The organism is Caldicellulosiruptor naganoensis (genome assembly GCF_026914285.1).
Lineage (GTDB): Bacteria > Bacillota > Thermoanaerobacteria > Caldicellulosiruptorales > Caldicellulosiruptoraceae > Caldicellulosiruptor > Caldicellulosiruptor naganoensis.
This window is the reverse complement of sequence record NZ_CP113864.1, coordinates 2122822-2230000: the sequence shown is the minus strand read 5'-3', so window position 1 is coordinate 2230000 and position 107179 is coordinate 2122822. Positions and strand designations below refer to the sequence as shown.

The 107179-nt window shown below is 36.0% G+C and carries 91 protein-coding genes, 1 tRNA gene, 2 rRNA genes, 1 other RNA gene and 1 riboswitch (2 of these 96 running past the window's edge); of the genes, 54 read left to right on the top strand and 41 right to left on the bottom strand.

Going from position 1 to position 107179, the window contains the following annotated elements:
• Positions 1-2592, top strand: a 23S ribosomal RNA gene (locus tag OTJ99_RS11090); it begins 377 nt to the left of the window's first position.
• A 62-nt stretch (positions 2593-2654) separates the two neighbouring features.
• A 5S ribosomal RNA gene (gene rrf, locus OTJ99_RS11085) occupies positions 2655-2771 on the top strand.
• Positions 2772-2918: 147 nt separating this feature from the next.
• Here rrf and OTJ99_RS11080 read toward each other — a convergent pair.
• Positions 2919-3866, bottom strand: coding sequence for an AAA family ATPase (locus OTJ99_RS11080; protein ID WP_045166190.1), 948 nt, complete (start codon positions 3864-3866; stop codon positions 2919-2921).
• A 268-nt stretch (positions 3867-4134) separates the two neighbouring features.
• Between OTJ99_RS11080 and OTJ99_RS11075 the strand changes: the two genes are divergently transcribed.
• Positions 4135-4590 carry a VOC family protein gene (locus OTJ99_RS11075; RefSeq protein ID WP_045166191.1) on the top strand — a complete coding sequence of 152 codons (456 nt, stop codon included), beginning with the start codon at positions 4135-4137 and terminating at the stop codon, positions 4588-4590.
• A gap of 35 nt (positions 4591-4625) precedes the next feature.
• A complete protein-coding gene (locus OTJ99_RS11070) occupies positions 4626-5273 on the top strand; it encodes a ThuA domain-containing protein (protein WP_045166192.1) in 648 nt (215 codons plus the stop codon).
• Between the two features lie 146 nt (positions 5274-5419).
• Here the strand turns inward: OTJ99_RS11070 and metE are convergent, their stop codons facing one another.
• The 6 genes from metE to OTJ99_RS11040 form a co-directional block, all read right to left on the bottom strand.
• Positions 5420-7696: a 5-methyltetrahydropteroyltriglutamate--homocysteine S-methyltransferase gene (metE, locus tag OTJ99_RS11065; protein WP_045166193.1), complete on the bottom strand. Its 2277-nt coding sequence runs from the start codon at positions 7694-7696 to the stop codon at positions 5420-5422.
• A 259-nt stretch (positions 7697-7955) separates the two neighbouring features.
• Positions 7956-8179, bottom strand: a riboswitch (cobalamin riboswitch).
• A gap of 325 nt (positions 8180-8504) precedes the next feature.
• Positions 8505-8765 carry a hypothetical protein gene (locus OTJ99_RS11060; protein ID WP_045166194.1) on the bottom strand — a complete coding sequence of 87 codons (261 nt, stop codon included), beginning with the start codon at positions 8763-8765 and terminating at the stop codon, positions 8505-8507.
• Positions 8762-9043: an AbrB/MazE/SpoVT family DNA-binding domain-containing protein gene (locus OTJ99_RS11055; RefSeq protein ID WP_045166195.1), complete on the bottom strand. Its 282-nt coding sequence runs from the start codon at positions 9041-9043 to the stop codon at positions 8762-8764. The genes OTJ99_RS11060 and OTJ99_RS11055 overlap by 4 nt, the downstream gene beginning before the upstream one ends.
• 144 nt (positions 9044-9187) lie before the next feature.
• On the bottom strand, positions 9188-10891 hold the full coding sequence (locus tag OTJ99_RS11050; protein WP_045164485.1) for an IS1634 family transposase: 1704 nt from the start codon (positions 10889-10891) through the stop codon (positions 9188-9190).
• Positions 10892-11230: 339 nt separating this feature from the next.
• Positions 11231-12223: a biotin synthase BioB gene (gene bioB / locus OTJ99_RS11045; RefSeq protein WP_052671528.1), complete on the bottom strand. Its 993-nt coding sequence runs from the start codon at positions 12221-12223 to the stop codon at positions 11231-11233.
• 346 nt (positions 12224-12569) lie between these two features.
• Positions 12570-12662: transfer RNA gene (locus tag OTJ99_RS11040), tRNA-Ser, on the bottom strand.
• 347 nt (positions 12663-13009) lie between these two features.
• On the opposite strand from OTJ99_RS11040, the gene OTJ99_RS11035 reads away from it, so the two are divergent.
• Both OTJ99_RS11035 and OTJ99_RS11030 read left to right on the top strand, forming a co-directional pair.
• Positions 13010-13282 (top strand): Veg family protein, encoded by a 273-nt coding sequence (locus tag OTJ99_RS11035; protein WP_011915933.1) that lies wholly within the window; start codon positions 13010-13012, stop codon positions 13280-13282.
• Between the two features lie 168 nt (positions 13283-13450).
• Positions 13451-15007, top strand: a complete 1557-nt coding sequence (locus OTJ99_RS11030) for a DUF3794 and LysM peptidoglycan-binding domain-containing protein (protein ID WP_269015353.1) — start codon at positions 13451-13453, stop codon at positions 15005-15007.
• Between the two features lie 56 nt (positions 15008-15063).
• Here OTJ99_RS11030 and murC read toward each other — a convergent pair whose 3' ends face one another.
• Positions 15064-16431 (bottom strand): UDP-N-acetylmuramate--L-alanine ligase, encoded by a 1368-nt coding sequence (gene murC, locus OTJ99_RS11025; RefSeq protein ID WP_045166197.1) that lies wholly within the window; start codon positions 16429-16431, stop codon positions 15064-15066.
• 217 nt (positions 16432-16648) lie between these two features.
• On the opposite strand from murC, the gene purR reads away from it, so the two are divergent.
• Positions 16649-17467 (top strand): pur operon repressor, encoded by an 819-nt coding sequence (gene purR, locus OTJ99_RS11020; RefSeq protein WP_045166198.1) that lies wholly within the window; start codon positions 16649-16651, stop codon positions 17465-17467.
• Positions 17468-17587: 120 nt separating this feature from the next.
• Positions 17588-17854 (top strand): septation regulator SpoVG, encoded by a 267-nt coding sequence (spoVG, locus tag OTJ99_RS11015; protein WP_013404331.1) that lies wholly within the window; start codon positions 17588-17590, stop codon positions 17852-17854.
• Positions 17855-17917: 63 nt separating this feature from the next.
• Here the strand turns inward: spoVG and OTJ99_RS11010 are convergent, their stop codons facing one another.
• From OTJ99_RS11010 to OTJ99_RS10995, 4 genes are all read right to left on the bottom strand, one after another.
• The gene (locus OTJ99_RS11010; protein WP_235374954.1) at positions 17918-19711 is read right to left on the bottom strand and encodes a hypothetical protein; all 1794 of its coding nucleotides are present in this window, start codon (positions 19709-19711) and stop codon (positions 17918-17920) included.
• 13 nt (positions 19712-19724) lie between these two features.
• Positions 19725-20144 (bottom strand): hypothetical protein, encoded by a 420-nt coding sequence (locus OTJ99_RS11005; protein WP_235374956.1) that lies wholly within the window; start codon positions 20142-20144, stop codon positions 19725-19727.
• Between the two features lie 88 nt (positions 20145-20232).
• On the bottom strand, positions 20233-21081 hold the full coding sequence (locus OTJ99_RS11000) for a divergent polysaccharide deacetylase family protein (protein WP_045166199.1): 849 nt from the start codon (positions 21079-21081) through the stop codon (positions 20233-20235).
• 73 nt (positions 21082-21154) lie between these two features.
• Positions 21155-22483, bottom strand: coding sequence for a hypothetical protein (locus tag OTJ99_RS10995; protein WP_045166200.1), 1329 nt, complete (start codon positions 22481-22483; stop codon positions 21155-21157).
• A 145-nt stretch (positions 22484-22628) separates the two neighbouring features.
• Between OTJ99_RS10995 and OTJ99_RS10990 the strand changes: the two genes are divergently transcribed.
• The 6 genes from OTJ99_RS10990 (at position 22629) to OTJ99_RS10965 (ending at position 26555) form a co-directional block, all read left to right on the top strand.
• A complete protein-coding gene (locus OTJ99_RS10990; protein WP_045166201.1) occupies positions 22629-23060 on the top strand; it encodes a nucleoside deaminase in 432 nt (143 codons plus the stop codon).
• 160 nt (positions 23061-23220) lie between these two features.
• The gene (locus OTJ99_RS10985) at positions 23221-23673 is read left to right on the top strand and encodes an ATP-binding protein (protein ID WP_045166202.1); all 453 of its coding nucleotides are present in this window, start codon (positions 23221-23223) and stop codon (positions 23671-23673) included.
• A 204-nt stretch (positions 23674-23877) separates the two neighbouring features.
• Entirely contained in the window at positions 23878-24639 is a 762-nt protein-coding gene (locus tag OTJ99_RS10980; RefSeq protein ID WP_045166411.1) for a DeoR/GlpR family DNA-binding transcription regulator, read from the top strand.
• Between the two features lie 38 nt (positions 24640-24677).
• Positions 24678-24875: a hypothetical protein gene (locus tag OTJ99_RS10975; RefSeq protein WP_045166203.1), complete on the top strand. Its 198-nt coding sequence runs from the start codon at positions 24678-24680 to the stop codon at positions 24873-24875.
• Position 24876: 1 nt separating this feature from the next.
• Positions 24877-25524 carry a bifunctional 2-keto-4-hydroxyglutarate aldolase/2-keto-3-deoxy-6-phosphogluconate aldolase gene (locus tag OTJ99_RS10970; RefSeq protein WP_045166204.1) on the top strand — a complete coding sequence of 216 codons (648 nt, stop codon included), beginning with the start codon at positions 24877-24879 and terminating at the stop codon, positions 25522-25524.
• Between the two features lie 2 nt (positions 25525-25526).
• Positions 25527-26555 carry a sugar kinase gene (locus tag OTJ99_RS10965; protein ID WP_045166205.1) on the top strand — a complete coding sequence of 343 codons (1029 nt, stop codon included), beginning with the start codon at positions 25527-25529 and terminating at the stop codon, positions 26553-26555.
• Positions 26556-26846: 291 nt separating this feature from the next.
• Here the strand turns inward: OTJ99_RS10965 and OTJ99_RS10960 are convergent, their stop codons facing one another.
• From OTJ99_RS10960 to OTJ99_RS10920, 9 genes are all read right to left on the bottom strand, one after another.
• Entirely contained in the window at positions 26847-28292 is a 1446-nt protein-coding gene (locus OTJ99_RS10960) for a DUF4340 domain-containing protein (protein WP_045166206.1), read from the bottom strand.
• Positions 28289-29746 (bottom strand): GldG family protein, encoded by a 1458-nt coding sequence (locus tag OTJ99_RS10955; protein ID WP_045166207.1) that lies wholly within the window; start codon positions 29744-29746, stop codon positions 28289-28291. The genes OTJ99_RS10960 and OTJ99_RS10955 overlap by 4 nt, the downstream gene beginning before the upstream one ends.
• A 16-nt stretch (positions 29747-29762) precedes the next feature.
• On the bottom strand, positions 29763-30626 hold the full coding sequence (locus OTJ99_RS10950) for an ABC transporter permease (RefSeq protein ID WP_045166208.1): 864 nt from the start codon (positions 30624-30626) through the stop codon (positions 29763-29765).
• Positions 30623-31576 carry an ABC transporter ATP-binding protein gene (locus OTJ99_RS10945; protein WP_045166209.1) on the bottom strand — a complete coding sequence of 318 codons (954 nt, stop codon included), beginning with the start codon at positions 31574-31576 and terminating at the stop codon, positions 30623-30625. Before OTJ99_RS10945 ends, OTJ99_RS10950 begins: the two co-directional genes overlap by 4 nt.
• A gap of 110 nt (positions 31577-31686) precedes the next feature.
• Positions 31687-31917: a hypothetical protein gene (locus tag OTJ99_RS10940; RefSeq protein ID WP_045166210.1), complete on the bottom strand. Its 231-nt coding sequence runs from the start codon at positions 31915-31917 to the stop codon at positions 31687-31689.
• Positions 31918-31948: 31 nt separating this feature from the next.
• Positions 31949-33184 (bottom strand): DNA polymerase Y family protein, encoded by a 1236-nt coding sequence (locus OTJ99_RS10935; RefSeq protein ID WP_045166211.1) that lies wholly within the window; start codon positions 33182-33184, stop codon positions 31949-31951.
• Between the two features lie 172 nt (positions 33185-33356).
• Positions 33357-33815 (bottom strand): nucleopolyhedrovirus P10 family protein, encoded by a 459-nt coding sequence (locus OTJ99_RS10930; RefSeq protein ID WP_045166212.1) that lies wholly within the window; start codon positions 33813-33815, stop codon positions 33357-33359.
• Between the two features lie 79 nt (positions 33816-33894).
• On the bottom strand, positions 33895-34899 hold the full coding sequence (locus tag OTJ99_RS10925) for a sodium:calcium antiporter (RefSeq protein WP_045166213.1): 1005 nt from the start codon (positions 34897-34899) through the stop codon (positions 33895-33897).
• 119 nt (positions 34900-35018) lie between these two features.
• Entirely contained in the window at positions 35019-37676 is a 2658-nt protein-coding gene (locus OTJ99_RS10920; RefSeq protein WP_045166214.1) for a calcium-translocating P-type ATPase, SERCA-type, read from the bottom strand.
• 470 nt (positions 37677-38146) lie between these two features.
• Here OTJ99_RS10920 and OTJ99_RS10915 point away from each other — a divergent pair, with 470 nt between their 5' ends.
• Positions 38147-40510 (top strand): transglycosylase domain-containing protein, encoded by a 2364-nt coding sequence (locus tag OTJ99_RS10915; protein ID WP_045166215.1) that lies wholly within the window; start codon positions 38147-38149, stop codon positions 40508-40510.
• 91 nt (positions 40511-40601) lie between these two features.
• Here the strand turns inward: OTJ99_RS10915 and OTJ99_RS10910 are convergent, their stop codons facing one another.
• The gene (locus OTJ99_RS10910; RefSeq protein ID WP_045166216.1) at positions 40602-40925 is read right to left on the bottom strand and encodes a cupin domain-containing protein; all 324 of its coding nucleotides are present in this window, start codon (positions 40923-40925) and stop codon (positions 40602-40604) included.
• A 351-nt stretch (positions 40926-41276) separates the two neighbouring features.
• Between OTJ99_RS10910 and OTJ99_RS10905 the strand changes: the two genes are divergently transcribed.
• The 17 genes from OTJ99_RS10905 (at position 41277) to OTJ99_RS10825 (ending at position 60627) form a co-directional block, all read left to right on the top strand.
• Complete coding sequence (locus OTJ99_RS10905) at positions 41277-42371, top strand: class II glutamine amidotransferase (RefSeq protein ID WP_045166217.1); 1095 nt, start codon at positions 41277-41279, stop codon at positions 42369-42371.
• Positions 42368-43876 carry a glutamate synthase-related protein gene (locus tag OTJ99_RS10900; RefSeq protein WP_045166218.1) on the top strand — a complete coding sequence of 503 codons (1509 nt, stop codon included), beginning with the start codon at positions 42368-42370 and terminating at the stop codon, positions 43874-43876. Before OTJ99_RS10905 ends, OTJ99_RS10900 begins: the two co-directional genes overlap by 4 nt.
• Positions 43877-43880: 4 nt before the next feature.
• Positions 43881-44348 carry a 4Fe-4S dicluster domain-containing protein gene (locus OTJ99_RS10895; RefSeq protein WP_083943577.1) on the top strand — a complete coding sequence of 156 codons (468 nt, stop codon included), beginning with the start codon at positions 43881-43883 and terminating at the stop codon, positions 44346-44348.
• A 21-nt stretch (positions 44349-44369) separates the two neighbouring features.
• On the top strand, positions 44370-45638 hold the full coding sequence (locus OTJ99_RS10890; RefSeq protein ID WP_045166220.1) for an NAD(P)/FAD-dependent oxidoreductase: 1269 nt from the start codon (positions 44370-44372) through the stop codon (positions 45636-45638).
• 1 nt (position 45639) lies between these two features.
• Positions 45640-46395: a GltB/FmdC/FwdC-like GXGXG domain-containing protein gene (locus OTJ99_RS10885; protein ID WP_045166221.1), complete on the top strand. Its 756-nt coding sequence runs from the start codon at positions 45640-45642 to the stop codon at positions 46393-46395.
• A gap of 85 nt (positions 46396-46480) precedes the next feature.
• Complete coding sequence (locus tag OTJ99_RS10880) at positions 46481-46969, top strand: HD domain-containing protein (protein WP_045166222.1); 489 nt, start codon at positions 46481-46483, stop codon at positions 46967-46969.
• 104 nt (positions 46970-47073) lie between these two features.
• Positions 47074-47202, top strand: a complete 129-nt coding sequence (locus OTJ99_RS10875) for a hypothetical protein (protein WP_268748539.1) — start codon at positions 47074-47076, stop codon at positions 47200-47202.
• 227 nt (positions 47203-47429) lie between these two features.
• On the top strand, positions 47430-49742 hold the full coding sequence (locus OTJ99_RS10870; protein WP_045166223.1) for a glycoside hydrolase family 3 N-terminal domain-containing protein: 2313 nt from the start codon (positions 47430-47432) through the stop codon (positions 49740-49742).
• 183 nt (positions 49743-49925) lie between these two features.
• Positions 49926-50624, top strand: coding sequence for a TraX family protein (locus OTJ99_RS10865; protein ID WP_045166224.1), 699 nt, complete (start codon positions 49926-49928; stop codon positions 50622-50624).
• A 130-nt stretch (positions 50625-50754) separates the two neighbouring features.
• Positions 50755-51741, top strand: a complete 987-nt coding sequence (gene dusB / locus OTJ99_RS10860) for a tRNA dihydrouridine synthase DusB (RefSeq protein WP_045166225.1) — start codon at positions 50755-50757, stop codon at positions 51739-51741.
• Between the two features lie 46 nt (positions 51742-51787).
• The gene (locus tag OTJ99_RS10855) at positions 51788-54808 is read left to right on the top strand and encodes an S-layer homology domain-containing protein (protein ID WP_235374968.1); all 3021 of its coding nucleotides are present in this window, start codon (positions 51788-51790) and stop codon (positions 54806-54808) included.
• A 48-nt stretch (positions 54809-54856) separates the two neighbouring features.
• Positions 54857-56290 carry an S-layer homology domain-containing protein gene (locus OTJ99_RS10850; protein WP_045166412.1) on the top strand — a complete coding sequence of 478 codons (1434 nt, stop codon included), beginning with the start codon at positions 54857-54859 and terminating at the stop codon, positions 56288-56290.
• A 42-nt stretch (positions 56291-56332) separates the two neighbouring features.
• The gene (locus OTJ99_RS10845; protein ID WP_045166227.1) at positions 56333-57751 is read left to right on the top strand and encodes a S41 family peptidase; all 1419 of its coding nucleotides are present in this window, start codon (positions 56333-56335) and stop codon (positions 57749-57751) included.
• Between the two features lie 91 nt (positions 57752-57842).
• Positions 57843-58235, top strand: coding sequence for a bacteriohemerythrin (locus OTJ99_RS10840; protein ID WP_045166228.1), 393 nt, complete (start codon positions 57843-57845; stop codon positions 58233-58235).
• Positions 58236-58371: 136 nt separating this feature from the next.
• On the top strand, positions 58372-59727 hold the full coding sequence (gene rlmD, locus OTJ99_RS10835) for a 23S rRNA (uracil(1939)-C(5))-methyltransferase RlmD (protein ID WP_045166229.1): 1356 nt from the start codon (positions 58372-58374) through the stop codon (positions 59725-59727).
• A gap of 14 nt (positions 59728-59741) precedes the next feature.
• Positions 59742-60137: a YkvA family protein gene (locus OTJ99_RS10830; protein ID WP_083943579.1), complete on the top strand. Its 396-nt coding sequence runs from the start codon at positions 59742-59744 to the stop codon at positions 60135-60137.
• 7 nt (positions 60138-60144) lie between these two features.
• On the top strand, positions 60145-60627 hold the full coding sequence (locus OTJ99_RS10825; protein WP_045166230.1) for a methylated-DNA--[protein]-cysteine S-methyltransferase: 483 nt from the start codon (positions 60145-60147) through the stop codon (positions 60625-60627).
• 31 nt (positions 60628-60658) lie between these two features.
• Here the strand turns inward: OTJ99_RS10825 and OTJ99_RS10820 are convergent, their stop codons facing one another.
• The 3 genes from OTJ99_RS10820 to OTJ99_RS10810 form a co-directional block, all read right to left on the bottom strand.
• Entirely contained in the window at positions 60659-62020 is a 1362-nt protein-coding gene (locus tag OTJ99_RS10820; protein WP_045166231.1) for a GH1 family beta-glucosidase, read from the bottom strand.
• Between the two features lie 244 nt (positions 62021-62264).
• Positions 62265-64637 carry a GH36-type glycosyl hydrolase domain-containing protein gene (locus tag OTJ99_RS10815; RefSeq protein ID WP_045166232.1) on the bottom strand — a complete coding sequence of 791 codons (2373 nt, stop codon included), beginning with the start codon at positions 64635-64637 and terminating at the stop codon, positions 62265-62267.
• A gap of 26 nt (positions 64638-64663) precedes the next feature.
• Positions 64664-67099: a GH36-type glycosyl hydrolase domain-containing protein gene (locus OTJ99_RS10810; protein WP_045166233.1), complete on the bottom strand. Its 2436-nt coding sequence runs from the start codon at positions 67097-67099 to the stop codon at positions 64664-64666.
• A 239-nt stretch (positions 67100-67338) separates the two neighbouring features.
• Here OTJ99_RS10810 and OTJ99_RS10805 point away from each other — a divergent pair, with 239 nt between their 5' ends.
• Together OTJ99_RS10805 and OTJ99_RS10800 are read left to right on the top strand one after the other, a co-directional pair.
• Entirely contained in the window at positions 67339-68583 is a 1245-nt protein-coding gene (locus OTJ99_RS10805; RefSeq protein ID WP_200889490.1) for a glycosyltransferase family 4 protein, read from the top strand.
• On the top strand, positions 68580-69926 hold the full coding sequence (locus OTJ99_RS10800; RefSeq protein ID WP_045166234.1) for a sugar transferase: 1347 nt from the start codon (positions 68580-68582) through the stop codon (positions 69924-69926). The genes OTJ99_RS10805 and OTJ99_RS10800 overlap by 4 nt, the downstream gene beginning before the upstream one ends.
• Positions 69927-69968: 42 nt before the next feature.
• Here OTJ99_RS10800 and OTJ99_RS10795 read toward each other — a convergent pair whose 3' ends face one another.
• The 7 genes from OTJ99_RS10795 to OTJ99_RS10765 form a co-directional block, all read right to left on the bottom strand.
• Positions 69969-70193 (bottom strand): DUF2281 domain-containing protein, encoded by a 225-nt coding sequence (locus OTJ99_RS10795; RefSeq protein WP_269015338.1) that lies wholly within the window; start codon positions 70191-70193, stop codon positions 69969-69971.
• Positions 70194-70279: 86 nt separating this feature from the next.
• Positions 70280-70645, bottom strand: a transfer-messenger RNA (tmRNA) gene (gene ssrA / locus OTJ99_RS10790).
• Positions 70646-71128, bottom strand: a complete 483-nt coding sequence (gene smpB / locus OTJ99_RS10785) for an SsrA-binding protein SmpB (RefSeq protein WP_045166235.1) — start codon at positions 71126-71128, stop codon at positions 70646-70648. It lies immediately after the preceding tmRNA gene.
• A gap of 168 nt (positions 71129-71296) precedes the next feature.
• A complete protein-coding gene (locus tag OTJ99_RS10780; protein ID WP_235374971.1) occupies positions 71297-71470 on the bottom strand; it encodes an aldo/keto reductase in 174 nt (57 codons plus the stop codon).
• Positions 71471-71473: 3 nt separating this feature from the next.
• Entirely contained in the window at positions 71474-73234 is a 1761-nt protein-coding gene (locus tag OTJ99_RS10775; RefSeq protein ID WP_045166236.1) for an ABC transporter ATP-binding protein, read from the bottom strand.
• A gap of 28 nt (positions 73235-73262) precedes the next feature.
• Complete coding sequence (gene cas6 / locus OTJ99_RS10770) at positions 73263-74015, bottom strand: CRISPR-associated endoribonuclease Cas6 (RefSeq protein WP_045166237.1); 753 nt, start codon at positions 74013-74015, stop codon at positions 73263-73265.
• Positions 74016-74151: 136 nt separating this feature from the next.
• Complete coding sequence (locus OTJ99_RS10765) at positions 74152-75138, bottom strand: LacI family DNA-binding transcriptional regulator (protein WP_045166238.1); 987 nt, start codon at positions 75136-75138, stop codon at positions 74152-74154.
• Between the two features lie 251 nt (positions 75139-75389).
• On the opposite strand from OTJ99_RS10765, the gene OTJ99_RS10760 reads away from it, so the two are divergent.
• From OTJ99_RS10760 to OTJ99_RS10730, 7 genes are all read left to right on the top strand, one after another.
• Positions 75390-76703 carry an ABC transporter substrate-binding protein gene (locus OTJ99_RS10760; protein WP_045166239.1) on the top strand — a complete coding sequence of 438 codons (1314 nt, stop codon included), beginning with the start codon at positions 75390-75392 and terminating at the stop codon, positions 76701-76703.
• Between the two features lie 140 nt (positions 76704-76843).
• Entirely contained in the window at positions 76844-77719 is an 876-nt protein-coding gene (locus OTJ99_RS10755; RefSeq protein ID WP_045166240.1) for a carbohydrate ABC transporter permease, read from the top strand.
• Positions 77720-78559: a carbohydrate ABC transporter permease gene (locus OTJ99_RS10750; RefSeq protein ID WP_045166241.1), complete on the top strand. Its 840-nt coding sequence runs from the start codon at positions 77720-77722 to the stop codon at positions 78557-78559. It begins immediately after the preceding gene.
• A 39-nt stretch (positions 78560-78598) separates the two neighbouring features.
• A complete protein-coding gene (locus OTJ99_RS10745; protein WP_083943580.1) occupies positions 78599-80050 on the top strand; it encodes a glycoside hydrolase family 32 protein in 1452 nt (483 codons plus the stop codon).
• A 122-nt stretch (positions 80051-80172) separates the two neighbouring features.
• Positions 80173-82362 (top strand): alpha-galactosidase, encoded by a 2190-nt coding sequence (locus OTJ99_RS10740; RefSeq protein WP_045166242.1) that lies wholly within the window; start codon positions 80173-80175, stop codon positions 82360-82362.
• Between the two features lie 48 nt (positions 82363-82410).
• Positions 82411-83229, top strand: coding sequence for a GNAT family N-acetyltransferase (locus OTJ99_RS10735; protein ID WP_045166243.1), 819 nt, complete (start codon positions 82411-82413; stop codon positions 83227-83229).
• A gap of 130 nt (positions 83230-83359) precedes the next feature.
• Positions 83360-84094: an SIMPL domain-containing protein gene (locus tag OTJ99_RS10730; protein WP_045166244.1), complete on the top strand. Its 735-nt coding sequence runs from the start codon at positions 83360-83362 to the stop codon at positions 84092-84094.
• Positions 84095-84140: 46 nt separating this feature from the next.
• Here OTJ99_RS10730 and hydF read toward each other — a convergent pair whose 3' ends face one another.
• The gene (gene hydF, locus OTJ99_RS10725; protein ID WP_045166245.1) at positions 84141-85352 is read right to left on the bottom strand and encodes a [FeFe] hydrogenase H-cluster maturation GTPase HydF; all 1212 of its coding nucleotides are present in this window, start codon (positions 85350-85352) and stop codon (positions 84141-84143) included.
• A 27-nt stretch (positions 85353-85379) separates the two neighbouring features.
• Positions 85380-86765 carry an aspartate ammonia-lyase gene (locus OTJ99_RS10720; RefSeq protein WP_045166246.1) on the bottom strand — a complete coding sequence of 462 codons (1386 nt, stop codon included), beginning with the start codon at positions 86763-86765 and terminating at the stop codon, positions 85380-85382.
• 556 nt (positions 86766-87321) lie between these two features.
• On the opposite strand from OTJ99_RS10720, the gene OTJ99_RS10715 reads away from it, so the two are divergent.
• On the top strand, positions 87322-87861 hold the full coding sequence (locus OTJ99_RS10715; protein WP_408612521.1) for a papain-like cysteine protease family protein: 540 nt from the start codon (positions 87322-87324) through the stop codon (positions 87859-87861).
• Positions 87862-87883: 22 nt separating this feature from the next.
• The gene (locus tag OTJ99_RS10710) at positions 87884-88870 is read left to right on the top strand and encodes a hypothetical protein (protein ID WP_045166247.1); all 987 of its coding nucleotides are present in this window, start codon (positions 87884-87886) and stop codon (positions 88868-88870) included.
• Between the two features lie 96 nt (positions 88871-88966).
• Here the strand turns inward: OTJ99_RS10710 and OTJ99_RS10705 are convergent, their stop codons facing one another.
• The 6 genes from OTJ99_RS10705 to OTJ99_RS10680 all read right to left on the bottom strand — a co-directional run bounded on the left by OTJ99_RS10705 (position 88967) and on the right by OTJ99_RS10680 (position 94105).
• Positions 88967-89461 (bottom strand): ferritin-like domain-containing protein, encoded by a 495-nt coding sequence (locus OTJ99_RS10705; RefSeq protein ID WP_045166248.1) that lies wholly within the window; start codon positions 89459-89461, stop codon positions 88967-88969.
• A gap of 305 nt (positions 89462-89766) precedes the next feature.
• Positions 89767-89955 carry a GNAT family N-acetyltransferase gene (locus tag OTJ99_RS10700; RefSeq protein ID WP_268748536.1) on the bottom strand — a complete coding sequence of 63 codons (189 nt, stop codon included), beginning with the start codon at positions 89953-89955 and terminating at the stop codon, positions 89767-89769.
• An 849-nt stretch (positions 89956-90804) separates the two neighbouring features.
• Positions 90805-91596 carry a hypothetical protein gene (locus OTJ99_RS10695; RefSeq protein WP_045166250.1) on the bottom strand — a complete coding sequence of 264 codons (792 nt, stop codon included), beginning with the start codon at positions 91594-91596 and terminating at the stop codon, positions 90805-90807.
• 29 nt (positions 91597-91625) lie between these two features.
• Complete coding sequence (locus tag OTJ99_RS10690; protein ID WP_052671529.1) at positions 91626-92696, bottom strand: amidase domain-containing protein; 1071 nt, start codon at positions 92694-92696, stop codon at positions 91626-91628.
• Positions 92697-92957: 261 nt separating this feature from the next.
• Entirely contained in the window at positions 92958-93374 is a 417-nt protein-coding gene (locus OTJ99_RS10685; protein WP_052671530.1) for a hypothetical protein, read from the bottom strand.
• Positions 93375-93712: 338 nt separating this feature from the next.
• Positions 93713-94105 (bottom strand): hypothetical protein, encoded by a 393-nt coding sequence (locus OTJ99_RS10680; RefSeq protein ID WP_157841375.1) that lies wholly within the window; start codon positions 94103-94105, stop codon positions 93713-93715.
• Between the two features lie 622 nt (positions 94106-94727).
• Between OTJ99_RS10680 and OTJ99_RS10675 the strand changes: the two genes are divergently transcribed.
• The 11 genes from OTJ99_RS10675 to OTJ99_RS10625 all read left to right on the top strand — a co-directional run bounded on the left by OTJ99_RS10675 (position 94728) and on the right by OTJ99_RS10625 (position 106588).
• Positions 94728-95543: an amidohydrolase family protein gene (locus tag OTJ99_RS10675; RefSeq protein ID WP_045166253.1), complete on the top strand. Its 816-nt coding sequence runs from the start codon at positions 94728-94730 to the stop codon at positions 95541-95543.
• Positions 95544-95597: 54 nt separating this feature from the next.
• Complete coding sequence (locus OTJ99_RS10670) at positions 95598-96386, top strand: MBL fold metallo-hydrolase (RefSeq protein ID WP_045166254.1); 789 nt, start codon at positions 95598-95600, stop codon at positions 96384-96386.
• Between the two features lie 26 nt (positions 96387-96412).
• A complete protein-coding gene (locus OTJ99_RS10665; protein WP_045166255.1) occupies positions 96413-97219 on the top strand; it encodes an SDR family NAD(P)-dependent oxidoreductase in 807 nt (268 codons plus the stop codon).
• A gap of 155 nt (positions 97220-97374) precedes the next feature.
• Entirely contained in the window at positions 97375-98988 is a 1614-nt protein-coding gene (gene ilvB / locus OTJ99_RS10660; protein ID WP_045166256.1) for a biosynthetic-type acetolactate synthase large subunit, read from the top strand.
• Between the two features lie 71 nt (positions 98989-99059).
• Positions 99060-99572: an acetolactate synthase small subunit gene (ilvN, locus tag OTJ99_RS10655; protein ID WP_083943581.1), complete on the top strand. Its 513-nt coding sequence runs from the start codon at positions 99060-99062 to the stop codon at positions 99570-99572.
• 2 nt (positions 99573-99574) lie between these two features.
• Complete coding sequence (gene ilvC, locus OTJ99_RS10650) at positions 99575-100576, top strand: ketol-acid reductoisomerase (protein ID WP_045166258.1); 1002 nt, start codon at positions 99575-99577, stop codon at positions 100574-100576.
• Between the two features lie 16 nt (positions 100577-100592).
• The gene (locus tag OTJ99_RS10645) at positions 100593-102116 is read left to right on the top strand and encodes a 2-isopropylmalate synthase (RefSeq protein WP_045166259.1); all 1524 of its coding nucleotides are present in this window, start codon (positions 100593-100595) and stop codon (positions 102114-102116) included.
• Positions 102117-102196: 80 nt separating this feature from the next.
• Positions 102197-102361 carry a hypothetical protein gene (locus OTJ99_RS10640; RefSeq protein ID WP_200889491.1) on the top strand — a complete coding sequence of 55 codons (165 nt, stop codon included), beginning with the start codon at positions 102197-102199 and terminating at the stop codon, positions 102359-102361.
• 96 nt (positions 102362-102457) lie between these two features.
• A complete protein-coding gene (gene cimA, locus OTJ99_RS10635; protein ID WP_045166260.1) occupies positions 102458-104038 on the top strand; it encodes a citramalate synthase in 1581 nt (526 codons plus the stop codon).
• A gap of 379 nt (positions 104039-104417) precedes the next feature.
• The gene (locus tag OTJ99_RS10630) at positions 104418-106019 is read left to right on the top strand and encodes a hypothetical protein (RefSeq protein WP_045166261.1); all 1602 of its coding nucleotides are present in this window, start codon (positions 104418-104420) and stop codon (positions 106017-106019) included.
• Between the two features lie 47 nt (positions 106020-106066).
• Entirely contained in the window at positions 106067-106588 is a 522-nt protein-coding gene (locus OTJ99_RS10625; protein WP_045166262.1) for a hypothetical protein, read from the top strand.
• 144 nt (positions 106589-106732) lie between these two features.
• Here the strand turns inward: OTJ99_RS10625 and safA are convergent, their stop codons facing one another.
• Positions 106733-107179: the 3' portion of a SafA/ExsA family spore coat assembly protein gene (safA, locus tag OTJ99_RS10620; protein ID WP_045166263.1), read on the bottom strand. 138 nt of this gene lie beyond the right edge of the window; the window shows 447 of its 585 coding nt (coding positions 139-585); its start codon lies beyond the right edge, outside the window — the gene reads right to left on this strand; it ends in the stop codon at positions 106733-106735.

Below are 107179 nucleotides of genomic sequence, written 5' to 3'. Positions count from 1 at the left end.
ACAGCCCCGTAGGCGAAAAGCGCGTGTAGAGTGGTGCTTCTGATCCTGAGTAGCACCAGTGCCGTGGAAGCTGGTGTGAAGCAGGGGGGACCACCCTCCAAGGCTAAATACTCCCGGTGACCGATAGTGGACTAGTACCGTGAGGGAAAGGTGAAAAGAACCCCGGAGAGGGGAGTGAAATAGAGCCTGAAACCCTGTGCCTACAAGCAGACGGAGGGGGGCGGAGATGTCCCTGACGTCGTACTTATTGAAGAACGGTCCGGCGAGTTACTTGCGCATGCGAGGTTAAGGCGCGAGAGAGCGCTGGAGCCGCAGGGAAACCGAGTCTGAACAGGGCGTTTAGTATGCGCAAGTAGACCCGAAACCGGGTGATCTACCCTTGGCCAGGGTGAAGTGTGGGTGAGACCACATGGAGGCCCGAACCGGTCGTCGTTGAAAAGGCGTCGGATGAGCTGAGGGTAGCGGAGAAATTCCAATCGAACCCGGAGATAGCTGGTTCTCCCCGAAATAGCTTTAGGGCTAGCCTCAGGATGTAGCCGCTGGAGGTAGAGCACTGATTGGGCTAGGGGCGCAAAAACGTTACCGAACCCTATCAAACTCCGAATGCTGGCGGTGTAATCCTGGGAGTCAGACCACGAGCGATAAGGTCCGTGGTCGAGAGGGGAACAGCCCAGACCGTCTGCTAAGGTCCCAAAGGTGTGGCTAAGTGTGAGAAGGATGTTCAGCCGCGAAGACAACCAGGAGGTTGGCTTAGAAGCAGCCATTCCTTTAAAGAGTGCGTAACAGCTCACTGGTCGAGCGGCTGGGCGCCGAAAATACTCGGGGCTTCAAGCCACACACCGAAGCAGCGGGTTCTGGCAAGGCGTGGAATCTTGTCAGAGCGGTAGGGGAGCGTTCTGCGCTAGGGTGAAGCCCAAGGCGTAAGCCAGGGTGGACGAGGCAGAAGTGAGAATGCCGGAATAAGTAGCGAGAGGCAGGTGAGAAGCCTGCCCGTCGGAAGCCCAAGGTTTTCTGGGGAAGGCAAATCCGCCCAGAGTTAGCCGGGACCTAAGGCGAGGCCGAAAGGCGTAGCTGATGGGCATCAGGTTGATATTCCTGAGCCACCTGCCGGAGGTTATCCTACGGGGCGGGACGCAGGAGGAGCAGGCAACCGGGGGGTTGGTTGACCCCGGCCAAGCGGCGAGCGGGGGTGTGTAGGCAAATCCGCACACCCGACAACCGTGAGCCGTGATGGGGAGCCGAAGGTAAAGTAGGCGAAGTGCCGTGCTTCACACTGCCAAGAAAAGCGTCGCGTAGGCGAAGGCAGGTGCCCGTACTGGAAACCGACACAGGTGGGCGAGGAGAGTATCCACAGACGGACGGGTTAAGCACCGCTAAGGAACTCGGCAAACTGACCCCGTAACTTCGGGAGAAGGGGTGCCCTGAGGTGATGAGCTTCAGGGTCGCAGGGAAGAGGCCCAAGCGACTGTTTATCAAAAACACAGGTCTCTGCTAAGCCGAAAGGCGAGGTATAGGGGCCGACGCCTGCCCGGTGCTGGAAGGTTAAGGGGAGGGGTGATGAGCTCCGAACCGAAGCCCCAGTGAACGGCGGCCGTAACTATAACGGTCCTAAGGTAGCGAAATTCCTTGTCGGGTAAGTTCCGACCCGCACGAAAGGCGTAACGACTTGGGCGCTGTCTTGGCGGTGTGCCCGGCGAAATTGTGGTACCAGTGAAGACGCTGGTTACCCGCGGTTGGACAGAAAGACCCCGTGGAGCTTTACTGCAGCCTGGCACTGTGTTTTGGTGTGCCCTGTACAGGATAGGTGGGAGGCTGAGAAGGGGAGGCGCCAGCTTCCCTGGAGCCGCCGGTGGGATACCACCCTGGGTGCACTGGGGCACTAACCAGACACTCTGAACCGAGTGATGGGACACTGCCAGGTGGGCAGTTTGACTGGGGCGGTCGCCTCCTAAAGGGTAACGGAGGCGCCCAAAGGTCACCTCAGCACGGATGGAAATCGTGCGGTAGGAGTGCAAAGGCGTTAAGGTGGCTTGACTGTGAGACCGACAGGTCGAGCAGGGACGAAAGTCGGGCTTAGTGATCCGGCGGTTTTCAAGTGGGAGAGCCGTCGCTCAACGGATAAAAGTTACCCCGGGGATAACAGGCTGATCTCCCCCGAGAGTCCCCATCGACGGGGAGGTTTGGCACCTCGATGTCGGCTCATCGCATCCTGGGGCTGAAGTAGGTCCCAAGGGTTGGGCTGTTCGCCCATTAAAGCGGTACGTGAGCTGGGTTCAGAACGTCGTGAGACAGTTCGGTCCTTATCCGCCGCGGGCGCAGGGTATTTGAGGGGAGCTGACCCTAGTACGAGAGGACCGGGTTGGACGGACCGCTGGTTTACCAGTTGTTCCGCCAGGGGCACGGCTGGGAAGCCAAGTCCGGATGGGATAAACGCTGAAAGCATCTAAGCGTGAAGCCCACCCCAAGATGAGATACCCCACACCCTAAAAGGGTGGTAAGGGCCCTGGAAGACTACCAGGTAGATAGGCCGCATGTGTAAGCGCTGTGAGGCGTTGAGCAAGGCGGTACTAATGGCCCGAGGAGCTTGACCGGTATAGCGCCTTACCCTATTCACTTGCGAGGCTGCTGAAAAAAGGTAAGAAGAAGCAAACAAATCCGGTGGCGAAAGAGCGAGGGAAACACCCGTTCCCATTCCGAACACGGAAGTTAAGCCTCGCAACGCCGATGATACTGTGCTGGCGACGGCACGGGAAAGTAGGTGGCTGCCGGGTTTGTTTTTTTAATTATGGATCGTTAAAAAATTAACAAGATAGCTCAACATAACATAACTTTTCTTTTTTGTCAGACTACTTGCTTCCCATCGCAAGAAATTCAATAGAAAAAGTTAAATTTCTATTTTAGTCTTTTTTAAAGATTTTTTAAAAAGCAAAATTTTCACTTGGTACATTTACTTTTTCAAGTATCTCATTTATCACATCAACTGATTTAGTATTTTTGATTATATACTGATTTTTAAGAAGAATTCTATGTGAAAGAACATAGGGAGCTAAATATTTAACATAATCAGGAAGCACAAAGTCTGAGCCTTTTATTGCAGCAAAGCTCTGAGATGCACGCATAAGAGCAATAAAGCTTCTATTGCTTGCCGGAAGTTGTACCATTTCATGCATCCGTGTACTATTGCAAATTTCGTATATATATCCTAAGATGTCTTCACTGACATAAACTTCTTTTATCTTTTCTTGAATCTTGGTTATTTCCTCTTTCGATACAACAGCTTCTATCTCATCAAGGGGATTTTTCTCTCTAAATCTGGTAAGCATCTGAATTGTCTCTTCTTTGTTTGTATATCCCAAACTTAGTTTCATCAGAAACCTATCAAGTTGCGCTTCGGGAAGAGGATAAGTTCCTTGGATTTCAATAGGGTTTTGGGTAGCAATTACAAAAAATGGTTCATCAAGTTTGTGCGTTACTCCATCTATAGTAACTTGCCTTTCTTCCATACACTCAAGTAAGCTTGACTGTGTTCGCGGAGTTGCCCTGTTTATCTCATCAGCGAGTAGAATATTTGTAAAAATTGGACCAGGCCTGAACTCAAACTCCTGGGTTTTCATGTTAAAATAATAAATTCCAGTTAGGTCTGATGGTAAAAGGTCAGGCGTGAACTGAATACGCTTGAAGTTGCAACTAATTGACTTTGCCAATGCCTTTGATAGCATGGTCTTTCCTGTACCCGGTACATCTTCTAAAAGAACATGTCCACCTGCAAAAAGAGAGGTCACTACAAGTTCAATTGTTTTTTCTTTGCCAACAATTACTTTTGAAATATTTTCAATAATTTTGCTTGCTATTTCGGATATCTGCATGTGGCTATTACCTCTTTTTTTTTAGAATTTTCTCTGTTTAAAATTCTTACCATCTCATATTTTGATTAAACTATTAAAATTCTGTTGTCAATTTTATTTTAACTCTTTTTCTGAAGCTTTTCAATGATAGCATATCTTTACTGTTTGCAAATTATAAATAAGCTATTTATGGAACTTGCTCAAAAAAACAGAGAATACTTGTGTACCAGTAACTTAATAAGTTGAGGTAAAATATATCTATAAAAATTTTCAAAGGGGAGAAAAAGGTTTGGCAAACGAGATTTTAGGTACAGACGTAGTGGTACAGATAGGCATCATAGTGAAAGATATTGAAAAGACAGCAAAAGAATTTGCTGAGTTTTTTGGAGTGGATGTTCCTCAAATAATTGAAACAGAGGAGTACAATAAAACTCATACTGAATATAAGGGGCAGCCAACTAAAGCCCGTGCAAAACTTGCGTTTTTCAAGAACTTTAAGAACATTGAAGTTGAGCTTATACAGCCAGATGAAAACCCTTCAACTTGGCGTGAATTTTTAGATAAACACGGTGAGGGGATCCATCACATAGGGGTATTTGTGAAAAACATAGACCAGAAGATAGAAAACCTCAAAAAAGTGGGAATTGATGTTGTTCAAAAAGGAGACTACACTGGCGGAAGATATGCTTACATGAACAGTACTGAAAAATTAAAATTCATTTTAGAGCTTCTTGAGAACTATTAAAAGTCTTTTTAAGGATTAAAGGAGGAAACTATATTATGAAGAAGGTTTTAGCACTCGTTGGAGATTATTATCACGGTCATGATAATCTCTTAAATGCTTTAAAAAACGCTTTGGCGGATATTTCAAAAAACTATGAGGTAATTGACAGCAGAGTTGAAGATTTTGAGTCTTTTTTAGACCAAAAACCTGACGCCATTGTCATTGCAAAAGAAAATAGGATTAATCCACAAGATCCAGAAATTAAACATTGGATGACAGGAAGAATCGAAAAGAAGATAAAAGACTATGTTGAAAGCGGTGGAAGGCTTTTTGTATGGCATTCAGGGCTTGCATCATACCCCGAAAACGGTTTATTTTGTACACTTATAAAAGGCTACTTCAAGTATCATCCTGATAAACAAAAACCCGTTCGTTACCACTCAGCAGGCAAGCCAATATTCAATAACAAAGAGGTTGACTTTTCAATTTTAGATGAACATTACTTTGTTTACTGTGATAAACAAAATACTAATGTATACCTTTATTCTGAATCAGAAGATGGAAAGTCAATTGCTGGCTGGTGGCACAAAGCAGGAGATGGCAAGGTAATAACCCTTACACCTGCGCACAGAGAAGACGGACTTTCTGATGAAAATTTTAAGAACCTTTTAAAAACTGTGCTTGAACAGCTTCTGAAAGAATAGTACATAAAACCTTTCTCCAATGTTTACAAGGTTTTGCAGTATACTCCCAAATCAGTACAAAAATATTGAGAATGCAAAAAAGAAAAAAGCGGCTGGGAATTTTTAGAAAGCTTTTATACCCAAGCCGCATTAATTTTGTTCAGTCTTTATCCCAGGTTATTCCTTATCTCCCATGCAGCCAAGACCATGTTTTGCAATGTAGGAATGGCTTCGTTTTCCTTTCTTGTCTTAAGACCGCAGTCAGGATTGACCCAAAGTCTTTCTACTCCAATTTTTTCAATCATCTTTAGAATAAGCTGTTTCATTTCTTCTTTTGACACAATCCTTGGTGAGTGTACATCAAAGACACCAGGCCCTACTTCAGACTTCAAATTACTTTTCTTAATACTATCTAAAAGTGTAAAGTCTGACTTTGCAGCTTCAAATGTGATAACGTCTACATCCATCTTTGCAATTTCGTCAAGCAAGTCATCGAAGTTGCTGTAGCACATATGAGTGTGAACTTGAGTTTCAGGCTTTACTTTTGAGCAGGTAAGCCTAAATGCTTTTATTGCCCAATCTAAATAGTCTTTGTGGTAGGCTTTTCTAAGTGGAAGCTTTTCAATGAGCGCTGCTTCGTCTATTTGGATAATTTTTATGCCTTCTTTTTCAAGGTCTAACACCTCTTCTTTTATTGCAAGAGCAAGCTGAAAAGCTACATCTTTTAATGGAATATCTTCACGAACAAACGACCAGTTGAGGATTGTCACAGGCCCTGTCAAAATTCCCTTAACAGGCTTTTTTGTTAGGCTCTGTGCGTATTTTATATACTCAACTGTAATTGGTCTTTTTCTCTTTATGTCTGAGAATATAATTGGTGGTTTTACACACCTTGTGCCATAAGATTGAACCCAGCCGTTTTTAGTGATGATAAATCCTTCTAAATTTTCGCCAAAAAATTCTACCATGTCGTTCCTTTCATATTCGCCATGTACTAAAACATCCAAGCCAATTTCTTCTTGAAGTTTTATTACATTTTCAATCTTTTGCTTTATAAATTTGTCATACTCTTCAAATGTTATCTTGCCGTTTTTAAATTCACTTCTTGCCTTGCGCACATCCTGAGTTTGCGGAAATGATCCTATCGTTGTTGTAGGAAGATTTGGAAGGCTCAACGCATCTTTTTGCAGTTTAATTCTCTCTTCAAAACTTGGTTTTCTTTCAAAGTCATCACTGGTGAGATTATTCACAATGGTGTTTATATCCGAAAATTTATTTGCCTTTAGTTCTTCAAAAAGCTGTATGTTCTGAATGTACAAAGTATTTTGGGCGTAATTTTCATCATTAAAGAGCATATTTAACTCATTTAACTCTTTTAATTTTTCTTCTGCGAAAGCCAAATATTTCTTTTTGCTATTGTCAAGTTGAGTTTCGAATTTTAAAGAGTATGGGACAAAAAGTAGAGAGCATGATGTTGAAATTATAATGTTCTTTTTCTCAACATAATTCGATAAAGTATTTAAAATTTCAAGACTTTCTTTATAATTATTTTTAAACACATTTCTTCCGTTCACAACTCCAGCTATCAAAAGCTTACCTTCAGGATACCCAAACTTTCTGATAAGCTCCAAGTTGTATATTCCATCTACAAAATCAAGACCAAGTCCGTCAAAGTCAAGTGAGAAAAGCTTCTCATAGATATCTCTTACATCGCCAAAGTAGGTCTGAAGTATGATTTTGAGACTTCCTTTGTGAGTAAGCAGTGCGCTGTAGAAGTTTATAAAAAGTTCTATGTCTGCACCATTTAAGTCTGTGACAAGTATTGGCTCATCAATCTGAATAAATTCTGCACCTAACTCTTTAAACTTCTCAAAAATTTGGATGTATACAGGAAGAAGTTTTTCCCAACAGGTTTTGTCATATATATCCACATCCGTCTTTTTTGAAAGCTTTAAAAAGGTTAGAGCACCAAGTATTACAGGTTTTGTCTTGATTCCAATTGAGAGTGCCTCTTCAAACTCATCAAAGGGCTTTGTGGAAGAAAGTTTAAATTCAGTATTACGAGTTATTTCAGGTACAATATAGTGGTAGTTTGTAAAGAACCACTTTTTCATAGGAAGTGCTTTCAAATCGTGCTTTTCATCCTGATAACCTTTTGCTAAGGCAAAATATGTGTCAAGTTCATCAAGTCCAGTACTTTTGTATTCCTCAGGGATTGCATTAACAAGTACTGCATGGTCCAAAAAAGTGTCATAGAACGAAAAGTCGTTTGATGGAATCAAGTCCACCCCATAGTCTTTTTGAAATTGCCAGTGATTTTTTTTCAAGGCTTTTGAGTTCTGAATAAGATCTTCTTTTGTAAGCTTTTTGTCAAGGTATGCTTCCACCCATTTTTTAAGCTCTCGATTTTCTCCTATTCTTGGGAAACCAACCACCGAAATCATCTTGCTTTTTCAGCCTCCCTTTTTAAATTTTTGTTTAAAAGCAAACTCATACAGAAAACAAAAAAGTCTTTACTGCCATCAAAAAGTTTTGTGCACATCAAGGCAGTAAAGACCTCATTTTTCTTTTTTTGATATATCTTTTTAGCAAAAAACAATAAACTCTTTAAGGAAAAAAGTATATTTCATCTCAGAAGCAAAAAAGACAAAATAACCCCCTTTGGTCTTTACCACCTTGACTGTGCTTCCCACCGAAGACAGTCCAAGGCATCTCAAGCAGGCAGGTCTCCTGGCTCGCACCTCATCCAAAGCCCTCTTTGGCCTTCCCAGAAGGCAAGCTCCACTTTTCAGAAGAGGAACCACACCTTCCAGTGGCAAAAATTTTTGAGGGCTTGTCAGTGCTCACAGTAGCGGGGGCTGCAGCGGATTTTCACCGCTTTCCCTATTAAGCCGCCAAATGGCAGCACCTGCTTGATAGGTAAAAGGCCTGTTGCAAATATTTAGTTTTTTTATTTGTATTGAATATTTGCAATGAAAATTGGCAATTGCATTTATGCAACACATTTTATATCAAACATGTTAATTGAAAAGTTAGGAATTGTCAATATATTAAAAGGTCAGTGATATATATTCTTGCGATTGCAACAACAAATGAAACTTTAAAAACAACAGGGCTATCTTCATTGAGGCTATAAATAATTTTGTTTATATTTTGATTCTTACTAAGAAAGAGAATTTTTATTTTACACAAAATTATTTAAAATCTCATCGATATTGAAGTCGTTATTATCGAGGAGATAAGCAAGTGAGTTTATAGATTTTTTAAAGTTTTATCATGTTCACCAATATTTCTAAGAATTATTGCATCTTCTTTATACTGCCATGTCAGTCTTATTCCCATTGTAATAGTTGTTTCAAATATATCTTTCGTCCCTTGTATTTTTTTAGTTTGCAAAAAAGGATGGTATGGATTTTGTAATAATAGTTCTAACTTTTTCTTTAGTATCTTTTTTACATCTTGTGGCAATTTGTTTACTTTTTCTTTGAAAAGTTGCGAGTAATAAATCTTCATTCGTCATTCAACCCCAAATCCTCAAATAACTCTTGCAACAAATTAGCCACCAAGAGTTTGCCTTCCTGAATCTTCTTCTCTACAGTTGCTTCTTCTCTTTGCCACTTCTCAGAGTAAAACCACGCCTGCTCTTTCGGAATAGTTACTACAGGCGTTAAAATTATCCTACCATTCTTCTCCTCTATTTGTAATAAATCACCTACACGCAAGTTCAATTTCTTCAGAATTTGAGCTGGAATTGTCACCTGGGATTTTTTCTTTATTTCAACTATCACCATTTCTCACCTCTTAAAGTTAGAAAGTTTTACTTTCTAACTTTAGTATATTCTCGCTAAATATTTTCTTGACTTTGTCAGTTTGAAGCTCAAAAAGCTTGGGAGGACTGGGATTGACAAAATATGGACCTCAATTTTGTCACTACATCATTTGCTAATACCAATAAATTCTAAGCCTTCCTCATATGTCATGAAGTTTTTTGGACCCTTTATCTTCATTACATTCAGTATATCTCCAGCTTCTCCCTCAATTTTTTGCTTTATCAAATATTTCTTCCCTTTTATCTCTATTTCAAAAAAGTTCATTGAATATATTGCTTCCATTATCCTTTCACTACTTATTCCTTTACCTTTTCTCCTCAAAATATATTCCAATGTCCTTTGCAGTAAAAATGCCAAAAAACATATCACAAAATGTCCTTTTATTCTGCTTTCTGTAAAGTGATATATCGGTCGCACTTCTAAACAGCTTTTCATTACTCTGAATGACTGTTCTATCTTCCATAAATCGTGATATGCTCCTAAAACCTCTTCTACATCCATATCCTTTTTGCTCGTTTGAATTGCATAATAACCGTCAAATTTCTCATCTCGTTTTATCGCTTCCTCATCCAATACATATTCTTCTGATTTTGATTTCTTCTTCAAATATTTCCTTGCACCTTTCTTTTCTAAGGCTGTTATGCTTCCTTTGTTCTCTAAAAGCTCTTTGGCTTTTCTTACCAATCTCTCTCTGTCTTCTTTGTCTTTCTTGGCTCTCTTGCTTGAATACGTTATTATCAAATTCTCTTCTATTTTGAACTCTTTACCCTCTTCATCCTTGACAATATTTGTTCTTTCCAATACCTTATATTTGAATTCATCACCATAAATTTCTTCAGCATTCAAACATCTTTTGCCATCAAGTCTTTTATATCCTTCTTCATTAAAAACTTCATCTAAAATTTCTTTACTTGCATTCTTTAATCTGCTTGCTACTATATAGTCGTACCCAGCTTCTTTTATCATCTTTAAATTTATTCTGCTGTTAAGCCCTTTGTCTGCTACTATTATTATCTTATCTATACTAAATTTTTCCTTCAGCTTCCTCAGTATCTTTACCATCGTCTTGCTATCTATCGTATTACCAGGAAAAAGTTCATACCCTATCGGTCTGCCTTCTTTGTCCACCAAAAGCCCTAATACAACTTGCACTTCATTTACCTTGTTGTCTTTGCTAAACCCAAAATTTTTAAGTTCATCCGCTCTACAACTCTCAAAGTATATTGTCGTCACATCATAAAACACTACATCAACTACCATCTTAAATAAGTCTTTATTTCTCTGATACAGGTATGTCTCTAAATCTTCTTTTACACTGTCAAGAAAATCTAAACACCTGTACAATTGATTCAAATCTATATCCTCTTCAAATCCAAAATATTTGCTTCTCTGATGATAAGTTCTTAGTTTGCTCATTGGCTCTATCAATCTCTGTATGGTCATTAAAAAACTTACTTTGTCTACATCAAATTTTATCTTTCTCTCTTTTGCTGCTTTCCCTTTTAAAAACTTATCAATTTCAAGCTCCTGCCATAACTTTCTGTATACAATGTATCCCCAGTTTTTTACAACTGCATCCGAAATATCTTCTTCAGATTCAATAGTAACAGCTTTTGCATTCTCAGTAGTTGTTTCAGCGACAATATCAGATAGTTTTTTTACAATGTTTTTAAAAGCGGGGTCATCTTTGAGAATATCAAGTCTACCAAAGTTAAATAGTACTCTTTGCTTTACTTTACCATTTTCACGGTAATTTTCGACTAACCTAACATACTGATAACCGCCAGCATTAGTAATTTTGACAAACATATGGCAACTCCTTGAAGATAGTTTGTTATATTGTACCACAAAATATTTAAAAAGTCAAGCAAATTCAGTATATATTAAGCTAAAATTTGTCCCTACATTTTTTAAAATTTTTTATTTTTCTCTTCTTGAAACCCGCATAAATTAAGACTTTGTTATTTTTTGTTAGCTCAAAAACACCTCTTAACTGACAAAGTCAAGAGTTCAATTTCTTCAGAATTTGAGCTGGAATTGTCACCTGGGATTTTTTCTTTATTTCAACTATCACCATTTCTCACCTCTTAAAGTTAGAAAGTTTTACTTTCTAACTTTAGTATATTCTCGCTAAATATTTTTGTCAATTTAAAATATTAAGTCCAAGAATTTCAGCATATCAATCTTTTCCCTTATTCCCATTCCCTTTGTTGTAAGATAGTTTCCAACCATACAACCATTTATTCCACATTCATATGCCATTATTTCCTTATCTCCAAGTGCATTTTCCTTTCCGCCTGCAAGAAGAATAGTCTTTTTAGGAAGTATAATCCTAAATAGTGCCAGAGTGATAAAAATTTCGTTTTGGTCTATGATCTTCATATCTTCCAGAGCAGTACCTTTTATAGGGTTTAATATGTTGATAGGGACAGAGTCAACATCTAATTCTCTCAGCTCAAATGCAAGCTTGATTCTTTCAATCATGTCCTCACCCATTGAGATTATTCCACCGCTGCAGATTTCGAGACCTGTCTCTTTTGCAATTTTTAAAGTCTCTTTCTTTTGCTGCTGAGTATGGGTGGAGCAGATATTTTTAAAATATGTGCTGGATGTCTCTAAGTTATTGTGATACTTTACAACCCCAGCTTTCAATAACTTTTTTGCCCTTTCTTGAGTAAGAAAGCCGAGTGATGCGCACAAAAGAATGTTATAATTCTTTGAGATATATGAATAGATGTCTAAAATTTTTTCGAATTCTGAGTCATTAAGCTTTTCACCACTTGTGACTAAGGAAAATCTTTTTACTGGAAAAGATATTACATTCTCAAGATACTCTGTTACCTCATCAAGCGTTGCAAGATCTTTTATCTCAATTGAACAACTGTGATGGATAGACTGGGAGCAAAACTTGCAGTCTTGAGAACAAAGTCCCACCTTTGCAGGATAAATGGAGCAAAGCTCAATTGTGTTTTCAAAATAATGTTGTTTTATAGTATTGGCAAGATTTTTTACCAGGTCTGCATCATGTTTTGCGATTTCATAAAGTATAATTGCCTCATTGAAATTAATATCTCTCTCATACTCAACTATCATTTTTTCAACTTCTTTAACAAATTGAACTGATTGAAGAAAATTCAGCAACTAAATCATCTCCAAACGAAAATGTTTAATTTTAATGATAGCATAGAAATTACAAATAGTAAACTATAAATTAAAATACGGTTTACATAGAAGCACAAAAAAAATTGTTCCAAAGAAGAAGATACGAAAGATGTCTAACAATAAAAATAAACTCGTACAAAAATTGTTGTTTACTGGTGCAAGGTTTTTGAAGAGAAAGTTGCCTTTTTGTTTTTGTTGAATTGATGCTGGTAAACACTTGCTTTTTCTAGTCCTGTGAACATTTTGTGCTTTAAAATTTTTCACACGATTTAGATGTTTTTGCCTTTTTAATTCCAATTTAAACCACCTAAAAACCCAATAAAAATGGCGGAGAGAGAGGGATTTGAACCCTCGGTACCCCTTTTGGGGGTACACACGATTTCCAGTCGTGCGCCTTCGACCACTCGGCCATCTCTCCGCCTCTTTGTTTTTTCACTTTATTAATTATAAACCAAACTTTAAGTTTTGACAATGGTAATTGCCAAATTGTACTTCCATGCCTCAACAAATCTTTTTAGAGAGAATTAATAAGAAAAATAATCAAAACCATAGATATAGCAGTGTATTTGCCGATATTTTCAAAGAAATTTCCCAATTTGGCTTCTTGACATATTTCGAAAAACACTCTATAATATTTAGGCCCCCTCTATTTACAAAAAAAAAGAATAATGATATAATAATAATGTTTTAAAATGTAGTAAAATGGTGAAAAATAGCATGTAGCTTCAAAATTAAATAATTTTTAAGAGGGGCAGTGATGTTAAGGTGGTTGATAAGCTACACCTTCAGCAGATCAAAAAGGACATTGAAGCCCTCAAAGGCGAAAAAGTACTTGTGCGCGCAAACAAAGGACGCAAAAAAATGATTGAAGTAGAAGGCATCTTGGAGAACACCTATTCAAATATCTTTGTTGTCAAGTTCCCCATTGACAGAGAGTGCAAACAGTTCAGGTGTGTGACCTACACCTATTCAGACCTTATAACAAATACAGTTGAAATTATTCTTTGTAGGACAAATACAAAGGTAAATGTTATGTAAAAAACGGCTTTTTATCAATTTTACTTGTATGTTTTAATTATAACCAAAAATATCAATTTGTCAACACTTTAAAAAGAGCTTATTCTAAGTGCGTAGGAATAAGCTCTTTTTTTATTTTACATATTATCCGGACGTTCTTGCATATATCTTATTAGGGAGAAGGTGAGTTTGTGGAGGTTAACCTTAGAATTGGATAAAAGGTATGAAAAGATTGAGTACATGAACGTGTATGGGTCAGACTCACAGAAAGTTATTGTAGAGGGTGAGATCTTACTTCCTGAGATAAAGCCCGATGTCCTAAAAGTATTGCAGACAGATGCAGATGTTTTTGTCACAAGCGTAGAGGTTTTGAACGACAGGGTGGTGGTTCAGGGTGAAGTGGATTTTAAAATAATTTATCTTTCAAATGACCCACTCAAAAAAATCTCGTTTGTTTCAAGTTCTGCGCCCTTTTCTAAGGTGTTTGACCTCTTTGGAGTTAGACCTGGCATGACATATGAGGTTAAAGATGACCTAATATACAGCTACTGTTCAGCCCTCAGCACAAGAAAACTTTCGGCAAAGGCAATAGTTGAAATCAGCCTTGTTGTCAAGTCGCCGACCTCAATTGAGTATTTAGATTACATTGAAGATGAGTCAGTAAAGTTTCTAAAAGAAAAAATTACCATCTCTAATCCCCTTATAATTACAGAACAAATTGTAAAGAAAGAAATCTTAGACATTCCCCAGGGGAAACCTTCAATTAGAGAGATTTTGCGCTCATTTGCAAGGCTTTCTGATAAAAATATCAAATTTGATAGAAAAAAACTTTCTATCGATTTGAAGATTGATGCCAAAACCCTTTATTCGCCTGATATAGGGCAAAATCCACTTGAGATGGTAGAACATGAGATGTTTGCCGAGCATTCTATTGAACTTTCTAACATCCCCGATGACTTAGAACCTATTGTAAAGTTCTATATAAAAAGCTTCAAAATATCTCCAAAGACAGATGAGGTAGGAGAGCTAAGAAGAGTCGAATATGATATTGTTGTAGAAGCCAAAGTTGCATTCAACAAGCTTGATATAATTGAGCCTATTGTAGACTTATATTCAACAATGTATGAGCTAAAAGAACTGAAGAAATTTTTAACCATAGAGCAGTTTGTTGGAAAGACCCGACAAGTTCATACTATCAAAGAAGTAGTATCACTTCCGAGTGAACCTGAACAGATTTTCTCAATATCTGGAAGAGTAGAAATTGACATGGTAAAAGCTGAAAAGAATGCTGTACAAATAAAAGGGGTACTTGTTGTATTTTTGATTTACATCTCGAAAGATGAACAAGACCTCATAAAAAGTGCAGCCACCCAAATTTTGTTTTCAATCAAGATTGACTTAGAAGGAGTTGAGGATCAGGATAAAATTTATGCTGATATAGAGATTGAAAACCTCTCATTCTCTATTCTATCAGCAAGCGAGGTTGAAACAAGAGCACATTTAGCTATTGAACTTTGGGCAAAACGTACACAAACCACAGAAATTATAAGTGATGTTGAGGTGCGGGGAGAAATAGAAAGAGATGATAGCAGATTTGCTTCAATTTACATCTACACAGTCCAGAAAGGAGACAGCCTTTGGAAAATTGCAAAGAACTACAGAACAACAGTCGAAAAACTGATTAGTTTTAACCAATTAGAAAATGAGGAGATTTTCCCCGGTCAAAAACTTTTGATAGTAAAATAAAAAGCTGCCTCTTAAAACTTTTACAATGTAGCTTTTTGAGGCAGCATCTTTTTTACTTAAGACTTTACAGGAGATTTTTGGAAAATAAGCTCTATACACTTATTTATATCACCTGCACCAATTGTTGCAACAATGTCTCCTTTTTGAGCTATTTTTAAAACAAACTCCGCTATCTTCTCAAATTCACTTATATACTCACATTCAATCCCTGCTTCTTTTAGTTTTTCATATAAGTCTTTTGAGCTAATACCATATACATTCTTTTCCCGAGCAGCATATACATCTGTTACAATAACCTTATCAGCTGTTGCTAAGCTCTTCACAAAATCTGGCATAAGACTTTTGAGTCTACTGAAGGTATGTGGCTGGAATATTACAATAACCCTTCCATTTGCTAATTTTTTCAAAGTGCTAATTGTTGCTTGAATCTCTGTTGGGTGATGTGCATAGTCATCATAAAGAAGTATGCCGTCTAAATCACCTATTTTTTCAAGTCGTCGCGATGCACCACCAAACTTACAAATGGTTTCTTTTATAATTTTTGTGTCAATTCCTAACAAGTATGCAACTGTAAAAGCAGCAAGGCTGTTGTATACATTATGGAATCCCGGGATGTTGAGTTTAATATGAGAAAGCACTTTTGAATCTTTACTAACAATATCAAATTCATAGTAGCCATTGCAAGAGGTTATATTATCAGCCCAAAAATCTGCAGGTGTTTTAGCAGAAAAATATATCACATTTTGATGCAAATCTTTCAAGGCTGAACATACATTTTCATCGTCAAGATTTGCAACAACAAAACCGTTTTGAGGAATTTTTAATGCAAATTTTCTGAACGACTCTTTGATTGAGTCTATATCTTTAAAATAATCTAAATGGTCGTTCTCAATGTTTAAAATTACGCCAATAGTTGGATTGAACTTTAAAAAGCTGTCAACATATTCGCATGCCTCAGCAACCAGATACTCATTTGAACCAATACAAAAATTTCCACCAAGCTGTTTTACAAACGCCCCAACCAAGATTGTGGGGTTTAAAAGTGCTTTTTTAAGAATATATCCTATCATTGAAGTTGTTGTCGTTTTTCCATGTGTGCCGGCAACTGCAATGACGTTTTTATAGGCTTTCATAAGCATTCCCAGAAATTCTGCTCTTTCATAAACTTTAAGTCCCATACTCTTTGCCTTTACAAGCTCTGGGTTGTCTTTTGAAATAGCTGCTGTGTAAATTACTATTTCATCGCCTTTTATGTGACTTTCATCATGCCCTATATACACGTTGATGCCACTTTCCCTTAGCATCTTTGTAGTTTTGCTTTCTTGCATATCAGAACCTTCTACAATATGTCCCTGATTTTTAAGAATAAGTGCTATTGCACTCATTGATATTCCACCAATGCCAATCAAAAAGAACTTGTTCATCAAAAAAGCTTACCTCCAAAAACAGAAGTTTTACCATGTTGAAGTTCTCCTACATTCTATATTATACATTCTATATTATACTTCTTTTTTGTTCTCATTGTTAAAATATTTTTAAATTTTCGAACGTTCATTTAATTTTTCTTTATATCATTCAATAAGTATGATATAATTATTCTCAACATTTAGGCTTTTTGTGTTGGAGGTGTACCAGTATATTATGGAAAAAGCAGGAAAAGCCGAAAGGCTTATATATATTACAAATATATTAACGCAAAATCCAATGAAAGTTTTCAATCTAAGCTTTTTTTGTGAGAAATTAAACTGTGCAAAATCCACTTTAAGTGAAGATATTGACCTTATCTCAAAGGTGTTTGACGCAACTGGTCAAGGCAGGCTTGAGACAATAAGCGGTGCTGCCGGTGGTGTTTATTACATTCCAATTATGAGAAAAGAGGATGAGATAGAGTTTTTGCACTTTTTGAAAAATGAGCTTCAGAATCCAGAGAGGATTGTATCTGGTGGTTTTGTGTATATCAACGACATTGTGTTTTCTCCAGAGATAATAAAAAAAGCGGCAAAGATTTTTTTGAGGCTTTTTTTAGAAAAGGAAATAGACTATATTGCAACTGTTGAGGCAAAAGGGATTGCGCTTGCGTCTTATGTTGCCCAGTATTTCAACAAACCCTTAGTTGTTGCGCGAAGCGGAAGTAAATTCACAGAAGGCTCCACAGTAAATATTTCGTACATCTCGGGCACAACTGGCAAGATTGAAACAATGACAATGGCAAAAAAGGCTATAAAAAGGGGTTCTAAAGTCCTGTTTATAGATGATTTTATGCGCGGTGGCGGAACTGTTCGTGGTATGAAGGACTTGCTCAGTGAGTTCGACTCTACATTGGTAGGAGTGGGGGTTTTGATTGCCACAAAAGATAAAAAGAGCATTGATATAGATTATAAAAGTCTTTTGATTTTGGAAAAACTTGATGCAGAAAATAAAAAGATTGAGTTTTCTATAAATAGGGATGTGATTTCATGAAATTTATATAAAATGCAACAAATTTAAAGAAAAATTTGTCTAAAATATTAAAGGGAAAGATTGAAGAATGTAGAATATATAAAGTAAATACAGAAAAAATTTAACATGGAGGATGGACTTATGCAGGTGACAGATGTTAGGATTAGAAAGATTACAAATGAAGGCCGGATGAAGGCTATTGTGTCTGTGACGTTTGACAACTGTTTTGTTGTACATGACATTAAAATTATCGAGGGGCAAAATGGCTTGTTTATTGCAATGCCAAGCAGAAAGACGCCAGAAGGTGAGTTTAAAGACATTGCACACCCGATTAACCAAGAGACGCGTGATATGGTGCAAAAAGCCGTGATTGAGAAATATGAAGCTGTAATTTCAGCTGGAGAATAAATAGAGATAAAAAAAGGTTTCTACCTACAGGACTAGAAAGTTGAAGGTAGAAACCTTTTTTGTTTATGATAATGTGATTATATTTACACCGGGCACAAGGGTTGTTATTATCCTTTTTTCTTGCCCGTTTTGCAAAGGAAGAATAAGAGTAAAACCTTTTATCTCAAAGCTATTTTTGTTGTCAACAAGCAAGGTTGATTTGTCGAGTGGAGTGATAATAACATTTTTCAGGGCAAGTTCGTAGTCTATAAACTGCTTTACGGTTGGTACCCACAAGAGTTTTTTAGAAGAGAGATACGACACAAGCCTTAAACTGTGGTCAAATTGAGGACTAAGATATACATTTTTATTCCTTGTTATAAAAAACTTATTTTTCTGCATAGGGTGTGCAAAGTAGTCGTGAATAATACAAACTCCGTTTTCATTTACAAACTTTTCAAGTTTCGGCTTTGTCAGCATCTTCAGCAAATTTCTATACCTTACAGAATTCCATTGGTACAAGGATTCTCCTTCACCAAAGTTGTAGTTTTTGAAAAAAATTTGAGGGTGTTTGTTTGTCTGGTTTGGCTCAAGCATGTTAAGGTCATCTAATTTTACATCCAAGTATGACCAGCAGTACTTATAACCGTACTTTAAAAAGAGATTAAATGTGTAGTTTTTGCTTGTCTTGATCGCACCTTCGCTTTTTAATCCACCGCAACGGGTACCATCAGAGAGACTGTGGTCTATCCAGTTGTCAAGCTTTAAATGGGATGTAGCCTCAAGGGCTTTTTGAATCAGCTGGGGTGTGTTTTCTTCTGCCACAGGCGATGCCGTATGAAGCACAACTTCTATACCCTTTTTAGCAAGAAATTCTATCAAATTTTTGTACTCAGGATTGTCAAATCCAGGTATTCCCTTAACTGATTTGTAAAAGAAACCCCATGTTATTGGAATATTATATCCAACAAATCCTTTTTTCATGAATGCTGGGTCTTTTGAATCTGTTGTACCAAACATCATAGCTTTTATGATAGAAATCATATTTGAATCAGAGTGGTGTGAGAAGACTAAAATTCCTTTTCTTCCGTCAGGTGCACGCGATTTTATAGCATACCTAAAGTCTGCAGGGAAGATGAAGAAAGAAAAGGTCTTTTCAAAGTCTTTCCTGAAAAACTGGGTTGTTGTCCATATATGTTCTTTGTTCTTTCCAATCAAGAAGTACTTGATATCCTCAGAATTTGAGAAAAACAAGTACACATTTGCTTTGTTTTTAAGATTGTAAGTTTCGATAGAATCATAATTGTTAGCGTAACCAATTGAGCAACTTTCGAGTTTAAGATAAAAATCCGAAAGAGAGTCTGTTACATACATAGGGTTTGTGAATTTAGAAAGCGAATAGTCACGCTTTAAGATAAAAAGAGGCTTAGTTTCAAGGACAAGGGGTGAGTATTCCTTGAAGACTTGATGGTTTACTTTTGACTTCAGAATTTCTTCAACCTCTATGACATCTTCGGAGGAAGATATAAAAATCTTTCTAATTATCTTTTGAAAGCCATTTTCAAATTCCTGTTCTATCAAGTTGTTGTATTTCTCAACACGCTTGAGTAGAAATGTATACTTTGATGGTTTTACAAAACTTGCTTTAAAGTTTCTAAACTGCACAGTTTGAATGTTATTACTATTTTGTGAAATCTCAAAAGTTATATACTTTGCATCAGTTGGCAGGGGGAAGGATGTCTTAAATGTTTCCCAACCGGGTGTAAACTTTATTTTTTCTGCCAAAGACAGTATCTTTGTTTTGCTTTCATTAAAAATAGCTATTTCAACATTGATGTTTTCCTCTTCTTTAGGATGATTAAGGGTTTTATAGTCCACTTTGTAGTCAAACTCAAGTACTGCAGATAGATATTCTTCCTTTTAAAAAGATAGGTGGTGATGTTATTTTATAAAATACATTTAAGGTGTGGAAATCAAGTTTTAAAACTTTGTTTTTGCCTACTGTCAAGAATGAAATGTCAGAAGGTTCACTTTTTTCAAACTTCCAGTGTATAGATCCGTTTTCGATAAAAGGAATATTCACTGAAAAGCTTTCTTCTTTTTTTGCTGAGGTAGTATTTAAAAACTCTGGGGGTAAAATCTTAGCAACAACTTGATTTCCTCTTGATATTTCAACTATGTTTTCTCTTGATTCAATTTTGAAATGTGTTTTTTCAGGTAATGTTTGTGTGCCTGTTGCAAGTGTTGGCTCAGGAAAAGCTATTGTTATGATTGCAAAAAGCAAAAGTATTGCAACTTTTTGCTTCAGCATCTTTTCTATCAGTTGCTCCCTTCTTTTTCTTAAGTGATTTCTGGATAATAATTATATGTGGGTTGTTGATAAAATTCAATTAAAAATCTTAGTCATTTTGTTTAATAAATTTAACAATATCAGATACAAACACAAATTTTATATTTTCTCTTTGAGCATCTTTTACTGCTTCTTTAAATGCCTCGATAGTTGTAAGTCCGCCGTCTTGACCTAAATGTCCTATTCCCACTGCAAAGCCCTTTTTCTTTGCAATGTTAAAAAGGAGTCTAAATCGGTCTTGTATAGATTTTAATTCGTTCTTTGTATCTACAATAACATCGTGAGAAATAACATCCACACCTTTTTGCTTTCCAATTCTTGGGAATAGCGATTTTGCTGATGCAGTTGAATCAACGATTATCATGTTATTTTCTTTAGCTAAGTTACAGAGCTTTTCTACTATTCTATCATTTGTACAAACAAGTGTTCCAAAATGAATACTAAAGCCTCTACTTTGTGGAATGTTTGCCATTGCATCTTTGAATATTCTCTCAATCTCATCATCAGGAGTGTTGTTCATAATACTTCTGGAAGCAAGCCAAATGGTATTTTGGTCTTCTGGTTCCATAGAAAGATGTATCAATGCCTCTTTTTTCTTTTGACTGCACATAAGAGCAATTTTATTTGAAAAGGGTAAAAATGGCATAATTGCCACATTGAAAGGAGGGTCAATCTCTAAGAGTTTTTGAACCTCTTGCTCGTCCATTCCTGCATCTTCGAATATTAAAGCTACATGAGCTTGAGATTGTGATGAGGTTTCAACAGCTTGTGGTTTTGGATTGTAAAAAATATAAACAAGAGCAAGAACAATAAAGCAACAGATAGCAAGTAAAGGAAGAAAAAATTGGCTTAGCTGTGCCTTTTTGATGACAATGAGGATATATCTTTTTATTTTCATGATTCTTTTGAAGGGCTTTTTGAGTCTCTTATAATAAATTATTCATTCAACATTTTTAATATACCACACCATTTCATTTTAGATTTTTCAAAAACTCTTCAAACTGCTGGGTAGACTCAATAGCATACTTTTTATGATACCTTACCTTGTTATACTCCTTGACCAGTTCCTCAATGATACTGCCATTTACAAGTTCACCTTTTGTAATCAGCCTTCCCATCTCGAGAGGAGTAAGTGTTGGTTTCAGGTTAAAGTTTTTCTTGTAATAGAAGTATTCCATTGTAATCTTGAAAATGATTCTGAGGCGCAAGTTCAAATCAGCAATCTTTTTGATATTTATCTTTTTAATCTTTATCTTCTGTGCTTTAACTTTTGACATACGTTTTGTAAATATAAAGGTCTTAACGTCAGTATAATTTTGACCTCTTTCTACCATTTGAATGTTTGCTGTAGCTTTTTCTAAAAGAATGAGAAAATTTCTTATAATCTCACTAATTACATTTTTTAAAAGTCCAAAAGTTTTGAAAATTAAGAATCCCAAAATTCCAAGTGCCAAAAGATAACCGATTATGTCAAGTATTTGAGAAAGTAAACTCTTTTTTGCAGACTTCATGTTCTTGAGAAAATCAGAAAGGCCGTCTGCAGAGTTTGTTGCAGATTTGGTTGGGGCCAAAAGTGAATTCAAAAACTCCACTATTTTCTTTATTACCATAAAGATAAATCTTATTATATCAACAATAAGGTCAACAATATATGGAGCAATTCCTTTAAATCTGAATAAAAAAAGTAGAATTACAATAAATACTATGCTAAGAAACATATTTATAAAGCTTATACTTGTTGAAATGCTAGTTTTTCTTCTGTATCTGCGGCTAATTATGTTTTCCAAGTTTACCCTATTGGAAAGATACACACTTGTTATAAGAAAGATTATTGAGTAAGTGGTATATTGGTTTATAATGTTCTTTGGGACATTCATAAAGCTTGAAAGTGCACCAACAATTACAATAGCCCAAAGTCCAGCTAAGATTGCTCCGAGGGAGATGTTGACTTCTTCTTTTTCATAAATGAAGTAAGAGTGAATATAAAGCCCCATGCAAAATATTTGACCTATGAACATTTCCAAAATTCCATAAGGCTTTAGAACAATCAAAGCAAAGCCTTGCGGGATTATTATTATGAACAAGATATTTAAGATCTTTTCCCACAGTCCTGTGCTTCTTTTTTTGATAAGATATGGAATTAGCAAAAATAGAGCATTCATTATCAAAAATGATATAAATAGATTGGATGGGTCCTTAGGCATGACAAACGAAGAAAACATCATAAAAATTGGGAAGACTAAGCTTGTTATTGCAAAAAGGTATATATATTTTGTTATAAACTGATTTGCATTTTCCAACTTGATTCACTCCATAAGCTTTTTACTGCTATAAATAATAGTATCACTAAAGATAAGTAGGATAAACATGTTTTTGCATACTTGGCTTACAAAAAAATTCAAAAAAATTTGTTAAAAATTAATAAAGAAAAAGGGTGAAAAGTTGATGTATATATATAATGTAATGAAAAAACTAATAGATTATGTAAGTTCTATGGAAGACATTCCCATAGCGGCAGCAGTGCTCAAAGATGGTGAGATTATTAGTATACAAAAAAATGATAGCAAAAATGCCATATTTCACGCAGAAATCCTTGCGATACTTGATGCCACATCGAAGTTATCTACAAAGGACTTAAGAGGCTGCGAGATGGTTGTTACAAAAGAGCCTTGTCCTATGTGTATGAGTGCGATAGTTCTAAGTAAGGTTGATAGGCTTTACTTTGGTGCAAGGGACTTTAAAATGGGAGCTGCAGAATCTTGTTTTAAGCTTTCTCAAGATCCAAACCTAAATCATAAAGTTGAAGTAATAGGCGGAATATGCGAAGAAGAATGCAAAGCCCTTTTAAAGAGTTTTTTTGAAAAAAGAAGGATTTAAAGGTGGAAATTCAAAAGATAAGTTGTGTAATGCTGAATTTTTAGGGGTATATATGTAATAGAAGGAATTCTTCAAAAGTTAAAAAGGTAGTTGTAGTGTAAAAAAATAATTTGAAAGAAGTAGTAATAAAATTTAGAAGAAGAAAGGTTGCGAGGAAGAAATGGAGAATAAGTTTTTACAGCTTGTTTTTAATAGCAGTCTTCAACTTGTCAAGACAATTGAAAAGGAGATACTTTCATTTTTGATGAGAGAGGCAGATGTTACTGCGGAAGAGCTTTTAGAATTCAAACTTATTGTAAATGAGCTTTTAATAAATGCCATTATTCATGGGAACAAAGGTGATAGTTCAAAAAGTGTGAAGGTAAAAATAGGGGTTGTTGATAAAAAACTTAGTTATATTGTGGTAGAAGATGAAGGTGAAGGGTTTGATATTGAAGAAGTGTTCAAAGAGTACACACCTTATGTGGAAGGTGAGAAAATTGAGGATTTGTACGAATTTGGACGAGGACTTATGATTGTTTCTTCTCTTTGTGAGAGGGTAAAACAAAATCAAAAGGGAAATAAGATTGTCGCTCTTCGAAGGCTTAAAAGAGAACAAGTCGATCATGTTTGATAACCCTTAATTGTCTTAAACTGTTAAAGGTTATAAAAGGCTGCGAAATAATAAAGCAGTCTTTTTTTATTTACCATTTTAGCAATTCATCTTGACCAATCTTGTGTATTTTTTTGAATTTCATATTGCAATTCCTCAAAAAATTGAGTAGAATAATAGCAAGTTGACACACAAATCCACATAGAAGAATAGGTGATGAAAGGTATGCTCTCTGCAACCAGAAGGCAGAAAATAAAGGAAATCTTAATGGAAAAAAAGAGCGTAACTGTCACAGAATTGTGCAATATATTCAACGTATCAGACGAAACAATAAGGCGTGACCTCAAGAAACTTGAGCAGGAAGGTATTATTGAAAAAAACTATGGAGGAGCAATTCTAAAAGAAGGATTTACTATTGTTCCACCTATTTCTCAAAGAGCAAAGGAATTTATAGAGGAGAAAGAGAAAATAGCAAAAGAGGCTGTGAAGAGAATTAAAGAAGGTATGATTGTAATCTTAGATACAGGTACAACTACTCAGCAGATAGCAAGAAATTTAAAGACAGCACAAAACATAACGGTGATTACAAATAGCGTAAATATTATAAACGAGCTTGTAACAAACAGCAATATTAACCTTTTCCTGGTTGGTGGTAAAGTAAAGAGTTCAAATTTTTCCATAGTAGGTCCTGAGGCGCAAAAAAGTTTTATGCAATTTAGTGCTGATATAGCGTTTATTGGAACAAGTGGAATTTCACTCGAAAAAGGACTTACCACCTCTGACATATTCGAAGCAGAGGTAAAGAAGGCAATGATTGAAAGCAGCAGAGAAGTAATAGTTGTTGCAGACAGCAGTAAGTTTTTGAAAAATGCTATGGTTTCGTTTTGCAGTTTGAATAAAATCACAGAGATTATAACCTCAGGGGAAATTGATAAGGATCTTATTGAAAAGTTTAGACAAAAAGGTGTAAAACTTACAATTGTATAATACGGTAAGTCTATTTTGAAAGGAGCAAAATTGATTCCATGAGTAAAATTCTCACCATTGACATAGGTACAACAGCTTGCAAGGTGATAGTTTTTGACTTGCAAGGTAATATTTTGGCAATGTCGAACAAAGACCCAGAGGGTGCTCAAAAGGTTATTGAAACTGCAAAAAAGATTTCGTATCGCTTAGGTTATGTTGAGGGAAAAGAAAAAATCTCGAAAGGGGAGAGCCTGTGAAATGGAAAAAGAACAAGTTTTGCAGAGGATTCATGAAAATGGGCTGGTTGTTGTAGTAAGAACAGAATCAAAAGAGAAAGCACTTAAAATTACAGAGGCTTGTATAAAAGGTGGAGCCTCAGCAATTGAAATCACATTTACTGTTCCGCATGCTGATGAGATTATTAGAACTCTTACAGCTTCCTACAGCGAAGATGAAATACTAATCGGCGCAGGGACAGTTTTGGATGCGGAGACTGCAAGGATTGCAATACTTGCTGGTGCTAAGTTTGTTGTAAGCCCATATCTAAATGTAGAGATGGTAAAACTTTGCAACAGGTATAGAATTGCATCTATGCCCGGGGCTATGACTATTAAAGAGGTGGTTGAGGCTTTAGAGTGTGGTGCTGATGTTGTGAAGATTTTCCCCGGAGAGCTTTTTGGTCCCAAAATAATAAAAGCTTACAAAGGACCTATCCCGCAGGCAAGGCTTATGCCAACTGGTGGTGTTGACCTTGACAATGTTGATGAATGGATGAAAGCAGGAGCTTTTGCAGTTGGTGTTGGCAGCAATATTACAAAGTACGCAGCAAATGAGCAATACGATAAAGTAGAAGAGGTTTGCAGACAGTTTGTAGAAAAAATAAACAATGCAAAGGGGAAGGTATAGATATGTTTGATGTGGTGGCGTTTGGCGAGATAATGTTAAGACTATCTCCACCCGGATATCAGAGGAGAATACAGGCATCCTCTTTTGACATCAACTTTGGCGGTGCTGAGGCAAATGTGGTGGTTGCGCTGTCCAACTTAGGAGCAAAAACAGCGTATGTTACTTTATTTCCGCCAAATCCTCTTGGCGATGCCACAGTGAATTACCTGAGAAAATTTGGGGTTGACACAAGCGCTATTGTGAAGAAAGGTAAAAGACTTGGGATATACTTTCTTGAAAAAGGGGTTGGGCAAAGGCCATCATCTGTTGTCTATGATAGGGCAGACTCTGCAATAAATGAGGTTCAACCAGGAGATATAGATTGGGAGAGAATTTTATCTAATACCAAGATATTCTTTTCCACAGGCATCACTGCAGCGTTGTCTGAAAATGTCTTAAATGAGCTAATTTCTGCGTTTCGTCTTGCAAAGCAAAAAGGAGTAAAGGTTGCGTTTGACATAAACTTCCGTTCAAAACTCTGGAGCTATGAAGAAGCACATGAAGTAATCTCACAGCTTATGCCATATGTTGATATTCTTATTACAAATGAAGAGCATGTAAGAAGAGTGTTAAAGATCGAGATTGAAAGAGAGTATTTTGATGGGATTGACCTGAAAGAAGAAGGACAAAAGATTCTGATTGAAAAACTGCAAAGCAAATACCATAATTTAGAAAAAGTAGTTTTAGCAGCAAGAAGAAGTATATCTTCTTCTAAAAACATATTTTTTGGTTATACAAAAGATGCAGATGGTAATATAGTTTTTTCATCAAAACGAGAGATAGAAGTTGTTGACAGAGTAGGAGGCGGCGATGCATTTACAGCAGGAGTAATTTATGGGATTTTAAATGGTCTTCCTGAAAAAGAGATGCTTGAGCTGTCAACATACATGTGCGCGCTAAAGCACACCATTGAAGGCGATGCTGCACTTGTGACCCTTGAAGAAGTAAAACAAGTGCTCTTGCAAGATGGTCATGGTTTGATGAAGAGGTAAAAAAAGCTAACTATTTGGGTTAGGAACAAAAGAAAAATGAATCAAAAAGGTTGTAGAAATTTAGGAAGAAAGTAAGAGAAAGGCTTTTGAGTGGAGAGGGCAAAGAGATTTACAGTAGAAGAAAGATAGAAGCAGTATTTGGGATAATAAAATAGAGGGTTGGATAAAATTGCCATCCAACCCTCTTGCTTTTTACTGGACTTTTTACTGGATAAGTTCAAGTTTAGTGCTCTCAAAATAGTTGACTCTGGTTATTTCAAAAATTATCGTTTTTGAGAAATCCTTTTGGTTTTAGTCCTCAGGTGGTTTGTACTTGCCTGCAACCAAGTCTTCTAAATCTTTTAATACCTTTTGAACCTGTTCTTTTGCAATCACGAAATCAGACTTTCCATTTCGAACAACCATGTAAAAATCGTCATTGTAAGGGATGTACTCCATCACATCAACTTTTTTATTGACAAGATAGAACTTCATGGTGACCTCAGGTGTGCCTGTTGGTTTTTTGTCATTTTCTCCGTCTACTAAAAGACCAATAATCTCTTGATAGAACTTTCTGAAAGTGTCTTCTGGAATTTTTCTGCCGTCCACTGTGAAGTTGTACTGATACTCGTCTGCTTCTTCTTCACTTCTTGCTTTTTTGATAAGCTTTTTGTTAAGTATCATTGTGTGCTTCTTGTCTTTTGTTATAACTTCAATTTTGTCAACATAGTCAATGTTCACTATATAAGCGAACTTCTCAATCAAATCAAATGGTTTTAAGGTATTGAGAAAATCTAACTTGTAACTTGCCATTGTGAATACCATGTTAGAACCTGCAAGCCTGCAGTAAATTAAGGAGTCGTTCATGTTATTGCCAATATACAGGTGCAAGGTGTTTTTGTTGTCCTTTACAATAAGCTCTGCTCTTGGGTCTTTGAGTCCATATTCAGGCTTGTTTGGATTTTCATCAACAATTTCTTCTACACTAAAGTTTGGAACATTTTCTACAAGCTCTGAAAGCTTATCACTTGAAACTCCGACAGGCTGACTATAAGGTTGAAGTAAATTCCAAAGTCTTACATAATACTTCAATTCGTTGTCTTGTTTATTCTTTTCATCTATCTTCTTAATTTCAATGGTTGGCTGACCTTTTCTCACAAGTTTTACATACTCGATGTTCTGTGTATCAATCTCTGGAATTCTTACACTCAAAAGTTTTTTGGGTGATATTGTAAAGTTTTCTGCATGATTAATCCAAACAACATATATCTTTGGGTCACCTTTTTTCATAAGGTAATAAGTGGAAGTTATTGGTGTTTCAGACCCAAGATAAAATGTAACTTTCTTTCCATTGCTGAGTGTTGCTTCCACAATTGATTTTGGATTGTCAAGACCGTATTTTTTAAGGTCTTTTGGGTTGCTATCAGCAATTTTTTCTGCAGTCATCTGAGCACATGAAAAGGCGATGTCGTCAATCTTGTCTTGGTCAAAGTACGAAGGGTTATTTATTCCATTAACAATCCATTTGCCCTTTACCTTTTCAAGAACAAGGTGGACGTCGTCATGCTTTATATCGATTTTTGTGATTTTATTTCTGTCGAAATTAGTTACAGTAACAGAGGCTGAAGAGGACTTTTTTTCTTCAGCCTCTTGTTTTTTCTTGTTCACATAGCTTACATAAAAGTACGCGCCAATTACAAGAACCAAAACCAAGAGTACTGACACAATTGTAAAAAGCCTGTTTTTCCTCTTTCTCATAGATGTCTCCTCCTCAGCCATACAGTTAATCCTAATACCAGAATAACAATTGGTATTCCGACAACAGTGATTGCTGCCCAGACCATAGCCTGTGTTGTGCTAATGTTAAGCCTGAAGGTTGTAAGGTCTTTTGGTTGAATTTGCAGAGTATCTTTTTTATCTTGTAGCCAATTAAGAGCATTTATTACAAAGTTCAGATTTCCAGGAACGCTCTTTGAAAATTGACTGTTCAAAAATGTTGCATTGCCAACTATTACAACCTTTGCATCTCTTGGTCGGAGCTTTGTATTGAAAGCATCTGCTTTGTCGGTGATTGCAACAGCTAAAGTAAATGGGCCGCTTTTATCGCCTTTTTCTTTGCTGAGCGATGTTGAGGTCAAATCCTTTCTCAGCCATGAGTTAGATGTTGTTGTAAGAAGTTTTTCAACTGTAATTGTTCTTTTTTTGAACTTTGTCTCAACAATTGGCTGGGCATTTGGTATGAGCATGTACATGTTGTTAAGGTCAATTGGGTTTACAATATCGTGTGATTCGAGCTTTGGTAGTATCCATACAGGATTTCCTGCATTGTAGTTGTTGTCACCTTCCATGACAATTCCATGTTCGAGTCTGACTCCCAAGCTTTCAAACAAGCTGTTGAAGTTTTTGAGCTCGTCTTTTAGTATGTCCATCAAAAACATTACACGCCCGCCGCTATTTATATAGTCTTTTAATTTTTTGAGCTCAATGTCTGAGATATCTGTCTTTGGAGAGATTACTATCACAGCTGTTGCATCTTGTGGCACACTTTTTTCTGTAAGGAGATTCAAATCTCTTATCTCATAGTTTGCAGCTTCAATCTCACTTGAGATGCCAAGCCTAACAAGCGTGTCCTCTCCATGACCTTTTAGCTCGTACAAAACGGGGCTTTTGTCAGATGTAACATACAAGATGGCAGGTGTCAGTTTTTGTTCTATTGTAAGACCGGTTACATTTGATTCGCCTGTCTGCTCATTGTATGAATAGTCAACCATGTCGTATCTGTTTATTACTCTGAACTTGTTGCCACTTTCAACAATGAGCGACCCTTCATCTATTTGTGTCTCACTAGTTTGATATTTTTTAACAAACCCTGGGTTTTTATATGGGTCTATGTATTTGATTTTTACATGCGAGGATTTTTCAGCATATTTTTGGATAAACTCAGAAATCACAGGGTTTTCATTTCCGGTCGGAAAAAGGGCATAGATAGTGACATCCTTTTTTAGATTTTTCAAAAGGTCAATCGTGGGCTTTGAAAGTGAGTACAGCCTGTTGTGTGTAAGGTCAAGCTTTGCTGGAATTTGACCAACCAGAAGGTTTAGAACTATAAGAATAGCAATTACAGATGCAGTTAGCATAGCAGCGTATCCGCCATATTTGAACTTTCTTGTTTTAAATGAGCTTTTTATACTCTTTAAATCAAGCTTCACCATTTTCTTCCCCCCTTTTTTAGCTCCATCTTCTTTTTTCAAGCACTCTTATTGTGAGGAATATGAACACAAATATAAAAGATAGATAATAAGCTATGGACGACAAGTCCAAAAGACCATTTGTAAATTTTTGATATCTGCTCAGAAGTGAGAACCATTTGAAAAATCTAACTATAGCATTATCATAAAACTCTGGTTTTAAAATGTATACTGCAACAAATGCTCCCGCTCCTATAGCTGCTGCTGATACACTAATGATTATATTTCTTATGGTGAGGTAAATCCACGCGCAAACCAGACCTACAAGGATTAGCACAAATATAAATCCTGCAACTCTGTCTGTTGGAAGAGCGCTTTCCAGCCAGTCTATAACCCATGTCAAAAGCAGGGCAGAAAATGTCACAACAGCTGCAATGAACTGGTTGTCTGTCAGTGATGATATAAAAAGACCTATTGAGATAAATGAACAGCCAAGAAGGAAAAATCCTATATATGCACCCAAGGTTTCTGCAACAGGAATGTCGCCGTAAAAAGAAAGTATTGTGGGATACAATACGGTAACAGCAATGGTAATAACAAAAACAGTAACGGCAGCTAAATACTTGCCAAGCACAATTTCAGTAAGCTTCAATGGCGATGTTAAAAGGAGCTGGTCTGTCTTTGTTCTTGCCTCTTCACTCAAAAGTCTCATTGTAAGCACCGGCACAACAACTAAGAATATGAATGTTATGTTACCAAGCACTAATGTATAGTTCGGGCTTGCTGGAAACAGGTTTGACACTGCAAAGAAAAATCCTGAAATCAAAAGGAAAAATCCCATGAATATATATCCTGTTGGTGTTGAGAAATATATTTTTAGCTCTTTTTTCAAAACTGCACTCATACAGCTTCAGCCTCCTTCTCCTCGGTTGTGAGCTGCAGGAATATCTCCTCAAGCGTCAGGTCAACCGCTCTCATCATCAGAATAGGAAGTTTTGCCTCGCTCAGCGCATAGAATATATCTGCCCTTATATCTATATCGTTTTCCGATTCAACAATGACCTCAACAGTGTTCGGTTCTTTTGGACCGATAAATTCAATGTATTTTACACCCGGCACCTTTTCAAGTATTCCATAAACCTTTTGTCTTTGACCTAAAACCCTTAGTTGAAGTTTGCTTCCATGGGTAAGCCTTTTAGATAGATTTTCGGGCGTGTCACTTGCAACTATCTTTCCCTTGTTGATTATTAAAACTCTTTCGCAAACAGCACTGACCTCTGGCAGGATATGTGAACTTAAGATTATTGTGTGTTCGTTTCGAAGATTCTTTATAACAGACCTTATTTCGATTATCTGCTTTGGGTCAAGTCCAATTGTGGGCTCATCCAAAATCAAAACAGGTGGATTTCCAATTAAAGCTTGTGCAAGCCCAACTCTCTGTTTATATCCTTTTGAAAGATTTTTTATGAGCCTGTTTCTCACATGGGCAATGCCAACAGTTTCCATTATCTTTTCCATGCTTCTCTTTTTCTCTTTTTTGTCCACCTTTTTGATATCGCTCACAAAATCAAGGTATTCTTGAACAGTCATATCAAGATAAAGCGGTGGGTTTTCTGGCAGATACCCAATTCTTCTCTTGACTTCTTCAGGTTCTTCTAAGATGTCAAATCCGTCAACATAGGCTGTTCCTTCTGTAGGTGATAGATAGCCCGTTATGATGTTCATGGTGGTAGACTTTCCAGCACCGTTTGGACCCAGAAAACCAACAATTTCCCCCTTTTGTACCTCAAATGAGATGTCGTGAATTGCATAGTGCTGACCATACTTTTTGGTTAAGTGTTCAACCCTTATCAAAAATATCCCTCCTCAAAGTAGCATATATATACGTGTACAATCTTAATTATAGTATAAACTATAACATAATGTGTGAACAATTTGTTAAATCATCTTTTACTTAGTTTCATTCAAATTTCTAAAAACCACTTGCCGTCATCATAAAAAAGATTAACCATTTTTCCATATACCATGCATTTAAATCTTATTCCTTGTCCACCTGCTTTAAAAGCAGCTGCATTTTTCTTTTCAATTATTTTATCAATTTCATATGTCTTTCCATCTATCCAAACAAATGAAATAGGTGTGAGCACACCATCTTTTGAAAAATGAGCATACACATCTACAAATACCTTTCTCATTGTCCACCCCTCCTGCTTTCTTAACCAGAAATTATTTGAAATAGGAAATGGGGTGAATTATGTGTTCATCAATGGGATTAGACTTCAAAGAAGGCTGTGTCAGAAAAAGTGCTGGCTGTACACAAAATTGACCAAATCGTCTTCTCAAGGTATCTAAAGTCTTTTCTAAGGATTCTAATTTGCACTTTTTAAAGTAGTCAAAGTTAAGCTGTTGCATCTCAAATTCTCCTACAAGGTCTGTTGCACGAATTCCAAGTGAACGCACGTTGGTTTTAAATGTCCAATTTTTTCTAAATATTTCAACTGACTTTTTGAATATTTCTCTTGCAAGATAGGTGAGCTGAGATAGCTTTTCTTGCCTGGTGATAGAAAATAGAAAATTGTCTCTAATCCACACTTGAATGGTAGTACATTTTAGATGTTGCCTTCTGAGCCTTTGGGCAACACTATCTGCTAAAATATAGAGAACATATTCGGCATCTTCAAAATTCACAAGGGCACGAGGAGTTGTTATGCTGTTTCCAATTCCTTTGATGTTTTCGTCAAAAAGCGGTGGTAAAACAGGTGTTGTATCAAGTCCATTTGCGAATATCCACAAAATTTCACCCCATTTCCCCAAAATCTTTTTAAGATATTCTACTGGAGTTTGAGCAAGCTGACCTACTGTTTTAATCCCATGAAAAATAAGCTTTTTTTCTGTACTTGGTCCCACATACAAAAGAGAAGATACAGAAAGACTCCACACTATTTCTTGGTAGTTTTGCTTACTGATAACTGTGACAGCATCAGGTTTTTTATAGTCACTTCCAAGCTTTGCAAAAACCTTGTTGTAAGAAACTCCAACTGATACTGTTATTCCAAGTTCATACTTGATTCTTTCCTTAATCTCGTAGGCAATTTTCCTACCATCTCCCAGAAGTTTTGTGCTCTGTGTTACATCAAGCCAGCACTCGTCAATTCCAAACGGTTCTACAAGATCTGTGTATTGGGAATAAATCTGCTGAGCAAGTTTAGAAAATCGCAAATAAAGAGGGTAATTAGGTTTTAGTATAACAAGGTCTGGGCACTTTTTGAGTGCTTGCCAAATAGCCTCTCCTGTTTGCACTCCAAAGATTTTTGCTATCTGATTTTTGGCAAGGACAATACCGTGCCTTGGCTCTGGGTCACCACAAACAGCAACAGGTTTATTCTTTAGCTCAGGCCTGTAGAGACATTCAACAGATGCGTAAAAGTTGTTCAAATCACAGTGGAGAATCACCCGACTCATTCAAAACACCCAAGTGAATAAATGTTTGTATATATTATATAACTGAACACTTGTTTGGTAAATAGAAAATAATAGAAACAAAACAAACTACAGATAACATAAATTTTTCAACAAAAAAGGACTCTCCGCTTTTTTGCAGAGAGTCCTTTTTGCCTTAAGCTTTATGTATTTTTTAAATCTTCACACCCTTTAAAAATGCGATATCTTGCATATTTTTCCCACATACTGATTCAATAATTGTCATATCCTTTTCAAGTTTTACAATTTTTTGAGTATTCTCTTCAGTTTGTTTAAATAGAGCTTGGTGTTCTTTGCTGTTATTTGAAATTACAGAGTTTAACAAACCTTCCATCCTTGCAAGCTGGTGAGTAAAGTTGTCGTGTTCAGCTTTGTTTACCTGTGCTAAATGTTCTAATGCTTTTAAGATTTGAGTATTTTCTGCAACTTGAAGTTCTAATTTTTCAACTCTCTTTTCGAGACTATCAACTCTCTTTTCAAGGTTTTCAACTCTCTTTTCAAGGCTTTCGACTTTCGCTTCAAGTCTGTCAAGTCTTGCCTCAAGCCTGTCAATCTTTTGGTCCAAGGTTTCAACCTTTTGTAAGATAAGCTCTAAGATTTCTCTATCACTCATCTTTATCTCCTCACAAAAGTTAAAATACGACTTGACTATAATTATAACTCATCTAATTTGGAAAAATCTATTCAGAAGATTATAAGAAAACATAGCCCAAGAAAATTAGGTATAAAACCCCACCAAACAAAAGTGCAAATGGGTTTACAGATTTTTTAATCTTAACCCATATAAGATTTAGAAGTGCGGACATAAATGCTAAGATAGCTGAAACCATTGTTATACCTCTTAAATTCCATGGTGTAAATATTATTCCAAATACAACTGGAACAGAAGATTGAAATACCATTGCACCTGTGATATTTCCCAGTGCAAGAGTGTCTTTTTTCTTTCCAATCCAGATAATAGAGTTTAGTTTTTCAGGTAGCTCTGTTGCAATAGGTGTAATGATTATTGAAAGTATTAGTGCAGGAACGCTAATCATAATTGCAACTTTTTGAACATAATCAACAAACAAGTGTGCACCATAGATTATAAGCAGCAATGAAAAAAGAAGCTGAGAAAGTATCCACAGAAGGTTGTTTGGGAGTTTTAAAAACTTTGTAAAGTAAAGTTCTTCCAATTCTTCTCCTTCGGTATCTTCACTCTCATCTGCAAGTGTCTTTTTGACATAGACAAGATAAGCAACGAACAGTCCAATTGCTATTATTGTCTTTATAGTTTTATGATTGTGAATAAATGTTGTCACAACTGCAACTCCATAAACAATGAGAAAGTAAGTAAGGTCGCGTTCGAATACGCTCAAATCAACGTTCATCTTCAAGGTTCTTTTCTTAAAAAGAGTGTAAACTATCACTGCAAGTCCAGTTATGAAAAAGGCCAAAGTACCGAGCATAAAAGGGGCGCCGGCAATTGCTCCAATACCAACATCATGTGAACTTTCTCCTTTGGCAAACAGAATTGCAATAATAGGTATTATGGTCTCAGGAAGGGCAGTTCCAACTGCTGCCAGGATACTTCCAACTGCCCCTTGTCCTAAGTTTATTCTTTTGCCAAACCACTCAACTGCATTTGTGAAAAAAGTGCAACCAAAAAGTATTATAAACAAAGAGAAAATCAGCTTTATAACATATGATATTACCACCTTAGTTATCCCTTTCTATTGTTAATGCTTCAAGCTAATACTTTAATAAGAATACTACTTTGATACAAAAAGTGTCAAGTGAAAGCAAATGCTAAATTTTTCAGAAGTATATTTTGATCTTATTCTTTATGAAAGTGACGTGTAAAGTATTTTACTACTTCCACAATAGGAACTATAGAAAGTGACGCTAAAATTATGATTGTCCACTGCTCAAAGTTTAAAAAGGTCAGTTTGAATAATTCTCTAAGCGGTGCAACTGTTAGCACTACAACCTGAAGCAAAAATGAAGCTATAAAAGCAAGGTTTAGGTATTTGTTAGAAAACACTCCCATTTTAAATAGCGAATTGATGTTTGAACGCACATTGTATGCATGAGTAAGTTGTATGAGGCTCAGTAGCATGAAGGTCATGGTGATGGCAGTTTTGTGGCCATATAATTTATTTCCAATAAAGAATACCAGCAATGTTATCAAGCCTTTAAGAAAACCTTGATACAGAATTGAAAAGCCAACCCCACCAGCAAATATATTTTCTTGAGTTTTCTTTGGCTTTCTTTTCATTACATCACTTTCTGCTTTTTCCATACTGAGTGCTAAAGCTGGGAAAGTGTCAGTAACAAGGTTTACCCAGAGAATATGAATCGGGTATAATACTACCCAGTTTAAAAGTGTTGCAAAGAACAGTGTTACAACTTCTCCAACATTTGATGAAAGCAAAAATTGAATGGTCTTTCGTATGTTGTCATAAGTCTTTCTTCCTTCTTCAACAGCTGCAACAATTGTTGCAAAGTTATCATCTGCTAAGATAACATCAGATACATTCTTTGTTACATCCGTTCCTGTTATTCCCATGCCAATTCCAATATCAGCTGCTTTCAAAGCGGGTGCATCGTTCACTCCATCGCCCGTCATAGCGACTATTTTACCATGACTTTTCCACGCTTTAACAATTCTTAATTTGTGCTCTGGAGACACTCTTGCGTAAACTTTTACCTCTTTTACTTTTTCTTTTAATTGTTGATCATCTAATTTTTCAATTTCACTGCCTGTCAGAACCTGCGAAAGTTCGTCTTTGTTTTTATCAATTATCTTCAATTCTTTTGCAATTGCTACAGCTGTGTCTTTGTGGTCTCCTGTTATCATCACAGGTGTGATACCTGCTTGATAGCATACCTCAACTGCATTGTAGGCTTCTGGGCGTGGTGGGTCTATCATTCCAACAAGTCCTATGAAGATGAGATTGTCTTCAATAGCATTTTTGTCATCTAATTGAGTTCTATCAATTTCTTTGTATGCAAAAGCTAAAACTCTAAGCGCATTGGAGGACATTTCTTTGTTTGCCTGCAAGATTTTGTGGTGCATATTTTCGTCAAGAGGTAGTATTTCATCATTTACCATTATAAATTTGCATATGTTAATTATTACATCTACAGCACCTTTGGAAAACACAAAAAGTTTTTCGTCATTTCTAATTTCATGCACAGTTGTCATCATCTTTCTAACAGAATCAAAAGGTATTTCGTAAACTCGCTTTAATACCTTCTCAATTGCATTCTTGTTAAAGCCCTTTTCATAGGCGAATTTTACCAAAGCAATTTCAGTCGGGTCGCCAATAAAATGAGGATGTTTATTAATCAAGTCTACCTTTACATCATTGCAAAGTGCCATTATGTGAAGCAAAGTCTTTGTTGTATTATCTTCATGTTCAAAGTTCTCAACCAGGTTATCATTGCAATAAATTTTTACAACATTCATCTTATTTTGAGTAAGTGTACCTGTTTTATCAGAACAAATAACTTCAACTCTTCCTAAGGTTTCAATCGAAGACAGTCTTCTTATGATAGCATTTCGTTTTGCCATTTTTTGAACACCAATTGCAAGGACAATTGTCACCACAGCAGGAAGACCTTCAGGAATTGCAGCAACAGCCAATGACACAGCTGTTAAAAACATTTCAAACGTCTCTCGACCGTAAAGAAGTCCTGTCACAAAAACAATAAAGGCAATTGCCAGTATTCCAAATGTGAGATATTTACCAATTTCTTCTAACTTCTCATGAAGAGGAGTTTTGGTGTCAATTGTGGACTGGATATTTACAAAATTTGCAATTTTGCCTATCTCTGTTTTCATTCCTGTTGCAACAACCACGCCTTTTCCTCGACCATACGTTACAATTGTTCCCATGAAAGCCATATTAGTCCTTTCTGCAAGAGGAGTTGACTCGTCAAGAACATTGTTTGCCTCTTTTTCAACAGGAACAGATTCGCCAGTTAAAGCTGACTCATCAATTTTAAGATTAACGCTTTCAATGAGTCTCAAATCTGCAGGGACGATATCTCCAGCTTCAATCTCAATTATATCTCCAACTACTATTTCATCGGTTCTGATTTGCATCAAATGTCCGTCTCTGTAGACTTTTGCATATGGCATATTAAGTTTTTTTAGGGCATCTATTGCTTTTTCAGCTTTCAGCTCTTGCGCGACTCCAAAGACTGCGTTGATGAGCAGGACTGCTACGATGATTGCAGCGTCTGCCGCCTCGCCGAGAAGGATTGATATAACTGCAGCAGCAAGCAGTACGAATACCATCACGTTTTTGAATTGTTCCAAGAAAAGAAGAAATATTGATTTCTTTTTTCCTTCTTCAATTATATTTTTTCCATACACTTTAAGCCTTTGTTCGGCTTCTTCGGATGAAAGTCCATTTAGAGTGGTTTTGAGGTTTTCCAAAATTGTTTCTATGTCCTTTGAGTGAAAATTAGAAATATTTTGGTTCAACTTTAAATTCCCCCTCCTCATGAGTATTTTGTAGAGTTTTTAGAAGTTCCCATCAAAAACTATTATGGTTTTAAAAACATCTTTTTAAAAGACAAATAAAAAAAAACTTTTAACATGTGATGTAAATTATCACATGTTAAAAGTCTCGCACGCCCTTTTTTGGGCCCTTATCCCCAGAGAAGGCAAAAGACCTCCTCGCGGATGTTGAGGATAAGGCTTTCGGTGCTACTCCCTTTTAACATAAACAAAAGGAGGTAGCAGTATTTAATTGTGTATTATATTCTACCTTAAGAAAATGAAAATTTCAAGCCATTTTTAAAATTTATGTAAAAGACTTAGATGCCAGAATTAGTTATAAAATCTATATTGTTTCAAACTATGGATTGAAATTTTGGGATATACATCTTAAAATTTTTCAATAGAAAAATTGATAACAGCTTGTGGCTTTGCACTGAAAGGGGGAAGGCAGGGTGAAAGGGCAAAAAAGACCTCTACAAACTTTTTTCAAATCTTTGGCACTTACCTTAGCAGCGCTAATAGTATTCTCTATAGGAGCTTTGGGTGGAACAATTGCAGCTTATATTAAAGCCATTCCCCCTGGAACTTTGGATGAAATTGTAGAAGATACAGTAAATGATGCTACAATAGTATTTGATGAAATAGGAAAAGAGGTAGCTACTTTAAACAGGGGGCAAAGTGGTGTTAGAGTTTCGTATAATCAAATACCCAAAGACCTCATAAATGCGTTTGTTGCCATTGAGGATGAAAGATTTTGGCAGCACAATGGAATTGATATAAAAAGGATTATTGGGGCATTTGTGCATAATCTTCAAAAGGGAACTTTAGCTGAAGGAGCAAGTACAATTACCCAGCAACTTGTGAGAAATAAGCTTTTGATGTTTGAAAAGTCGTTTAAAAGAAAAATACAAGAGCAATATCTGGCGATACAACTGGAAAAAAGACTTACAAAACAGCAGATTTTAGAGGAATACTTAAATACAATAAACCTTGGAAATGGTGCTTATGGTGTACAGGCTGCCGCATATACTTACTTTGGCAAAGATGTCTCAAAACTGTCTTTGGCTGAATGTGCGCTGATTGCTGGTATAACAAAAAATCCTTCCTATTACAATCCATTTAAGTTCCCTGATCATGCAAAGAAAAGACAAGAACTCGTACTAAAGAAAATGTTAGAGCTGGGGTATATCACCGAAGAAGAGTATTACCAAGCAATTAATCAAAAGCTTGTATATGCAAAAAATAGTAGCAGGAATTTACTTCCATACAAATATCCTTATTTTGTAGATTCTGTTATAGATGAGGCAATTGAAGTACTCCAAAGACAAAAAGGAATTACAGAAGAAGAGGCAGAGGACTTAGTCTATGGTGGAGGACTTAGGATTTACACAACATTGGACAGAAGCATTCAAAGCGCGATGGAGGAAGTTTTTTCAAATTCAAGGTATATGCCTACAGTTAGGTATTACGACAAAAATGGAATTCCACAGCCACAAGCAGCAGCTGTGTTGATTGATTTTAGAACAGGAGCTGTGAAAGGTATAATTGGTGGAAGAGGCAATATGAGTGCAGTGCGAGTTTTTAACAGAGCTACCATGTCTGTACGCCAACCAGGTTCTGCAATAAAGCCCATTGCTGTTTATGCCTTAGCTTTAGAAAGGGGCTATAGCCCATGGAGTGTTATATTAGATGCACCTTTTTCTATTGGAGGATATGCACCTAAAAACTGGTATGCAAATAAAACTGGCTATAGTAGCTACAAAGGTTATATGACCCTAAGACAGGCTCTTGTATGGTCGGCCAATGTACCAGCAGTAAAGCTTGCATACAAGTTGGGTGTTCAAAATGTTTACGAAAATCTCCGAAAATTTGGATTTACTACTTTGACCGAGGAAGACAAAAATAACTTGTCCATTGCAATTGGTGGTTTTACCTATGGAGTAAAACCAATTGAGCTGACAGCTGCGTTTGCAGCAGTTGCAAATGGAGGAGTGTATAAAAAACCACATTTTATCACAAAAATAGAGGATAGATATGGTAATACCATTTATGAGAATACAGATGATAGCAAAAGAGTGATGGAAGAAAAGAATGCGCAGCTTTTGACTTATATGCTTCAGAGTGTTGTAAAAACAGGGATAACCATTGGTACGAGCTTTGATTATCCTGTTGCAGGCAAAACAGGTACAACTGACGATAACAAAGACAGGTGGTTTGTAGGATATACCCCCGATTATGTTTTAGGTGTGTGGGTAGGTGAAGATGAGCCAAGGCCTTTGGACTATCTTGATGGAACAAATCCCGCAGTAAAGATTTTTAAAGGAATTATGGATAAGATTGTGAGTGAAAAGGGAATAAGGCACAACTTTACAAAACCATATAGGGTGTATAAAGGTTATGTGTATAAAAGTAATTCCAGAACATATAATCAAAATATTAACATTTCTTCCGCAACTCCTGGTACACAAGTTTTAAATGTTTCTACACCCTCCACTGCCAGTGTAAATTCAAATTCAAAAGAGGATTTTAACAATAATATAACACAGCAAGAACTTTCTCAAGTAAGAGTTCAAAATTCACCGGGGCAGAATGACACTCAAACAGTCACCCAGCAATTTAAAAACAATGAAGCTATAAAACAGTCCAACATTGCACCTTCTCAACAAACCAAGCAAAATAGTGAAACTTCAAATAAAACTACTGAACTACAGCCAATAGAGAAAAATTCAGCAGTAGGAACGCAAACCAATTCTGGGTCAGATTCGACTTTTCAATCCAATAGCCAAACTGTAAGTGATGAGATTTACGGTCAGTGAAGTAATAAATACAATTAAGAAGAAATAATAGAAGAAACATACTGAAAAAAAGGCTGTCACATCAAAAGGGTTGTGACAGCCTACATTTCTTTCATAGCTCATACTGATGGCCTTTTCGCCTTTTGCCCATAAGAGGACCTTCCAGCCAAAACATTGTTGTGTCCTCTAAAGCTTCTACAATTTCATGAAAATCTCCCATCCTTGTCCAAAGCATATCACCTTTTTCAAGTATGTATTCCCTCTCTTCTGAAATTACTTTTATTTTACCCTCAAGCACAAAATAGTACTCATCACAGTCGTGAGTATGTCTCTCTACAATGTTTTTTTGTCCTTTTTTGTAATAAGCAATTCCCCACGAGGAAAATCCTGGGTCACCAAACAGCGATGGCTGCTCATTTATATTTCGTTTTGGCATTTTCTCACCTCAAAAAATTCGTTTTTTCTCTTCAGTATGTTATACTTAAATTCTAACCCATAATCATTGCAATTAGAAGATATATTCAAAATTTTTTGCTTTTTATTTTAACACCCAATGTTTTGCAAGTTCTGTACCAAAATTGCAAGTTTTTTATTTTCAACTTGCAAGAAGCAAGAAATTTACCTCAATTTATTATTGAAGATTTTAAAATTTGTTGCTATAATTAAACTTAACCCATTGTATACATGTATGAATGTTGTTCTTTGCATGCAAAAGTATATAAGAATTTTACTCATAAAGAAAGAATTGTAAGCAAAAATTTCAATTTATATACAGGAGGTATAAAAATTGCTAAGGGAAGGGCAAGTTAGGATTCCATCAGGTTGTGCTATTTCTGGGTTTATAAACAAGAAGGGTGTGAGGGTTTCTGGTACAGACATTATAAATTCCATTGCAATTATGAAAGAGAGAGGAAATGGACTTGGTGGTGGGTTTGCAGCTTATGGAATCTATCCTGACAGGAAAGACTGGTATGCTTTTCATCTATTCTTTGATGATATAAAAGCAAAGGAGGACACAGAACACTTTCTAAACCAAAACTTTGAAATATTAGAGAGTGAGGTTATTCCAACAAGAAAAGTTTCAAGCATTCAAAACGCTCCAATTGTTTGGCGATACTTTGTAAAACCTCTTGAAAAAAGGTTGAGAGACACAGAAAAAACAGAAGAGGACTTTGTGGTGGACAGTGTTATGTTCATAAACAGCCAGATTGATGGTGCATATGTCTTTTCAAGCGGTAAGAACATGGGCGCATTCAAAGGAGTTGGGTATCCTGAGGACATAGGCGAGTTTTTCAGAATTGATGAATATAAAGCATATATCTGGACAGCGCACTCAAGATTTCCGACAAACACACCTGGTTGGTGGGGCGGTGCGCATCCGTTTACGCTGCTTGACTGGTCAATTGTCCACAATGGCGAGATTTCGTCATATGGCACAAATTATAGGTATTTAGAGATGTTTGGATACAAATGTACACTCAGAACAGACACCGAGGTCATGGCATACCTTTTTGACCTTCTTCTAAGAAGACACGGACTTCCTGTTGAGATTGCAACAAAAGCGTTAGCAGCGCCGTTTTGGAGTGTGATCGACAGGCAAAGCGAACAAGAAAGAGAGAAACTGAGAGCTATCAGGATAGTTTACCAATCGTGCCTTGTAAATGGGCCGTTTTCTATCATTTTAGGTTTCGCAAATGGAATATTAGCATTAAATGATAGGATAAAGCTAAGGCCGCTGGTTGCAGCGCAAAAAGGCGATTTTGTTTATGTTGCATCAGAAGAGTCGGCTATTAGAGAAATTTGCAAAGACCCAGAAAAGGTCTGGATGCCAAAGGGTGGCGAAGCTGTTTATGTTACTTTGGACGAAGGGGTGATAGTATGATTTCGCTATATGAAAACGAATTTGAGGTTGTAAGGGACGAGCTAAAGTGCATTCGCTGTAAAGTGTGTGTCAAACAGTGTGCAAACGAAGTTCATGAATATGATGAAGAAGAAGACAGAGTGTTTGCAGATTCTTCAAAGTGTGTTGCATGTCACAGATGTGTTGTAATGTGCCCAACAAAAGCAATTACAATCAAAAAGACAGAAAATGCATTCAAAGAGAACGCAAACTGGACACCTTCATATATAAATGAAATATACAAACAAGCAGAAACAGGCGGAATACTTCTGACTGGTATGGGTTGCGACAAGCTTATTCCCATTTATTGGGATAGACTCTTAATAAACGCGTCCCAGGTTACAAATCCGTCAATTGACCCGCTGAGAGAGCCAATGGAGCTTAAAACCTTTATTGGTAGAAAACCTGACAAACTTGAGTTTGATGAAAATGGTAATCTTAAAACCAAACTTCCGCCACAGCTTGAATTAGAAGTACCTATTATGTTTTCTGCGATGTCATTTGGCTCTATTTCACTCAATGCTTGCGAGTCTTTGGCGGCAGCAGCAGTTGAGGTAGGAACATACTGGAATACAGGTGAAGGTGGCCTTCATCAAAAGCTTTACAAGTACAAAGAAAGAGCAATAGTTCAGTGCGCATCAGGAAGATTTGGAGTTGATGTTGACTATTTAAATGCAGGTGCGGCAATTGAGATAAAGATAGGTCAGGGTGCAAAGCCGGGGATTGGCGGGCACCTTCCTGGTGAGAAGGTTGGTGAAGAGGTATCAAGAACAAGGATGATTCCAATTGGTTCTGATGCAATCTCACCAGCACCACACCATGATATTTATTCAATTGAAGATTTAAGACAGCTCATTTTTGCGCTAAAAGAGGCAACAAACTACACAAAACCAGTTGGTGTCAAGATTGCAGCAGTTCACAACGTTGCGGCAATTGCCTCTGGTATTGCAAGAGCTGGGGCTGATTTTATCACAATAGATGGTGTCAGAGGCGGAACAGGTGCAGCGCCGCTTAGAATAAGAGATAATGTTGGTATACCTATTGAGCTGGCTTTGGCAGCGGTGGACTCAAGACTTAGAGAAGAAGGAATTAGAAATCAGGTATCAATCATTGTTGCAGGGTCAATCAGAAATAGCGCAGATGTTGTAAAAGCCATTGCACTTGGTGCTGATGCTGTTTTCATTGGAACAGCAGCGCTGATTTCCTTGGGGTGCCACGTTTGCCAAAAGTGCCACACTGGAAAGTGCAACTGGGGTATTGCAACACAGGACCCAGTTTTGGTAAAAAGACTAAATCCAGAGATTGGTGCAAGAAGAGCGGCAAACTTGCTAAAAGCATGGGCTCATGAGATAAAAGAGATGCTGGGCCTGATGGGGATAAATGCTTTGGAGAGCTTGAGAGGAAACAGGCTTATGCTCAGGGCAGTTGGGCTTACAGAAAAAGAGATGGAGATCTTAGGTGTGAAGCATGCAGGAGAGGGGGTCTAAAAAGGTGGCAAAGAAGATATTTCCAAAAGAAGAGGTGTGTGTGGGCTGCCATTTGTGCGAGGTCTACTGTGTGTATGCCCACTCTAAATACAAAAAGCCAACTGTGAAGGCCCATGAGCTTGTAAAACTTTACAACAAACATAAGGATTCAAAACCAACTCCAAGGATTTTAGTTGAGGAAAAAAGTGGTGAGTGGACAACCTTTGCACTGCAATGTAGACATTGCGACGATGCCCCCTGCACTAAAGCTTGTATCACAGGTGCTATGAAAAAGCTTGAAGACGGAAGAGTCATCTGCGATGAGGAAAAGTGTGTCGGCTGCTGGTCGTGTATAATGGCATGTCCGCACGGGGCAGTAAGGCGCGGAGAGAACAAAAAAGCAGCATCTAAATGTGATTTGTGCTTAGAGCTTGGCGAGCCTGCGTGCGTCAAGAACTGCCCGAACGAGGCACTTGTAATCAAAGAGGTGTAAAAAAGGGGGAAATGAAACAAGATGAGATATGTTATAATAGGAAACTCTGTTGCAGCCTGTGGCTGTATTGAGGCGATAAGAAAAGTAGATCTCCAAAACCCTATTGTTGTAATCTCAGATGAAAAGTACAGGGTGTATTCAAGACCGCTTATTTCATACTATCTTGGTGGAAAAGTTGACGAGAACAAGATGTATATAAGGGATGAGGATTATTACGAAAAGAACAAGGTAGAAGCAATCCTTGGCAAAAGAGCTGTCTCAGTTGACTTCAAAAACAAAGAGGTTGTGCTTGATGATGGAAGTAAAGTAAAATACGATAAGCTCCTTATTGCAACAGGTGGGAAGCCTTTCGTGCCACCTACAAAAGGATTTGAGCTAAAAAATGTCTTTACATTTATCAAGTTTGATGATGTAAAAGCCATAGATGAAGCTATCAAGAATGGTGCAAAAAAGGCAATGGTTATTGGTGCGGGACTTTCTGGTCTTAAAGCAGCAGAGGCGCTTATCAAAAGAGGCTTGGAGGTTACTGTTGTTGAGCTTGCAAACAGGATTTTGGGCTCTATCTTGGATTTAGAGGCATCAAAGATAGTTCAGGATGAACTGGAAAAACACGGGATTGTTTTTAAACTTGAAACATCTGTTGATGAGATAATTGGGGATGGCAAGGTTGAAAAAGTAAAGCTGAAAAATGGTGAGGTTTTAGATACCGACATAGTTGTGTTTGCCATAGGTGTTGTTCCAAACATTGACTTTTTAAAAGGGACAGAGCTCAAAATCAATCGCGGAATTGTTGTAGATGACCATATGAGGACAAACCTTGAAGATGTATATGCAGCAGGTGACTGCGCAGAGGGGTATGACTGCGTCTATCAGCAGCAAAGAGTAATTCCTATCTGGCCGAATGCGTACAATCAGGGCGAGACGGCAGGTTATAATATGGCAGGAGTTGAAAAGACCTTTGACAGAGGCTTTCCAATGAACTCTATAGGATTTTTTGATGTGCATATGATAACAGCAGGAATTGTCATGCCAAACTCAGATGATATAGAGGTTCTTGTAAAGCATGATAAGGAAAAAAATAGCTATAGAAAGATTTACATCAAAAACGGCCGTGTTTTAGGGTTTATGTTTATAAACTCAATTGACAGAGCAGGTATGATAACAAATATGATAAAAGAGGGCTTAAATGTTGAGAGCATAAAGCACAGACTCCTTGACGATGATTTTGGATACTTAGATTTGCCAAAAGAGCTGAGGCAAGAGAAGATTTTAGGGGGTGCAAAAGCTTAAAATGGCAGATAAAGGTAAACTTACAATAGATGCGAAGGGTATACACTACAAAGAACTCAATGAGATGATTGAAAATGCGCTAAATGAGGGGTATAAAGAGATAGATTTAATAAACGTAAATGGTCAGCGCTATATAGGTGACGGGCTGACTTTCCCAGACAGAAAACTTAACATCTATGGCACCCCTGGCAATGATATGGCAGCCTTTATGAACGGGCTTACAATAGAGGTTTTTGCAAACGGTCAAGACGGTATTGGCAATACCATGAACGCGGGCAAAATCATAGTTCATGGTTCAGCAGGGGATATTATAGGCTACGGTATGCGTGGCGGCGAGATATTTATTAAAGGCAATGTTGGATACAGAGTTGGAATTCACATGAAAGAGTATATGGACAAAGTACCTGTACTTGTTGTTGGTGGCAAGGCGGGAGATTTTTTGGGTGAGTACATGGCAGGTGGAAGGATTATTGTACTTGGCCTTACTTTAAAGGAAGATGAGGAGATAACAGGGCTTTATTGTGGAACCGGTATGCACGGCGGAGTCATGTATTTAAGAGGCCAGCTTCAGCCGTATCAGCTGGGGAAAGAAGTGAAGATAGTTGATATGGAGGAAGAAGATTACAAGTTTATAGACAAATACGTAACAGAGTTTGTAAAATACTTTGGCTACAGCAAAGAGTTTATAATGTCAAAGCCATTTTATAAGCTAATTCCATACAACAAGCGTCCTTACGGAAAGCTCTATGCTTATTAATAAAAAATTTTTTAGTGGCCAGTGGTAATTTTGTTTTTGCCATTGGCCGCTTTATATTTTTCATAAACAGTGGAGGTGCAGTTTTATGGATATTGAGAAGATTTTGCTTGAAATGATAAAATATTTCAAAACTGATGTGCAAAGGATAAACCATGCAATAAAGGTATTTTCATTTGCAAGGCTGATTGGGAAAATGGAAGGGTTAGATGATAGTAAACAGCAGATTTTAGAGATAGCAGCTATACTTCATGACATTGGTATAAAGGTTTGTGAACAAAAGTATGGTTCTACTGCTGGGCATCTTCAAGAAATAGAAGGACCGGAGGTTGCAAAAAGTATTTTAGATGGCTTTGATATAGACCAAAAAACATTAGAAAGAATTCTTTTTTTAATTAGCAATCATCATTCCTATCACAAGATAGATGACATAGACTTTCAGATTTTAGTTGAAGCTGATTTCATTGTAAATATCTACGAGGATGGAATGTCAAAAGAGGCTATAAAGCTGGTCAAGGAAAAATACTTTAAGACAAAAACAGGCACAGCACTTCTTAAAACTATGTTTGAGGTGTGAGTGGAAAGCTTTACAGCAGTAGTTTGGTAGCACGGTCAACAGCAAAAGTGCGTGTTGAGGTTGAAAAAATAAAAAATGTAGGATGGTAGGAGGGGAAAATTTGTATGGACTTTTTTCTTAGTATTTTGCCAATCTTGCTGGTTTTAGTGCTTCTTATCTTTATGAAAAAGACTGCAGACTTTGCAGGGCTTGTCGGGTGGATTGCAACAGCAAGAGTTATTAACGAGTTTTAACTGGTTAAAATAGGAAGTGTAGACATTTACATTTATAAATTTTTGTTGTTGAAGTTGTTTATGAAGAGTGATATAATAACTCTCAAAGAGAAAATAAAAGTGGGTATTATTTTTACTCATTATTGAAACCGTTTTCTAATTTTGATTTCACTTTGATTTTGCTGTATTTCCTACCCCTAGCACATTTTAAATTTTTTAAAGTCTAAAAATCGGAGGTGTTTTAAAAAGTGTCAATTGAAAAGAAAGTGAATGATCTTTTGCAGAAGATGACAATTGAAGAAAAGGTGTATCAACTCACAAGCATTCTTATACAAGATATTTTGGAGAATGACAAATTCTCACCACAAAAAGCAAAAGAAAAGCTACCACATGGAATTGGGCAGATTACAAGGCTGGCAGGTGCGAGCAATCTGTCACCACAAGAGGCAGCAAAGACTGCAAATGAGATTCAAAAGTTCTTGATTGAAAACACACGACTTGGGATTCCTGCAATGATACATGAAGAATCTTGCTCGGGCTTTATGGCGAAAGGTGCAACTGTTTTTCCACAGAGCATAGGCGTTGCCTGCACATTTGACAATGAAATTGTTGAAGAACTTGCGAAAGTGATAAGAACGCAGATGAAGGCAGTAGGTGCACATCAAGCTTTAGCACCGCTGATTGATGTTGCAAGGGATGCACGCTGGGGAAGGGTTGAGGAGACATTTGGAGAGGACCCATACCTTGTTGCAAATATGGCAGTAAGCTATGTAAAAGGGTTGCAAGGTGATGATATTAAAGAAGGAATTGTTGCAACAGGAAAACACTTTGTTGGGTATGCAATGTCAGAAGGTGGAATGAACTGGGCACCTGTCCACATTCCTGAAAGGGAGCTGAGAGAGGTATATCTTTATCCATTTGAAGTTGCAGTAAAAGTTGCAGGCTTGAAGTCCATCATGCCAGCATATCACGAGATTGACGGGATTCCATGCCATGCTAACAGAAAATTACTTACCGATATAGCAAGAAATGAATGGGGATTTGATGGAATTTACGTTTCAGACTACAGTGGTGTGAGGAACCTCTTAGATTATCACAAGTCTGTAAAGACTTATGAAGAAGCAGCGGCACTTTCACTTTGGGCAGGGCTTGACATTGAGCTGCCTAAAATTGAATGTTTCACCGAAGAGTTTATAAAAGCTTTAAAAGAAGGCAAATTTGACATGACTTTGGTTGATGCAGCAGTAAAAAGAGTTTTAGAGATGAAGTTCAGACTTGGGCTTTTTGACAATCCATATATCAAAACTGATGGTATTGTAGAGCTATTTGATAACAAAGAACAGAGACAGCTTTCAAGAAAAGTTGCACAAGAGTCTATGGTACTTTTGAAGAATGACAATTTCCTGCCACTTTCAAAGGATTTAAAGAAGATTGCAGTAATTGGTCCAAATGCAAATTCTGTGAGAAATCTTTTGGGTGACTATTCGTACCCTGCTCACATAGCAACTCTTGAGATGTTCTTCATCAAAGAAGACAAAGGAGTTGGCAACGAAGAAGAGTTTGTTAGAAACGTAATCAACATGAAGTCTATTTTTGAAGCGATAAAGGACAAGGTTTCGAGCAATACTGAAGTTGTGTATGCAAAAGGTTGCGATGTGAATTCACAAGATAGGTCAGGATTTGAGGAAGCAAAAAAAGCAGCAGCGGACGCAGATGCGGTAATTTTGGTTGTTGGCGACAAGGCAGGTTTAAGACTTGACTGTACATCTGGCGAGTCAAGAGACAGAGCATCTTTAAGACTGCCTGGCGTTCAAGAGGATTTAGTAAAAGAGATTGTAAGTGTAAATCCAAACACAGTTGTGGTTTTAGTAAATGGTAGGCCGGTTGCACTTGACGGGATTATGGAAAATGTCAAAGCTGTGCTTGAGGCATGGTTCCCAGGTGAGGAAGGTGCAAATGCTGTTGCAGATGTTCTGTTTGGGGATTACAACCCAGGTGGTAAACTTGCAATTTCATTCCCACGAGATGTTGGTCAGGTTCCAGTTTACTATGGACACAAACCATCTGGGGGAAAGTCTTGCTGGCATAGGGATTATGTTGAGATGTCAACAAAACCGCTTTTGCCATTTGGCTATGGGCTTTCATATACCACTTTTGAGTACAAAAACTTTGCTATTGAAAAAGAAAAAATTGGCATGGACGAGAGCATAAAAATATCCATTGAAATTGAGAATACAGGAAAATACGAAGGAGACGAGATTGTACAGCTTTACACAAGAAAGGAAGAGTATTTGGTAACCAGACCTGTCAAAGAGCTAAAAGGCTACAAGAGAGTTCATCTAAAACCTGGTGAGAAGAAGAATGTTGTATTTGAACTCTATCCAGACTTGTTTGCGTTCTATGACTATGGTATGAACAGGGTAGTGACACCTGGAGTTGTTGAGGTTATGATAGGTGCATCATCAGAGGACATTGAGTTTACAGGAACTTTTGAAATAGTGGGAAGCAAGAAGGATGCAAGACAGCTTAAGCACTACTTTAGCAAAGTTTGGTGCGAATAATATTTGAAGTTCAAAGAAAACGAGGTTGCTGCACTTTTCCGAATTAAAAGGGAGTGTGGCAGCCTTATTTTTTTATAGCAACAATTTTTTAAAGGTAGTAAACATATTTAAAAAGGATTTTAGACTCGTAAAGTAGAAATATACAATCAAATTACCTTATTTAGTTTGAAGGGAGAGTTATTTGTGGAAAAAATAATTTCAAATTTAAATACACTACCTTTATTTGTGCTTATGTCAAAAAAGCTTACAAAATCTAAGTCCAATCTTTTAAAGCTCATTGCTGCTGCTTCTATGCTAATTGACCACATAGGTTATTTGTATTTTCCCAATAGAGTACTTTTTAGAATAGTTGGGCGAATTGCATTTCCTATTTTTGCTTTTCAGGTAGCAGCTGGTTTTAAGTTTACATCAAATCCTAATAGGTATTTAAAAAGGCTTTTCATATTTGCGCTGGTTTCACAGATTCCGTTTAGTCTTATGACAGGGGACCCATACGAGCTAAATGTAATTGCTACATTCTTCTTTGCAGCTGTAGCTTTATTTTTTATTCAGAAGAGATGGTATTTTCTTGTTATAATTCCACTTGCAATCTCTTATTTTGTTCCTATGGACTATGGAATATATGGTGTTTTGTCAATTCTTATTTTTTACTTATTTTTTGACATACCATTTTTGCAACTGATAGGATTTTGTATCCTTACATGGTTTGAAGTACACCTTATAGACTGGCCTGTTCAGTTTTATTCAATAATATCTGTAGTCCTGATTTTACTAATTAGAATGCTACCAGTTGAATTTGAACTAAGGCTAAACAAATACTTTTTTTACTGGTTCTACCCTGTTCACGTGCTGCTTCTTGTTGTGATAGGAAAGATGTTTTAAAATGGAAATTTTCAAAGATTTGTAATTTTGAATGTTTAAAAAATGTGATAAGATTATGATAAGTTAAAGACAAATTAAAACAAGAGAGAGATTGTATTAAAAAGCCTTTTTGAAAGGAGCAAAAAACAGAATGCTAAACATCAAAGGAAAACTCTTCTTAGCACCAATGGCAGGGTTTACAGACAAGGTATTTAGAAGCCTTTGTAGCAGGTTTGGTGCAGATGTTACCGTAACTGAGATGGTGAGTGCAAAGGCAATCACAATGGGAAGCCAAAAGACAAAAGAGCTAATTTCGTTTTCTGAAGATGAAAAGATAAAAGGTGTTCAAATTTTTGGAAGCGACCCACATGTAATGGCTGAAGCGGTCAAAATTATTCAGGATGAATTTGAGTACGATTTTATTGACATAAACATGGGCTGCCCTGTTCCAAAAGTTGTAAAAAGCGGTGAAGGAAGTGCGCTGATGAAAAATCCTTCTTTGGCAGCAAAGATAGTTGAAGAGGTTGCAAGGGTGAGCAGGAAACCTGTGTCTGTAAAGATACGAAAGGGATTTGATGAAGAAAATTTAAATGCGCCAGAGTTTGCCTATATCATGCAAGAAAGCGGAGCCTCTTTTATAACAGTCCATGGCAGAACACGCACACAAATGTATTCAGGAAAAGCTGACTGGGAGATAATAAGAAAAGTAAAAGAGAAGGTTAAAATTCCAGTTGTTGCGAACGGCGATATAGTGGATTTTGAGTCAGCAAAAAAAGCGTATGAAATAACAAGAGCAGACAGCATCATGATAGGAAGAGCAGCGCTTGGAAACCCTTGGGTGTTTCTTCAGATAAAAGAGGGATTTGAAAACGGGCAGGTTACAACAAGAGTCTTACCTCATGAGAAAATCAAAGTTGCAATTGAATTTTTCAAGCAACTTTGCATTGAAAAAGGCGAGAAGATGGCAGTGCTTGAGGCAAGGAAGCATCTTAGTTTTTTTGTAAAAGGTATTGAGAATGCAGCAAAAATTAGAGATAGAATTAACAGAATAGGTGAGGCAGGAACTTTAATTTCCTACCTTGAAGAGTTGAGAGCAGAGCTTGAACAAAAGTCAAAAATGGTCGATAATATCATATGAGGAAAAACTTATTTAGGACTTTGTGACACAATCAAGAGATAAGAAGGTGACAGATTTGAGAGGAATAAAGTGTATTTTTGTTTTATTGATAACTTTAATATTTGTTTTAAACCTTTTAATACCAGTGAGGGCGCAAGCTACTTTCGAATATACAGCAAATTCTGATTATAACAAGATGCTTAAAAATACCACTACTATTCAGCTTCCTCAAAATCCTGTGTCAAAAAGGTCTCTTCTGTTTTTGTCTGCCTTAGGTTTTTTTAGCTCAACAAGCAAGACAAGGATAAAACCTGCTGATATTCTCACAAAAGAAGAGGCGCTTTCAATAATCCTAAATTCTGCAGGTAAACAACAAGATGCTTTTTTGAGGGCAGAAAAATTAGAAGCAAAAAGGCCGTCTGGTTCAAAGCTTGTTAAACCCTATAACTACCTTTATTTAGGGTACATCCAGCTTGCGTATGACATGAAAGTAATTTCAAAAAAAGAGTATCAGGATGCAATAGCTCAAGTCCAGCCAAGCCAAAAAGATCATGAAAAAATGACAGCTGACCTTATAAAAAAGAACAATGAAATTGTCTCAAGGGCTGTGTATGAAGGAAGACCCTACTCATATGACGACCTTGTGTTTGTTAGGTCAGCACCTGCAACAAGGCAGGAGGTTTGCCGCTGGATTGTTTTGACACTCAAAATTCCTCAAAGCTATGAGAATTTAGCGCGGCTTTACCCTGATTATGACAAAATTGACAGCAAATTTTTGTCTTCAATAAATACCCTTCTTAAAAATGGAAGCTTAGTTGGAAGGTCTGATGGATATCTTCACCCGGATGACTACATAACATATGAGGAGCTAAGTTTCATCTTGTATAAACTTAAAGACTATATTGTAAAGGCGAACAACCTTAAAAAAGAGCCTGTTGAGATAAATGGTGTTCAGAGATACTCTGATAAAATAGTAATAACCTGTGAAAATGATGCTGGAAATAATATAAACATAACGCTATCGCCGCCAAAACAAGACTTTGTTGTAATAACAGATAATGGGGCGGTTTTATCCTCTTCTTTGCAACAAGGAGATTATATTGACCTTTACGTAAATAACAAAAATCAGGTTGTATTAGGTGAGGTTTTATCCAAGGCTGGTACAGTTACAGTGAAGGGTGTTGTAACAAAGATTGATATAAAAAAGAATACAATTCAAATAAAACTTTCAGATGGCAAAGTATATAATCTTTTAGTGGCTCCAAAAGCTACAATTTACGATACAAGAGCTCAAAGAGCTATAAATCTTTCGGATTTGTCAGTGGGGAATATAGTCCAGACTACTTTCAAAAAGGAAAGAGCTGATAGCATCACCATTTTGTCTTATCAAGACCAAGATATAAACAAAATAGAAGGTGTTATTTCTCTGATTGCAAATGATAAAATTATTATAAACTCAAACGGAAAACTCTTGTCATTTTTGCTGTCGCCTGATACAGCTTATATTGACAAAGGTGATTTTACACGTATGCTTACAAAAAATAATTTTTATCAAGGCATGAAGGTTTTGGTCGGGGAATATGGTGGCTATGCTCAGTATATCAGCACTACCTATGATGAAAGGTCAGAGGACGTAGTTTCCGGCATACTTTATGAAATTGACACAAACCTGAATTATGTAGAAATCTACAACCAAGACGGTGTCAAAAAAAGTTACAGGTTTTCAAAAAAGCTTGGGCTCAAAGTTATGAAGGATGGAAAGCTTGTATCGCCTGATAGCCTTTCAAAAGGCGATATAGTATATCTTTATTTTAACGGTGATTTTGTAAGAGCTATCACTGCAAGCTCAAACCTTCAGCCAAAGATTGCTAAGATTGAGGATATCCAAAGGAACCCCATAACTAAGATGCCTCAAAAAATATATCTCAATATTGATGGCAAGGTATATGGTCCTTATGATTTAAATAGTGAAGTTGAGGTTGTAAAAGATGGCAAAAAAACAAGTTTGAAAGATTTGGCTTCGGGGCAATTTGTAAAAGTTACAGGGTCATTCTTTGGAATGTCTGCAAATATTAAAAAGATTGAAATTTCAACAAATGAGTATGTTAAAAACATCTATCTTGCCAAGGCATCAATAATTGGCGGAAATTTGTATTTATCAAACATCTCAATCTTGAGAAACAACAAGTTTGAAAAGCTATATGACTATAAGACATTTAAAATTCCAGCTGATGCGGTGTTTATTGTGGATGGTAAAAGACAGGACAGCATTCCTACTTTACAAAACTTTTCAGTAGTGGTAATTACAAAAGATAGGTTTTCGCAAGAAGTGTTGGGTACAGTTTTTGCACTCTCAAAAGGTTCATATTCTGTAGTAGATGGTGAAGTTACAGGAACAAGTTCAGGGACTATTCTGCTATCTGGAGAGCAATTTAACTTCAGCCAAAATTCATACATTATTGCAAATGGGCTTGTCTCAAATGCTTCTTTGAAGGTTGGAGATGAGATAATAGCTGTGACTGATGGGAAAAACTTGGTTGTTGCTAAGTACAAAGAAGCAGTCTCAAAACCAATTATTGTAAGAGGAGAAGTTTCAGAGATTTCAGAGCTTGAATATATAAAACTCAAGAACTACGTATACCTTGATAAACAAAACGGTTGGCAGTTTGTCTCAACTCCACTTGTACTTTTGTATGACACACAGACAACCTATTGTGATGTCTATGGGATAAATAATCCTGAGGACATCTTAGGGCTTCTTAACAAAAGCGTGTATATTATACATGATGGAAAGTATGCAATGTCTGTAATTGATGCAAGTTTTGGCGGGTATATAGTTGTTGGTACTATGGGTAAAAATAGACAGGTTTTAAATCCTCAGTATTATGATATGATTACAAAGACGTGGAACAAGATAAATGCAAGCCTTGTTTTGGACCTGTCAAGTGCAGTTTTAATAAATAGCTCTGGGACTATTTTGCAAAGTCCTCCGCAGTACGGCGATGATGTGATATTGCTTGTTCCTCAAAGTGTTTTTGACCTTTCTAAAACTACTGTAAAGCCGTCTGTTGTGATAATCAATTATTAAGATATTGTTAGCTTCATAAAGGGGGTATAACTTTTGAAAAAAAAGAGCTTGGTTTTGATTGCTGTAATTGTACTTTTTCTTGTTATTTTTCAAAACTATGCATTCTCTGAAGAAGGGTATCTGGGATATGAAGGTGGAATATCTTCATATAAAGAATCTGACCCCAAAAAGACAAAGATAGATTACTATGAATATACATTTGTGACAGGTCAGCCTATTTTACTTTCTGGAACGCTGGATGCTAAGATAAAAACTGCTGCGAATTCTGAGACAATTTCCTATTCATATGACCTCAAAGACTCAAGCGGTAAGATAACAATAAAAAGGACAGTCAGCCTAAAAGGAAGCTTGACAAAACTTCCAAATGGTAGTATAACAAAGGAGTATACTCTAAGTAGCTACAAAGAGACATTAACAGTCAATGGTTCGGTTTATAACCTTCAGAACTATTCATTTTCGAAGGCTACAGCGGTAGATACCAATCCGGCTGTAAATTTTTATCAGGGTGAATGGAATTTAGTAAAAACATATGATGGAGGCTTAAAGATTACAATTGAAGGCGAGAACTATGGATATGACGGGTACTGGGGAAGTGGAGAGTTTCAGAAAGTAAAACAGACAATTGAAACACCTTCATGGTTTGGGGTTATAAATCAAAATATTGCACTTGTGCAAAAAACTCTTCTGGAGTTTAAGAAAAATGACACACCATCAAGTATCACAGGTACATATGTTTTAAAGTCAAAGGTTGAAGGAAACCTTGATATCACCTATGACATGCCTCTATTTACCAAAAACGGGGAGGTTTTGACAAAGAGAAACAAAGGCAAGATCCAAAAGAATATTGAAAAGTCGCCTATCATCAAAATGGCTGTTATTCCAAGCCTTCCAAAAGTAAAAGGGTATGAATATGAAGAAGCGATAAATACATGTTTTGCCTTCAACGGTTTTGACAGCAAAGACGACTTTGTTCCCACAGAGTACATTACAAGAGCCCAGTTTGCCAAACTTTTACTTGATACACTGAACATCTATAACAAATATTACAATACACGTACAACCCAGAAAAAGTCTATTTACAAGGATGTTCCGCTAAACCACAAGTATTATGGATATATATATGCCGCAACAAAAGCTGGGCTTATGAGAGGAAAGTCTTTAGATTACTTTAAGCCTGAAGATTATATAACGCGTTCTGAGGCAGCGGTGATAATTGCAAAAGCGTTAGGGTTTGACAAAAAGGTAACATCGCCTATCACTCAGACTGATTACTTGGATGATAATAGTATTCCCACATGGGCAAAGGATGCTGTACAAATTTTAAAGGATACCAAAATTATGGTGGGAAGCGAAGAGAATATGTTCATGCCAAACCAGAAACTCACAAAGGGTACTGCTGCTAATATAGTATTTAATCTTATAAACTATTTGAGAAATAATCTGCCACACCAGTATCTTAATATGAGTATTTTTCACGAGTAACGTCTAACTGTGATAAAAAAAAGTATGATGGAGGTAAGAAAAATGAACAGAAACAAAAAGCTTTTATTAAGAATTGTTGCTATCATGGGTGTACTTTCTTTATTAATTGCAGTGCCTGTTTATTCGCAGTTTTTCATAATTTCAAATGACTATCCAACAGAGCAGCAGATGGATTATATAAAAAAGGTTTTGCAGGTTGCGAGGGTCTATCATATAGGAAAATACAGCTACGATGATTTGATTGACATGATGTTTGCAGGGCTTTTTAAGAGCCTTGACAAGTACTCAGAATACATGAAACCCCAACAGGTAAAGGACTTTACAGAGAGCGTAAACGGCGAGTTCTCTGGAATAGGTGTTCAGATAGAAAAACAGGATGACTATATTGTAATAACAGGAGTATTTGATGGGACACCTGCAAAAGAGGCAGGTTTGAAGGTTGGAGATAAGATAATTGCGGCTGATGGGAAAAGCCTCATTGGCAAGACAACAGACGATGCTGTAAAGCTAATCCGCGGTCCTGAAGGGACAACTGTTGTGATAGATATATTAAGAGACGGCAAAACTTATAGATTTTCAATTGTGAGAAGAAAGATTAAAATTCCAGTTGTTGAGTACAAGGTATTGGAGAATAAAATTGGGTATATTAAACTTACCCAGTTTACACAGGGTGCATCAAATGATGTGAAAAAGGCTCTTGATGAGTTTGACAAAAAGGGTATTAAAAATATCATATTTGACATTCGCAACAACCCAGGTGGACTTTTGGATGAGGTTGTGAAGATTTGCAAATTCTTTGTGCCAGCAGGTCCTATTGTGACAATCGAGTATAATACATTCAAGGATGAATACAAATCTGATAACAAAAATCCAAAATACAAACTTGCTGTTTTAACAAACGAATCAAGTGCGTCTGCCTCAGAAATATTTGCACAGGCTATTAAAGACACTAAAGTAGGCGTTGTGATTGGCACAAGAACCTACGGAAAAGGTACAGTGCAAACGCTGATTTCTCTTCCTGAAACAGATACCAAAAAAGGCTACATGGCAAAGGTCACGGTTGCTAAATACAAATCACCGTCTGGCTACTATATAGATGGCAAAGGTGTCATACCAGATATTGAAGTGCAGGATGACTCACTTGCTCAGTTTGGACCTGACAAGATTTTGACTTTGACGACAACTAAGAAATACAAAAAAGGCGATATGGATTTAGAGGTACTTGCTGCTCAGCAAAGACTTTACTACCTTGGATATTTGAAAAATTGGACAGGAAAAATGGATGATGAAACAGTAAATGCTATAAAGAAGTTCCAAAAAGACAATAAGCTCTATCCATACGGTGTGCTTGATATAACAACACAGAAAAAAATCAATGAAAAGTTTACGGAGTTTTTGAAGTCAAAGTATGTTGATAGGCAGCTTCAAAGGGCTATTCAATATTTTAAACAGGGGAAGTAAAAGTGTAATATTGTGAAATTAGGGTTGCGTTATTTCTTTTTGAAAATGAGTATAAATAATTCAGCGCGGTAGAAAAAGAGGAGGTTTTTGTATGCCACAAATTGAATGGCTTGACCAGTACTCTGTGGGTGTTGAGTCAATAGACAATCAGCACAAAGAGTTATTTGAGAGGATAAATAAGCTACTTGATGCATGTAGCCAGGGTGAGGGCAAGAAAGTATTGCCAGAGGTTTTGGATTTTTTGGGTGATTATGTTGTGTTTCATTTTTCAACAGAAGAGAAGTACATGAAAGAGTACCTGTATCCTGATTATTCTGCTCACAAAAAAGAACACGACAACTTTGTTGAGACTTACAAAAAGTTCAGAAGTGAGATAGAAAAAGAAGGAGCAGGTGTTGCAGCTGTTATAAAGACAAACAGACTTGTTGTTGACTGGTTCAAAAATCATATACTTGGAACAGATAGAAAGCTTGTAGTTTTCTGAAGGAGAAGATGAAATAGTGTTTTTGAAAGATTCTAAAATGGCAAAAGGCACCTTTGAAATAGGTGCTTTTATTTTTTCTCTCAAATGGTGTAGAATATAAAGCGTCTTGAAATTTAGGAGGAAAGGGGCAAAGAGATTGGTAAAGGTTGGGGATGAGTTTGTTGTTAAGATAGACGCTCTGAATCACCAAGCTCAGGGTATAGCAAGAATTGATGGATATGTTGTATTTGTCGACCATGCACTTTTAGGTGAGGTTTTGAAAGTAAAGATAGTCGAAGCAAAGAAAGAATACGGAAGGGCTGAGATTGTTGAGATAATTGAGAAAAGTCCTTACCGCAAAGAGCCAGAATGTCCGGTTTATTATGAATGTGGCGGATGTCATTTGATGCATACAAGCTATGAACATCAGCTTGAGATAAAAAGAATGCTTGTTAAGGATGCATTCAAAAGAATAGGGAAGCTGAGTCCTAAAATAAACCCTGTTTTTGGTATGGAAAATCCTTTTAGGTACCGCAACAAGGTGCAGTTTCCTGTTGGAAAGGATAGAAGTGGTGTAAAGATAGGTTTTTATAAAAAGATGACACATGAGATTGTTCCAACAGAGTTTTGTCTTATTCAGCACAGAGACACTGATAGAGTAATAAAAGTGATGAAGGAAATAATAAAAAAGTACAAAATTGAGATTTACAATGAAAAACTTCACACAGGAATATTGAGACATATAATGATAAGAAGGTCGTTTGCATTTGACCAGATGATGATTGTACTCATTTGCACAAAAATGCCAGATAAGATTGAGGAGGTAAAAGAAGAATTAGTAACAAGCTTTTCAAATTTAAAGTCGTTGTATGTAAATGTCAACAACAAAAAAACAAATGTAATTTTAGGAGAAAAAGATATACTGATTTGGGGCAGTCCTACTATTTCCGACAAGATTGGCAAGCTATTGTTTGAAATATCACCAAAGTCATTTTTTCAGGTAAATTCTGCGCAAACAGAGGTGCTCTACAGTCAGGTGGTAAAATATCTGATGAATATTGAAGCAGAAGTTGTATTTGACATATACTCTGGCATAGGCACCATTTCAATGTTTGTTGCACCGTTTTGCAAAAAGGTCTATAGCATAGAGATAGTTAGAGATGCAGTGGAAGATGCTAAAAGAAGCAGCAAGAATAATGGCATTTCGAATGTTGAATTTATATGTGGCTGTGCAGAAATTGAGATTCCAAAGCTATTGAAAAGCGGAATTATACCCCAGGCAGTGATTCTTGACCCGCCGCGAAGTGGATGTGAAAAAGAGCTCTTAGAAAGCTTGATAGAGCACAAGATTTCAAACATAATTTATGTATCCTGCAATCCTTCAACACTTGCAAGAGATAGCAGTATTCTTTGTTCAAATGGCTATGAAATTTTAGAAGTTCAGCCTGTGGATATGTTTCCACAGACATTTCATGTAGAGTGCGTGGTTTTGTTTAAAAAGGGCTATAGTTAAAAGAGGTGGATTCATTGAATAAAAATGTGAGAGAAAAAGCAAAATTATTAAAAAAACAAATTCCGGCTATTTTTTTAGCAATGAAAAGAAGAGATACACCTCTTTTAGCTAAGATATTTGCTTTGATTACTATTGCATATGCTTTGTCGCCAATTGACTTTGTACCAGATTTTGTACCCATTTTAGGTTATCTTGATGATATAATAATTCTTCCACTTTTGGTTACAATAACAATAAAGCTTATACCAGATTCCATTTTAAATGAATGCCAGAAAGAGGCAGAAAATCTTTGGCAAGAAGGAAAACCAAAGAAATGGTATTATGGTATTCCCATTATTATTTTTTGGAGCTTAATTATTGAAGCGATTATTTACAAGGTTGTTAAAAATATTAGTTTAAAGAGCAGGTGAATTTAAATTGAAAAAATCTGTTGGCTATTTACTGTCTCCAATTGGGCTGATAAAGATTGTTGGACAAGACGATAGCATAGTATCAGTGGAGTTTGTCTCACGCAAAGATGAAGAAGAGCTAATTTGCCCTGTTGTAAAAGAAGCTATTTTGCAGCTTGAAGAGTATTTTGAAAGCAAAAGAACCACTTTTGATCTAAAACTTCAACTGCAAGGGACAGAGTTTCAAAAGCGAGTATGGAATGAACTTATTCACATTTCCTTTGGAAGTGTAATTTCTTACAGTGAACTTGCCAAAAAAGTTGGAAAGCCCCAGGGTGCAAGAGCTGTTGGAAATGCTGCCAAGAAAAATTCAGCTGTGATAATTGTTCCGTGCCACAGGGTGGTCAAGTCAGATTTGTCCTTGGGCGGTTTTAATGGTGGGCTTGAAAAGAAGATTTGGCTACTTTCACATGAGGGATGGAAAATAGAAAACGGGCTTTTGAGAAAGTAAATTTCTCCAAAAGCCCGCTTTTAATTTATATTTACGAGTTTTCCTTTATATACTGCTGATAAAAATAAAAGCTGTCTTTTTTAATCCTCTTTTGTGTTTCATAGTCCACATATATAACTCCAAACCTTTTTGTATAACCCATTGCCCATTCAAGATTGTCCATCAGAGACCATACAAAATAGCCGCGCAAATCTACTCCATTTTCAATTGCTTTTCTTGCTTGATCAAAGTGCTGTTTTAAATACTCAATCCTTTTGCTATCGTGCACTTTTCCATCTTCAGTTACAATGTCGTTATAAGCAGCACCGTTTTCTGTTATATAAATTGGAATTTGTGGATAATTTTCTTTAATCCACATCAAAAGGTCAAAAAGTCCTTGCGGGAACACTTCCCAGCCCATCTCAGTGTATTCTCCTGCAGGATGTTCCCATCTTATTGGGAATATCCAGGAAGAATTTTCATCGTAAAGCCTAACAGCACGTGTGTAGTAGTTGATACCAAGAAAATCAGGGAAGATGAAATTTTCTTTTACTTCCTTGAGCATCTTTTCGGCTTTTTGGCTATCTAACAAATCTTTTTGAACAAGATAATTTAGGAGCTTTTGAGGATAGCTTCCTTTGAGTACTGGGTCAAGGAAAAGTTCATTGTCAAGCTGGCTGCTCAAAGAAACCATTTCTTTTTCAATTTCGCTTACATTATATCCAAGCCTCTCTGTCTGAAGATAAACTGGGGTTAAATTCAATGTAATTCCAACTTCAACATCAATATTGTTTTCCTTCACAGCTTTTACAACCTTAAAGTGAGAAAGCATAATGTTGTGCACAACATCCATTGCAACTTTAAAGTCTTTTATTCCTGGTGCGTGGATTCCATACCAGTGGCCTAAAAAAGCAATACAATAAGGTTCATTAAATGTTATCCATTTTTTTACTTTATCTTTGTAGCGGTTTATAAGAAGCATTGCATATTTGAAATAATGGTTTACAATTTCATTGTTTGCCCAACCGCCAATGTCTTGTAGCTTTTGTGGAAGGTCCCAGTGATAAATGGTGACAACCGGTTCAATACCGTTTTCAACAAGCTTGTTTATAAGTTTATCATAAAACTCAAGTCCTTTCTGATTTAAAGTACCATAACCATCTGGAAAGATTCTTGCCCATGCAATAGAAAACCTGTAGGCTTTAAGCCCAAGTTCTTTCATAAGAGAGACATCTTCTTCGAACCTGTGGTAATGGTCACAGGCAACATCGCCATTATGACCGTACAGTGTATTTCCTTTTTGATGTGTGAACCTGTCCCAAATAGACTCGCCTTTTCCATCTTCGTTCCATGCACCTTCAATCTGATATGATGCAGTTGCAGCACCCCACAGAAATCCTTTTGGGAAACTCATTTTTGTAAACCTCCTTAAGTAATAAAACTTTTTTGTCGTGAAATCAATTACACTCATATCAAAATATATTGCCATATAAAATTTGACTTTGCAAATAAAAATTTTAAATAAATATAGCAAAAATTTTAGATGTTTTTTACCAATAATTGTTTAAGAAAAGAAACAAAAAAAAGAGACACACCACTTTTAAAATACAAAAGGTGTGCCTCTTTTTGTGCAGTTTTATTTTTCATACTTTAAAAGGTTATTTTCCCATCAAAACTTCAACTACATTTTCTTCATCAAGCAACTCTAATGGAATCAAATTACCCACAGTCTCTTTTCCATTTACTAATATCTTTTTAACACCTTTTGAAATATGGTCTGGATTTGAAACCTTAATGGAAAGTTTTCTTCCTCTGAAAACTCTCTCAACTTCAAAACCGTCCCACTGCTGTGGTATACATGGGTCAATAATAAGCCCTTTATAGTGAGGTCTTATTCCAAGGATATACTGTGTTGCTGCAACAAATGCCCATGTTGCAGTACCTGTCAACCATGGATTTCGCGCACGGCCAAAATAATATGGATGTTCTTTTCCGGTGATAAACTGGGAATAAACATAAGGTTCTGCTGTATAGATTTCAGCAATATTATTTTTGTTTGCAGGAAGAAACGACATATAGTATTCAAAAGCATAATCGCCTCTTCCAAGTACAGCCTCTGCAATAATTACCCATGTATTAGCATGACAGAAAATTGCAGCATTTTCTTTTAATCCCGGCGGGAAAGAGGTTACAGCCCCAACCTCTATAATATAATCAACATAAGCTGGCCAATTTTTGACACATCCATGTTCTGTTGCAAGGTATTTTTTAACACTGTCCATTGCCATTTTGCCTTTTTCATCAACAAAAGCGCCTGAGAATACTGACCATGACTGAGAATTTAGGAAAATCTTGCTCTGTTCACTTTCTTTTGACCCAAGTTTTTTACCGCTTGCCAAATACCCTCTTACAAACCACTCGCCATCCCATGTATACTCTTCCATTGCCTTTTTGATTTCATTTCTATAAGCTTTATACTTTTCAGCATCATCAGTCTTTCCAATATACTCAGCAAGTTCTATAAACTCAGATAAAGCTTTGTAATAAAGCTGGGTCGACCATGTACTTTCGCCACCGTCTTTGAGGTTGATACAATCATTCCAGTCAGCAGCAAGACCAAGCAAAAGTCCATGTTTTCCTCTGTGATTCCATGAAAACTCCAAAGCTTGTTTTAAATGCTCATAAACAGAAGCACTTCCTTTGTCCGCATATTCAACAACTTCATCTAAGATAGAAAAGTCACCTGTTTCTTTTATATAGTGTGGCACAGCAATCAAAAGCCATAAATGGTCATCTGAATAAATTCTATCTCGTGGAGGTATATTATGTTCTCCTTGAGCCCATGTAAGAGGCTGGAAATGATGCATCGCATATCCTTCAGACAGCTGAGCCTTCAAAAGCTCAATGAGTCTTTTTCTTACCTCTTGTGGGATTGAATGTGCAACACCCAGAATGTCCTGTGAAGAATCTCTAAAGCCAAGTCCGTCTCTTCCTCCAGCCTCTATAAATGATGCAGACCTTGACCAGTTAAATGTTGTATGGCACTGATACTGATTCCATATGTTCAACATCAAATTCATCGTCTCGCTTGGTGTTGTGCATTTGAACTTGCTAAGCCGGTCATCCCAGTACTTTTGCACCTTTTCAAATTCTCTTTGGATATTTTCTTTTGATGCAAATAGTTTTTTATATTCTTTTCCTTCCTTATATGCATCTCCTATTCCCAGTACAAACACTAAGTATTCTTCTTGGCCAGGCTGAAGTTCAATTTTTACCTGTGTTGCAGCGCATGGGTTTCCACCTATTGCAATTGACCCAAAACACCTGCCATTTTGAATTGCTTCTGGATTAGCTTCACTGTTATATGGACCAATAAATACATCTCTATCTGTATCAAAACTTTCAATCTTTTTATTTGTGCATGTGAAAAAAGCTTTTGGTTCATAAGGACTCCAGAGCTTGATAGAATAATCTACAATTTCATCTTCTTTGTTATAACCCATTCTGCAGGTGTAAAGAATATACTGAAAATCCATCATGTCAAGCATGGAATTCCAAAGACAGAACTCTGTATAAGTAAATACTGATAATTCCTTTTTTTCACCTGACTCATTCTTGATTTTAACTTCCCAGATTTCAATTGGCTTGTCTACTGGTACAAAGATTTTTAAAGATGAGGTTATGTTGCTATATTTACTTTCAAATATTGAATATCCAAGACCGTGTCGACAGATGCTGTTAAAACTTTCAAGAGGCTTTCCAACAGGTTGCCAGCTTATTGACCAGAAGTCTTTTGTCTTTTCATCTTTGATATATACATATCTTCCAGGTCTGTCCATTGGGATGCTATTGAACCTGAAACGAGTGACCCTTCCAAGCTTAGGGGATTTGTAAAAAGAATAACCTGAGGCATTGTTTGAGATTATAAGACAATAGTCACTTGTCCCCAAATAATTTACCCATGAAGTTGGTGTTTTGGGGTTTATTATAACATACTCTCTGTTTTGAGAATCAAAGTATCCATAATTCATTAAAAAATACCCTCCTTAAAATTTTTCTATCCCATTATCACTTCGACAAAATGTTCTTTGCCATCTGAAAAAGCTGGTATTAAATTGGAAGACATTTCTTTGCCATCAACAACAACTTTTTTAACACCTTTTGAAACGCCATCAGGGTTCTTTACTTGTATATTGTAAATTGCATTTCTGAACACTCTTTTTACAGTAAATCCTTTCCACTCTCTTGGTATGCAAGGGTCTATCAAAAGACCGTCATAATCAGGTCTTATTCCCAAAATCCATTGTGTCATTGCAACAAAGTTCCATGCGGCAGAGCCTGTGAGCCATGAATTTTTTGCTTCACCTGGCTTGTACGCATCTTTTCCAGCAATCATCTGACAGTATACATATGGTTCAAGCTTGTGCACATCGCTTATCTCTTCTCTATATGATGGAGCAATCTTTGACCAGTACTCAAATGCTCTATCACCTCTTCCAACAATGCACTCTGCTATCATAATCCACGGGTTATTGTGACAAAACACCGCTGCATTTTCTTTGTAGCCCGGCGGATAGCTTGTAATCTCACCTAAATGAATTTTGTACTCTGTAAAAGCTGGCTGAACAAGAACTATTCCATGTTCTGTGTCAAGATATTTTTTTACAGAATCGAGCGCAGAAATAGCTTTTCCATCATCAAGTCCTATTCCTGCCATTACACAAAAACCTTGTGTTTCAATAAATATCTTACCCTCATCATTTTCTTTGCTTCCCACTTTGTTTCCAAAATAGTCATATGCTCTTAAAAACCACTCGCCATCGTAACCATAATTTAAAATTGCCTCTTTCATCTTTTCAATGTGGTATTGTGCATCTTTTGCAATATCTTCTTTGCCCAACCTTTCACAAATCTTTACAAATTCCTTTCCAACATAAACAAACATCCCTGCTATCATAACAGATTCAGCAGTTTTGCCGTCTTTGTTATCACATGTCTGGAACGACTCATCAGGGTTTGTTGAAAAAGCATTGAGGTTCAAACAGTCATTCCAGTCAGCTCTGCCTATAAGAGGAAGTCCATGCGGCCCTAAGTTGTTCACAACATGGTAAAATGCCCTTCTCAGGTGTTCAAACATTGAAGCAGCCTTTTGTGGGTCGTTTTCAAAAGGAACAATTTCATCAAGAATGGACCAGTCACCTGTTTCCTTGATGTAATGTGCAGTTGAGAGTATGAGCCACAACGGGTCGTCGTTGAAATTGCTACCTATTTCATTGTTGCCTCTTTTTGTAAGAGGCTGATATTGATGGTAAGCACCGCCATCTTCAAGCTGGGTTGCGGCTAAATCCAATATTCTTTCTCTTGCCCGTTCTGGTATCTGGTGAACAAAACCAAGGATATCTTGGTTTGAATCTCTGAATCCTATTCCTCTTCCAATTCCAGACTCAAAGTATGAAGCACTTCTTGATAGGTTAAATGTTACCATACACTGATATTGATTCCAGATATTTACCATTCTATCTACCTTATCTATGCCAGTAAGAACGTTAAACTTGTTCAACAGATCGCTCCAAAATAGCTTCAAATTTTCGAATGATCTTTGGACGTCTTCTGGATTTTTGAATTTTTCTATCATTTTGTAAGCCTTTTCTTTGTTTATAACACCTTTTTTAATCCATTTTTTGTCTTCATCATTTTCTACATAACCCAGCACAAATACAAGCTCTTTTGTCTCCCCTGGCTGCAAAGAGATTTTTATCATATGCGATGCAATAGGTGCCCAGCCGTGAGCTTCTGAATTAAAACTCTTTCCATTTTCAACTGCTAAAGGTGCATCAAATCCCCTGTAAAGACCAAGAAATGTGTCCCTGTCTGTATCAAATCCATCGATTGGAACGTTTACAGAATAAAAAGAATAATGATTTCTACGCTCTCTGTACTCTGTTTTATGGTAAATTACAGAACCTTCTATTTCAACCTCACCTGTACTTAGATTTCTTTGGAAGTTTGTCATATCGTCAAGCGCGTTCCAAAGACAAAACTCAATCAATGAAAAGAGTGTCAAATCCTTTGCTTGGGTAGATTTGTTTGTTATCTTAAGATAGTGTATCTCACAGTTTTCATCAACTGGTACAAAAAATGTTTGCTCCACCTCAACGCCATTTCTTCTTCCTGTTATGATTGTATATCCAAGACCATGGCGACATTCATAAAACTCAAGATCTTTTCTTGTTGGCATCCATGAGGGTGACCAGACATCCTCATTGTCTTTTATGTAAAAGTATCTTCCGCCCATATCAAGCGGAACGTTATTATAACGGAACCTTGTTATTCTTCTGAGTCTTGCATCTTTGTAAAAACAATAACCACCTGCATGGTTTGAGATTAAAGAAAGAAAGTCTTTCATGCCGAGATAGTTGATCCACGGAAAAGGAGTAAGTGGAGTTGTTATGACATACTCTCTTTTATTGTCATCAAAATAACCAAATTTCAAAGTTATCAGTCTCCCTTCTTTTGCAAATTATGATTTTCACTTTTGCCTATCATCTTAATTATACCTTTTGACCATAATCAATCTTTTAATTATTTTGCCTTAATTTTGTACTATTTTGCTCTAAGAATTTTTCGAAAGTATATAGAATGTAGATATTAATTGTCAGGAAGAATTATGATATACTCAATTATGAATACCTAATTAAAAATTTATGCAGTAGGTAGAAAGGGAGAACAACTTTGAAAAAGAAAATATGGATTTTAAACCACTACGCAATTCCACCTACAATGGGCGGAATTACAAGACATTTTGACTATGCAAAGGAGCTTGTAAAAAGAGGATATGATGTAAGTATTTTTGCCTCCAGTTTTGACCACAAGCAAAGAGTTGAGCTGCTTGGGAAAGGAGAAAAATTTAAAATAGAAGACTACAATGGTGTAAAGTTCGTTTGGATAAAAACAACCCCATACAAGAAAAACGATTTCAAAAGGGTTATAAATATATTTTCGTTTGCTAAAAACCTCTATTTTATAGCAAGAAAATTTGAAAAACCAGATACAATTATAGCATCCTCTTTTCATCCACTTACATGGTTTGTGGGATATATGTTGGCAAAGGGAAAAAAGGCTGAATTTGTAGCAGAAGTGCGTGACCTTTGGCCTCAAAGCGGAATTGACCTTGGTGCTTTCAAGGAAGGAAGCCTGATAGTTAGACTTTTGCGAAGGCTTGAGAAGTTCATATACACAAAAGCAAAGTATGTAATAACAGTTTTGCCAAAAGCAGATGAATACATTCAGAGCCTCGGAATAAATAAAGAAAAAATTGTACATATTCCAAATGGCTGTGATAATGAGAGGTTTGACCTTCTGAAAAATACAATGCCCGATGAGGTAAAGAAGATTTTAGGTGAACATGAGGGGTATTTTAAAGCTTGCTATTTAGGTGCGCTTGGTCAAGCTAATGCAATGGAGACAATAATTGAGGCTGCAAAGTACGTGCAAGACAAAGTAGGTGACAAGGTCCATTTTCTGATAATAGGAGATGGTCCTGAGAAAGAAAAACTTCAGAAGATGGTCAAAAGATTTAAACTTTCAAATGTATTTTTTTATGAACCAATATCAAAACTTTCTGTACCAAGCTTACTTGAGCGCGTTGACATAACACTTGTTTCTATGCACAATCTAAAAGTTTACAGGTTTGGAATATCACTTAATAAGCTTTTTGACTATTTGTGTGCTGCAAAGCCAATAGTGTTTGCGGGTAATGTTGCAAATGACATTGTTAAAGACTCAGGTGCGGGGTTCTCTTGTGATGCCTATGATTCAAAGAGCTTTGCTGAAGGGATTATAAAACTCTATGAGATGGATGAAGATGAGAGAAAAAGGATTGGGCAAAAGGGAAGAGAGTATGTTGAAAAATATCATGACATCAGAAAACTTGCAGATAGATTAGAACAAATTATAAATGGAGATGGTAATCGATGAGGTCGTATATAAAAAGCTATCATAAACTCAGTAAGTTTTTTGTTGTGGTTATGGACCTTCTGCTAATTCATGCAGGGTATATTTTGGCATATATTATAAAGTTCAATTTTACATTTCCAGAGCGAAATTTTATGCCATACTATACATTGATTCCGCAAATAACTCTATTTGCTCTTGTACTTTTGAACATTTATGGGCTTTACACAATTACAATGAAAACGATAAGCGAGATAGCATTTTCGATGGCTTTAGCACTTATGCTCTTACAATTTTTAACAGTTGTTTCTACCTTCTTTTACAGGCACTTTGCATTTCCAAGAAGTATATTTATAATTGCATTTTTTATCCAATTTTTGCTACTCCTTGGCTGGAGAGGACTTGTTTTATATGTTTTCAAAAGAGTGCAGGGTGTCAAGCATGTGATGGTAATTGGTGAAAAGGAGAAAGCACAGGAGTTTGCCCAGAAGCTTCAAAATATCTCAAAAGGCTGGATTGAAGTAAAGTATGTGGTTGAGCCAAATTCTATTGAAGAACTAATTCCTTATATAAAGGCTGTTGATACAATCTATGTATATTCAAAGATGGATGAGAACCTGAAAAGCGAGATTGTAAGAAAAGCCATAGAATTTAAAAAACACATTTTTATTACACCTGATTTTAGGGATATCTTGGTCTCACGGGCAAGGGTAATTCAGTTTGACGATGTTGCAACACTTTCAATCGAGCAGCCAGAGTTGACATCTGAGCAAAAGTTAATTAAGAGGGTGTGCGACATTCTTCTTGCTTCAGTTGCGCTGGTTATTTCTTTTCCTATAATGATTTTAATTGCAATTGCCATAAAACTTGACTCAGAAGGACCAGTAATTTACAGACAAAAAAGGGTTACAGAAGGTGAAAGAGAGTTTTATGTTTTAAAGTTCAGGACAATGGTAAAAGACGCAGAAAAGATGACAGGGCCTGTTCTGGCAATCGAGAACGACCCAAGGATAACAAGGGTTGGAAGGTTTTTGCGCGCAACTCGGCTTGATGAGCTTCCGCAGCTCATAAATATTCTAAAAGGTGAGATGAGCTTTATAGGTCCAAGGCCAGAGCGTCCTTATTTTGTTGAGCAGTTTAAAAAGCTCTATCCTGAATATTCTCTGCGTCATAATGTAAAAGCAGGACTTACTGGTCTTGCCCAGGTTTATGGCAAGTATGCAACAAGCCCAGAAGACAAACTCAGGCTTGATTTGATATATATAAAGAATTATTCTGTTTTTTTGGACATCAAGATTTTGCTGTTGACCTTAAAAACAATCTTTACAAAAGAGGCAGCTGAGGGAGTAAAAGCACAGAAAGAATAAGGGCTGCTTTTTATTGCAGCCCTGTATTTTTGTTTAGCTTGGCTATACATTGTTCCATACCTCATCCTCAATATCATTATTCCAAAAATCTATACTACTCTCACTGGGGAACACCAAATCACTTAATAACTTTTTATCTTGCTCGTGTTTTAAAAACAAAATAAAATCTATAACTTCTTCAATTTGACTTTCCGGGATTTCTTCAATTAGCTTTAATAAAAAATTCTTGTTTGCTTTTACTAATTTCACCTCTAAATTGATATTCACTTGTCTATACCTTATTATTTTTCTAATGAGAGTTCTTCTTAGAAGTGGAATCTCATAATCCTTAAACATTGTAGAATTGTTTATTTTGGTGGAGGCGGGGGGAGTCGAACCCCCGTCCGAAGGCATCGAACCCCAAACTTCTCCGGGTGCAGTCAGTGTACTGGCCTCTCGGGAAGAAAACGCCCACTGACAGGCTTTTTCTTCCCCAGCCTGAGATTTAACCCAAAAGTAAGGCTCAGGCGACCTTACTTTCGGTGCCCCACGTGGGTTGGCGCCCGACTCGGAGGCCGTGGGCACCTCCGGCGGACGTTAGCTGCTTATTTATGCAGCTAAAGCGAGTTCAGCTTTGTCTGCAGTTATTTTTCTTCTCGGTTTTTTATAGTGGCACCGAGAAAACCACTACCCGCTGTTTGGAATCCGACTGCCCCCGTCGAATTCCAAAACACGCCCCCTTATCTTAAATACTCCTTCATCTTTTTTCTTATCTCAAGCTCAGCATCCCTTTTTGCTATTGCTTCACGCTTATCAAAAAGTTTTTTACCCTTTGCAACTGCAAGCTCTACTTTTATTTTACCTCTTTTGATGTAAATCTTCAATGGGATTAAAGTGTAACCTTTTTGCTGCACATAACCTGCTAAGCGGTTTATTTCAGACTTGTGGAGGAGGAGTTTTCTGTCTCTCATAGGGTCTACGTTGAAGATGTTGCCTTTTTCGTAAGGGCTTATGTGCATATTGTAGAGGAAAACCTCGCCATTTTCCACCCTTGCAAAACTATCTTTCAGATTTACATGACCAAGCCGAACAGACTTTACTTCAGTGCCTTTGAGCTCAATTCCTGCTTCGATTGTCTCTTCAATGAAGTAGTCATGATATGCTTTTCTGTTTGTGGCAATCACTTTTATATTGTCATGACTGCTTTGATTTTTCTGTGACATAACACCTTCAGCTCCTACAACTTTTTCCCTTCTCTGTGGCAATACTTTATTATAATACGATTTTGTACAAAAATCAATACTTTCTTTATTTACCTAACGCTTGTTTTACAAGTTCAACTTTTTTCAATTAGGTCAGAAATAGAAAGGTTTTTCAAGCTTATTTCGATATCATTTATCGCTATCTGTATAAGCTTTTGCAATATCAATCAGATTAATTCCAAGCTCAACAGCTCGTCGAATTACCTTTACAGGAGACTCTTCATCAATTCTTTGAATAGGAATTCCACCAAATGCTATTGGGAAAACTTTAATATTTGTTCTTCCAAGTTTCCTGTACTTCATAATTTATTCACCCCCTACCAAACTGCTGTTTTCATCAATTAACTGCACAGAACACAAATGATAATAAAGTCCTTTTTTAGCAAAAAGCTCTTCATGTGTGCCCATTTCCACAATTTCACCATCTTTCAAAACTATAATCTTATCTGCCTTTTTTACGGTAGATAACCTGTGGGCAATAATCAAAATTGTCCTTGTACCAGCCAAATTGTTTATTGCTTTTTGAATTTCATTTTCTGTCTCTGTGTCAACAGATGATGTTGCCTCATCTAAGATGAGTATTGGTGCATTTTTCAGAACAGCCCTTGCAATTGCCAAACGTTGTTTTTGCCCACCGGAAAGTTTTATTCCACGCTCGCCAATGTAGGTGTCGTAGCCTTGAGGAAGATTTACAATAAAATCATGTGCACATGCAATCTTTGCAGCCTGTATTATCTCATCCATTGTAGCGTTTTCTTTTCCGTATGCAATATTTTGCGCAACTGTTCCATTGAACAAGAACACATCTTGCATGACCATGCTGATATTGTCATGCAAGGACTTTAGGGTGACATCTCTTATGTCAATGTCGTCGATCTTTATTGAACCTGAATCTAGGTCAAAAAAGCGGTTTAAAAGATACATAATAGTGGTCTTTCCAACACCTGTTGGGCCAACAAATGCAACCATCTGACCCGGCTCAACTTCAAATATGATATTTTTCAAAACAGGCAATCCTTTATTATATGAAAAAGTTACATTTTCAAAGGTAATTTTTCCTTTCACATTTTTAAGTTCTATAGCATTAGGTTTTTCTTTTATCTCAGACTCTGTCTCGAGAATCTCAAACACACGCTCGGCACCTGCTAAGGCCTGCTGCACATTTTCAATTACTTGTGAGAGTGCGGTCACTGGCTGGTAAAACATGCTAAGATAAAGTATAAAACCGACAATGTCCTGAACAGGAACCTTACCAGAGAGTGCCATCAAGCCACCAATAGAAACTACTATCACTGTTCCAACAGAGCTCAAGAAACTTACAGTTGGATGAAAGATTGCACTGAGTTTAAGAGCACTCAATAGAGCTTGTATGTGCTTGAAGACCTTGTCCTTTATCTTCAAAAGCTCTTTTTGCTGCTTGTTGAAAAGCTGAATTTCTCTGATACCAGAAATGTTGTCTTGAAGGTCGGCGTTAAGGTCAGCTAAGGCTTTTTGAGCTTCTCTAAAGTTCGGCAAGATACGCTTTGCAAAGACGGTTCCGCTCAAAACCAAAAAAGGAATAGGGATAAGTGACAGTGCTGCCAAAACGGGATTGATTATAAACAGTATCAATGCAACACCTAAGAGTATTAAGGCATTTGTAAAAAGGTCTGGTACTGCATGAGCAATCAACACTTCAAAGTTTGCAGTATCATTTACAACTCTTGACATGAGCTGACCTGTCTGTTTGTCTTGGAAAAACCTAAATGAAAGCTGCTGAAGCTTATCATAGACCAAAACCCTCATGTGAGCAACCAAATTCCATGCTGCATAGTGTGAAAGATAACTGTTTAGAAACTGAAAAACTATCCTTGCAATGTAAGAAAAAACTAAAACCAACGATATATTTATTATCATCTTCCTTGCGTTCGGATATTTGTGAATGTTTGTGATAATTCCAGTCAAATCCCTTATAAGCCAAGGACCCAAAAGATTTAAAGCTGTTATTGCAAGCATTGAAATAGCAGAGATAATGAGATATTTCCAATATGGTTTAGCAAGCTTTAAAAGTTTTATTAAATGCTTCAATAAAACCACTCCCTCAAAAAATCCACATCTATTCTACAATTTCAAATAATCCAAACCCTTGAGAGTTTTTAGATCCAAGACCACAGTAGTAAGCAACTTCCATTACTTGAGGTGAAGTTTCTATTTCATAAAAGCCCATCCATCCTTTTATCATTGTATTTTTGAACATCATTGGTTTAAAATGGATTTTTTCTTGGACGCTGATTGGTTTTAAAGAAAATCTGAAACCTTTTTCATCGAAGTCCTTTATAAGAAGCTTGCACTTTTTAATTAAGTTTTGCGAAATCAGGCTATAGAACTCATCTTCAAATGGTGTGAAAAAGTGCCTATAATCGCTGCCATCGTTTTTTATTGTTCTATAAGCACACATTGGTGACAGCATCTTAATTTTGTGTCTTTCTTTTAGCTGCTGCTTTTTGTAGATGTTTGCTGATTGGACATAGAGCTGATTGTCTTTTAGAAAGATTTTGTCTTTTTTTAAAAGCCCAGTTGAGAACTTTGTAATAAAGTCTTCAATGGGCGATGAAACAACCAAACTCAATCTTTTGTCAAACACTATTTTTTTATCAGAACCCTCACCTATAATTTTAAAAGGTCCTTCTAACCGTGAAAAGGAAAAGAGTTTGAAATTCTTCAAATCAACCTCATAACCTTTGTCATGTAAAAATGTTGTATAGATTTTGTCTTCGATAACATTGTATATCATCGCTTGTACAAAGTAATTGTAATGGATAGGAAGGACGACCTCTTTTTCTGATTCAAATTCTACTTTTACTCTCATGGCTTGGCTCCTTTCTTTTAAATATAGAAGGTTTATAGACTTAAAGAAATTATCTTAAAAAAATATTTTAACATTAAACATCATTAGCATTATAAACAAAAACTGTTTACTTTCGGGTTCATCAACTTTAAAGTTTTTATTTTATCTTTGTTGACTCTCTTTCAATTAGAGAAATTGGAAGTACGTATTTTTTATCTACCTCTTTACCTTCAATTTTGTTTATCAATACTTCAATTACCTTTTCTGCAATCTTGTCTTTGTACTGTTTTACAGTAGTAATAGAGGGGCTGAATAAGGAAGCAATATTTATATCATCAAAACCTACTACTTTGAGGTCTTCTGGTACGCGTTTTTTAAAATAATCAGCCACTTTTATTGCTGTTGCTGCAATCATATCACTACTTGCAAATATTCCGTCTATGTTAGTATGTTTTTCAAACAACTCTGTAATAATTCTTTCATACTCTTCTATTTCAAACTTATTAAGTTTTGTCTCGACCACTACATATTCAATGTTTTTTTCTTTAACCACCTTTAAAAAACCATAATATCTATCATTGGCTGGTGTATTAAGCTCTAAAGGACCGCTAATATGCGCCAAATACTTGCAACCTCTTTCTATTAAAAGATTAGTTGCCATTACAGCTCCTGTAAAGTTATCTGACGTAATGTAGGGTATATCGTCAGAAATGTATCGGTCTAATGCAACAATAGGTAAGTTTACACTCTTATAATCTTCTACATCAAGGGTATGACTACCCATAATAATTCCATCAACTTGATGTCTTTTTAACATTTCAATATACTCTTTTTCTTTTTTTTCATCTAAATATGAGTTGCAAAGAAAAATTTTATAACCCTTTTGAGATGCATAATATTCTATATATTTTGTAATTTCTGCAAAAAATGGATGAGATATATCTGGAATTATGAGTCCTAAAAAATAAGATCTTTTTTTAAACAAAGCTCTTGCAATTTCATTTGGTTGGTAATTTAGCTCTTCCATAGCTTTGTAAACCTTTTTTCTTGTTTCTTCGCTTATATAACCTCTATTGTTTAAAACTCTCGATACTGTTGTTAGACTAACTCCTGCTTTTTTTGCTACGTCTTTTAAGCTGGGCATTGAGTTCTGACCTCCGTGAAGAAAAATAAAAAAGTTATACATTGATTTTTAACGTTTATACTTTTCTGCTGTACAAGTTTAGCACTAATTTTATTACCATTGCAATCTTCTTTTTTGTAATTTGATTTTTGAAATAGAATTAGCTTATAGTAAATATGCTTAAAAAAATTGTATGTCAACCGCTTGACATATTAACAAAAGTGATATATAATGAAGCCAGTATGAAAATTAGTAATGTGGAGGGTTGTTAAATGAAATTCAAGAAGCTTATTTATGGTTTTCTAAGTGTAGTAGTTGTGATTTCTTTAATAGTTGGCCTGATTAATTGGAACGTCAATGTATTAGCTACCTCTAAAAATTCTAAAAAAGTAAAGATTACATTTTTGAGCACAAAAGGAGAGATAAATTCTCAACTACAAGAAGTATTCAAAAATTTTTCAAAGGATTACCCAAATATTACAGTAGAACTGATTCCAGTTGGTGCAGGACAATCACCATTTGAAAAGCTTTCGACTATGTATGCATCAGGTAATGCTCCAACACTTGCAATGATTGACCCGTCCGATGTGATCAAATTTAAAAATAACTTTTTAAATTTGTCAAATGAAAAATGGGTAAAGGACGCGATCAAAGGAACATTAGATGATGTGACTTTTGATGGTAAAGTATTTGGTTTTCCGTTTGCGATAGAAGGATATGGTCTTATTTATAATAAGCAAGTGATAGAAAAAGCGATAGGTAAATTTGAGCCTAAAACAATAAGAACAAGAAATGACTTAGAAAATTTATTCAAAAAATTACAGCAAAAAAATGTGACTCCAATTGTAATTTCACCTTTAGATTGGTCATTAGGGGCACATTATTTAGGAATTGCATATGGTGCTCAGTCAAGAGATTACAAAATGAATAAGCGGTTTATAGATGATTTAAAAGCGAAGAAAGTTGATTTGAAAAAAAATAAAGTTTTCAATGATTTGTTAGATACATTTGATATGCTTAGAAAATATAATTATTTGAAAAATTCACCATTGGCAGGGACTTATGAACAAGGTGCACAACTTTTAGCGCAAGGAAAGGTAGCGTTTTGGTTCATGGGTAATTGGGCATGGCCTTTGATAACCCAGATAAATCCTAACAATAAATCTTATGGTTTTATTCCTGTGCCAATAACCAATAATCCCAATGATTTCTTTAATAATGCGATAGTGGCAACGCCTAGCAAAATACTTTGTATTGACATAAAGAACAATTCAAAACAACAACAAGAGGCGGCTAAAACGCTTTTAAATTGGTTTGTGTACAATAGTAATGGACAAAAGAATTGGGTATATAATTTAAACATAATTTCTCCATTTAGGAACGTAAAGATTACACCAAATGATCCTCTAGCAAAGTCGATTGTAGAGTACATGAAAGCAGAAAAAACATTCAGACCACCATTTGCACTTTTGCCTTCTGATCATTGGCCTATTGTTGGTGCCTATATGCAGAAGTATCTAGCAGGTAAAATGAATCGTCAACAATTGTTGACTGAAATTATGAAGTATTGGGCAAAGGTAAAATAGTGACTTAGTAAAAAGTGTATTTCAAAATGCTGATACTTTCAAAGCCTCACAATGTTGAGATTTAGGGGCTGTCTGATCAATTCCTTTAGGATGGCCCCTATCTTTATTAAATATTTTCTGGGAAGGAGGAAAAAGGTTCGGTGAATAAACGACTTGCAAATTTTAAAATTTTTTTGACATTTGCTGGGGTTTCAACTATTGCGTTTGCAACAGTGGTAATAGTTCCTTTTATCTACGGTATTTACCTTACATTCACTAATTGGAATGGAATTGACAATAAATATGAGTTTATAGGATTTTCAAACTATCTTAGCTTAATTAAAGATCAGGTGTTCAGAGATTCGTTTTTGCTAACATTGAAATATGTATTTTATACTGTCCTGTTTACAAATTTAATAGCTTTCTTTTTGGCTTATTTATTAACCAGTGGGATAAAAGGACAAAATTTGTTTAGAATTATTTTCTTTACTCCTAACTTAATAGGTGGCATTGTATTAGGATTTATTTGGCAATTTATATTCAACAATGCCTTGCCTTATTTCGGTCAACAATTAGGTATAGATTTATTTTCCGATTCGTGGTTAGCTTCGCCTGAAAAAGCATTTTGGGCGTTGGTAATTGTAACGGTATGGCAATACTCGGGATATATGATGATGATATACATAGCTGGCTTTGTAGGGATACCTCAAGATTTGATAGAAGCGGCGACTATTGATGGTGCAGGACAGTTTACAAGGTTGATAAGAATAATATTACCTTTGATGGCTCCATCGTTTACAGTTTGTTTGTTTTTATCACTCCAAAGAAGTTTTATGGTTTATGATTTAAACTTAGCATTAACAAAAGGAGGACCTTTTAAAAGTACAGAACTTGTGTCTATGCATGTTTATAATGAAGCGTTTTTATCACAAAATTATGGAACAGGACAAGCAAAAGCTTTTGTTTTGTTTATAACCGTAGCGATTATTACTCTTATTCAAGTTTATTTAAGTAAAAAGGCAGAGGTGGAAGCATAAATGGGTTTGAAGGTAAGTGTAAAAAATAGAGTTTTTAATGTAATTAAATTTTTGGTAGTCTTAATTTTTGCCTCTTTATATGTTTTTCCCTTTGTAACTGTAGTAATCAACTCGTTCAAGAAAACAGTTGATATTATTTCAAACCCTATAGAATTGCCGAAAGAGTTTCAAATTGCTAACTATTTAGAGGCTGCTCAAAAGATGACATATTTAAAGAGTTTCTTAAACACCTTTATAATAACAGTTTTCAGTATTGCGGCGATTGTAGTTTTTTCATCTATGACTGCTTACGTATTTGTGAGAAAGAAGTGGGCTATCAACAGAATATTGTTTAGTATTATGATTGCATCTATGATAATTCCTTTTCAGTCAATTATGATACCTCTTGTTAAAATTTACAGTTCTATGAACATGTTAAATAACAAATGGACGTTAATATATATGTATTTAGGTTTTGGAACTGCTTTTGCAGTGTTTATGTATCATGGATTTATTAAAAGTATACCATTTGAGTTAGAAGAAGCAGCATTTGTAGAGGGGGCAACAAGTTTGCAAACGTTTTGGAAGGTTGTATTTCCACTATTAAAGCCTATAACAACAACGCTTATAATATTAGATGGTCTTTGGATATGGAATGATTTTTTGCTACCAAGTCTTATTTTAATTTCAGCTGAAAAAAGAACTTTACAGTTATCAACTTTCTACTTTTATGGAACATATACATCTGATTATGGATTGGCAATGGCTGCGTTAGTGTTAACTGTGCTACCTATAATTATTGTGTATTTGTTTATGCAGAAATATATCATTGTTGGTATTCTAAAAGGTGCAATTAAATAAATACTTATTGAAATAAATTTAGAAAATGGAGTGAAGAGTGTGAAAAACTCTGCACGACTGAAACAGGCAATGCATTATATATCCCAAAATAAGTTCAATGTTGACAATAAATACAGGCTGAAATTCCATTTAATGGGCGAATGTGGTTGGATAAACGATCCAAATGGTTTCATTTTTTATAATGATTGGTATCACTGCTTTTTTCAATATAATCCTTTTGAACCTTTTTGGGGCCCTACTTATTGGGGACATGCAGTGAGCAAGGATTTGGTTAAGTGGGACTATCTACCAATAGCTTTGGCACCAGACAAAGAGTATGATAAAAGTGGATGTTTTTCTGGAAGTGCAATTGAAAAAGACGGCAAGTTATACCTTATGTATACTGGCCATGTTGAAGATTGTGCAGGTAGTTATTATCAAACACAGTGCATAGCATATTCAGAGGATGGGATAAGCTTTGAAAAGTATTTTAAAAACCCAGTTATAAATACAAGTGATATCCCGGAACAAGCAAGTAAAAATGATTTTCGTGACCCTAAAGCCTTTAAAAAGGGAGATTTTTATTATGCTGTTATTGCGTCGCAAAGTAAAGAAGGCAAAGGGCAAGTTCTTTTGTATAAGTCATCGGATTTGCTGAAATGGGAGTATGTTAATACAATTATCAGGAATAATAATATTGTAGAAGAAAATATATGGGAATGCCCAGATCTGTTTGAGTTTGGTGAAAAAGATATTTTACTTTTTTCTGCACAACAAAAAGAAGGAAAAAAAGTTATAAAAAGTGAAACATTTTATTGCGTAGGGAAAATGAATTTTAAAAGTGGTTTATTTCATATTGATTATTGTGAAAAGTTGGACTGGGGTAAATATTTCTATGCTCCTCATACTACAGTGGATAAAAAAGGTCGCAGGTTAATGATTGCATGGATGGATAATTGGAATTGTCCATTTCCAACACAAGAAGGGCATAATTGGGCTGGAGCGCTTATATTGCCAAGAGAGCTATATTTAAGAAACAACAAATTATTTATGAAACCAGTGGATGAGATAAAAAAATATAGAAAAGAAGAAATTCATGTTGAAAGAGTTCTAAGTGATGAAAGTATGTATTTAAATTGTGAATCGGAATGTATGGAAATTGAGAGTGACTTGTTTTTTATAACAGATGCAAAAGTTGAGATAAACATTTTTTCAGGTGTATTGACGAATAACAGTGTAAAAATCCTATATGATAGTTTTTCCAAGAAACTTAAATTTATTATAAATGATCTGGTGTTCAATAACGAAAGTCAAGAAATAGATTTACATCCAATTGATAATAAAGTAAACATAAGATTTCTACTAGACAAATCTTCCATAGAACTTTTTATTAATGAAGGAGAGAAGGTCTTGACGAATCGCATATATCCATTGGAGAAGTATAATACTTTAAGTATAAGTTCAAAAGGTACTTGCAAAGTGAACTTAAAAAAGTGGAATCTAAATGTTTAGGACTTAGAAAATATCAGAATTTTAAAATCTGTTTTGTCTTTTTTCAGAAAATATGGATTATTAGCTTTTTAAATGGTATTATTGATCTTAGTGATAAATAAATAGAAAGAGGAATGAGCAAAATGCCAATCACCTTTAACCACAAAACAGGCATGTTTTTCATAGAAACAAAGAACACCAGCTATGTGATAAAGCTTTTCAAAGGGAAGTTTTTGTCCCATGTTTACTGGGGCAAAAAGATAAAAGAGTTTGAGTGGACAGATTTTGATGTGACAGGCGGAAGAGCGTTTGGTCCAACACCTGACCCAAATGACAAGACATATTCATTTGATACAATGCTTTTAGAATACCCTGCATATGGCAATTCTGATTTTAGGCATCCCGCGTATCAAATTCAGCAGGAAGACGGTTCTCGTATCACAAACCTTGTTTACAAAACACACAGAATCTATGATGGAAAGCCAAAACTTGAAGGTCTTCCGGCAACATATGTTGAGTCACCTGATGAGGCTCAAACACTGGAGATAGAACTTTATGATGATTTGATTGACTTGAAAGTCACATTGATATATACAGCTTTCAGAGATTATGATGCAATAACAAGAAGTGTAAGATTTGAGAACTTAGGAAAACAAAAACTAAAAATTCTTCGTGCAATGAGTGCATGTGTTGACTTTCCAGAAGGGGATTTTGAACTTTTGCACCTGTGGGGTTCATGGGCAAGAGAAAGATACATAGAGAGAACTCCACTTATTCACGGAATGCAGGTAATTGAAAGTGCAAGGGGCGAAAGTTCACATCAGCACAATCCATTTATAGCACTTTTGTCAAAGGATGCAACTGAAAAACATGGCGATGTGTATGGCTTTTCGCTTGTCTATAGTGGAAACTTTGCTGCAATTGTTGAAAAAGACCAGTACAACCTTGTTAGGGTGACAATTGGTATAAATCCATTTGAGTTCACCTGGGTGTTAGAGCCAGGCGAGAAGTTTCAGACACCCGAGGTTGTGATGGTTTACTCACAAGAGGGCTTGGGAGGGATGTCTCGCACATACCACAAGCTCTACAGAAAAAGACTTTGCAGAGGGGTATATAGAGATAAGAGAAGACCGATTCTTATAAACAGCTGGGAAGCTACATATTTCAATTTCAATGAAGAAAAGCTTCTTTCTTTAGCAAAAGAGGCAAAAGATCTTGGGATTGAGCTATTTGTTTTAGATGATGGATGGTTTGGCAAAAGAGATGATGACACAAGCTCGCTTGGAGACTGGTTTGTTGACAGAAGGAAGCTTCCAAATGGCTTAGATGGGCTTGGCAAAAAGCTAAATGAAATGGGGCTCAAATTTGGGCTTTGGTTTGAACCTGAGATGGTCTCGCCAGACAGTGAGCTTTATAGAAAACACCCTGACTGGTGCATACAGGTGCGGGGAAGGACTTTAACGCAGTGCAGGAACCAGTACGTTCTGGACATTACAAGAGAAGATGTTAGAAAAGAGATTTTGAGAATGATGAAGGAGATTATAAAAGCAGCTCCAATTGAATATATCAAGTGGGACATGAACAGACCCTTAACAGAAGTAGGTTCGCTTGAGCTCCCACCAGAGAGACAAAAAGAGGTCTTCCACAGATATGTTCTGGGGCTTTATCAGATGATGGAAGAGCTTACAACAGAGTTTCCACACATCTTATTTGAAGGCTGTTCTGGCGGTGGAGGAAGGTTTGACCCTGGGATTTTGTATTACATGCCTCAAATTTGGACAAGTGATAATACAGACGCAATAGAGAGGCTTAAAATCCAGTTTGGAACAAGCATAGTATATCCAGCGTCTACGATGGGTGCTCATGTATCAATTGTGCCAAACCATCAGGTTGGTAGGATAACACCTATGAAGACAAGAGGAATTGTAGCGCTTTCAGGTTGTTTTGGGTATGAACTTGATTTGACAAAGCTATTTTGTGAGGACAAAGAAGAGATTAAAAGACAAATTGAGCTTTACAAGAGAATATGGCATATAGTGTTTGAAGGTGATTTGTTCAGATTAATTTCTCCATTTGAGGGAAATAGCGCTGCATGGATGTATGTGACAGAGGATAAGAAAGAGGCGGTTGTATTCTATGTGGAAATTTTAAGGCAGCCAAACCCACCAATCAAAAGGTTAAAGTTAGATGGTCTTGACCCCAGCAAGAGCTATTTAATTGAAGGTGAGCAAAAAACAAGGTTTGGCGATGAGCTTATGAACATAGGACTTATGATTCCTCAGATGTGGGGAGACTTTAATTCTCATATGTGGATTTTAAAAGCAGTTGATTAGATTTAAATTTGGTAGTATAATTGTAAAAAAGCAGGAAAGTGTGGTTCTATGATAAGGAAACTTTCAAATGCTGATTTTAAAACTCTTATGGATTTTGTCCGAAAGGAAAAAGAGTGGAATATTTTTATAATTGGCGATATTTTAAGTTTTGGTTTTGACTCACCAGTTGTTGAGGTTTGGGGAGAATTTGACGTTATCTCTGGGAATTTAAAAGCTGTTCTTCTTCGCTATCGCAGAGATTTGATCTTCTATTCAAATTCTGACAGCTGGGACATTGACTCATTTTGCAACATAATACTTACAACAAAGTGCAAGGTTTTTTCTGGCAAAAAGGATGCTGTTATGCCGTTTTTGAAAGCACTGAATGTGCTTAATAAAAGAGAGCAGCTTTTTATGAAGCTTGACAGCAGTGTAGATAAGAATAAATTAGAACTTTCTCAGGAAGAGTTTGAAAAGGTCAGGGTAATAAATAAGGATAATTTAGAAGAAAACCTTGACAAGCTTGAACTGATAGTATACTTATATCAGTCTATAGAAGAATTTTTAAATCCCTCAACGTTTGAACAGCTAAGACAGGATGTTTTGATGGGAAGAAGCAGGATATATTATATAGAAGAAGATGGGATGGTTGTATCATCTGCACGAACGAGTGCAGAAATTGCAGACATGGCAATGGTTTTAAGTGTTTGTACAATGCACGAGTATCGTTCAAGAGGATACGCTACTATGTGCATGAAAAGACTTTGCAGTGATTTGATAAAAGAGGGCAAATCGCTTTGCTTGTTTTGTGACAATCCAAAAGCTGCTAATATATACAGAAAGATTGGCTTTCAGCAGATTGGTACATGGGTAACATTGGGATTGTAAAGTATTTGTTTCAAACAGACTTAACCACCTGTGATTTTGCAGGTGGTTTATTATTTTTTTAAATTTTTGGTTGTAGTTGTATGGATTTAGTGATATAATATAGAAAAGTTATAAATGGGGGTTTGAAGTTTTGAATAGTAAAAATATTACCTGTGTTATTGTGGCTTTAATTTTAGGAATTTCTTTGACAGTTTCATCTTACTTTTTATCAAACGGGCTTATAAATCTAAGGGCAGAGAGAAAAGTCATTACAGTAACAGGTTCTGCAAAAAAACAGCTCAGGTCTGACCTTGTCAAGTGGACAGGGATGTATTCTGTGCAGGCAAAAGATTTAAAAGAAGCTTACAAACTTTTGGAAGAAAGTCAGAAGAAGGTGAAAGATTATTTCCTCTCTAAAGGACTTTCTGAAAAGGACTTGATTTTTTCTTCAATTTCAACTCAAACAATATACGAGATGCTTCCAAATGGAATATATTCAACAAAAGTTGATAGCTACAAGCTTTCGCAAAGCATTCAGATTACATCAAAAGATGTAGACAAGATTACAGATCTTTCTCGAAAGTCAACAGAGCTTATAAACTCCGGTGTTCAGTTTGAGTCTATGCCACCTCAGTATTATTATACAAAGCTTGCAGATTTGAAAATCCAGATGCTTTCTTTAGCGACAGAAGATGCTGTAAGAAGAGCAAAACAGATTGCAAAGAGCACAGGAAGTAGTGTTGAAAGATTAAAATCTGCTTCTATGGGTGTTTTCCAGATAACTCCGCTTTATTCAACTGAAGTTAGTGACTATGGAATAAATGATACAACATCAATAGATAAAGAAATAACTGCAGTTGTGAACTGTGAGTTTATAATAAAATAAGTGGCAAAATGCCCCTTCCAGTTTCCTCAGAAAGTTGGAAGGGGTTTTAATATTCAAACTCAATCCCAAACGGTTTTAATGCTCTTGGCAAGATTCCATGGACATATGCAATCATTAGACCATAGTTTGTTATTGGCACACCCTGTTTTTTAGCAAGTTCTACTCTATAAAGCATTTCTCTTCGTGTTATCATGCACCCACCACAGTGGATTATAAGCTTGTACTTTGTAAGGTCTTTTGGATAATTGTAGCCTGATACCCACTCAAAGTTTATATCAAATCCAGCTATCTGGCGAAGCCATCTTGGAATTTTAACAGTTCCAATATCATCTGATTGCCTGTGGTGTGTACATGCCTCTGCAATCAAGACTGTATCTCCAGGTTTTAAATCTTTAATTTTCCTGACTCCTTCAACAAACTCCACCAAATCCCCTTTGTATCTTGCAAACAAAATTGAAAAAGATGTAAGAGGAACATCAGGTGGTGTGTCTGCGTCAACCTTTAAAAAAGCTTGCGAGTCGGTGATTACAATTGCAGGTTTTTTACCAAGATTTTCGATAGTTTCTTTAAGCTCGTATTCCTTTGTCACAATTGCAATTGCATCACAGTCCAGAATATCTCTTATTGTCTGCTGCTGAGGCAAAATCAATCTTCCTTTTGGGGCTGCTTTGTCAATCGGCACAACTAAAACTGCAAAGTCGCCTGGGTTTATCAAATCTCCTACTATTCGCAAATCCTCTCCAACATCTGGCACAAGCTTTGAAAGTGAACTTTTTAGCTCATCAATTCCTTTTAAAGTAGCACATGACACAGCTAAAAATGGCATTCCCAAGGTTGACTGCAAAAAAGAAAGTTTTTCTTTATAATTTGGGTCTTTGTCAATCTTATTCAAAACACCAATTCTTGGCACTTTTTTCTCATCAAATAGTTTTACAAGCTGCTTTTCATACGTCAAATCCTCAATGTCAGATACCACTAAGATTGCAATATCTGTTTTGTTCAAAACCTCCAGTGTCTTTTCAACCCTGAGCTTGCCAAGCTCACCCACATCATCAATTCCTGCTGTGTCAATCAAAACAACAGGCCCGAGCGGCAAAATCTCCATTGATTTATAGACAGGGTCTGTTGTCGTGCCCGGCATGTCAGATACAATCGCAATTGGCTGGTTTGTAATGGCATTGATTAAGCTTGACTTACCAGCGTTTCGCTTGCCAAATATAGCTATGTGAAGCCTTTCACTGCGCGGTGTTGTGTTCATCTTAAAGTCAGTCCTTTCAAGATGAATTTATTCTTTAAACTTTATAAACTCAAAAGGATTCAAAAGCTCTTGTGCTTCTTTTTCATCCATAATATTTAGATCTTTGACAACATCTATTATTTGCTTGTTCTCAATAATTGCCTTTTTTGCAATTTCTGCAGCTTTGTCATATCCAATCTTGTCTATTAAACTTGCTGCAATAGCAGGAGTCTTTTTTGCATACTCTAAACATTTTTCTTTGTTTGCTGTTATACCATCTATACACTGCTGCCTGAAAATTTTAATACCGTTTTTGAGAATTTTAAGACTTTCAAGAAGATTGTTTGCTATCAGAGGTAAAAAAGCATTCAGCTCAAGCTGACCAGCCTGCGCTGCTAAGGTTATCGCAAAGTCGTTTGCCATCACCTGAAAAGCTATTGTGTTTATAAGCTCAGGGATTACGGGATTTACCTTTCCTGGCATAATGCTTGAACCTGCCTGAACAGCTGGCAGGTTTATCTCATTAAAGCCCGTGTTTGGTCCAGAGGAAAGAAGACGAAGATCATTTGCAATCTTTGAGAGATTTACTGCCAAGGCTTTCAAAAGCCCAGAGCATTCAACAAAAACGTCTGCGTTCTGTGTTGCGTCCATAAGATAGTCGGATCTTGCCAAGCCAATTTTGGTAAGGTTTCTTAGTATTTCTATCACTTTAAAGATGTATTTCAAAGGTGCGTTTACTCCTGTGCCAACAGCAGTTGCACCAAGATTGACAACTCTTAGCCGCTCTTCAACCTTGTATAGTCTCCATCTGTCACGTGAAATGGCTTGGGCATATGCACCAAACTCCTGACCAAGTGTTACAGGCAGGGCATCCTGCAGCTGAGTTCTTCCTGCCTTTATTACATCTTCAAATTCATGCTCTTTTTTCTGAAGGCTTTTTTGAAGTTCTGCTATTTCCTCTGAAAGCTCTCTTACATTCCATATAGTGGCAATTCGCAGGGCTGTAGGGTACACATCGTTTGTTGACTGTGACATATTAACATGGTTGATTGGATGAATTATGTCATACTCACCCGGTTTTCTTCCAATGTGAATTAAGGCTATATTGGCAATAACTTCGTTTACATTCATATTTGTAGATGTTCCCGCACCGCCCTGGAATCTGTCTACAATGAACTGGTCATCATATTTTCCTGCCAGAATTTCGTCACATGCAAAGACAATAGCATCTTTAATTTTTTCATCCAAAAGACCAACTTCATAATTTGCAATTGCGCACGCTTTTTTGACCATGACAAGCGCTTTTATTAAATCTTTGTCAACGCTCTTTCCAGAAACATTGAAATTAGCAAAAGCGCGTTTTGTGTGAATTCCATAAAGCTCAAGGTCAGAAAGCTCAATACTGCCCAAGAAATCTTTTTCTATTCTTGACATTGCTGTATATCTCTCCTGATTAAATGTATTTTAAAATTGTCCTATATTAATCAACATCAAATATTATATCATATCGATGAAAATTCAGGTGAAAAAGACACGATTTTAAAAGCACTTTCTTTAATTGCGGAATTTTAAAGCTTTGCAATAGGTTTTTATGTCCAATAAAGGTAACTTTGAATCAGTTTACAATAGTCATTTAAGGTGACTTTTCCTTTTGGATTTGTGTTTGTTTTGTTAGTGTGTAATTAGAGTGCAAAAAATATAGTAATTGGTTTAATTTAAAAACAGAAAACAGTCCAAGGTAAATTTTTATCTTTGACAAGACAAAATAATGTAAAATTGAGTGCAAAATATTGCAAAAAAAAAAACAATATTATGAATTGAAATTAAAAACAGCAGTTATAAATTATAATTAAAGGTTCTTAAATGAAATAGAATTAAAAAACGAAAGGATAAGAAGATATAATCAAAAAATTACTAAAAAAGGGAAGGTACAAAAGAATCGTGATTAGTGCTATTGTGTTTTTTACATTACTCTTACTGAACCTTAGTGATGCATTTGCAGAAAATACAATTACGTATGTTGAACTTCCAGTTAAAAAAGGTAAGTCAGGCATATTCAAATTGGTGCTGGGCAGCAGGGTGTGAGTCGATATTGTACTATTGCAAAAACTATTTAGGTTTTGGGAGAGAAGCAACACAGTGGGATATAGTGAAATATATTTATGGAAGCTATGTAAATAAACCTGCATCTCTTTATGATATACAAAAAGCACTGAGCCATTATGGTGTTGGCTCTTCACGCATGATACCAGTAAGTGGCTGGATAATTTCATATGGGCAAATTGCAGAGCAAATTGTAAATTACAGAAGTCCAATAGGATTAGTAATTACAGCAACAGTAAGTCAAAATCATTTTGTTGTTTTAAATGGTATATGGCAATATTTTGACTCAAATGGATATCTACAAAATTATATAATGATTATGGATCCAGCTATAGGTGGAGTAATTAGTATTCCTGATTCTGAGTTGAGGGATAATGACAATTACCAGGATTACTTAGATGCGATAAGAGTTTTTAGACCATATTGATATAACAGGGGGGTGAAATAGAATGAAAAAGAATAAGGTATATATTGGTTTTGTAATGACCTTTTTGTTGCTTTTCTTTACGACATTTTCTGCTACTGGAGCAAGCTATTCAATCGAACACAATGATGAAATTAATATACTCAGAAGGCAGTATTTAGCCGAGTCATGGCTCAAGCTTTATATCAGTACTCTTATTAAAAATTATATAAAAGACTCATCTACGCTGCAATCGTTAAATGAAATAACAAATATCAATGGACCGTATAACATTGAAAAATTCAAGTTGAGCAAAGAGTATGAATATTACAGGGTATTTCATATTCCAACTGAAGTTAAGATAGCTGAAGATGGGCGTCCATATCATATTGTAAGAGATGAGGTAAAAGAAAAAGTTAAAAATTTGAGATTTAACTCTTGGAAAGATGTTTTTAATACTGAATTTGTAGACAATGGATGGGCAAGAATTGTATATTACGATAATATACCTGTTGGATATCTTCTTATCGTGTGGGATAGTAAAATGAACAATTATATAGTGAATACTGGAGTGTTTGGGAATGATTCATTGGGTAATGCAGTAAATAATTTGGAAAAATATTTGGTACAACGAGGCATTAAGAGTGATGTAAAAATTGTCAATATTGAAGAAATGACATTATACGCAGTATCAGGTGATGGAAATTGGTGGTGTGCTGGTGCAAAAGGTTACGAAAATCATATATGGGATTTTGGCATAATAAAAGATGCATTAAATAAAATACCAGTTCAAATTTTAAACGCTATAGAAGAAAGAAGTAGATTGATGAGGGAAGCTCCTGAAAAGATAATGATAGGTGGGGAAGACCCATCAAAAACATTATACTTTATTGCTGCCAAAAAAGAGAGAGCTCAGAATGTTATGATTGCTATATACTTGCTAATTCTGACTGCTATTGTTGTTATATGCTCAAAGTGGAAATTTTCTTACCAGCATCTATTCTACAAACATGTTAGAAATAGACAAAAGTGAAACTATGTTCAAAAATAATTCAAACAAATATTTAAAGGGAGCTGTCTGAAGAATAAAATTGCGACTGCTCCCTTACTGCTGTTTTGTAGGTCTTTTTTAGAACAAATCAATTTCTTCCCACTCTTTTTTCATAAGGCTATGGTACCTTTCTTTGAAATATTTTTCATGTTCCTCTTCCCACTTGGCAAGATGTAGAAGCAAACCTTTTACATTGCCATCTTCAACTTTTTCAGCAGCGTGTTTATAAAATGCTGCAAAATCGCTTTCAATCAGGTATGCAAGCCTTAAAATTGTAAGGTCTGAAAAGTCAGCTTCCAAAATTTTGGAGTTATCAACTAATATATGCGGATCTACCATTTTGTTCTGGTCATCTACAACCCATGAAATTGAAATTGGTGGTTCTTGGCTGCCCAGACTTTTTAGAATATTCTCAAGATACTTATAATGTTCCTGCTCAATCTTTACAAACTCTTCAAAAAGTTTTTTTAGCCCTTCATCTTGCAAGCTATTTGCATAGAACGAATAAAAGTCTTGCGCATTTTTCTCCATCTTCATTCCAAACCTCAATATGTTCTCGATCTTTTTGCTCATCATAATGTCTCTCCTTTTAATAAGATTTTTTTCTCAAAAATATTTATACCCAAAAGCTTGTATTAAAAACTTAACATAAATCATATCGAAAAATATAAATGATTCAAAAGGCTATTTTCTGTTCCTATCCTATAGCCTTTTTAAATTCTTTATCTTCTTTATTTGACAGACTAATATTATAATTTAATAGAATACCTTGATTCTCTCAAATTTACCCCTGCAATATTAATTATTCTTACTTTATTATCACTTCTGAACCCATACCTTTCATAAAAATTCAAAGCTCTCGTATTGCCTTCCAAAACCTAAAGGTGACAGTAATCAAAATTTTGCTTTTTCAATCTATTTAAAGCAAAATTCATTAATTCATAACCTTGCCTGGTTGACCAATATGCTGGTAAAACATATAGAGATATGATCTCTCCATATCCAGCTTCTCCATCACGCGATTTACCAAAACAAACACATCCAGTATCAGTTTCTCCATTATTTATTATCGCCGCTTAATGCAATTTATTAGATAACGCATCGATAAATGGCTTGATCCACTTATCTTCCGAAATCCCATTTAGATAATCTTGCGGTATCAAACCTTTATAAGCTTCTTTCCACGTTAAAGCGTGTATTCTACTCATAATAGCTACATCTTCAATTTTAGCTAACCTTATATAACTCAATTATTCCCCTCCCATTATTCGAGTATTTTTATCTGCAATTCATAATTTAAAGAAACCTTTTTTACTTTATATTTTTTTCAGAATCTGATATAAGTACTGTTCTAGTTCTGCGCTGCATGGCACATACAATTAAATAAACTTCAGAAAGCAGAAGATGCCAAAGAACTTTTAGCAAAGACAAAAACCAATTTTTATTTTTTCTGCACATAATTTTTTGCTGCTACATAAAAAGTTTTTCCTTTAATGTTTCTTTCTTCTGTACTTTTGTATAACTTAACCTATAGATGCCATGGCAATATAGAATGCTATAAAGTTGTACTTTGTGCTTTTATAGTTTTTAGTCTATTAGAAATCCTTAGTAAATCACCCTTCGACTCTTTGGTATATTTGAAAATAGTATAAGAAGAACAAAGTTGTTGAATTAGAAGGCAAAAGTTTTAGATATTGAAATCACCTCTCAAGTTAATTATTTACTTTAATATTAGTAAAATAAAGAAAAAAGCAATAGTCGGATTATACATACAAAATTATGGCTCTGATATTGTTAATATTGTTAAAAAAAAGTATCGGAGAAGGATAGTGATGAAGGAAGATAAAGCAAAAGGCTATCCGATCAAACTTTTGGATAGCCTTTGAGGTTATTTATGATTTATTTCAAATTAAAGACTATTCAATAATTCCATTTTGTCTTGCCCATTTATCAAGTTGTTCTGCTATTTCTTGTTTCTTTTGTTCTAATATCTTTTGGTATTCTTCTCGTTCTTTTTCTATCTGCTCTTCTGTTATGTTATTTTGCTTTGCTATTTCTTTACCTGCAGGAGTTAAAAAGAGCAAACTCTTTTTAAAATCTGGATCAATCATATAAATATCTTTTCTTGCTTTATGTTCAATAGCTATTGTTCGAAATTCTTTCCAAATATTTTGCCAATCATAAGGTTTTTTGATTAACTCTTTGAGAAATTTCTCGTAATAGTAAATAGCAACTTTATCAATTTTATATTCAGCATATCTTTCTATGTTAAATATATTATTTTGATTTTCTTTTAAGTATTCTTCATAACCCTTTTTGAATTTTTGCTTTGTTTCAAAATCAAGCTTGATGTACATATCTGTATAAATACTATAAAAGTAATCCTTTATAAACTTGTAGAGATATTTGGCTTTTTCATCGGAAAAGTATTTTTCATAGTCAAGAGTTGAAATTTCAGAAGGAATGTTGTAATTTAGTCTTATATTTTCTGTTTTCAAAAGAATATCAAAACTTTCTTTGAGATTTTCATCTAATAAGTTTTGAGTCTGTTCACTCCAATTTTTGTTTGTTTCAATATTTGCGTATACAAGATTTGAATTAGGTAAGGAAGAATTATTATTCAAAAAGTAAAATTTTATACTTACTGCTGATAACAAAAGAAAAAATATCAAAAAAAGATAAATTAATAATTTGTTTTTTCTATTCATTGCTATCATCCTTTCTACATTAACAAATTTTAATTAATACTCATTTTGTAGAGAATAATCCAATTTTCTTTAAGACACTTGTAAAAAAGGTAATTATACAAGCTAATATTATAATCGTTAGAAGTATGCGGAGCAACTAATACATCATAGATACCATTTGCACTAGTTTTATCATGAACGATCTGAGAATGATAAGAAGCATCACGACCATAAGTAGAACTATAAGCGTTTATATGCTGAACTATATCGCCTTCTTTTAAGAAATCATAAACTTCAGTTTTGAAGTTTTCAAGAGCATACCAGACAGGCAAAATTTTAATCTGGTAAGAACGTTTTCTACCATATCCATTAGAGTTACCCCAGTGTCTTCTGAATTCTTCAGCACCAGTCCAAGAAGTTGATCTATTTGTTGATGTGTTGTAAAACCAGTAATCTGTATTAGATTCTATACCTGATGTTGCTGATTTAATCATAGGCATAGAACCAGCATAAAGAACCTGTGATGCGAAGTTTGTGCAATCCCCGCCGTAATTTGAGAAATCAGCGTATGTTGCGTTTGGTTTTTCAGCATATTTCAGAGTATAACTTCTTGCAGCGCTTCTATTGTAGTTAGTATTTAAAGAGTTTGAGTTTGTATAGTTAGATTTCAGAACTTGAAGGCTGTAGTAATGAGAACCAGAATGTCCATAAGAGCTTGAGACTAAGATATAAAAATACCCACTGTTTGCCACAGAGTATCGAATAAACTCATTTTTGCCAGTTGAGTTAGTTGAAGAAGCAACCAGCTGCTGTGAAGGACTGTATAGAGAAATATTATAGTTAACATTTGGATGAGGGTTTATAAAATTGATGGCAACAATTTCGCCTGCATTAAAGTAGATTTTAAAGTAGTCTTTATCTTGAGAAGGATTGGTAGACTGATAAATTAAACCTTTGATGATATCACTGCAGCTTATTGAGTTAGCGGTGGAAAAACTGTTGTTATTTTCTGACTCAACATAAACAGCAGCAAACGCATTTTCATTATACCATAAAATCAATGAAAAAGCAATTAAAGGAATTAGAAGTTTGGTAACAACTTTTTGAAAAATCCTTCTCATAAGTAAATCACCCCTCGACTCTTTGGTATAGTTGTTGAATTAGAAGGCAAAAGTTTTAGATGATGAAATTACCTTTCAAGTTAATTATTTACTTAAATATTAGCAAAAAAAAAAGTACACGTCCTATTCCGTCTTTCCTGTATCTTTCGTATCTAAAAGATTTATATCCTTCTTTCATTTCAGAAAGCATATTTTGAGCTAATTTCTCATTCAAAATTGAACTATCATATTCTTCTCCATTTTCACTGAAAAACCACGGTTTTAACTCTTCAGGAAGATTTTTTTTCCTAAAGATAACTCTTCTACAGTACCTAAAACTGCTTCAATTTCATATTGCTTTTTTATATCTAAATCATATAGCATTTTATTATCTTTTACATAAAGCCAATTTGAAGTTAGCTTTTCTAATTCAGGTTTGGCTTTTTTGTCAAAAATTAATAGGTCAAGAAATTGGCCTTCACATTTTACTATTTTCTCTTCTTTTATTGGTTCAGGAAACTCTGTATCAAATATCTTATACAATCTAATCCACTCAGCACGGCTTTTCACACGCTTTATTGGTTCGTGAGGAACAACATAAATCAAAAATGCTGTTGAACCAATAATAAAAACTAAAAACACAATGACCAATAAAACAATTATTAAACATCCTCTCAAAATTTTTTTGCCTACCACCACATGGTATTACTCCCTTCTTTATTTATAAAAGAACGTTGACCTTAACTGTTTCTATTTTGATAAAAATTTCATATGATTTGACAACCCCAATATTCTGCAAATCTTCTCCAAATTCATTTAACCATTCCCCAAAGCTCATTTTTCCTTTTATTAAGTCCGGTATTTGTTCTATTGAACTTTGTTTTTTAATATGGTTATCAAAGTTATAAGTATCGTGAAGCCATATACTTATGGTATTTTCACTCTCTTTTTTAAAATACAGGTTAGCGTTGTTTATTGCTAAATAGAGGTCTAAATCATGATTTTTACGAAATGTTACAGGAAATTTATATTTATTTCTATTTTTCGTTTTTACTTAGTCCTATTATCTCTCCGACTTTCATTGTAGGGAGTAATTCTTCAGCTACAGAAATAATATGCTTCCTGGCTGTTTTATAATCTACATTCTTCTTTATTTTTTGAGACAATTCGCTTTTTTCATTTGAAATTGTTATTTTAGACGGCTTGTCCTGCAAAGCATGCTCGAAAAAATTTATTGCATATTTCAGATTATTGTCTGTAACACGCCTCAAAGCTTCTAACCCTACTTTCATTTCTGTTCTTATAGCATTTATTTCAGTTTTCTTCAATGAATCTGAAATTTTCTCCCTAATATTATTTGTAAGATTTTCTAATTTTCTAAAAACAGATGGAATAGTTGAAGATCCAATCAGCAGGAAAACCTTTTTCATAAACATAGGCAGGCGAAATTTTAGAGTTGTTTTGGGCTGTATTTTGGTTTGAAGGTGAGAGATAGCTTTTTGAAATTTGCTCTGCAGTACTTTTTTGGGCTGACAGGTTTTGAAGGCAAGAGCTATTTTTAAGAATCAAATTAAAATTATTAGAAGTTAATACAATACTTTTCATTTCCTCATAACCCCATATTTTCATTTGTTTTTTTGTTTATTATGGAATTATAATACAAAAGTATATCGAAAAATACAGGTAAAAACAATAGTGATTTTAAACAAAAAGTGATAAGAAGCGAAGAATTCTATATACAAAAAACAATTAAATGAAATAGTAATAATGACATTAAAATATCATATTAAAGTTTTAATACTGTGCAAACTGTTGTTACCTCTCAAGTTAATTATATACTTTAATATTAGCAAAAAACAATTAGCATTTTAAATAAAGTTTTAGATGAAGACAATAAAGAAATTTTGTTAATAACTAATAAGGAAACTATGGTAAAATATTAAAGCAAGAAGATAAGTTTTAAAAAATTTTTTCTCCAGTCACCTGAAAATGAAAAATACTTGTAATAATCAAATGAAAAGTTTAGAAAAGAAAAAAGGAGAGTAGGAGGGTATGATTATTGACTTTCACACCCACTGTTTTCCAGATGACTTGGCACCAAGAGCAATGTCAAAGCTTTCACAAATTTCTGGTATGCCATATTATCACAACGGTACTTTGTCAGGTTTGAAAAAGTTTGCTAAAAAAGCTGGAGTTGACATATGTGTGGTTTTGCCCATTGCAACAAAACCTCAGCAAACAAGAACAATAAACAGATGGGCTTTGTCTGTGATGGAAGAAAATGAGGACATAATTTGTTTTGGCACAGTTCATCCTGAGTTTGATGAGTGGCAGCAAGAAATTGAATGGTTAAAATCAAAAGGTTTTAAGGGAGTAAAATTTCACCCTGATTATCAGGATTTTTTTGTGGATGATAAAAAGATGTATCCAATCTATGATGCTATTGCAAAAAACAATATGATTATACTTTTTCACTGCGGAGTTGACCCGGTTTTTATGCCACCTTACCATTGTACACCAAAAAAGCTTCATAAGGTTCTAAAAGATTTTTCGGGCGCAAAGATAGTTGCAGCGCATATGGGTGGATATAGGTTTTTTGGTGAGACGCTTGAGTATTTGATAGGTGAAGATGTTTATCTTGATACATCCTTTTTCTTTGGTGAAGTTGATATACAAAATCCCGAAGAGGTTTTCAGAAGTCATGGGATAGATAAGATTTTGTTTGCAACAGACTCTCCATGGAAAGACCAGAAAAGAGAAGTTGAGTATGTAAATAGCTTAAGACTTTCTGAAGAAGAGAAAGAAAAGATTTTCTGGAAGAATGCACAGCAGCTACTTGGACTCAAAATTGTTCATAGGGCAAGCTAAGATGTTATGTGTATAGATTAGTAAATGGCAATTAGAAAGAGAGGTTTTTAAAAATTGAGAGCCAAAATTCTTGTCAACAACTGGACGTTCAAAGGTGGGTATTTAGCAGAGCATGGTCTTTCAATTTTGGTTATAAAAGATGACAAAAAGATTTTGTTTGACTGTGGGCAGACAAATGCCATTGTGAAAAACATTGAAAAGATGGGTGTGGGCTTTGATTTTGATGCTGTAGTCCTTAGCCATGCGCATTATGACCACACAGGTGGTCTTAAATTTCTTATTGAAAGAACAGATTGTAATATTTGGGTGCACAATGGATTTTTTGAGAAAAAGTTTGCCAAAAGAGAAGGGGAGTATAAATTTATAGGTGAAAATTTTGAAGCGCTTGACATGGCAAGGTTTAAGATTGTCAATGAAGATGTCTATGAGATGTTTGATGGTATTTTTGTGGTGAATGTTACCTCAGGTAAAGAATCTAATGAGTTTTATATTCTCAAAGATGGTCGGTTTCAAAGCGATTTGTTTTTAGAAGAACAATCTCTTGTAGTTAAGGAAGATAACAAACTTATACTTATTGTTGGCTGCAGTCATAATGGAATTGAGAATATTATAGAAAAAGTGGAAAAATGCTTTTCTAAAAGTATCTTTGCAGTTATCGGTGGATTTCATTCAAAGGACTTTCAACAAGATGATTTGCAAAGACTTTGTGAGTTTTTCAGGGAAAAGAGAATCTATAAACTTGTACCTCTTCACTGCTCTGGCGCAGAAGCATTGATTTATTTTGGTAACAAAATAGCAAATAAGTTAAAGGTTTGTGGTGTGGGAGATGTGTTTGAAATATAATCATTCTAAAAAGGTGGAAATGTCGCATGAGAAAAGACTTTTGGAAAGATAAGACCATCATCATTACAGGGGCAACATCTGGTCTTGGGAAGGAAATGACAAAGATTTTACTTGAAAAAGGTGCAAAAGTTGTTGCCATTTCAAGGTCAGAAGAGTCTTTAAAAGGGCTTCAGAATGAACTCATAATGTTTTCGAAAAATCTCTTTTTAATAAAGGCTGATGTGCGCTTTAAAAAAGATTGTGAAGATGCTTTTAAGACCATAAAAGATAAGCTAAAAACGGCAGATTTCTTAATTAACAACGCAGGAATTGGCTTGAGATGTGAAGTGGAAGAAATAGATGTTCTTGATCTTAAAAAGGTATTTGATACTAACTTTTTTGGTGCTTTTTACATGATGAAGTATGGAATAGCCTTTTTTAAAGAACAAGGAGGAGGCACAATTGTGAATGTTTGTTCGCTTGGTGTAAAAAGACCTGTGCCATTCACAAGCGGATATACAGCATCAAAGGCAGCACTTTCAGCTATAGCTGATGTTGCAAGAATGGAGCTTAAAAAATATAACATAAATGTTTTAAATGCATATCCAGGTTCTATTTCAACAAGCTTTAGAAAAAAAGCTTTAGGAAAGCCATATCCAGAAGATGAAGTTCGGCTTTCAAGGCTTTCGCCGGATGTTGCTGCAGGAAGAATTATCAAAGGTATAGAGAAGAACAGAAAAGAGATATACACATCTAAAAAAGACTATATATTTGTGCTTTTTACCCGCCTTTTTCCACACCTTTCAGATTTTATCGTAGAAAAAGTGTTTGAAAAGAGGTTAAAAAGATTGTAATAGCCTTTGCACCTAAATTTCTTGACACGAATAAAAATACGTGCTAAAATATTTCAAAATTTAATTTGAAAATAGCAAGAAGTCATTGGAAAAGCAATTGTCCGACAAACTCAAGTAGCACGGTCGGACTTTTCATATATAAAGGGTGGGTTTTAATGAAGGTAAAGATGACGGTAGCACGGGCAATGGTAGAGGTTTTAAAAAGCGAAGGTGTAGAGATTATCTTTGGCATTCCAGGTGCGGCAATATATCCATTTTATGATGCGCTCTATAGCTCTGATATAAAGCATGTCTTAGTACGCACAGAACAGGCAGCAGTTCATGAGGCAAGTGGATATGCGCGCACAACAGGTAAAGTAGGTGTGTGCGTTGCAACCTCTGGGCCTGGTGCTACAAATCTTATAACTGGCATTGCAACTGCTTATATGGATTCAGTTCCTATTGTGGCTATCACAGGTCAGGTAAATTCAAGTTTAATTGGAAAAGATGTGTTTCAAGAAGTGGATATAACAGGGGCAACAGCTCCGTTTACCAAGCATAACTATCTTGTAAAAGATCCTAAAAAAATTGTAAGGATTTTAAAAGAAGCATTCTATATAGCCTCAACAGGAAGACGAGGACCTGTTTTGATAGATGTTCCAATAGATGTACAGATGCAGGAGATTGAATTTGAAATTCCAAAAGAGATTGATATTCCTGGCTACAAGCCGAAAGAAAAAGGACATCCTCTACAGATAAAAAGAGCGGTAGAAGCAATAGAAAATTCAAAAAGACCTGTTGTATGCAGCGGTGGTGGAGTTATTGCATCAGGGGCATCAGAAGAGCTTCGAATTTTAGTAGAAAAGCAAAAGATTCCTGTAATTTCAACTTTGATGGGAATTGGCTGTATTCCAACAGACCATCCTTACTATCTTGGCATGATAGGCTCACATGGTCAGAAAGAGGCAAATTTAGCGCTCAGGCAGGCAGACCTTTTAATTGTGATAGGTGCGCGGCTTGCAGACAGGGCGCTGGGTGATACAAAAATTACTGATAATATGAAGATTATTCATATCGACATTGATCCTGCTGAGATAGGAAAAAATGTTGATACAAATGTGCCAATTGTTGGCGATGCAAAACAGGTGCTTTCAGAGATTAATAAGAGAATTTCAGAAAGAAAAGATTTTTGGGCTCATGAGATTAAAGCACAGAAGAAAGTTCTTCCAGATGATGACAAGCTTCATCCTTATGATGTACTAAGAGAAATTTCAAGGGCATACAATGGTGATTATATAATCACAACAGATGTTGGGCAGCATCAGATTTGGGCAGCTCATAATCTATATATCAAAGAACCAGGAACCTTTATAACTTCAGGTGGACTTGGCACAATGGGATATGGAGTTCCTGCGGCAATTGGTGCAAAGTTTGGAAGACCAGACAAAGAAGTGATTAGCATTACTGGTGATGGGAGTTTTCAGATGCTTCTGCAGGAGCTTGCGACAATAAAAAGAGAGCAGGTGCCGGTGAAGATTGTGCTTTTTAATAACACAAGACTTGGAATGGTATATGAGCTTCAAAAAAGAAGGTGTAGTGGCAGGTTCATTGCAACCTGTCTTGACGGGAATCCTGACTTTATGATTTTAGCAAAAGCTTACGATATTCAATCAATGCGCATTGACAAGAAGGATCAGGTGAGAGAAGCCGTTGAGACTTTGAAAAATCACAAAGGACCATTTTTGTTAGAAGTTGTAATAAGTCCTGATGAACCAACTATCCCGCAGTAATCAGAAGTTGGGAGTAATAAGAGGTCATCAGAGAGAGGAGAAAAATACTTTTTGATAGGGGGATGTGCAAGGTGAAGTATACACTTTCTGTTCTGGTTGAAAACCACCCGGGCGTTCTGTCAAGAGTTGCAGGGCTTTTTTCAAGAAGAGGTTTTAACATAGACAGCCTTGCTGTTGGTGTCACAGAAGACCCCACAATATCGCGTATGACAATTGTTGTCAACGGAGATGACTACGTTGTTGAACAGGTGACAAAACAGCTAAACAAGCTAATTGATGTAATAAAGGTTAAAAAGCTTGACCCAAAAGAGGCAGTTGAAAGAGAGCTGGCACTCATCAAAGTAAATGCAAATTCACAGACACGCTCAGACATTATCCAGATTACAGAGATATTCAGAGCAAACATTGTGGATGTTTCAAAAGAGACGCTTACAATTGAAATTTCTGGTGATGAAGACAAGATTGAGGCGCTGATAGAGCTTTTAAAACAATATGGTATTCGCGAGGTAGTCCGCACAGGACTTATTGCGATAGAGCGAGGAAATAAAGTCATATCAAAATCTAAGTCTGAGGAGGATGAGTAAAGATGGCAAAGATATTTTATGATCAAGATTGCAATTTAGACCTACTTAAAGACAAGACAGTTGCAGTAATTGGCTTTGGTAGCCAAGGCCATGCACATGCTTTGAACTTAAGAGACTCTGTTGTAAACGTTGTTGTTGGACTTTATCATGGTAGCAAGTCTTGGGCAAAGGCAGAAAGTCATGGTCTTAAAGTTATGACAGCTGATGAAGCAACAAAAGTTGCAGATGTCATTATGATTCTTGTAAATGATGAAAAACAGCCAAAGCTATTTAAAGAGAGCATAGAGCCAAACCTAAAAGAAGGCAAAGCAATTGCATTTGCGCATGGGTTTAACATTCACTTTGGCCAGATAGTACCACCACCTTATGTGGATGTTATAATGATTGCGCCAAAAGGGCCAGGACACACTGTCAGAAGCCAGTATGAAGAAGGAAAAGGTGTTCCAGCACTTGTTGCAGTACATCAAGACTACACAGGAAAGGCTTTGGATATAGCATTAGCCTATGCAAAAGGTATTGGTGCATCAAGGGCTGGAGTAATCCTTACAACTTTCAAAGAAGAAACAGAGACAGACCTTTTTGGTGAGCAGGCAGTTTTGTGCGGGGGCTTGACAGAGCTTATTAAAGCCGGGTTTGACACATTGGTTGAAGCAGGTTATCAGCCAGAGATTGCATATTTTGAATGTTTGCATGAGATGAAGCTGATAGTTGATTTAATTTGGCAGGGTGGACTTTCTTTAATGAGATACTCAATTTCAGACACAGCTGAGTATGGCGACTACATGACAGGTAAGAGAATTATAACAGAAGAGACAAGAAAAGAGATGAAGAAAGTATTAGAAGAGATTCAAAATGGTACATTTGCAAAGAAATGGATATTAGAGAATATGGCAGGAAGGCCAGAATTCAATAGCATAAGAAGAAGAGAACAGAATTTACTCATTGAGCAGGTTGGAAAAGAGCTCAGAAAGATGATGCCGTGGATAAAACCAATTAAAGAATAAAGAGTGAGGGGTTTTGATGGGGAAAAGAGTTATAAAGATTTTTGACACAACTTTGAGAGACGGTGAGCAAACACCAGGTGTGTCGCTCAACGTCAATGAAAAGCTTGAGATTGCAAGGCAGCTTGAAAAGCTCAAAGTTGATGTGATAGAAGCAGGGTTTGCCGTAGCTTCTCCAGGTGATTTTGAGGCTATAAAGGTTATATCAGAAAACATAAAAGATGCTGTTATAGTATCTTTGGCGCGAGCAGTTGAAAAGGACATAGATAGAGCTTATGAAGCGCTCAAAAAGGCTTCATCGCCGAGAATCCACACATTCATTGCAACAAGCGATATCCACATGAAATATAAGCTCAAGATGACAGAAGACGAGGTTTTAGAGCGAGCTGTTGCAATGGTAAAGTATGCAAAAAAATATGTTTCTGATGTTGAGTTTTCATGCGAGGACGCCACAAGGTCAAGAATAGAGTTTTTGATAAAGGTGTTTGATGCTGTTATAAAAGCTGGTGCAACAGTTATAAACATTCCCGATACAGTTGGCTACACAACACCTGAGGAGATGAAGAGGATTATAAGAGCTATAAAAGAAGGAATTCCTGATATTGACAAGGTGCAGATTTCTGTTCACTGCCACAACGACCTTGGCCTTGCTGTTGCAAACTCACTTGCAGCTATTGAAGAAGGTGTTCATCAGGTTGAGTGCACGATAAACGGACTTGGAGAAAGAGCTGGAAACGCTGCTTTAGAAGAGATTGTCATGGCACTCAAGACAAGGAAGGACTTTTATGATGTCGATGTATTGATTGACACAACACAGATTTATCGAACAAGCAAGCTTGTATCTTCACTCACTGGTGTATTTGTTCAGCCAAACAAGGCAATTGTTGGTGCAAATGCATTTGCGCACGAATCTGGTATTCACCAGCATGGTGTGTTGTCAGAGCGCTCGACCTATGAGATTATTGACCCTGTGTCAATTGGTCTTCCGAGAAATAGGATGGTACTTGGCAAGCACTCTGGTCGCCATGCATTTGAAGAAAGACTCAAAGAGCTTGGATATACAGACCTTACAAAAGAAGAAATTGATGCTGCATTTGAAAAGTTCAAGATTCTGGCAGACAAGAAGAAAATTGTACTTGACAAGGATATAGAAGCGCTCTTGGAGCAAAAATCTCTCAACATCCCAGAGACATACGAGCTTGTCAAGTTCCAAATTATAAGTGGAAATGATTTGATTTCAACAGCATCTGTCAAGATAAAATCAGGTGAAGAAGAGTATGAAGAGGCAGCAACAGGTGATGGTCCTGTTGATGCAATCTTCAAAGCGATTGACAGAATCACAGGTCTTCAGGTTGAACTTGATGATTATAGTATAAAGGCTGTTACCCAAGGAAAAGATGCTCTTGGTGAGGTAACTGTTAGAATCAAGAAAGACGGTAAGGCTTTCTTGGGTCGAGGACTTTCTACCGACATTTTAGAGGCAAGTGCAAAGGCATATATAAATGCGATAAACAAGATGCTGTATAAAATTTCAGAAGAGTAAAATTGACTCTTTACAAATTTTTAAATTGGGGTTAAAATAATTACCAAATAAAAATTAAAGGGTCAAAGGGGTGCAAGAGAATGATAATACGAATATGCGGCATAATATCAATGGTTGGTATTATTTCAATAATTAGAAAAAGAATAATTAAGTTGATTTATAAAATTTCATATGCCGCATTGCACCCATTTTGGCCTGTGTATGTTAAGGTAGGGTTTTTAAAAAGACCCTTAGGGCATCTTTGAATTGATAGCAAGACTTAAATTTAAATTGAATTTTACAAGCCCAGCCAAAATTACACAGGCTGGGCTTTTTTGATATTTAAAAAGGAGGGATTTTCGTTGGTAGATAACAAGGAAATCATCATCTATGACTCAACACTAAGAGATGGTGCTCAAGCAGGTGGAATTTCGTATACCTTAGAGGACAAACTAAAGATTGTTGACAGGCTTGACAAGTTTGGGGTCAAATTCATTGAGGCAGGCAATCCTGGTTCTAATGTTAAAGACCAAGAGTTTTTCGCAAGAGTAAAAAAGATGAAATTGAAAAATGCAAAGCTTATAGCTTTTGGTTCAACAAGAAGGGTTGGAATAAGTGTAAAAGATGATCCTAACATCCAGTCATTAATTGCTGCTGATACCGAAGCTGTTGCAATCTTTGGCAAGTCATGGGATTTTCATGTCAAAGAAGTCTTAAAAACAACAGAGGACGAAAATCTTCAGATGATTTATGACACTATAAAATATCTAAAGTCTTTGGGCAAATATGTTGTATTTGACGCAGAGCACTTTTTTGATGGGTACAAAAACAACAAAAAGTACGCTTTGGAAACTTTAAAGGTTGCAAATGAGGCAGGAGCAGATTCTTTGGACCTGTGCGATACAAACGGTGGCACCTTCCCAATGGATATTTACAACATCACGAAAGAAGTTGTTGAGATGTTTCCTGGGACATTGATTGGAATTCACTGTCACAACGACACAGGTATGGCTGTTGCAAACTCAATCATGGCAGTTTTGGCAGGAGCTCGTCAGGTACAGGGAACTATAAACGGATATGGTGAGAGATGTGGAAACGCAGACCTTATCACGCTCATTCCAAATCTTCAGCTAAAGCTTGGGTTTAAATGTGTGCCTGATGAGAATATAAAACACCTGACATCTCTTTCAAGGTATGTTGCTGAGATTGCCAATATGATTCCAAACGAGCGCGCACCTTACGTTGGAGCTTATGCGTTTACACACAAGGCTGGTATGCACATTGACGCTGTTAAGAAAAACCCTGCATCTTTTGAGCATATTGACCCTGAGATTGTTGGTAATACAAGAAGGATTGTTTTGTCTGAAGTTGCAGGAAGGTCAACTGTGCTTGATAAAATCCGTGAGATTGACCCGACAGTTACAAAAGACTCTCCAATCACTAAAGAGATTATTGACGAGCTTAAACGGCTTGAGAACGAAGGGTATCAGTTTGAATCTGCAGAGGCTTCATTTGAGATGCTAATTAGAAAAAAACTTGGGCTTTACCAGCCATTCTTTACTCTCAAAGAGTTTAAAGTACTGATTAACGAGCCAGCTGTTGAGTACAGCTCCTCTGCAATTGTCAAGATTGCGGTAGATGGTGTTACAGCAATTACAGCTGCAGAAGGTGATGGACCTGTCCATGCCTTAGATAGTGCTTTGAGAAAAGCTTTAGAAAAGTTCTATCCCGAGCTAAAAGAGGTTCATCTTGTTGACTATAAAGTGAGAGTGCTGAATGCTGAGACTGCAACAGCTGCAAAGGTAAGAGTTCTGATTGAGTCAACAGATGGCAAGGACACATGGACAACTGTAGGCGTTTCTACCGACATTGTCAATGCAAGCTGGATTGCGCTTGTAGATTCCTTAGAGTATAAGCTTTGTAAGGAGAAAGTGGGGAAATAAATAAAGCAAGGGCTGTTCATCTCAAATAATTTTTGACAGCCCTTGCTTACTTTTCGCACCAAAAGCAGGAAATTTCATATATTAATAAACAAAGCATAGATGTCACAGGAATTAGCGTTTTTCTTAATTAAGCTATTAATAATTGTAGTACCTTGTGCTAACTATATTTTTTGTCTAAGTATGTTGGATGTAAGTATTCGATAATATACCTACCTATGTTTGTAAATTTAATTAAGTTTTCTATTTGAATATCCCCAAATGTTGGGAAAAGGAAATTTAGGAAAGAATGTATAAAGTATGTAAAAAGACCAAAGATCCAAATAACCACATACTTTATAAAATCTCTCTTACCAAGCCACGTTAGAAGGAGGAAACAAACGTGAAAAATATTAATACAAAGAAGTTAATTATTAGCTTGTTAGTCCTATTCTTGGTAATTATTGTAAAATTCTGTTTTGTGGATGATATTGCGAAAGGAGAAAGCACAATTCAACAGACTAATACGCCTGCCAAAAAACTTGATGAGTTAAAAGTTGATAAAAAACTTCAATGTTATTTTGACAAAAACTATGCTTATATCAAACTTCCACAAGATTTTTCAAAGAAAAGTGTTGATATTAAGTTAAAAGTTTACCGAAAGAATAAAGTTTCAGAGAATTATTATTTGACAATCTATCAAATTAATAATCAGATATTTAGGTACAAGATAGATGGTGATGATGTAATCAAACTTGAAGCTCATACTTTAAAAGACAAGTTAGGTACTTCAATAATAGCTGTTACGAATTTACAGGATGCTGTTTTTGTAAATGTCTATAATGAACCAAAGTCTAAGGTAAATCCAACGTTTTTAGTTGTCCGCGGATATACTCAAGAAAATGAGCCGTGTTATGTTTCATCAATGAATGTTACAGGTCTTTCTAAAGGAGAGAATAAACTTCATATTAGAACTGATACACCTTCAGACTTGACATATATTGAAGCATACCTTGAATATGCAACCATCAAGTCAACTCGGGTGGTTGATTGGGCTTACGACAAGATTAAAAGGAGAGTGTATGTCACGGCAACGTATTATGAACCGTATTTTGAAAAGATTTCACAAAAAAGGGGTGTTATAGATAGGGATCAAATGTTTGATCGCTATTTGTATTTGGAATTTAATGGGTTTGACTTGAATGGTAAAAAAATAGCTTTGAGTTCACGAAACATGGTTTTTGATATTAAGAAACTAATTAGTACAGAAGGTTATGCTATTGACACATGTATTGCGCAACTTAACTTACCAGAAACTGTTGTGCCTGAAAAGTGGGAGGTTAGGTGTTTTACACGTGAAGAAGCTATTAATTTTCTTGACTGGGTTTTGAATAGAGAAACAAGAGATCTATTTATAGTTGCTACTAACTTTACGTCTGAAGATAAGCTGTTTTTGGCTATAAAAGGATATGATGACAAGCAGGATAAAGTGTTTTTAAGCTCCAGAAATATGCGGATTCAACGAGGAACTATTGATACAGCTATAATTCCAGATATTCCTTCGGACGTGAGAAATGTTAAAGTTGAGGTTGTTCCGGATAAGGCTGACTCTTCATATATTGTAGATTGGTGTTTAAGTAAAAATAGGGATTTGTATATTGTGGCAGTGAACAATACTGTTGCTAATATACTTTATTTAGTAATAGAAGGGTATGATAAGGAGTCAAATAAAGCATTTTTGACAACAAGAAATATGCAAATTCAGAGTAAAACAATTGATACAACCGTGATATCAGGTATTCCTTCGAATATAAAGGATGTAAAGGTCAAAATCATCGAAAATAAGACTGATTTTTCATACGTTGTGGACTGGTGCTTAGATAAAACGGGGAATTTATACATTGTAGCTGTAAATAATACAAAAAGCAATATGCAGTTTTTTGTGTTAAAGGGTTATGACAACAAAAAAACAAAATATTCCCAAGCTCAAGAAATGTCCGGTTAAAACCGCGGAATATTGACACAAAAGTTATTTCAGGTGTACCTACTTATTTGAAAAATCTTCAGGTTGAAATTGTACAAAATAAATCTATACCATCATTTGTAGTTGACTGGTGTTTGGACAAGCAAGGTAATTTGTATATAGTTGGCATAAATAATTCTGAAAGAGATGATAACCTGTGGGTAAAGATAGAAGGCTATGACCAAAAAGGGCAAAAAATTTGGGTGGGTTCTAGAAACTTTAGGGTCCGAAAAGGAACAATTGACACCTGTATTGTTAATAATATTCCTACATATGTTAAAAAAGTTGATGTATCAGTTTTACCTGAGCAAGATGGTGTTAAGATTCACGAAAAGTTATTTGATAGAGAACGAAGGAAGTTGTATATTATTATCACAAATTTTGGAAATAACAAAAACGTAAAAATTCAAATAAGTGGTTTTGACGCAAATGGCAAGCTTGTGTACAAGACTGTGTATAACGCGATTGCAAAAGGTAATATTGTTGGGGCGCATACGATCAAAATATCAAATGGGAAAGTAGAACGAGTAGAAATAAATGTTTTAAAATAAGTTGTAAATTTTCTTAGACTGTATAAATAAAAACTGGGGACCATTTTTAAAAGATATACTCTTTTTGGTCCCCAGTTATTACTTTTCAAGCATTTTATTCTAACCCAAAATTAACCTTCAGTATGGTCTTATGAACATCTGGGTCTAGTACAAAACTCCCTTGCTGTTTTTTGCAACCCCAACACCAATTCCAGTAAAAGATGGGCTTAGGATATTTGCTCTGTGACCTGGGGAGTTCATCCATGCTCTTACAACTTCCTGACCACTCCTTTGACCATATGCAATATTTTCACCAGCAGCCATGAACTTTAGTCCAAAACTTTCCATCATTCTAAAAGGTAAGCCATAAGTGGGAGAGTAATGCAAAAATAGTTTTTCTCTTACCATATCTTGAGATTTAAACCTTGCTACGCGACATAGCTGCCAGTTTACTTTTAAAGCAGGAAGTCCTACCTTTGCCCTTTCTTGATTTGTCAGTTTAATCACTTCATTTTCTAAGGCTTTTAAATTATTGCTATTGGGAATATTTATCTTTTGTCCAGGGTATATGAGGTTAGGATTTTTAATTTGAGGATTTGCTTTCAATAGTTC

Coding starts and splice junctions, on each gene's coding strand:
- OTJ99_RS10840 (WP_045166228.1), top strand. CDS start 57,843: ATGCCACAAATTGAATGGCTTGACCAGTACTCTGTGGGTGTTGAGTCA.
- ilvB (WP_045166256.1), top strand. CDS start 97,375: ATGAAGGTAAAGATGACGGTAGCACGGGCAATGGTAGAGGTTTTAAAA.
- OTJ99_RS11055 (WP_045166195.1), bottom strand. CDS start 9,043: ATGGTGATAGTTGAAATAAAGAAAAAATCCCAGGTGACAATTCCAGCT.
- OTJ99_RS10845 (WP_045166227.1), top strand. CDS start 56,333: ATGAACAGAAACAAAAAGCTTTTATTAAGAATTGTTGCTATCATGGGT.
- OTJ99_RS10900 (WP_045166218.1), top strand. CDS start 42,368: ATGATTTCGCTATATGAAAACGAATTTGAGGTTGTAAGGGACGAGCTA.
- OTJ99_RS11050 (WP_045164485.1), bottom strand. CDS start 10,891: ATGTTTGTCAAAATTACTAATGCTGGCGGTTATCAGTATGTTAGGTTA.
- OTJ99_RS10705 (WP_045166248.1), bottom strand. CDS start 89,461: ATGAGCAAAAAGATCGAGAACATATTGAGGTTTGGAATGAAGATGGAG.
- OTJ99_RS10680 (WP_157841375.1), bottom strand. CDS start 94,105: ATGAAAAAGGTTTTCCTGCTGATTGGATCTTCAACTATTCCATCTGTT.
- OTJ99_RS10990 (WP_045166201.1), top strand. CDS start 22,629: ATGTATATATATAATGTAATGAAAAAACTAATAGATTATGTAAGTTCT.
- cas6 (WP_045166237.1), bottom strand. CDS start 74,015: ATGAGAGTAAAAGTAGAATTTGAATCAGAAAAAGAGGTCGTCCTTCCT.
- smpB (WP_045166235.1), bottom strand. CDS start 71,128: ATGTCACAGAAAAATCAAAGCAGTCATGACAATATAAAAGTGATTGCC.
- OTJ99_RS10885 (WP_045166221.1), top strand. CDS start 45,640: ATGGCAGATAAAGGTAAACTTACAATAGATGCGAAGGGTATACACTAC.
- OTJ99_RS10910 (WP_045166216.1), bottom strand. CDS start 40,925: ATGCCAAAACGAAATATAAATGAGCAGCCATCGCTGTTTGGTGACCCA.
- OTJ99_RS10820 (WP_045166231.1), bottom strand. CDS start 62,020: ATGAGTTTCCCAAAAGGATTTCTGTGGGGTGCTGCAACTGCATCATAT.
- OTJ99_RS11080 (WP_045166190.1), bottom strand. CDS start 3,866: ATGCAGATATCCGAAATAGCAAGCAAAATTATTGAAAATATTTCAAAA.
- OTJ99_RS10760 (WP_045166239.1), top strand. CDS start 75,390: ATGAAATTCAAGAAGCTTATTTATGGTTTTCTAAGTGTAGTAGTTGTG.
- OTJ99_RS10875 (WP_268748539.1), top strand. CDS start 47,074: ATGGACTTTTTTCTTAGTATTTTGCCAATCTTGCTGGTTTTAGTGCTT.
- OTJ99_RS10985 (WP_045166202.1), top strand. CDS start 23,221: ATGGAGAATAAGTTTTTACAGCTTGTTTTTAATAGCAGTCTTCAACTT.
- OTJ99_RS10955 (WP_045166207.1), bottom strand. CDS start 29,746: ATGGTGAAGCTTGATTTAAAGAGTATAAAAAGCTCATTTAAAACAAGA.
- dusB (WP_045166225.1), top strand. CDS start 50,755: ATGCTAAACATCAAAGGAAAACTCTTCTTAGCACCAATGGCAGGGTTT.
- OTJ99_RS10645 (WP_045166259.1), top strand. CDS start 100,593: ATGGGGAAAAGAGTTATAAAGATTTTTGACACAACTTTGAGAGACGGT.
- OTJ99_RS10720 (WP_045166246.1), bottom strand. CDS start 86,765: ATGTCAAGAATAGAAAAAGATTTCTTGGGCAGTATTGAGCTTTCTGAC.
- purR (WP_045166198.1), top strand. CDS start 16,649: ATGGAAAAAGCAGGAAAAGCCGAAAGGCTTATATATATTACAAATATA.
- OTJ99_RS10880 (WP_045166222.1), top strand. CDS start 46,481: ATGGATATTGAGAAGATTTTGCTTGAAATGATAAAATATTTCAAAACT.
- OTJ99_RS10675 (WP_045166253.1), top strand. CDS start 94,728: ATGATTATTGACTTTCACACCCACTGTTTTCCAGATGACTTGGCACCA.
- OTJ99_RS10665 (WP_045166255.1), top strand. CDS start 96,413: ATGAGAAAAGACTTTTGGAAAGATAAGACCATCATCATTACAGGGGCA.
- OTJ99_RS10690 (WP_052671529.1), bottom strand. CDS start 92,696: ATGAGAAGGATTTTTCAAAAAGTTGTTACCAAACTTCTAATTCCTTTA.
- OTJ99_RS10930 (WP_045166212.1), bottom strand. CDS start 33,815: ATGAGTGATAGAGAAATCTTAGAGCTTATCTTACAAAAGGTTGAAACC.
- OTJ99_RS10710 (WP_045166247.1), top strand. CDS start 87,884: ATGAAAAAGAATAAGGTATATATTGGTTTTGTAATGACCTTTTTGTTG.
- OTJ99_RS10965 (WP_045166205.1), top strand. CDS start 25,527: ATGTTTGATGTGGTGGCGTTTGGCGAGATAATGTTAAGACTATCTCCA.
- OTJ99_RS10750 (WP_045166241.1), top strand. CDS start 77,720: ATGGGTTTGAAGGTAAGTGTAAAAAATAGAGTTTTTAATGTAATTAAA.
- OTJ99_RS10970 (WP_045166204.1), top strand. CDS start 24,877: ATGGAAAAAGAACAAGTTTTGCAGAGGATTCATGAAAATGGGCTGGTT.
- OTJ99_RS10890 (WP_045166220.1), top strand. CDS start 44,370: ATGAGATATGTTATAATAGGAAACTCTGTTGCAGCCTGTGGCTGTATT.
- OTJ99_RS10975 (WP_045166203.1), top strand. CDS start 24,678: ATGAGTAAAATTCTCACCATTGACATAGGTACAACAGCTTGCAAGGTG.
- OTJ99_RS10640 (WP_200889491.1), top strand. CDS start 102,197: ATGATAATACGAATATGCGGCATAATATCAATGGTTGGTATTATTTCA.
- OTJ99_RS10935 (WP_045166211.1), bottom strand. CDS start 33,184: ATGAGTCGGGTGATTCTCCACTGTGATTTGAACAACTTTTACGCATCT.
- OTJ99_RS10740 (WP_045166242.1), top strand. CDS start 80,173: ATGCCAATCACCTTTAACCACAAAACAGGCATGTTTTTCATAGAAACA.
- OTJ99_RS11060 (WP_045166194.1), bottom strand. CDS start 8,765: ATGAAGATTTATTACTCGCAACTTTTCAAAGAAAAAGTAAACAAATTG.
- OTJ99_RS10800 (WP_045166234.1), top strand. CDS start 68,580: ATGAGGTCGTATATAAAAAGCTATCATAAACTCAGTAAGTTTTTTGTT.
- ilvC (WP_045166258.1), top strand. CDS start 99,575: ATGGCAAAGATATTTTATGATCAAGATTGCAATTTAGACCTACTTAAA.
- OTJ99_RS10695 (WP_045166250.1), bottom strand. CDS start 91,596: ATGAATAGAAAAAACAAATTATTAATTTATCTTTTTTTGATATTTTTT.
- OTJ99_RS11070 (WP_045166192.1), top strand. CDS start 4,626: ATGAAGAAGGTTTTAGCACTCGTTGGAGATTATTATCACGGTCATGAT.
- OTJ99_RS10780 (WP_235374971.1), bottom strand. CDS start 71,470: ATGAAGTACAGGAAACTTGGAAGAACAAATATTAAAGTTTTCCCAATA.
- murC (WP_045166197.1), bottom strand. CDS start 16,431: ATGAACAAGTTCTTTTTGATTGGCATTGGTGGAATATCAATGAGTGCA.
- OTJ99_RS10815 (WP_045166232.1), bottom strand. CDS start 64,637: ATGAATTATGGATACTTTGATTCTCAAAACAGAGAGTATGTTATAATA.
- hydF (WP_045166245.1), bottom strand. CDS start 85,352: ATGAACACAACACCGCGCAGTGAAAGGCTTCACATAGCTATATTTGGC.
- OTJ99_RS11000 (WP_045166199.1), bottom strand. CDS start 21,081: ATGAAAATAAAAAGATATATCCTCATTGTCATCAAAAAGGCACAGCTA.
- metE (WP_045166193.1), bottom strand. CDS start 7,696: ATGATTTCGGTGGTTGGTTTCCCAAGAATAGGAGAAAATCGAGAGCTT.
- spoVG (WP_013404331.1), top strand. CDS start 17,588: ATGCAGGTGACAGATGTTAGGATTAGAAAGATTACAAATGAAGGCCGG.
- OTJ99_RS11005 (WP_235374956.1), bottom strand. CDS start 20,144: ATGCTGAAGCAAAAAGTTGCAATACTTTTGCTTTTTGCAATCATAACA.
- OTJ99_RS10940 (WP_045166210.1), bottom strand. CDS start 31,917: ATGAGAAAGGTATTTGTAGATGTGTATGCTCATTTTTCAAAAGATGGT.
- OTJ99_RS10765 (WP_045166238.1), bottom strand. CDS start 75,138: ATGCCCAGCTTAAAAGACGTAGCAAAAAAAGCAGGAGTTAGTCTAACA.
- OTJ99_RS10950 (WP_045166208.1), bottom strand. CDS start 30,626: ATGAGTGCAGTTTTGAAAAAAGAGCTAAAAATATATTTCTCAACACCA.
- OTJ99_RS10715 (WP_408612521.1), top strand. CDS start 87,322: ATGCATTTGCAGAAAATACAATTACGTATGTTGAACTTCCAGTTAAAA.
- OTJ99_RS10735 (WP_045166243.1), top strand. CDS start 82,411: ATGATAAGGAAACTTTCAAATGCTGATTTTAAAACTCTTATGGATTTT.
- OTJ99_RS10960 (WP_045166206.1), bottom strand. CDS start 28,292: ATGAGAAAGAGGAAAAACAGGCTTTTTACAATTGTGTCAGTACTCTTG.
- OTJ99_RS10980 (WP_045166411.1), top strand. CDS start 23,878: ATGCTCTCTGCAACCAGAAGGCAGAAAATAAAGGAAATCTTAATGGAA.